109 protein-coding genes, 1 pseudogene and 1 riboswitch are annotated in these 112814 nt (G+C 45.0%); of the genes and pseudogenes, 76 read left to right on the forward strand and 34 right to left on the reverse strand.

Going from position 1 to position 112814, the window contains the following annotated elements:
- Positions 1-447: 447 nt before the first annotated feature.
- From H532_RS0102485 to H532_RS0102505, 5 genes are all read left to right on the forward strand, one after another.
- Positions 448-852: a thioesterase family protein gene (locus tag H532_RS0102485; protein WP_027724161.1), complete on the forward strand. Its 405-nt coding sequence runs from the start codon at positions 448-450 to the stop codon at positions 850-852.
- A gap of 96 nt (positions 853-948) precedes the next feature.
- Positions 949-2022: a Glu/Leu/Phe/Val family dehydrogenase gene (locus tag H532_RS0102490; protein ID WP_051263096.1), complete on the forward strand. Its 1074-nt coding sequence runs from the start codon at positions 949-951 to the stop codon at positions 2020-2022.
- Positions 2023-2048: 26 nt separating this feature from the next.
- On the forward strand, positions 2049-3095 hold the full coding sequence (gene pdhA / locus H532_RS0102495) for a pyruvate dehydrogenase (acetyl-transferring) E1 component subunit alpha (protein WP_038111378.1): 1047 nt from the start codon (positions 2049-2051) through the stop codon (positions 3093-3095).
- Positions 3095-4096, forward strand: a complete 1002-nt coding sequence (locus H532_RS0102500; protein ID WP_027724164.1) for an alpha-ketoacid dehydrogenase subunit beta — start codon at positions 3095-3097, stop codon at positions 4094-4096. The genes pdhA and H532_RS0102500 overlap by 1 nt, the downstream gene beginning before the upstream one ends.
- 13 nt (positions 4097-4109) lie before the next feature.
- Positions 4110-5342, forward strand: a complete 1233-nt coding sequence (locus H532_RS0102505) for a dihydrolipoamide acetyltransferase family protein (RefSeq protein ID WP_027724165.1) — start codon at positions 4110-4112, stop codon at positions 5340-5342.
- A gap of 152 nt (positions 5343-5494) precedes the next feature.
- Here H532_RS0102505 and H532_RS0102510 read toward each other — a convergent pair whose 3' ends face one another.
- A complete protein-coding gene (locus H532_RS0102510; protein ID WP_027724166.1) occupies positions 5495-5764 on the reverse strand; it encodes a zinc ribbon domain-containing protein in 270 nt (89 codons plus the stop codon).
- 128 nt (positions 5765-5892) lie between these two features.
- On the opposite strand from H532_RS0102510, the gene H532_RS17625 reads away from it, so the two are divergent.
- Both H532_RS17625 and H532_RS19390 read left to right on the forward strand, forming a co-directional pair.
- On the forward strand, positions 5893-6138 hold the full coding sequence (locus tag H532_RS17625; protein WP_051263082.1) for a hypothetical protein: 246 nt from the start codon (positions 5893-5895) through the stop codon (positions 6136-6138).
- 10 nt (positions 6139-6148) lie between these two features.
- A complete protein-coding gene (locus tag H532_RS19390) occupies positions 6149-6646 on the forward strand; it encodes a hypothetical protein (RefSeq protein ID WP_051263083.1) in 498 nt (165 codons plus the stop codon).
- Here H532_RS19390 and H532_RS0102525 read toward each other — a convergent pair.
- Positions 6621-7187: a helix-turn-helix domain-containing protein gene (locus tag H532_RS0102525; protein ID WP_027724167.1), complete on the reverse strand. Its 567-nt coding sequence runs from the start codon at positions 7185-7187 to the stop codon at positions 6621-6623. The two genes, H532_RS19390 and H532_RS0102525, sit on opposite strands and share 26 nt — an antisense overlap.
- Before the next feature lie 228 nt (positions 7188-7415).
- Between H532_RS0102525 and H532_RS0102530 the strand changes: the two genes are divergently transcribed.
- From H532_RS0102530 to rpiA, 7 genes are all read left to right on the forward strand, one after another.
- Positions 7416-8144 (forward strand): AzlC family ABC transporter permease, encoded by a 729-nt coding sequence (locus H532_RS0102530; RefSeq protein ID WP_051263084.1) that lies wholly within the window; start codon positions 7416-7418, stop codon positions 8142-8144.
- Positions 8137-8469, forward strand: a complete 333-nt coding sequence (locus tag H532_RS0102535; protein WP_027724169.1) for an AzlD domain-containing protein — start codon at positions 8137-8139, stop codon at positions 8467-8469. Before H532_RS0102530 ends, H532_RS0102535 begins: the two co-directional genes overlap by 8 nt.
- A 431-nt stretch (positions 8470-8900) precedes the next feature.
- The gene (locus H532_RS0102545) at positions 8901-10157 is read left to right on the forward strand and encodes a M48 family metallopeptidase (protein WP_027724171.1); all 1257 of its coding nucleotides are present in this window, start codon (positions 8901-8903) and stop codon (positions 10155-10157) included.
- Positions 10158-10750: 593 nt separating this feature from the next.
- Positions 10751-11671, forward strand: coding sequence for an ABC transporter ATP-binding protein (locus H532_RS0102550; RefSeq protein ID WP_027724172.1), 921 nt, complete (start codon positions 10751-10753; stop codon positions 11669-11671).
- A complete protein-coding gene (locus H532_RS0102555; protein ID WP_027724173.1) occupies positions 11668-12426 on the forward strand; it encodes an ABC transporter permease in 759 nt (252 codons plus the stop codon). Before H532_RS0102550 ends, H532_RS0102555 begins: the two co-directional genes overlap by 4 nt.
- Positions 12427-12576: 150 nt before the next feature.
- On the forward strand, positions 12577-13074 hold the full coding sequence (locus tag H532_RS0102565) for a DinB family protein (protein WP_027724174.1): 498 nt from the start codon (positions 12577-12579) through the stop codon (positions 13072-13074).
- 284 nt (positions 13075-13358) lie between these two features.
- Positions 13359-14045 (forward strand): ribose-5-phosphate isomerase RpiA, encoded by a 687-nt coding sequence (gene rpiA / locus H532_RS0102570; RefSeq protein WP_027724175.1) that lies wholly within the window; start codon positions 13359-13361, stop codon positions 14043-14045.
- 1006 nt (positions 14046-15051) lie between these two features.
- Here the strand turns inward: rpiA and H532_RS0102575 are convergent.
- Complete coding sequence (locus H532_RS0102575) at positions 15052-15255, reverse strand: DUF1657 domain-containing protein (protein ID WP_027724176.1); 204 nt, start codon at positions 15253-15255, stop codon at positions 15052-15054.
- Between the two features lie 149 nt (positions 15256-15404).
- Here H532_RS0102575 and H532_RS19395 point away from each other — a divergent pair, with 149 nt between their 5' ends.
- Entirely contained in the window at positions 15405-15566 is a 162-nt protein-coding gene (locus tag H532_RS19395; protein ID WP_155994950.1) for a hypothetical protein, read from the forward strand.
- A gap of 454 nt (positions 15567-16020) precedes the next feature.
- Here H532_RS19395 and H532_RS0102585 read toward each other — a convergent pair whose 3' ends face one another.
- Positions 16021-17451, reverse strand: coding sequence for an aldehyde dehydrogenase family protein (locus H532_RS0102585; protein ID WP_027724178.1), 1431 nt, complete (start codon positions 17449-17451; stop codon positions 16021-16023).
- A gap of 366 nt (positions 17452-17817) precedes the next feature.
- Here H532_RS0102585 and H532_RS0102590 point away from each other — a divergent pair, with 366 nt between their 5' ends.
- The 3 genes from H532_RS0102590 (at position 17818) to H532_RS19780 (ending at position 20467) form a co-directional block, all read left to right on the forward strand.
- A complete protein-coding gene (locus tag H532_RS0102590) occupies positions 17818-18333 on the forward strand; it encodes an acyl-CoA thioesterase (protein WP_027724179.1) in 516 nt (171 codons plus the stop codon).
- Between the two features lie 231 nt (positions 18334-18564).
- On the forward strand, positions 18565-20235 hold the full coding sequence (locus H532_RS0102595; protein ID WP_027724180.1) for a CocE/NonD family hydrolase: 1671 nt from the start codon (positions 18565-18567) through the stop codon (positions 20233-20235).
- Between the two features lie 130 nt (positions 20236-20365).
- A complete protein-coding gene (locus H532_RS19780; RefSeq protein WP_081412276.1) occupies positions 20366-20467 on the forward strand; it encodes a YjcZ family sporulation protein in 102 nt (33 codons plus the stop codon).
- A gap of 162 nt (positions 20468-20629) precedes the next feature.
- Here the strand turns inward: H532_RS19780 and H532_RS0102605 are convergent, their stop codons facing one another.
- A complete protein-coding gene (locus H532_RS0102605) occupies positions 20630-21229 on the reverse strand; it encodes an ECF transporter S component (protein WP_027724181.1) in 600 nt (199 codons plus the stop codon).
- A 136-nt stretch (positions 21230-21365) separates the two neighbouring features.
- Positions 21366-21499, reverse strand: a riboswitch (FMN riboswitch).
- Between the two features lie 403 nt (positions 21500-21902).
- Here H532_RS0102605 and H532_RS0102620 point away from each other — a divergent pair.
- Positions 21903-23201, forward strand: coding sequence for an Nramp family divalent metal transporter (locus H532_RS0102620; protein ID WP_051263085.1), 1299 nt, complete (start codon positions 21903-21905; stop codon positions 23199-23201).
- Positions 23202-23476: 275 nt separating this feature from the next.
- On the opposite strand, the gene H532_RS0102625 is transcribed toward H532_RS0102620, so the two are convergent.
- On the reverse strand, positions 23477-24421 hold the full coding sequence (locus H532_RS0102625) for a 1,4-dihydroxy-2-naphthoate polyprenyltransferase (protein WP_245566396.1): 945 nt from the start codon (positions 24419-24421) through the stop codon (positions 23477-23479).
- Positions 24422-24728: 307 nt separating this feature from the next.
- On the opposite strand from H532_RS0102625, the gene H532_RS0102630 reads away from it, so the two are divergent.
- The 5 genes from H532_RS0102630 to H532_RS0102650 all read left to right on the forward strand — a co-directional run bounded on the left by H532_RS0102630 (position 24729) and on the right by H532_RS0102650 (position 31092).
- Positions 24729-26117 (forward strand): isochorismate synthase, encoded by a 1389-nt coding sequence (locus tag H532_RS0102630; RefSeq protein WP_038111385.1) that lies wholly within the window; start codon positions 24729-24731, stop codon positions 26115-26117.
- Positions 26110-27870, forward strand: coding sequence for a 2-succinyl-5-enolpyruvyl-6-hydroxy-3-cyclohexene-1-carboxylic-acid synthase (gene menD / locus H532_RS0102635; protein ID WP_027724186.1), 1761 nt, complete (start codon positions 26110-26112; stop codon positions 27868-27870). Before H532_RS0102630 ends, menD begins: the two co-directional genes overlap by 8 nt.
- Positions 27867-28682 carry a 2-succinyl-6-hydroxy-2,4-cyclohexadiene-1-carboxylate synthase gene (menH, locus tag H532_RS0102640; RefSeq protein WP_027724187.1) on the forward strand — a complete coding sequence of 272 codons (816 nt, stop codon included), beginning with the start codon at positions 27867-27869 and terminating at the stop codon, positions 28680-28682. Before menD ends, menH begins: the two co-directional genes overlap by 4 nt.
- Before the next feature lie 13 nt (positions 28683-28695).
- Positions 28696-29514: a 1,4-dihydroxy-2-naphthoyl-CoA synthase gene (menB, locus tag H532_RS0102645; protein WP_027724188.1), complete on the forward strand. Its 819-nt coding sequence runs from the start codon at positions 28696-28698 to the stop codon at positions 29512-29514.
- Between the two features lie 87 nt (positions 29515-29601).
- Positions 29602-31092: an o-succinylbenzoate--CoA ligase gene (locus H532_RS0102650; protein ID WP_038111365.1), complete on the forward strand. Its 1491-nt coding sequence runs from the start codon at positions 29602-29604 to the stop codon at positions 31090-31092.
- On the opposite strand, the gene H532_RS0102655 is transcribed toward H532_RS0102650, so the two are convergent.
- Positions 31072-31329 carry a YdbC family protein gene (locus H532_RS0102655; protein ID WP_027724190.1) on the reverse strand — a complete coding sequence of 86 codons (258 nt, stop codon included), beginning with the start codon at positions 31327-31329 and terminating at the stop codon, positions 31072-31074. The two genes, H532_RS0102650 and H532_RS0102655, sit on opposite strands and share 21 nt — an antisense overlap.
- A gap of 170 nt (positions 31330-31499) precedes the next feature.
- Here H532_RS0102655 and H532_RS0102660 point away from each other — a divergent pair, with 170 nt between their 5' ends.
- Positions 31500-32690 (forward strand): MFS transporter, encoded by a 1191-nt coding sequence (locus H532_RS0102660; protein ID WP_027724191.1) that lies wholly within the window; start codon positions 31500-31502, stop codon positions 32688-32690.
- A gap of 1053 nt (positions 32691-33743) precedes the next feature.
- Here the strand turns inward: H532_RS0102660 and H532_RS0102670 are convergent.
- Entirely contained in the window at positions 33744-35954 is a 2211-nt protein-coding gene (locus H532_RS0102670) for an MMPL family transporter (protein WP_051263098.1), read from the reverse strand.
- 200 nt (positions 35955-36154) lie between these two features.
- Between H532_RS0102670 and H532_RS0102675 the strand changes: the two genes are divergently transcribed.
- On the forward strand, positions 36155-36775 hold the full coding sequence (locus H532_RS0102675; RefSeq protein ID WP_027724194.1) for a TetR/AcrR family transcriptional regulator: 621 nt from the start codon (positions 36155-36157) through the stop codon (positions 36773-36775).
- A gap of 11 nt (positions 36776-36786) precedes the next feature.
- Here H532_RS0102675 and H532_RS0102680 read toward each other — a convergent pair whose 3' ends face one another.
- Positions 36787-37692: a DMT family transporter gene (locus H532_RS0102680; protein WP_051263086.1), complete on the reverse strand. Its 906-nt coding sequence runs from the start codon at positions 37690-37692 to the stop codon at positions 36787-36789.
- A 139-nt stretch (positions 37693-37831) separates the two neighbouring features.
- Here H532_RS0102680 and rpoN point away from each other — a divergent pair, with 139 nt between their 5' ends.
- Together rpoN and H532_RS0102690 are read left to right on the forward strand one after the other, a co-directional pair.
- Positions 37832-39142: an RNA polymerase factor sigma-54 gene (gene rpoN / locus H532_RS0102685; RefSeq protein WP_027724196.1), complete on the forward strand. Its 1311-nt coding sequence runs from the start codon at positions 37832-37834 to the stop codon at positions 39140-39142.
- Between the two features lie 102 nt (positions 39143-39244).
- Positions 39245-39451, forward strand: coding sequence for a CDGSH iron-sulfur domain-containing protein (locus H532_RS0102690; RefSeq protein WP_027724197.1), 207 nt, complete (start codon positions 39245-39247; stop codon positions 39449-39451).
- A gap of 357 nt (positions 39452-39808) precedes the next feature.
- Here H532_RS0102690 and H532_RS0102695 read toward each other — a convergent pair whose 3' ends face one another.
- From H532_RS0102695 to H532_RS0102705, 3 genes are read right to left on the reverse strand one after another with little or no spacing between them, the layout of a single operon-like run.
- The gene (locus H532_RS0102695) at positions 39809-40852 is read right to left on the reverse strand and encodes an ABC transporter permease (protein ID WP_081412278.1); all 1044 of its coding nucleotides are present in this window, start codon (positions 40850-40852) and stop codon (positions 39809-39811) included.
- Positions 40824-41795, reverse strand: coding sequence for an ABC transporter ATP-binding protein (locus tag H532_RS0102700; RefSeq protein ID WP_027724199.1), 972 nt, complete (start codon positions 41793-41795; stop codon positions 40824-40826). The genes H532_RS0102695 and H532_RS0102700 overlap by 29 nt, the downstream gene beginning before the upstream one ends.
- Before the next feature lie 2 nt (positions 41796-41797).
- On the reverse strand, positions 41798-42949 hold the full coding sequence (locus H532_RS0102705; protein WP_081412279.1) for a COG1470 family protein: 1152 nt from the start codon (positions 42947-42949) through the stop codon (positions 41798-41800).
- A 245-nt stretch (positions 42950-43194) separates the two neighbouring features.
- Between H532_RS0102705 and H532_RS0102710 the strand changes: the two genes are divergently transcribed.
- The 5 genes from H532_RS0102710 (at position 43195) to H532_RS0102730 (ending at position 46136) form a co-directional block, all read left to right on the forward strand.
- Positions 43195-43908: an RNA polymerase sigma factor gene (locus H532_RS0102710; RefSeq protein WP_051263087.1), complete on the forward strand. Its 714-nt coding sequence runs from the start codon at positions 43195-43197 to the stop codon at positions 43906-43908.
- Complete coding sequence (locus H532_RS0102715) at positions 43892-44596, forward strand: anti-sigma factor (protein WP_027724202.1); 705 nt, start codon at positions 43892-43894, stop codon at positions 44594-44596. The genes H532_RS0102710 and H532_RS0102715 overlap by 17 nt, the downstream gene beginning before the upstream one ends.
- A 169-nt stretch (positions 44597-44765) precedes the next feature.
- Positions 44766-45323 (forward strand): superoxide dismutase family protein, encoded by a 558-nt coding sequence (locus H532_RS0102720; RefSeq protein WP_027724203.1) that lies wholly within the window; start codon positions 44766-44768, stop codon positions 45321-45323.
- A 205-nt stretch (positions 45324-45528) separates the two neighbouring features.
- Positions 45529-45780 carry a hypothetical protein gene (locus H532_RS0102725; RefSeq protein ID WP_027724204.1) on the forward strand — a complete coding sequence of 84 codons (252 nt, stop codon included), beginning with the start codon at positions 45529-45531 and terminating at the stop codon, positions 45778-45780.
- Positions 45781-45821: 41 nt separating this feature from the next.
- Positions 45822-46136 (forward strand): 4a-hydroxytetrahydrobiopterin dehydratase, encoded by a 315-nt coding sequence (locus H532_RS0102730; protein ID WP_027724205.1) that lies wholly within the window; start codon positions 45822-45824, stop codon positions 46134-46136.
- 97 nt (positions 46137-46233) lie between these two features.
- On the opposite strand, the gene fabL is transcribed toward H532_RS0102730, so the two are convergent.
- The 3 genes from fabL to H532_RS0102745 are packed head-to-tail and all read right to left on the reverse strand — an operon-like array spanning position 46234 to position 48681.
- Positions 46234-46992, reverse strand: coding sequence for an enoyl-[acyl-carrier-protein] reductase FabL (gene fabL / locus H532_RS0102735; RefSeq protein ID WP_027724206.1), 759 nt, complete (start codon positions 46990-46992; stop codon positions 46234-46236).
- A gap of 48 nt (positions 46993-47040) precedes the next feature.
- Positions 47041-48171: a copper resistance D family protein gene (locus H532_RS0102740; RefSeq protein WP_027724207.1), complete on the reverse strand. Its 1131-nt coding sequence runs from the start codon at positions 48169-48171 to the stop codon at positions 47041-47043.
- Between the two features lie 15 nt (positions 48172-48186).
- Entirely contained in the window at positions 48187-48681 is a 495-nt protein-coding gene (locus H532_RS0102745; RefSeq protein WP_027724208.1) for a copper resistance CopC family protein, read from the reverse strand.
- 148 nt (positions 48682-48829) lie between these two features.
- Between H532_RS0102745 and H532_RS0102750 the strand changes: the two genes are divergently transcribed.
- The 3 genes from H532_RS0102750 (at position 48830) to H532_RS0102765 (ending at position 51401) form a co-directional block, all read left to right on the forward strand.
- The gene (locus H532_RS0102750) at positions 48830-49126 is read left to right on the forward strand and encodes a YjcZ family sporulation protein (RefSeq protein ID WP_027724209.1); all 297 of its coding nucleotides are present in this window, start codon (positions 48830-48832) and stop codon (positions 49124-49126) included.
- Positions 49127-49716: 590 nt separating this feature from the next.
- Positions 49717-51003: a purine/pyrimidine permease gene (locus H532_RS0102760; protein WP_038111368.1), complete on the forward strand. Its 1287-nt coding sequence runs from the start codon at positions 49717-49719 to the stop codon at positions 51001-51003.
- Positions 51004-51059: 56 nt separating this feature from the next.
- Entirely contained in the window at positions 51060-51401 is a 342-nt protein-coding gene (locus H532_RS0102765) for a hypothetical protein (protein WP_155994951.1), read from the forward strand.
- Between the two features lie 29 nt (positions 51402-51430).
- On the opposite strand, the gene H532_RS0102770 is transcribed toward H532_RS0102765, so the two are convergent.
- On the reverse strand, positions 51431-51892 hold the full coding sequence (locus H532_RS0102770; protein ID WP_051263088.1) for an OsmC family protein: 462 nt from the start codon (positions 51890-51892) through the stop codon (positions 51431-51433).
- 190 nt (positions 51893-52082) lie between these two features.
- On the opposite strand from H532_RS0102770, the gene H532_RS0102775 reads away from it, so the two are divergent.
- Positions 52083-52727 carry a TVP38/TMEM64 family protein gene (locus H532_RS0102775; protein WP_081412281.1) on the forward strand — a complete coding sequence of 215 codons (645 nt, stop codon included), beginning with the start codon at positions 52083-52085 and terminating at the stop codon, positions 52725-52727.
- On the opposite strand, the gene H532_RS0102780 is transcribed toward H532_RS0102775, so the two are convergent.
- Positions 52713-54044 carry a TrkH family potassium uptake protein gene (locus H532_RS0102780; protein ID WP_027724215.1) on the reverse strand — a complete coding sequence of 444 codons (1332 nt, stop codon included), beginning with the start codon at positions 54042-54044 and terminating at the stop codon, positions 52713-52715. The two genes, H532_RS0102775 and H532_RS0102780, sit on opposite strands and share 15 nt — an antisense overlap.
- A 59-nt stretch (positions 54045-54103) precedes the next feature.
- Between H532_RS0102780 and H532_RS0102785 the strand changes: the two genes are divergently transcribed.
- The 10 genes from H532_RS0102785 (at position 54104) to H532_RS0102830 (ending at position 71316) form a co-directional block, all read left to right on the forward strand.
- Positions 54104-55546, forward strand: a complete 1443-nt coding sequence (locus H532_RS0102785) for a Na+/H+ antiporter NhaC family protein (protein WP_051263089.1) — start codon at positions 54104-54106, stop codon at positions 55544-55546.
- A 136-nt stretch (positions 55547-55682) separates the two neighbouring features.
- Positions 55683-56132: a Dps family protein gene (locus tag H532_RS0102790; RefSeq protein ID WP_027724217.1), complete on the forward strand. Its 450-nt coding sequence runs from the start codon at positions 55683-55685 to the stop codon at positions 56130-56132.
- A gap of 118 nt (positions 56133-56250) precedes the next feature.
- Positions 56251-56691: a peptidylprolyl isomerase gene (locus H532_RS0102795; RefSeq protein ID WP_027724218.1), complete on the forward strand. Its 441-nt coding sequence runs from the start codon at positions 56251-56253 to the stop codon at positions 56689-56691.
- 237 nt (positions 56692-56928) lie between these two features.
- The gene (locus tag H532_RS0102800; protein ID WP_027724219.1) at positions 56929-57723 is read left to right on the forward strand and encodes a GNAT family N-acetyltransferase; all 795 of its coding nucleotides are present in this window, start codon (positions 56929-56931) and stop codon (positions 57721-57723) included.
- Positions 57724-57744: 21 nt separating this feature from the next.
- Positions 57745-58245, forward strand: a complete 501-nt coding sequence (locus tag H532_RS0102805) for a DNA-3-methyladenine glycosylase I (protein ID WP_027724220.1) — start codon at positions 57745-57747, stop codon at positions 58243-58245.
- 92 nt (positions 58246-58337) lie between these two features.
- Positions 58338-59168 carry a sulfurtransferase gene (locus H532_RS0102810; RefSeq protein ID WP_027724221.1) on the forward strand — a complete coding sequence of 277 codons (831 nt, stop codon included), beginning with the start codon at positions 58338-58340 and terminating at the stop codon, positions 59166-59168.
- A gap of 312 nt (positions 59169-59480) precedes the next feature.
- Positions 59481-63020 (forward strand): helicase-exonuclease AddAB subunit AddB, encoded by a 3540-nt coding sequence (gene addB, locus H532_RS0102815; RefSeq protein WP_027724222.1) that lies wholly within the window; start codon positions 59481-59483, stop codon positions 63018-63020.
- Entirely contained in the window at positions 63001-66717 is a 3717-nt protein-coding gene (gene addA, locus H532_RS0102820; protein WP_027724223.1) for a helicase-exonuclease AddAB subunit AddA, read from the forward strand. The genes addB and addA overlap by 20 nt, the downstream gene beginning before the upstream one ends.
- 11 nt (positions 66718-66728) lie before the next feature.
- Complete coding sequence (locus tag H532_RS0102825) at positions 66729-67916, forward strand: exonuclease SbcCD subunit D (protein ID WP_027724224.1); 1188 nt, start codon at positions 66729-66731, stop codon at positions 67914-67916.
- The gene (locus tag H532_RS0102830; protein ID WP_027724225.1) at positions 67903-71316 is read left to right on the forward strand and encodes an AAA family ATPase; all 3414 of its coding nucleotides are present in this window, start codon (positions 67903-67905) and stop codon (positions 71314-71316) included. Before H532_RS0102825 ends, H532_RS0102830 begins: the two co-directional genes overlap by 14 nt.
- A 302-nt stretch (positions 71317-71618) precedes the next feature.
- Here H532_RS0102830 and H532_RS0102835 read toward each other — a convergent pair whose 3' ends face one another.
- Complete coding sequence (locus H532_RS0102835; RefSeq protein ID WP_027724226.1) at positions 71619-71813, reverse strand: hypothetical protein; 195 nt, start codon at positions 71811-71813, stop codon at positions 71619-71621.
- A 139-nt stretch (positions 71814-71952) separates the two neighbouring features.
- Here H532_RS0102835 and H532_RS0102840 point away from each other — a divergent pair.
- The 4 genes and pseudogenes from H532_RS0102840 to H532_RS20175 form a co-directional block, all read left to right on the forward strand.
- Positions 71953-72234, forward strand: a pseudogene (locus tag H532_RS0102840) (transposase); the annotation flags it as partial.
- A gap of 328 nt (positions 72235-72562) precedes the next feature.
- Positions 72563-73183: a DUF4879 domain-containing protein gene (locus tag H532_RS0102845; protein ID WP_245566394.1), complete on the forward strand. Its 621-nt coding sequence runs from the start codon at positions 72563-72565 to the stop codon at positions 73181-73183.
- A gap of 24 nt (positions 73184-73207) precedes the next feature.
- Complete coding sequence (locus tag H532_RS17640) at positions 73208-73714, forward strand: hypothetical protein (RefSeq protein ID WP_051263090.1); 507 nt, start codon at positions 73208-73210, stop codon at positions 73712-73714.
- 156 nt (positions 73715-73870) lie between these two features.
- Positions 73871-74029: a hypothetical protein gene (locus H532_RS20175; RefSeq protein ID WP_155994953.1), complete on the forward strand. Its 159-nt coding sequence runs from the start codon at positions 73871-73873 to the stop codon at positions 74027-74029.
- 76 nt (positions 74030-74105) lie between these two features.
- Here the strand turns inward: H532_RS20175 and nagE are convergent, their stop codons facing one another.
- From nagE to H532_RS0102870, 3 genes are all read right to left on the reverse strand, one after another.
- Positions 74106-75551, reverse strand: coding sequence for an N-acetylglucosamine-specific PTS transporter subunit IIBC (gene nagE / locus H532_RS0102860; RefSeq protein WP_027724229.1), 1446 nt, complete (start codon positions 75549-75551; stop codon positions 74106-74108).
- Between the two features lie 200 nt (positions 75552-75751).
- Positions 75752-76567: a PRD domain-containing protein gene (locus H532_RS0102865; protein WP_027724230.1), complete on the reverse strand. Its 816-nt coding sequence runs from the start codon at positions 76565-76567 to the stop codon at positions 75752-75754.
- Positions 76568-76588: 21 nt separating this feature from the next.
- On the reverse strand, positions 76589-77077 hold the full coding sequence (locus H532_RS0102870; RefSeq protein WP_027724231.1) for a PTS sugar transporter subunit IIA: 489 nt from the start codon (positions 77075-77077) through the stop codon (positions 76589-76591).
- A gap of 493 nt (positions 77078-77570) precedes the next feature.
- On the opposite strand from H532_RS0102870, the gene H532_RS0102875 reads away from it, so the two are divergent.
- The gene (locus H532_RS0102875; protein WP_027724232.1) at positions 77571-79010 is read left to right on the forward strand and encodes an NAD-dependent succinate-semialdehyde dehydrogenase; all 1440 of its coding nucleotides are present in this window, start codon (positions 77571-77573) and stop codon (positions 79008-79010) included.
- Positions 79011-79109: 99 nt separating this feature from the next.
- Here the strand turns inward: H532_RS0102875 and H532_RS0102880 are convergent, their stop codons facing one another.
- The gene (locus H532_RS0102880) at positions 79110-79982 is read right to left on the reverse strand and encodes a TetR/AcrR family transcriptional regulator (protein ID WP_027724233.1); all 873 of its coding nucleotides are present in this window, start codon (positions 79980-79982) and stop codon (positions 79110-79112) included.
- 245 nt (positions 79983-80227) lie between these two features.
- Between H532_RS0102880 and H532_RS0102885 the strand changes: the two genes are divergently transcribed.
- On the forward strand, positions 80228-81853 hold the full coding sequence (locus H532_RS0102885) for an MDR family MFS transporter (RefSeq protein ID WP_027724234.1): 1626 nt from the start codon (positions 80228-80230) through the stop codon (positions 81851-81853).
- A gap of 150 nt (positions 81854-82003) precedes the next feature.
- On the opposite strand, the gene H532_RS0102890 is transcribed toward H532_RS0102885, so the two are convergent.
- Positions 82004-82498 (reverse strand): GNAT family N-acetyltransferase, encoded by a 495-nt coding sequence (locus H532_RS0102890; protein ID WP_027724235.1) that lies wholly within the window; start codon positions 82496-82498, stop codon positions 82004-82006.
- Positions 82499-82543: 45 nt separating this feature from the next.
- Positions 82544-83749 carry an ornithine--oxo-acid transaminase gene (locus H532_RS0102895; RefSeq protein WP_027724236.1) on the reverse strand — a complete coding sequence of 402 codons (1206 nt, stop codon included), beginning with the start codon at positions 83747-83749 and terminating at the stop codon, positions 82544-82546.
- A gap of 146 nt (positions 83750-83895) precedes the next feature.
- Here H532_RS0102895 and H532_RS0102900 point away from each other — a divergent pair, with 146 nt between their 5' ends.
- Positions 83896-84246 carry a DUF1516 family protein gene (locus H532_RS0102900; RefSeq protein ID WP_027724237.1) on the forward strand — a complete coding sequence of 117 codons (351 nt, stop codon included), beginning with the start codon at positions 83896-83898 and terminating at the stop codon, positions 84244-84246.
- A 161-nt stretch (positions 84247-84407) separates the two neighbouring features.
- Positions 84408-86366 (forward strand): sensor domain-containing protein, encoded by a 1959-nt coding sequence (locus H532_RS17645; RefSeq protein WP_051263091.1) that lies wholly within the window; start codon positions 84408-84410, stop codon positions 86364-86366.
- Positions 86367-86485: 119 nt separating this feature from the next.
- On the opposite strand, the gene H532_RS0102910 is transcribed toward H532_RS17645, so the two are convergent.
- Both H532_RS0102910 and ligD read right to left on the reverse strand, forming a co-directional pair.
- Complete coding sequence (locus tag H532_RS0102910) at positions 86486-86851, reverse strand: DUF2512 family protein (RefSeq protein WP_027724238.1); 366 nt, start codon at positions 86849-86851, stop codon at positions 86486-86488.
- On the reverse strand, positions 86848-87780 hold the full coding sequence (gene ligD, locus H532_RS17650; protein WP_051263092.1) for a non-homologous end-joining DNA ligase: 933 nt from the start codon (positions 87778-87780) through the stop codon (positions 86848-86850). The genes H532_RS0102910 and ligD overlap by 4 nt, the downstream gene beginning before the upstream one ends.
- A gap of 264 nt (positions 87781-88044) precedes the next feature.
- Here ligD and H532_RS0102920 point away from each other — a divergent pair, with 264 nt between their 5' ends.
- Positions 88045-88992: an ATP-dependent DNA ligase gene (locus H532_RS0102920; RefSeq protein WP_027724239.1), complete on the forward strand. Its 948-nt coding sequence runs from the start codon at positions 88045-88047 to the stop codon at positions 88990-88992.
- A gap of 204 nt (positions 88993-89196) precedes the next feature.
- Here the strand turns inward: H532_RS0102920 and efeB are convergent, their stop codons facing one another.
- The 4 genes from efeB to ku all read right to left on the reverse strand — a co-directional run bounded on the left by efeB (position 89197) and on the right by ku (position 94052).
- Positions 89197-90429, reverse strand: coding sequence for an iron uptake transporter deferrochelatase/peroxidase subunit (gene efeB, locus H532_RS0102925; RefSeq protein ID WP_027724240.1), 1233 nt, complete (start codon positions 90427-90429; stop codon positions 89197-89199).
- A gap of 15 nt (positions 90430-90444) precedes the next feature.
- A complete protein-coding gene (efeO, locus tag H532_RS0102930) occupies positions 90445-91608 on the reverse strand; it encodes an iron uptake system protein EfeO (RefSeq protein WP_027724241.1) in 1164 nt (387 codons plus the stop codon).
- Positions 91601-93037 carry an FTR1 family iron permease gene (locus H532_RS0102935; RefSeq protein WP_027724242.1) on the reverse strand — a complete coding sequence of 479 codons (1437 nt, stop codon included), beginning with the start codon at positions 93035-93037 and terminating at the stop codon, positions 91601-91603. Before H532_RS0102935 ends, efeO begins: the two co-directional genes overlap by 8 nt.
- Before the next feature lie 163 nt (positions 93038-93200).
- Positions 93201-94052, reverse strand: coding sequence for a non-homologous end joining protein Ku (gene ku, locus H532_RS0102940; protein WP_027724243.1), 852 nt, complete (start codon positions 94050-94052; stop codon positions 93201-93203).
- Positions 94053-94377: 325 nt separating this feature from the next.
- Between ku and H532_RS0102950 the strand changes: the two genes are divergently transcribed.
- Positions 94378-94869 (forward strand): sigma-70 family RNA polymerase sigma factor, encoded by a 492-nt coding sequence (locus H532_RS0102950; RefSeq protein ID WP_027724245.1) that lies wholly within the window; start codon positions 94378-94380, stop codon positions 94867-94869.
- A gap of 204 nt (positions 94870-95073) precedes the next feature.
- Complete coding sequence (locus H532_RS0102955) at positions 95074-95913, forward strand: YitT family protein (RefSeq protein ID WP_027724246.1); 840 nt, start codon at positions 95074-95076, stop codon at positions 95911-95913.
- Between the two features lie 144 nt (positions 95914-96057).
- Here H532_RS0102955 and H532_RS0102960 read toward each other — a convergent pair whose 3' ends face one another.
- Together H532_RS0102960 and H532_RS0102965 are read right to left on the reverse strand one after the other, a co-directional pair.
- On the reverse strand, positions 96058-96324 hold the full coding sequence (locus H532_RS0102960; protein WP_027724247.1) for a NifU N-terminal domain-containing protein: 267 nt from the start codon (positions 96322-96324) through the stop codon (positions 96058-96060).
- 74 nt (positions 96325-96398) lie between these two features.
- Positions 96399-97220, reverse strand: coding sequence for a Cof-type HAD-IIB family hydrolase (locus tag H532_RS0102965; protein WP_027724248.1), 822 nt, complete (start codon positions 97218-97220; stop codon positions 96399-96401).
- Positions 97221-97364: 144 nt separating this feature from the next.
- On the opposite strand from H532_RS0102965, the gene H532_RS0102970 reads away from it, so the two are divergent.
- The 12 genes from H532_RS0102970 (at position 97365) to H532_RS0103025 (ending at position 105807) form a co-directional block, all read left to right on the forward strand.
- Positions 97365-97583: a DUF1659 domain-containing protein gene (locus tag H532_RS0102970; protein ID WP_027724249.1), complete on the forward strand. Its 219-nt coding sequence runs from the start codon at positions 97365-97367 to the stop codon at positions 97581-97583.
- A gap of 34 nt (positions 97584-97617) precedes the next feature.
- Positions 97618-97836, forward strand: coding sequence for a DUF2922 domain-containing protein (locus H532_RS0102975; RefSeq protein WP_027724250.1), 219 nt, complete (start codon positions 97618-97620; stop codon positions 97834-97836).
- Positions 97837-97958: 122 nt separating this feature from the next.
- A complete protein-coding gene (locus H532_RS19785; RefSeq protein WP_081412284.1) occupies positions 97959-98135 on the forward strand; it encodes a YvrJ family protein in 177 nt (58 codons plus the stop codon).
- Between the two features lie 220 nt (positions 98136-98355).
- Positions 98356-98664: a metal-sulfur cluster assembly factor gene (locus tag H532_RS0102985; RefSeq protein ID WP_027724251.1), complete on the forward strand. Its 309-nt coding sequence runs from the start codon at positions 98356-98358 to the stop codon at positions 98662-98664.
- 105 nt (positions 98665-98769) lie between these two features.
- Complete coding sequence (locus tag H532_RS17655) at positions 98770-100050, forward strand: molybdopterin molybdotransferase MoeA (protein WP_038111375.1); 1281 nt, start codon at positions 98770-98772, stop codon at positions 100048-100050.
- Positions 100022-100525 carry a molybdopterin-guanine dinucleotide biosynthesis protein B gene (gene mobB, locus H532_RS17660; RefSeq protein WP_051263093.1) on the forward strand — a complete coding sequence of 168 codons (504 nt, stop codon included), beginning with the start codon at positions 100022-100024 and terminating at the stop codon, positions 100523-100525. Before H532_RS17655 ends, mobB begins: the two co-directional genes overlap by 29 nt.
- On the forward strand, positions 100522-100989 hold the full coding sequence (locus H532_RS0103000; RefSeq protein ID WP_027724252.1) for a molybdenum cofactor biosynthesis protein MoaE: 468 nt from the start codon (positions 100522-100524) through the stop codon (positions 100987-100989). The genes mobB and H532_RS0103000 overlap by 4 nt, the downstream gene beginning before the upstream one ends.
- The gene (gene moaD / locus H532_RS0103005) at positions 100989-101222 is read left to right on the forward strand and encodes a molybdopterin converting factor subunit 1 (RefSeq protein ID WP_027724253.1); all 234 of its coding nucleotides are present in this window, start codon (positions 100989-100991) and stop codon (positions 101220-101222) included. The genes H532_RS0103000 and moaD overlap by 1 nt, the downstream gene beginning before the upstream one ends.
- Before the next feature lie 225 nt (positions 101223-101447).
- Entirely contained in the window at positions 101448-102191 is a 744-nt protein-coding gene (locus tag H532_RS0103010) for an NAD-dependent epimerase/dehydratase family protein (RefSeq protein WP_027724254.1), read from the forward strand.
- A gap of 186 nt (positions 102192-102377) precedes the next feature.
- Positions 102378-102923, forward strand: coding sequence for an RNA polymerase sigma factor (locus tag H532_RS17665; RefSeq protein ID WP_051263094.1), 546 nt, complete (start codon positions 102378-102380; stop codon positions 102921-102923).
- A 3-nt stretch (positions 102924-102926) separates the two neighbouring features.
- The gene (locus tag H532_RS0103020; protein ID WP_027724255.1) at positions 102927-103619 is read left to right on the forward strand and encodes a response regulator transcription factor; all 693 of its coding nucleotides are present in this window, start codon (positions 102927-102929) and stop codon (positions 103617-103619) included.
- Positions 103597-105807 carry a sensor histidine kinase gene (locus H532_RS0103025; protein ID WP_027724256.1) on the forward strand — a complete coding sequence of 737 codons (2211 nt, stop codon included), beginning with the start codon at positions 103597-103599 and terminating at the stop codon, positions 105805-105807. The genes H532_RS0103020 and H532_RS0103025 overlap by 23 nt, the downstream gene beginning before the upstream one ends.
- 385 nt (positions 105808-106192) lie before the next feature.
- On the opposite strand, the gene H532_RS0103030 is transcribed toward H532_RS0103025, so the two are convergent.
- Positions 106193-106480, reverse strand: a complete 288-nt coding sequence (locus tag H532_RS0103030) for a YppG family protein (RefSeq protein ID WP_051263095.1) — start codon at positions 106478-106480, stop codon at positions 106193-106195.
- A 365-nt stretch (positions 106481-106845) separates the two neighbouring features.
- Between H532_RS0103030 and H532_RS0103035 the strand changes: the two genes are divergently transcribed.
- The 6 genes from H532_RS0103035 to H532_RS0103060 all read left to right on the forward strand — a co-directional run bounded on the left by H532_RS0103035 (position 106846) and on the right by H532_RS0103060 (position 112153).
- Positions 106846-107781, forward strand: a complete 936-nt coding sequence (locus H532_RS0103035; protein ID WP_027724258.1) for a beta-ketoacyl-ACP synthase III — start codon at positions 106846-106848, stop codon at positions 107779-107781.
- A 49-nt stretch (positions 107782-107830) separates the two neighbouring features.
- On the forward strand, positions 107831-109069 hold the full coding sequence (gene fabF / locus H532_RS0103040) for a beta-ketoacyl-ACP synthase II (RefSeq protein ID WP_027724259.1): 1239 nt from the start codon (positions 107831-107833) through the stop codon (positions 109067-109069).
- Positions 109070-109445: 376 nt separating this feature from the next.
- Positions 109446-110012 carry a nuclease-related domain-containing protein gene (locus H532_RS0103045; RefSeq protein ID WP_027724260.1) on the forward strand — a complete coding sequence of 189 codons (567 nt, stop codon included), beginning with the start codon at positions 109446-109448 and terminating at the stop codon, positions 110010-110012.
- Between the two features lie 182 nt (positions 110013-110194).
- Complete coding sequence (locus H532_RS20180) at positions 110195-110353, forward strand: hypothetical protein (protein ID WP_155994954.1); 159 nt, start codon at positions 110195-110197, stop codon at positions 110351-110353.
- Between the two features lie 729 nt (positions 110354-111082).
- Entirely contained in the window at positions 111083-111295 is a 213-nt protein-coding gene (locus tag H532_RS0103055; RefSeq protein ID WP_425426221.1) for a YuzI family membrane protein, read from the forward strand.
- Between the two features lie 99 nt (positions 111296-111394).
- Positions 111395-112153, forward strand: coding sequence for a DUF3603 family protein (locus tag H532_RS0103060; protein ID WP_027724262.1), 759 nt, complete (start codon positions 111395-111397; stop codon positions 112151-112153).
- Between the two features lie 301 nt (positions 112154-112454).
- Here H532_RS0103060 and H532_RS0103065 read toward each other — a convergent pair.
- On the reverse strand, positions 112455-112814 hold a 360-nt coding region (locus H532_RS0103065), incomplete at its 5' end, for an IS110 family transposase (RefSeq protein ID WP_027724263.1).

The raw sequence follows: 112814 nt of genomic DNA on the forward strand, positions 1-112814 counted from the left end.
AACATCAGAGGAGAAGCGCAAGGAAACACCGTGAAGTGAAGAGGGTCGTCAAAAAGGCTGAAATTCTCCATCAAAAGACGCGCCCTTCCATTGGTGTGAAGCATGGGCGTATCCCGTTGAACGGCCCAAGTTCATCCGCTTTGGGACAGCTTATCAAAGGGTTCAAGTATTAACCCAAAATATCAACCTGTGTGATTTTGATTCATTCTTTGAATGAACGAAATCACACAGGATACCAAGCGATAGCGCGGTAGGGTAGGCGTACAAAATTAGGGTGCCGGAGATATTGATCTATAAAGGTTGTCGAGAAAATCTTGACACATACGCGACAAAACGACGGATTGAAGCAATTGTATGAATTATGGTATCATTATAACGAAAAATCAACGGCGAACGAAATACTGTAATGCTTTTAAGCTTTTATTCGCTAAAGTGCGAGGTGATTCTATGAAACCAGGGATGGCAATTGGTCAAAAGGCGGAGATTTCACTGACCGTGACACCAGACATGTTTGCCCGCTTTGAGGGAAACACTGTTCATCCCGCCTACTCAACAGTATCCTTGGTCTACCATATGGAGTGGGCATCTCGGCAAATCATTTTGCCGTATCTTGAGCCGCATGAAGAAGGCATTGGCGGTGCAGTTTGTGTCAAGCATCTCGCACCGGCGGCTGAGGGAGAAAAGGTGACGGTTACGGCAACATTAACAGAGTTGAAGGGAAGAGCAGTCGTCACCGATGTAGAAGCTAAGACGCAACGTGCCGTCATCGGGCGCGGTCAAGTCACGCAATTTATCCTTGGCAAAGAAGAAATCCAACAGAAACTGAAACGCACCGAAACGGGAATGGCCTAATTTTTTTAATAAAATAATGTAAGCGCTTACCAATAAAAATGATAGAGGGGATTCGCAGTGTTAGAGTTTGAACGAATCAAAGACTATGAACAAGTGATGTTTTGCAATGACCCTGCAAGCGGCCTGAAAGCGATTATCGTCATTCATAATACGACACTTGGCCCCGCACTTGGAGGTTGCCGCATGCGTCCTTATGCCTCAACGGATGAAGCGCTGGAAGATGCGCTTCGCCTCGCCAAAGGCATGACTTATAAATGCGCGGCATGTGATGTGGATTTTGGCGGCGGTAAAGCGGTGATCATCGGCGATCCTTTGAAAGATAAAAGCCCAGAGATGTTTCGCGCCTTTGGACAGTTTGTCGATTCATTAAATGGACGGTTTTATACCGGTACTGATATGGGCACAACCCCTGAAGATTTTGTCCACAGTTTAAAAGAAACCCCGAACATTGTTGGGGTGCCGGAAACGTACGGTGGTCACGGCGATTCGTCTATTCCAACGGCCCAAGGTGTCATCTATGGCATTAAAGCGGTATTGCGCCGTTTATGGCAAGATGAAACGCTCGGCGATAAAACGTATGCCATCCAAGGGCTTGGCAAAGTAGGCTTCAAAGTAGCGAAAGCGCTGCTTGACGCGGGTGCGGAGTTGTATGTGACCGATATTAATGGGAGTGCCGTCAAGGATCTCCTCGCATATTCCGAACAAACAAGCGGGAAAGTACACGTCTTGGAGGGTGATGCGATTTATGACGCTCCGGCTGATATTTTTGTTCCTTGCGCGCTTGGTGCCGTGATTAATGATGAAACGGTTGAACGTCTGAAAGTGAAGGCTGTGGCTGGCTCTGCCAATAACCAATTGTTAGAGGACCGTCATGGCGACGCCCTGCGTGAAAGAGGGATTCTTTATGCCCCGGATTATATCGTCAATGCCGGCGGTTTAATCCAAGTGGCCGATGAATTAAGCCAACCGAATAAAGAACGCGTTTTACAAAAAACCAAAGCCATTTATGATACCTTAAACGAAATTTTTGACACAGCCGCCCGAGAAAATATTTCTACAACCCTCGCCGCCAATCGCTTCTGCGAGGAAAGAATCGCCAAACGAAAAGAACGTAACAGCTTCTTTACGGCGAAACAACCGCCCAAGTGGCAAATCCGCCAACATTTTTAGGAGGGATTCGCTTGACCGACTATCCGATGAGGCAAATCATAGACGGGGACGGGGCGCTGGTCGATGATCGTTATAAAGACCAATTGACTCCGGAACTGGTCGTTGAGATGTATAAAAAGATGGTGTTCGCCCGTTTGTTTGACCGTAAGTGTGTGAACTTGCAAAGACAGGGACGAATCGGCACCTATGTTCCTTTTGAAGGACAAGAAGCATCACAAGTTGGCAGTGCCCTTGCTATGAGGGAAGACGATTGGATGTTTCCCACTTACCGGGATCACGGGGCGACACTCACCTTTGGTCACTCGCTTAAAAATATTTTAATGTACTGGAATGGGCGTTATGAAGGGGCTGTTCCGCCGGAAGGAAAACGCATTTTCCCACCAGCCGTGCCGATTGCTTCCCAGCTCTTACATGCGACGGGAGCGGCATGGGCGGAAAAGAAAAAGGGCACTGACCGCATTGCCATCGTCTATTTTGGTGACGGGGCTACTTCGGAAGGTGATTTTCATGAAGGGCTTAATTTTGCAAGCGTTTTCCAGATACCAGTCATCTTTTTTAATCAAAACAACGGCTATGCCATCAGTGTTCCGACCACAAGACAAATGCACTCCAGAACCATTGCCCAAAAAGCCGTAGCGTATGATATGGAAGGGATTCGTGTGGACGGAAACGATGTGTGCGCAGTGTACTTTGCAGTGAAGGAAGCCGCGGAAAAAGCACGGCGAGGTGAGGGGCCCACGCTGATAGAGGCTGTCACGTGGCGTTACGGCGCCCATACCACTTCCGACGATCCATCAAAATATCGGGATCAGTCCGAAAATGAGTTGAGAAGAAAAACGGCGGATCCCGTCGGGCGGATGGAGAAATTTTTAAAACGGTACGGATATTGGGATGAGCACCTCAAAGCCTATGAAACCGAAGCGACAGCGGAAATTGAGACGGCGGTCAAAGCGATGGAAAGTGAGCCAGCCGCCGACATCAGCCATTTATTTGATTATGTATTTGCTGCGAGCCCTTGGCCAATCGAAGACCAAAAAGCGGATTATCATCGGCTTAAGGGAGGGGTGCGGTGATGAAGACCGCCGTGAAAACACGGGAAATAACCCTTATACAAGCGATAACGGAAGCCATGGACACGATGCTTGAACGGGACCCAAGTGTCCTCGTCTTAGGTGAAGATGTCGGCGTCAACGGTGGCGTTTTCCGCGCAACAGATGGGTTATATGAAAAATATGGCGAAGACCGCATTATCGATACACCGCTCGCCGAATCTGGCATTATCGGGACATCGATCGGTTTAGCGATGAACGGCTTTAAACCGATCGCGGAAATTCAGTTTTTCGGCTTTATTTATCCAGCTTTTAACCAAATTGTCACCCATGCGACACGCATTAGAGGACGTACCCTTGGTCGTTTTACGGTGCCAATGGTCATTCGCGCTCCCTACGGTGCAGGAGTGCGCGCACCGGAAATCCACTCTGACAGCATGGAAGCCCTTTTTACCCATATGCCAGGGATAAAAGTGGTCGTGCCGTCCAATCCGTATGATGCGAAAGGGTTGTTAATTGCGAGCATCGAAGATCCGGATCCTGTTTTATTTTTGGAACCGATGAAACTGTACCGAGCTGGGAGGAAAGAAGTACCTGAAGGTTATTACAAGGTGCCGATCGGAAAAGCCGCAATAGTGAAAGAGGGCACGGATATCACGATCCTTTCTTACGGGGCGATGATGCCCATTGTGCTTAAGGCGGCGGAGAAAGCGGAAAAAGACGGCATTCGTTCCGAAGTGATCGATTTGCGGACGCTGTTCCCGCTGGATCGCGAGCTGATCCAGTCTTCTGTGGAAAAAACAGGTAAGGTCATCATTGTCCATGAGGGGCATCGCACGAATGGTTTAGCAGCAGAAATTACGGCACTGATTAACGATACGGAAACCGCCTTTTTATCCTTGAAAGCCCCGATCCAACGCGTCACGGGCTTCGATGTACCGGTACCGATGTTTTCTCTGGAAGAGGCGTATTTGCCGAGTATAGAGGCGGTTTACGACAAAATTCGCTTTCTAGCTGAATATTGAGGGGAGGGGCACTATGGTTGAAGTCAAACTGCATGACATCGGAGAAGGTATGACGGAAGGGGAAATCGTTCGCCTTCTTGTCAAGGAAGGTGATCACGTTACGGTCGACCAGCCGCTTTTAGAAGTGCAGACAGATAAAATGACGGCCGAACTCCCGTCCCCTGCGCAAGGAAAAGTGCATAAAGTGCTCGTGGATGAAGGAGATGTCATCGAGGTCGGAACAACGCTGCTTTTAATTGCTGAACCCGGCCATAACGCTGTTGAAGCGGAGAAAGAGGCCGCACCAACTTTGGAAATGGAAACCGTCCAAACGTCGAGGCACGAGATAAAACCGCCTCAACCGAAAGGCCCGGCGCGGATTCTTGCCAGCCCACATACGCGGAAATTGGCGAGGGAATTGAATGTCAAACTTGAGATGATTAAAGGGTCAGGACGATTGGGCCGCATTACCGATGATGATGTTTACGCCCATGCCAGGGGGATGGTAGAAGATCCGGCACCTTCGCCCACGGTTGAAACTAGGGAGCAGGTAACGAATGGCGTGGAAATTCCGTTTAGTGGCCGCCGGAAAATCATTGCCGACCGCATGGTTCGTTCCTTATTTACAATTCCTCATGTTTCTCATTTTGACGAAATCGATGTGACGAATTTGCTTCGTTTAAAAGATGGGTTGAAAAAACAAGAGGCAAGTACGGGCCGAATGCTCGATGTATCCATGGCTGCTTTCTTTATAAAAGCGATCGCCCTCGCTCTAAAAGCGTTTCCGATTTTTAACGCGAAGTTGGATGAGGAAAAAGGCGTCATTCGACTGGAGAGTGCCGTGCATATTGGACTGGCGACGGATACCGAGGAAGGGTTGATTGTCCCGGTTATCAAAAATGTACAAGACAAATCCATCCGAATGATCCATCTTGAGATGAAGGAATTGATGCGGAAGGCCAAGGAAAACCGCCTGCGCCATCATGAATTAACGGGGTCTACGTTTACGATCAGCAATGTCGGACCACTTGGAAGCACTGGAGCGACGCCGATCATCAATTACCCTGAAGTGGCGCTCATGGCCTTTCACAAAACGAAAAAACGGCCTGTTGTCGATGATTCGGACAATATCGTGGTCCGCTCCATGATGAATATCTCATTATCGTTTGATCATCGCGTGGCCGATGGTGCCAAAGCGGTTGCTTTTACGAATAAAGTTGCCGAATACCTGGAAAATCCCGAAATCATGCTTTTGGAATTAAAATAAGCGGAAGGGGTCTGCAAGTATTTAAGGCAGACCCCTTTTTTATACGGGTAAGAAAGGTTTTATTTATCAGGCAGGCATAAGGGCAACGAAGGTGCAGCCATCGCCTAAAGGCTTGAGAGAGCCGAGTTACTTTAGCGAAGCCATTTTTTCCTTTAATTAATTTGAATCGGCCATGAGATGGGCGGGGCTGCTGCGGGATGCGGCACGACGATGCCTTCCCTGTTAAAAATGGTAGGAAACCCGCATTTCGCGCAAAAAGCGGCATCCGGCGGATTCACAAAGGAACAACCCTTGTGTATGCGCCCGGGTTCGTCGGCGCATTTATTTAACAGCGGCGCACCGCATTTTATGCAATAGACGTGACTTTTATCATTGACATACCCACACCGAGCACAGGGACGCGGGTCATCTTTATCGGCCATTTGAATCACCTCTATTAAATTTTATGTGGTGCGTTCTTCTTTTGTCATCGTCCGAAAGAAATTCTTCACCACTTATGGGGTCTTTTCCATATGATAAAAGAGAGGTAAAAAAGGCGGGAGGTTATTTCATGGCGATTGCCATTAACTTTGCTGCTATCAATATTAATGCCATGAACCGCGATGCCGCTGTTGCCATTGGAGAAAACAACCAGCCCGGTTGGACAGCGCATAATAAAGCTAATTTTGGTCTCGGCTTACAATTCGGAATAAGTTTTACGGCTAATCAATTCAATGTGATTGCTGATAATGATGTCATTGATGCCCCGATTAACGATCAAGACGGCATTCCCGGCAACCAAAATCAAACATTGTAGGGGGGATACGATGACCAGTGAGGATGCGATCGTACAATTCCAGAATATCAACGTCAACCGGCTTGATGAAGCGGCGGGGGTTTTTATCGGTAATAATCGCGCAAATTACTGGCGTTCAATGACAAAAAACAACACAGGTTTCGGCAACGTCAGCGGGTCGGTCATAACGAAAACCCTCTCTATCGTTGTCGATAATGATGCCGTCGATACGGTGATTTGCGATACCGGTCGGACTTCTGGGCAGAATGTCGATCACGAAGCCCCGTCCAACCAACTCATCAATTTTGAAGCCTTAAATATTAATGCATTAAATACGAATTCAGCCGTTGTGATGGGGAATAATCGCTTAAACGATTGGCGCGCGCATCACAAGGAGAATAAAGGATTCGGTAATGGAACGGGAGTGAGCATTATCACGGATACCGTCAATGCTATTGATGACCGTGATATCATTGATACACCGATTAGTGATGTGAAAGCTTTCAATATTGATCCGGATAATAAATGACCATTATGATTTCAGCTTGTTTCTTTCCTTCATTAACGTAACGATGCGGTTGATCTGCGGAAAACCGCAGGCCTTCATTTCTGAATAAGGCATATCGGCGCTGATTGACTTCGATTGTCACTGCGCCGTCCAACACCCAAATAAATTCTACCGCATGGTGCGGATGAGAATTGGCGAGGTAATCGCAGCCAGGGAGGAGACTGACGGTATAGATTTCAAACGGCCGACCGTTTGCTGCTGGAAAGACGGAATACACTTCATAAAGGTCATTCGCCTCTTTAAAAGGGGTGATGGCGTCTTTTCGGACAAGTTTCACGGATTCTTCTTTTTCCTCAATAAAAGCGGTAAAGGGCACGTTCAATCCTTCGGCAATTTTCCATAATGTGCTGACCGTCGGATTGGACAACGCCCGCTCAATCTGAGTAAGCATCGGTTTACTGACACCGGTTAATTCAGAAACCGCTTCCAAACTTAAGCCTTTTTTCAAGCGAATCCGCTTTAACCGCTCCCCGATCATCCGATTCAAATCGCGTTTATCCATCGCGTTTCCCCCTCGTATAATAGGTTCCAAATCCATGGTTGATGTCAATTTCCAGTTCTTTTTTGCAAATTGACTAGTGAATATAGGTTTTATATTCCGGGCGGGCTAGGAATACAAATTTCAGACTCAAAACATGTAAAAAAGAAATTGAAAAAAAGTTCAACATAACATACAATATTTATAATATATTATAAATGTTTCGACGACGTTGCGAAAGAGGTGGATCCTTTGTTATCGTATCAAACGCCCGTCAAAAAGTCTGCTCGAATTTTTACGGATGGGGTAAAAGCGGGAATCCCGATTGCGATCGGTTACATGCCGATTGCTTTGACTTTTGGTTTAATTGCCCGGACGACAGGTTTGACATTCATGGATGCCGTGGGCATGAGTGTGTTCGTCTATGCCGGAGCCTCTCAGTTTATGGCGCTTCAAATGCTTGCAGCTGAAACCGGCGCCATTGAAATCATTATTGCAACTTTCATCGTCAACATTCGGCATTTCTTAATGAGTGCCTCGATCAACGAACGGACCGTCGAGCGCTCCCGGTGGAAAAAGGCGGCGATGGCTTTTGGCATTACAGACGAGACGTTTTCTGTCGCGTCTTTAAACCGGGATAAAATTGAGGCGGCGTTTATGGGCGGGTTAATTTTGATGTCCTACGGCAGCTGGGTCGTTTTTTCGGGGCTTGGTTATGTCATCGGTGCTAGCCTTCCTGAAGTTTTACAAAAAAGCATGAGCATTGCGCTATATGCGATGTTTATCGGTTTGGTAGTGCCGTCTCTAAAGAAAGAGCGTAAGGCGCTGGCTTTGTTTATTTTATCTGCCATCCTCTGCTCGGTGTTCTCGCTTTTCATCCCCTTTGGCTGGGCGATTGTTGCGGCAACGCTCATTAGTTCTGTCACGATTGAATGGGCTTACGGGCTGTTGATGAAGAAGGAAGGTGAGGCACATGTTTAGCTCCGTCATATGGGTGATCCTAGGTATGGGCGTTGTGACGTACGTTCCGAGAATGTTGCCGCTAGTGGCCATCAAAGCAGAAGGCGTGCCGCCTTTTTTACAAGGTGTCTTGAAAAACGTGCCGTTTGCGGTTCTCGGCGCCCTCATCTTTCCGGCGATCTTCACCATCCAATCGGGAAGCTTATTACACATAACTTGGGATGATTTTTTCTTTGGTCTGATTGGCGGTGCGATGGCTTTTATTGCCAGTTACTTGGAATGGAACATCATTTTTGTGGTCTTATCCGCCATCTTCGTTTTAACCGTTTATTCCCTCATTCTCTAGGCGGCTTGCCCCTTTTCCTGCTTCGCGCGACATGATTGTGATGGCGGTGAATATAATTGAAATTAACGAATCGGAAAAGGGGTGGCGTGATGTGTGGCTTCGCTGGCTGACATTGGCCGGATCCGTCTTTTTATTAATCACCGCGAGCCTGCTCATAACTTTTCAGGGGATTGAATTCTGGAAAGCTTTCATTCAGCTCTTAAATGATTATTTTAATCATAAAACCTAGTTTGCGGGGCTCCATCTCGGAGCTCTTTTCATTTGGCTGAAAACGGTCGATTTCGGATTATGTTAAAAAAATCAAAGCTTTTCTAAACTACGTCAACTCGTCCGGTCTTTGTCGGACGGCAAAGGTTCTAATTTTTTGGACAAACGATTAAACTGTTAGTAAGGCAAGGTGTCTTGAGAAATATACAAAAATGGGGGATTCGATGAAAAAACTGGCATGGTGGTTTTTGGCTTTTTACACCGTTTACATCATCCTCATGGCATGTTATTTGTTTCTTTGGTCCGGCTGGAACGTACCGCCTTCATATAAGGGAACGGCGGCGGATCCCGAATTATTCATGACGCAAAAACAATTAACCATGAGCACGCATTACTCTCAAATTGAGTACTGGTTATCGTTCATCAGTATACCGCTCGATTGGGGCATTTATCTGTTTGTGTTGGCCTTTGGCTTTTCGAAGTGGCTTGAAAAAAGGTCACGGGAAATCACGCGCTTTTCGATCGTTCATACGGCCATTTACTTTTTGGCGTTATCCGTTTTAACATGGCTCATCGCCTTTCCCATCGATTATGCCGCCCATCTTGTTTCCCTTCATTATGGGGTGTCGGTGCAGCCTTTTCATGATTGGCTCAGAGATCATATCATTTCGTTTTGGGTTAATTGGCTGATTACCTTTTTAATTGTCCTTGTCATTTATTTTTTTATTCGGAAATACCGGCGGTGGTGGCTGCCCGTTTGGCTCCTATCCATTCCGTTTACCGTATTTCTGATGTATATCCAACCTGTTGTGATCGACCCGTTATACAACCATTTTAAACCGCTTCAAGACAACGAACTTAAACAAGAAATATTAGATTTGGCCGCCAAAGCCAACATACCGGCTGACGATGTTTATGAGGTCGACATGTCGAAAAAAACGAATGCGATGAATGCCTATGTAAACGGGATCGGGTCTAACTTGCGCATCGTTTTGTGGGATACCACTTTACATAAATTAAAAGATGATGAGGTATTGTTTATCATGGCTCACGAGATGGGGCACTATGTCAAACATCATCTATTTTGGAGTCTAATCGGTGCGATTTTCGCGACTTTAGTGGGGCTCCTCATCACTCGCCATTTGTATCATGGGGCAGTTCGTAAATGGGGCGGGCAGATCGGCGTTACTTCTCCATGTGACTTAGCGTGCGTGCCGATTCTCCTGTTAATTATCTCTGTGTTATCATTTGCGGCCTCACCTATAGAAAATGCCGTTTCCCGCTACGCGGAACATTCGGCCGATGTTTACGCGATTCAATTAACGCATGATAAAGAAGCTGGCATCGATTCTTTTCAAAAACTGACAACTTCCGGACTCGGGGAAGTCAATCCGCCAGCCCTTGTGAAGTTCTTTATGTATGATCACCCGACGATGATGGAGCGCATTCATTTTCTTGAAACCTATCCGATAAAAAAATAGCTAGCTTTTGAGTTCGTGCCGTATGAGTCAATGATTTCTTAAGGGAAAATAGAGAAGGCGCTCTTTATCAATGTATGAGATCAAGAAAATACATTGGGTAAGAGGCCTTCTCAACCAGGTGATGAGTCAGTCTTATCGTAATTATTGTGTCGGCAATAGACACGCAAAGCGATCATTATCATAATTCGGAAATGAATGGAATGAACATTCAAGAACGCATTGATAATGTTGTAAACTTATACCATGCCGAAGTAAGGTCCGAGAGAGCACTGTGGAACTTTTTATATTGAGAAAGTACTTTTGACGAATTTAAAATGGTAAATTAGTCCTGCAAAAATAAAAATTAGGCCTTTTTACCCATCTCAAATAATACATAATTTTGGTACATTTTAGGTGTAATTCCTGTAGACCTTTAAACAAGATGAATATATCCATATTTGCAATTGCGTGATCATCTCTAAGGACTAACATGCCTCTTGGAATAATTATTATATTAAACCTTCTCCACCTGAAAACTAACACGTTATTTAGACCCTTCGTAAAAATCATTCATTATTTTGTTTTAAAAGAGTTCAGAACAGGAGATATGAAGGATGAAGCCGTTTATAGAGCTTAAGAATGTAGAAAAATCCTATGATAAAAAGAAGGTATTAAACAACATCAGTTTCAAAGTCAACAAACCTGGCGTTTATCTTATCGCCGGGCCTAACGGGTGCGGCAAAACGACACTGCTGGAGTCAATGGTCGGACTGAGACAAATTGATAATGGAGAAATTTTCGTTAGTGGAGCAAACAACCATAAAGACCTTCATCACCATGTCGGTTTTTTACTTCAAGGAACGGGTTTAAGAAAAAATTTGACCGTTAAAGAAGAAATGCAGTTAATCAAAGATTTATTTCAATTAGAAATAGATGATCTAAGTTATTTAAAATCTTTCAACCTAGACCAATATTACTTAACTAAAACACAAAAGCTTTCCGGTGGGACAAAAAGAAGAATCATGCTGGTGCTGCTTTTTATGCCTGACTACCAAGTCTTAATATTAGATGAACCGGCATCAGGACTTGACACGCAAAGTCGCTCCATAATATGGAATACTATCAAAAAGTTTTCTAAGCAAAAAATCATTTTTGTTTCAGATCATTACTTAAATCAGGCGGCTCAATTCTGCGATTATGTTTTTTTGATGAATAAGGGGGAAATCGTTAGCAGTGGTTCAAAGGAAGAGGTTTTGAATCAATTGGATAAAACACACGTCCTAAACATACAAGCCAATGAATTCCGTCATCTTTCGAAAAGCTTGTCCATGATCGATGAACATTTTGTAACCCTTCATTTCGATGGAGTCACTTATGTTTTTATAAAACTTCCTAAGGAAAAAAACATTCAACATGTGTGGGAAACCATAAGCAATCCTCATGCAGTTCTTGATTTTCATGCCATTGATTTTGAAGATATTTACTTTTATCTGACAGGAAATTTTACGATTTATGATGAGGAAGAATGCGTATGATTGCTGTAAAAGCTTTCTTTAAAGTAGAATTAAAAGCTTTATTTCGGGAACCTGTGACCATATTCTTTATGATCATTCTGCCAATTATTTTAACAATTGTTTTCGGAAGCACTTTTGGAGATTCACCGATTAAGGAAGGGTCAAAAGTTTTAGGGATTGACTTGGTTGTTCCTAATAATATTGTTTTTTTGCTAGCAAATGCTGGTTTAATGGGGATACCGATTACCATCAGCGAAGTGAGAAGCCAAATGGCTTTGAAAAGATATTTTACCTTACCTGTCACATATCTTGGTTATTTTTTCTCGCTCGGTTTGACATTTGCTTTTGTCAGTTTTGCATCCGTTCTCCTATTCGGAGCGATTAGCTTTATTTTCTATGATGCCTCTTTCTGGATGAATGGGGCGAACACTGTCATTTTTCTCATCACATGTTTACTAATACTCTACGATTTCTTTATCGCCGGATATTTCATTGCCATAAATATCAAAAATCCCCGGACAACCAATATTGTTTCAACAATCAGCTTTTTGGCTATGGTATTTACATCCGGCGTAGCCATACCGCTGGATTCAATGCCGAAGTACCTTCAGCATGCCGTTGATATACTGCCTATGTCTCATTCTATAAAAATATTACAAGACTTATGGATAAACCAAATCCACTATCACGACCGTTTCGGGGACTATTTATATTTGGTGCTGATGGCCCTTTTGTTTACATTCCTCGTTAAATGGAGGCGGTTAAGATGGGATTAACGGATAAACGGCGCCTGACCGTGAAAAATGTATTTGACGATAGTCAAGTTAATTCCGTACGTGGTATTATAATTTTTAAAAAGTATGATAATTACTAGAAATCATAGAATGAAAAATCGAGTTGGGAAAGGATGGGCCGTTGTGAACGTGATGGAGGAAAACGCTAAAATCCGGGCTGAGGTTTTACAAAGCTTGGAAGGGTTAAGCGATGATGAACTCAATAAAAAAATCACTGATGAAAATTGGACCATCGGCCAAGTGCTAGAACATTTATATTTATTAGAGGAAGCCGTCGTCAAGTCGGTAAGCCATGCCCTGAAAAATGGGAGTGATGGGCCAGTCGAAACAAAGCCTGTCTATTTGGCTGCGGACCGAAGCCAAAAGCGCAAGGCACCGGCGTATCTTGTGCCGGACAACGAATTTAAAACCTTAAAAGAAATGAAAGAAAAGCTCAGCCGTTCCCGCGAAAAACTTTTATCTGTTATAGCGGAAGCGGGGGAAGAGGCATTGGAAAAGAAGTCGCTTCCACATCCCGTTTTTGGACCGCTGAATTTAAAGCAATGGGTGGAATTTGTCGGACAACACGAAAAAAGACATCTTGCCCAAATCGAGGAAATCAAAGAGCAGTTGCGCTCAAGTAAAAATTAAAAAGACGGCACTCACAAAGAACTTGTTCACTTAATTTCGGCAATGTGTCATTGCCGTTTTTTTGTTTTGGTAAGAAACGGTCCTATTTCGGGTTGATATAAGGGCAACTAGGTTCAAAGGCTAGGCGGAGCTAAGTTTTCTTTATGGGTCATGTAGACACCTCCACTAATATTTTGCGCGCTGTCATGTATAGAGTGTAGACAGAGCTCTTTTTTTAAAAGACAAAAATCGATAAAATATTTTTGGTAATAGATTATTATTTAACAGACAAAAGGAGAAGAACGATGGATCAAACTGCTGAAAAAAAGCTAGTCGGTGAAGCTGCGGCGGCTTATGTAGAGGATGGAATGATAGTCGGTCTCGGGACAGGCTCAACGGTCTACTTTACAATACTCAAATTAGCTGAGCGGGTTCAAAAAGAAAAATTAACGATACAAGCGGTGTCAACGTCGAAAAGAACGACAGAACTCGCTGAAGCAAACGGCATCAAAATTTATGATTTGAATGACGTGCCAAAGGTGGATTTAACGATTGACGGTTGCGATGAATTCGACCCCCAGCTTTCGGGGATTAAAGGCGGCGGCGGCGCGCTTTTATTTGAAAAAATTGTCGCAACCGCATCTGATAAAAATATATGGGTGGCAGACAGCTCCAAAGCTGTCGAGCAGCTTGGGCGCTTTCCGCTTCCAGTGGAGGTTTTACCGTTTGGTGCCCAACATCTTTTCCGTCTTTTTGAGAAAGAAGGCCTCAAACCGGTTTTCCGTACGAATCCTGACGGCTCACCGTATATGACGGACAGCGGAAATTGGATCATTGACCTTCATCTCGGGCGTATTGATGATCCTGAGACGCTTTCGTCATGGTTGAACGGACAACCTGGTGTCATCGAAAATGGTTTGTTTTTAAATATTGCCGATTGCGTGATTCTCGCAAACGGCGAGAATGTCAAGACGTTAAAGCGGGATGTTTAACTTTTCCTTAAAAAAATCGTTTACCGCGGCATTAAGTGGTATACCTATTTTTCAAACTTTTCCACGTTTGTCTTTTACGAAGAAACACCAAGTGAATATTCTATAGTGGACATGATTAAAACCGCCGTCAAATCATGTCTGACCCATACCTCCTCGCTGTTTATGGACATTGTTATACCATGTCATGCCTCCTGAAAAAGGACAGTCCGAACGTGGGCTGTCCTCTTTTTTATCCTCGTAAGGAAGTAAAAATGGCCTAAGAAATTTTTGGCTTGGGTTGCTATATTAAGTTTTATCAGCCATTATGAACTGTAAATTTAGTTGAAATGGCATTTAGTTTGAAATTATTGGTAAAACGAGGCTGATTTGAGGAGTGTTTTGCCAATATCTGTATTCAAAAAGCCGTTTTGGAATAGAAAGCGAACCAAAATGGCCTTTAGCGTGGCTCTATCTGCCATTTTGGACTGAGAATTTTTTTGAAATGGCATTTAGCTTGAAGTTAATGGAAAAATGAGCCCAATTCGAGGAAGGTTTTACCAATATCTGTATTCAAAAAGCCATTTTGGAATAGAAAGCAAACCAAAATGGTATTTAGCGCAGCTCTATCTACCATTTTGAGCTTAAAAATTTTTTGAAATGACCTTTAGCTTGAATTTACTGGAAAAATAAGCGTGATTTGAGGATGGTTTTACCAATATCTGTATTCAAAAAGCCGTTTTGGAATAGAAAGCAAACCAAAATGGTATTTAGCGTGGCTCTATCAGCCATTTTGAGCTTGAAAATTTTTTGAAATGACCTTTAGCTTGAATTTATTGTAAAAATAGAGCTAAATTAGAGCCGTTTTCCAATATCTGTATCAAAAAGGCCGTTTTGGAGTGATGATGACGCCATTATGGTCTTATGAATTGGCCCAACAAGCACTAATCCGGAAGACCGGGCGGGTGCCCGGTTTCGTATAAAGCTAAAATCAGCTGGCATTGAGCACCAGCGAAATATCTTGCAATGGTTATTGATTGTATTGTGGTTCTTCGCTTTGGATATATTGCAGCCGTTGGTTCAGCTGTTCCAGTATCGTCCTTTGTTGTTGGGCCAAATTTTTAAACATGGCTTTGGCTGCTTGGTCTTGCGTTTCCAAGGCAAAGCTGTCTAAGTTTGCCAAGGTCGCCTCACAGCTTGCAATCGTTTGTTGCATCTTGGTCCCGATCGTCATTAGCACTCACCTCCACATCCTTAATATGGGCGAACGCAAGCGGCCTATGCCCGACGATATTTGGAAAATATAGAGGGGACTTTTTCCTGCATGAAATGCTTCCGGCCGCAAAAACTAATCGTGAAATCATTGAGAAGGTGGTGGGATACATGCGTATGCGAATGCGAAAGGGAACGATGATGTCAATGCTTGCTGGGGCCGGCATCGGGGCAGCAGCCGTCGGTTTGATGCGCTTCAATCGCGGTGAAAAAGCTCAACTCAAGAAAATGGCCAATGAATATTTGGATCAAGCAACGGATCAACAGAGATAAGCCATTGGCTTGTCTCTTTTTGCACGGGTATGAAAGGATTTATTTTTTTGATCAGCGTAAGAAAACGAAGGTTCTGACCGCACTCAAAACGGCTTAGCTGAGCCAAGTTTTTATTAGCGGAGCCAAGTGCGGCTTGTCTTCGGAGATATAAAAACCTTTTTGTGGTTTTTTACAATTGAAAATGGGACTTCATTTCCGGTGATTGAAATCAAGCTCATAAAGAGAGAAATTTTACAAATCATGTATAGCGGGGCACAGAAACCAACAAATACGTGTTTACCATCGACTTGTAGCCCTAAATCGATGGGGCGAAACAAGTCATGCCATACAATGAAAAAGCTAGCGAAAGGTTTAGCAGTAAATAAAAATGGCGCAAGATTTCTGACGGGGTCCTACAAAATCTTGCGCAAAAAAGCTCAACGATCATCGATGTCTGTGTATGTGTGGTTTTTGGTTAATATTTTATTGCACATGTTTTCACGATGGAATAAAAGTCTAATGCTGCCTGTCCTTGTTCACGCGTATGGGAGCTGGATTGTTTCATTCCACCAAACGGGGCTTGATATTCCACGCCGGCGGTTTCCAGATTGACCCGAACCATACCAATGTCTGCCTCATCAAGAAAACGCAAGGCATGGCTGATATTGTTTGTAAAAACAGAACCGCTTAAACCGTATGGTGTTTGGTTTAAAAGGTGGATGGCTTCATCAAAGTTTTTCACCTTCATCACTGTGACGACCGGGCCGAAAATCTCCTCTTGAAAAAGACGATGGTCGCTTGAAACCCCGGTGATAATCAATGGATGGATATAGTAGCCGTCGTAGCCGATCGCTTCTTGGTTTTCATAAATCACGTCGGCTTCAGACTTGGCAAGCTGTACATAATGTTGGACTTTTTCAAATTGTTCCTTTGAAGCGACTGGCCCGAGATAAGTTCCGTGTTCTAGGGCATGACCTAATTTAACCGCTTTCATGTTTTCGATGAATGATTCAATAAATGGTTCGAAAATCTCTTCCTCAACGATCACCCGGCTTGTGGCCGTGCATTTTTGTCCGGCGGAACGGAAAGCGCCGCTTATGATCGCGGGTAGAGTTGTTTCAAGGTCGGCATCATTTAAAACGATGGCAGCATTTTTACCGCCCATTTCCGTTTGATATTTGACATTTCGCCTTGCACACCCGGCAGCGACGGACAAGCCAGTGCCGGTGGACCCAGTAAAGGATAAGACATCAATGGGGGCTTCTTCAGATAAGTAAGCGCCGACATCCTGGCCCCGGCCGATGACAAGGTTGACAACGCCTTCCGGAAGACCCGCTTCCATGAAAACTTCCATAAGTTTATAAGCGGATAATGAGGCGTTTTCCGCTGGCTTCCAAACGACTGTGTTCCCACAGATTAAAGCGGGAGCGAGTTTCCATATAGGGATAGCAACCGGAAAATTCCACGGCGTGATGAGAGCGGCAACCCCAAGCGGCACGCGTTTTGTATACTGTAAAACATTTTGGGCACTTGACGGAATGACATGCCCAACCGCGCGTACACCTTCTGCGGCATAGTATTTTAAAAGATTCACACCGCGGATCACTTCGCCCTTCATCTCTGCCAAAGGTTTCCCCATCTCTTGGCTTGCTAATGTCGCTACCTCATCTAAATGCCTTTCTAGGGCTTCTCCCATGGCATAAAGATAACGGCCTCTTTCATCACCGGTCAGACGCCGCCATTTTGGAAAAGCAACACGGGCCGCTTGTACGGCTTCTTGTGCGGTTTCTGGCGTTGAGAAAGTGACTTCCCCGACAATTTCCGAAAGGTCGGAAGGATTTTTTACAGTGATGGAATCGCCAGCTCCTCCGAGAGATTTCCCATTCACGATGCTTACGGTATGCAACATGACACCATCGCCTCCTTCATTTATCCTTAAAGATGGAAAAAACAGGTTTAAAACGCTTTTTTCATTAATAATTCTTTTGTCATAAAACATATTCCTTCTTACCTAGCCCCATTAACGTTTTTTTCGTGTACATTATCGCGCTATCTTGAACAGTCCATGGAAAGTTGGCAGTTGCCAATTCGCCAATGAATGATCAAAAAAACGATGCGACTAAATAGTGTGATCGTATTGACAAAGCCCTTAAGCGAGTGGGAGGTGAACCACCGCTTTATGCAGGCGAAAAGTTCAATGGGATCATAGCTTATATCTGTTTGATTTTACGGTGGATTGTCTATATACTTGGTACGGAAGGAAGTGTGATGTATGCTTGAACCAAAGTATGTCAACGAATCCCGCGCCGTCAAATCGGCCCATGTCTTGCCGCAGGATACGAACCAATACAACACGATGTTCGGCGGGAAATTGATGTCTTATATAGATGATATTGCGGCCATTTCTGCTGTTCGGCATGCCCGGAAACCGGTCGTGACCGCCTCGACTGATTCGGTGGACTTTTTACATCCCATTAAAGCAGGGACATCGGTCTGCTTGGAATCTTTTGTGACATGGACGCATAAAACATCGATGGAAATCTTCGTCAAAGTCATCAGTGAAGATCTCCTGACGGGGAAAAGAGTATTGGCTGCCACTTCATTTCTCACCTTCGTTGCATTGGGAGAGGATGGTCGACCGACGGAAGTGCCGCCGGTCATTCCCGAAACCGATGAAGAGATTATGCTTCACGAAAGCGCACCGGCCCGCCATGAAATACGGAAGCTGCGGAAAGAAGACAGCCGCCGATTTGCACAGATTTTTACGACGAAAAAACCGTGGGAATAAATCAGAACCTTTTCAAACACCTGGATCGTGCAGGTGTTTTTTTTTACATGTAAGAAATAACGGAGGCCTTCTAGTTTCCAAACATGTCACTTAATGAGGCGCCTGGTGCGGACGCGGGCTGAGCGACCTTTCTTTTCCATACAAAAACCGGGCGTTCGCCTGGTTTTTCTTTTAATAAAGAGGAAAAGAGGTGCATATGGCGAAATAAACAAATAAAAAGGAGGCTGTAACATGACGGAAACAATGGACATCGCGATTTCCCGTAACGTGCGCATCCCGCTTAGGGATGGCATCACCCTCAGTGCCGATCTTTATCGGCCGAAAAAAGAGGGAAGGTATCCGGCTATCGTCGTCCGCACGCCCTATTTAAAAAATACGACGGCACACCACGAGACGAGCTGTTATTTCGCCGAACACGGCTATGCTGTACTTGTCATCGACGTCCGCGGGAGAGGGGATTCCGAAGGGGAGTTCATTCCGTATCGCCAAGAAGCAGAAGACGGTTATGACTGCATTGAATGGGCAGCCGTTCAGCCGTGGTGTGATGGGCATGTCGGCACGATGGGAGGGTCTTATCTTGCCCGCATCCAGTGGTTAACGGCTTTGACGAAGCCGCCGCATTTAAAAACGATGATTGCTTCGGTTTCGCCATCGGATCCCTTTGTGGAATGGCCGACGGGAACGCCGACGCCGATGCACGTCTGTTGGCTTTATATGACAAGCGGTCGCGTCATGCAAAATACCGACGTCGTTCCATGGGAGGACGTGTACAAACACCTTCCGCTCATGACGATGGACGAGAAAACCGGTAAAGTTTTACCCATGTGGCGCGAGGAGTTGGAACATCCAAGACTCGACGACTGGTGGAAGAAAATTTGTTATCAACAACATTTCGACCAAATCGATCTCCCGGTCATGCACATCTCGGGTTGGTATGACGACGAACAAGTTGGCACACCGTTAAATTTTATCGGAATGACGAAACATGCACCATCGGAGAAGGCACGCCGCAATCAAAAACTTATCATGGGACCATGGATTCACCAGATTAATACGTCAACGCGCATTGGTGATGTGGAATTCGGCCCGGATGCCATCATCGACTTGAAAGGTATTCAACTGAAATGGTTTGACCGCTGGCTGAAAAACATCCCGAACGGCATCGATGAAGAAAAGCCGGTAAAAATCTTTATCATGGGCCGAAACGAGTGGGTCGAAGAAGACGCTTGGCCACTGCCGAATACGAGGTATACCCGCTTTTTTATTCATAGCGGTCCCCTTGGAGCGAACAGCCGTTTCGGAGATGGGATGCTGAGCGTAAATCCGCCGCTTGAGTCGGAAAGGGCTTTCGATGAGTATGATTATGACCCGAAAAACCCCGTCCCTTTTATCACCGATATGACGTCAAGCCAGATCGGCGGTGCAGATGATTACGCGGCCATCGAACGCCGTGATGATGTTTTAGTCTATACCACTGAAAAATTGGAGAAAGATACAGAGGTCACCGGTCCGATAAAAATGGAACTCTATGCCGCATCGAACGTCGTCGATACGGATTTTATGGTGAAATTGTTGGACGTTCATCCCAACGGATTTGTCCAACGATTAACCGATGGCATGGTACGCGCCCGCTTCCGCAATGGGATGGAAAATCCTGAGCTGATCGAGCCTGGTAAAATCTATAAATACGAGATTGACTGTTGGAACACATCCCATGTTTTTAAGAAAGGGCATTGCATCCGGATTGAGGTATCATCCAGCGCCTTTCCGAAATATGACGTCAATTTAAATACCGGCGCGCCGCTTGGCAAAACGACAGAGACGAAGTGCGCCCATCAAGTCATTTACCATGATCCGGAACACCCTTCTTGCATGATTCTTCCTATTATACCAGAAAGATGATGAGCGAAGCCGGTTGAAAAAGAGTTGTTGCGGAAATCCGCGTCCGTCCACACCATATCATCCATCCAGCATAAGTTGTTATTGTGAGGTAAATGGCCTCAAAAACGTTGTTAAAGGAGCGATTGACGATATGGGTTATTTTGCTGGTGGGTACGGCTATGGCGCCGGCTTTGCGTTGATCGTTGTATTGTTTATTCTTTTGATCATTGTAGGTACGGCATACGTTTGGTAAGCCCCCAAGAGGCCGCTTCAAAAGTCCTGAAAAAGGACTTACGGGCGGCTTTTCTTTTTATACTGGAAAGAGTATAAAAAGAAAGCGGAGGATGTTCTCGGCATGAGAGTTGAGAACATCCTCCAAAAGGGGGAAAAGGTGGTTTAGTAATTATTTTCGTTATTATATGTTAAGGTTCATCCGAGGACGCACGCGGGCATAGATCGGAATGGCGATAATGGAAATAATGATGCACTTAATAATGTTAAAGGGCAAAACCCCTAGGACGACTAAACTAAACAAGTCGTTAATGGAATGATTTGCAGCTTGTGCCATTTTTACCGCGGCGTCAATCGGGAAACCAAGGAAATACGCATAGCTTGGAAAAATGACAAAATAATTGGCAATGCTCATGACTATGGCTGTCACGATCGTCCCGGCGACCATCCCGCTGATGAGCGATGAGAAGGTTTTCCGTTTCCGGAACAGCCAAGTGCTAACTAAAATGTAAACCGTTCCGGTTAAAAAGTTCGCGAATTCGCCGATCGGAACCCCTGTCACTGAACCGCTTGTCAGCCAATGGAGCAGGTTCTTGATCGCTTCGATAATAATGCCTGCCGCCGGTCCATAGACAATCGCCCCTATGATCGCTGGTACATCGCTCAGATCAATCGTTAAGAATGTGGGGAATAATGGCAACGGAAACTGCAAAAACATGATGATAAAGGCGATGGCAGCAAGTAATGCGACCATAATGTTTTTTCTTAAAGACGTTGATTTCATCAGATCACCTCATTTGTTATTTTCTGCGGGGTCAGTCTGATGATGATCAAATCCATAAAAAAGCCCAAGGGACATTCCCTTGGGCTTTATGGTTATACGCAAGTTGGCGCAATAATTGTGCCAAATCATTGCAATCATCATCCTTCTCCCATCCAGACTGTACTGTCGGTTCCGGATTCGCACCGGATCCTGCCGTATAAACGGCTCGCGGACTTAAAGAAAAATCTTATCACCGCCGGTCGGGAATTTCACCCTGCCCTGAAGGAACGTCTTTAATTCGAGATATATTATAGCTCATTCGGCGTATTGCGGCAATCATTTTGTATAAAGGGATTGGCTGAAAAAGTGCCATTTAGAAAAGGCAGGTGAAAGACCGTGGAAGCTAAGGTTCGTACCATTAACGAAAAGATAGGGGAAGCGGCTGCTCAGGTTAACCGTCTTTTTTTCATTCATCATAAAGTGATGTCTTTACCTCAAAGCCATGGCGGTGCCAGGTTTCTTTTTATTAAATGTGTATAATTATTGACATTTTTCAAATGAAGGCATATATTGATGCTAAAGAAGATTTTCCTTAAGGAAACATTTTTTTATATGTAAAATAATATGGCATCAGGCAATAAATCGTTCAATAGGGAATATACTAAGCACGGACCGTCTGATTGGAGAGAGAACGATGAATGAAAAAACGGTGTCAAATCCTTTAGTGAATAAAAAAAATAAAGTGGAGGCAGAGGCGGCTTATGCTGCTCTCCGCGGTGAGACAAAGGGGTTAAAACGGATTTTACCATTTTTGGGTCCCGCCTTTATTGCCGCTGTGGCCTACATTGACCCAGGGAACTTTGCAACGAACATCGCGGCAGGATCTAAATACGGCTACCTTTTATTGTGGGTCATCGCCCTTTCAAATATCATGGCGATTCTCATTCAAACTTTATCGGCTAAGTTAGGGATCGCCACTGGACAAAACCTGCCGGAAGTAGCTGGCAATCATTACTCCAAGCCGGTAAACATCATCTTATGGTTACAAAGCGAACTGGTCGTAATGGCAACAGATCTAGCCGAATTTACCGGGGCGGCGCTCGGGTTTTACTTAATCTTTCACGTTCCCATGCTTGTTTCAGCTGTCATCGTCGCCATCCTCTCGTTTTTGATTCTGATGTTGCAGGCGCGCGGTGTTCGCAAACTCGAGGCCGGTATTACTGCTATGGTCATTGTCGTCGTCTTGGCTTTTGCCTTTCAGATTTTTTGGGCGGAACCGAACGGATACGACTTGGTAAAGGGACTGTTGATCCCCCAGTTTCAAGGGGTTGACAGCATTATGCTTGCTGCGGGGATACTTGGAGCAACCGTCATGCCCCACGCCATTTATTTACATTCATCCCTGACGCAAAACCGAGTCGTTGGCATCAATGATTTAGAAAAGGAAAAGATTTTCCGTTTTGAATTCATCGACATCCTGATCGCAATGGTTGTCGCCGGACTCATCAACGGCAGCATGCTTGTAATGGCCAGTGCCCTGTTCCATCAAAACGGGCTCGCTATTGAAGATCTCGATGTGGCTTTTAAGGAACTGGGGTCGTTAGTTGGGCCGGCCTCTGCCATCTTATTCGGCGTTGGACTACTTTCGGCGGGATTATCGAGTTCATCGGTCGGTACGATGTCGGGGGACATCATGATGCGGGGATTTATTAAAAAGCACATCAACCTCTATGTTCGCCGCGTCATCACGATGTTGCCACCGCTTGCCGTCATTTTATCCGGCGTCAACCCGACTTGGGCGCTTGTCATGAGCCAAGTCATTTTATCATTCGGCATCGCTTTCGCTTTAATTCCATTGATCGTCTTTACAAGTGATAGGAAATTGATGGGTGCTTTGGTAAATAAAAAGGTGACAACGATTGTGGCTTGGTGTGTCGCGGTGCTGATCATCGGATTGAATCTTTTCTTGTTGTATCAATTGATTTTTCATTAGAGATCTGAAGAAGGAGTCATTTGAAAACTTTCCACCTCGATCATGTTTAGGGGGGAGAATTTGGGGACGCCCACCCGCAAAGCGGTAGGTTATTGAAAGTTCTCATAATCGGTATAGAGGGTTTATACGGTTCGATGGAATAAAAAAGGTTGACCGATGCATTCCGGTAAGCTTTGTCCTGTGGCGGTTAGAGCGCACGCCTAATGGGCAAAAAATGCTGGGAAGCAAGGGTCAACCTTTTCTCTATTGTAATACTGTCTAAGGGAGTTGTGCCTTTAAACAAAGAGATAATCTAATAAGAGTCCTAGGGATAGTAAGAATCCGAACAACGTATTTAATTGAGCCGTCGCTTTCATGGCAGGCATGAGATGTAAGGATGATGTCCGGCCGCGAAATAGGCTGGCGGCTTGGATCGCTTTCGGTAAGCTAATAAAGACGAGTAACAGCCATAATGAGGCGACATGAAAGATCATCAACCCGATAATCCATAAATAGCTAACGGCAAACATTCCAGATAAGAATAAAATGGCTTTCTTTCGGCCGAGAAGGATCGCTAACGTCCGGCGTCCTTTTTCTTTATCAGTGTCAAGGTCGCGGATGTTATTGGCCATCATGATGCCGCCGACTAATACGGCAATAGGGATTGAAAGGAGCACACTTGTTTCGGTGATCGTCCCCGTTTCAACAAAGAAAGAAATTAAAACAAGAATAAGTCCCATAAAAAGTCCGGATACCAGTTCACCGAAAGGGGTATAAGCAATCGGATAAGGGCCGCCCGTATAAAAATATCCAGCCATCATACAAATCGTGCCGATCAAAGCGAGCCACCAACTGCTCATGGCACAGATATAGACACCGATTAAAGTAGCGATGCCGCAAAAAGCATAGGCTAAATAAAGGACGGTTTCCGGCCGAACGCCGTCGCGGACAATCGTGCCGCCAATGCCTACGGACTCGGCGGTATCCAAGCCTCTTTTATAATCAAAATATTCATTGAACATGTTGGTTGCCGCTTGAATTAAAAGGGATGCGACTAACATGGCAATAAATATCGAAACTTTAATTTCAGATACGGAAAGGGCCATAGCTGTACCTAAAATAACCGGAACAAAAGAGGCTGTTAGGGTATGTGGTCTAAGCAATTTCCACCAGATGCGCCAACCCGTATTTTTTTCCAAACGCTTCTGTTCAGTCATCATTGCCATTCGCCTTTCTTTCATCATCGTTCAGGTTATTCTATATAAGTTTAAGAGAATCCTGAATAAGTGTCAACAAAGGTCGATCCAGCGAAACGAGACTTGATAAAGAGGAAGTCCACCAACGACGGAAAACGAAGGCTGCGAAGTTTAACCCCTTAGCAAGAGCTGTAAGCGATGATGAAAAACCCTGATGAAATGCCATGTCAAACGGGCGCTTAAAATTGACATCGAAAAATCCGTAGGTGTATGCTTACATTGGTTTTCAGTGCGTTTGTTTTATTTAGATAAGTGGTTTCCTCCGGTCATGAGGAGGTTATAGGTGGTCACAATGGAAGAACAATACTTAACACTAGAATTAGAAAAAGCGGTCGAATGGATGGCTGGCTTTGCCGGAAGAGGCCTGGTCAGCTATATTATACCGATTCCGCCCGCTGATCTACTGAACGTCTTTGCAAACGGTTCGAAACTATCCGTTCACCGGCGCGCTTTTTGGTCGGAAGATCGCGGGGTCACGTTCGTTGGTATTGGCGCCGCTTTGGAATATAACGCCCAAGGTGACAGGCGTTTTCAGGAAACTGAAGAATGGTACCAGCAAGTCATCCATCATGCGGTGAAAAATAGAATAATTTATGGGACAGGCCCCTTAATGATCGGCGGGTTTTCGTTTTCCGACAAGGTTCAGTCCGTAGGGGAATGGCAGCATTTCCCCAGCGCTGGTTTCTTTATCCCGCGTTATCTTTTTACTGAAAAAGATGACCAAGCGTGGTTGACCATTAATATGCATCTTCGCTCTGGATTTTCTAAAGATGAAATGCTCAACCGCTTGAAAAATGATTTGCAAATCTTACTTTTTTCGCAGGAAAAACAGGACACGCCTGACTTGAAAATCTTGCAAAAGGTTTCAGATCATAGGGGGGATTGGCTCCAGGCGGCGCGCGAAATCATTGATCGCATTCGCGCGGGACACGTGGATAAGGTTGTTTTATCTCGGACATTAAATATAATATTGAACAAAATCTTGGAGCCCGCCATCCTTCTGGAAAAACTCTACGCCAATCGGACATATGGTTTCGTGTTTGCCATTGAACGCGAAGGTGATTGTTTCTTAGGGGCAACACCCGAGCGGCTGGTTAAGCGGGATGGGGAACATCTTTACGTCGATTGTTTGGCGGGAACTGACCGACGCGGAGAAACGGCTGCTGAAGATGAAGCGATCGGTCAAAGCTTGCTTCAAGACTCAAAAAACCTTGCGGAACACCGATTTGTCGTTGAAAGCATCATAGAGACGATGCAGGCGTTTTGTGAAACGATTTCTGCCCCTGGGTACCCGAGGCTGGTAAAAACAGAGAGCGTCCAGCATTTGTATACACCTGTTAGAGGGCAGATGAAAAAAACGGCATCACTTTTTAAAGTCATTGGCTCCCTCCACCCAACTCCGGCTATGGGTGGGAGCCCTCGTGAGCGTGCCCTTGCCATGATCGGCGAATTAGAACCGCATGAGCGCGGTTGGTATGCTGCTCCTGTGGGGTGGACGGATGGTTTTCAATACGGAGATTTTGCCGTCGGGATACGCTCGGTGCTTCTCAGTGGCCAAAAACTCCGCCTTTTTGCCGGTTGCGGTATTGTCAAAGACTCCAAACCCGATCAAGAATATGAGGAAACGGAAATGAAATTTCGTCCCATACTCCGAGCGTTAGAAGGTGTCTTACATGTTTAATCAAACGGATCTAGGCGGCTATACCGCTTCTTTTGTTGACGGATTGTATCAAGCGGGTGTTCATAAGGTCGTTATTAGTCCGGGTTCGCGGTCAACCCCGTTGGCCATCACCTTTCATGCTCACCCGCAAATAGAAACATGGATCAATGTGGATGAGCGTTCCGCTGCATTTTTTGCGTTAGGGATGGCTAAAGCCTTACATGAGCCGGTCGTGCTTTTATGTTCTTCGGGAACGGCTGCGGCGAACTATTTTCCAGCGATCATTGAAGCGCGTTACAGCCGGGTCCCGCTCATCGTTTTAACAGCTGACCGCCCACATGAATTGCGGGAAGTTGGTGCACCGCAAACGATTGATCAAATCAAATTATATGGCAACCACGTTAAACATTATCAGGATATGCCGATACCGGACGGAAGCCCGGGTTTAAACCACTTTGTCAAAGCGAGTGCGATCCGCGCGTGCGGGGCGGCGATCGACGCGCCAAGCGGCCCAGTCCATTTAAACTTTCCGTTTCGCGAACCGCTCGTCCCGGAAATGAAACCAGAGTTGTTTCATACGGAATCACCTGCTTTCACTCAGTCCCTTACCCTAGGGTCACCGGCGGTCGATGAGGTGGTTTATACAGAATGGGCTCTTCTTTGGAAAAATGTTGAAAGACCGCTGATTTGTGTGGGACCGCAAACAAATTCGAACTTGAGACCATACATTTTGGAGCTTGCGAACCTTTTAAATGCTCCGGTTATTGCCGATCCGCTCTCAGGGCTCCGCATAGGCGGTGATGAGGCATCACCGATCATCAGCGGGTATGATGCGTTTCTAAGGTCTGATCGTTTTACCACATCTGTTCAACCGGATGCTGTCATCCGCTTCGGGGCCATGCCCGTGTCAAAACCTTTTCTGAAATATTTAGAGAAATGTGCCCCGAAACATTACTGGGTGATTGATGAGGCGGCTGTCTTTCGGGAACCGACCCATTTAGCGACACGATTCGTTAAAAGCAATGCGTCTTTGTTCTGTAAAAGTTTGGCGAAGGCGCTTGAAAAGGTGGGATACCGACCGACTCCCGATTGGCTTGGCCTATGGCAACGCATCGACAAGGTGACGGCATCCGAGATTCATCATTTCGTTGAAGATAGTCCTTGGTTTGAAGGCCAAGTGGTTGCCCATCTCTTGAAGCAGTTAGATGATCACGCAGTGCTTTTCGTCGGTAATAGCATGCCAATTCGAGATGTGGACACTTTTCTTCTTAAACGCAAGACACCGCTTGCCCTTTATGCCAATCGCGGGGCCAATGGCATCGACGGCGTTGTCTCTACAGCATTAGGGGTCAGCACGGTTCGAAAGCCAGTGACGCTTTTAATCGGTGATTTGTCCTTTTTCCATGATATGAACGGCTTAATGGTTGCTAAACGCTACGCGTTAGATATCACTATTGTCGTCATTAATAATAACGGTGGAGGTATCTTTTCCTTTCTTTCCCAAGCGGAAGAAAAGAAAGAGACGTTCGAAACGCTATTTGGCACTCCGTTAGACATCGATATCGAAGCCGTCGCACGGCTATATGGGGCCAACTATAGTAAGGCCGTTGATTTGCCATCGTTTACCAAGGCTTTGGACGAAGGAAAAACGGTTAAAGGCTTGAAAATCATTGAGGCTGTAACGGTGCGTAAAGAAAATGCCGCGCTTCACCGTGACTTATGGAGCCGTGTGGTTCGGGCGGTGGATCATGCCATGGAGCGGAATCTCATATGAAAACGATATTAAATGGTGTCCATTATGCCTTTGAAGTTGCCGGAAGCGGACCCTCGCTTCTTTTGCTTCACGGCTTTACGGGTTCGAAAGCGACTTGGAAACCGTTTATACCTTTATGGTCACAAAGATACCAAACCATTGCTGTGGATATCATCGGGCATGGGGAAAGCGATTCCCCTGAACAGATTTCGCTATATTCTATGGAAGCTTTTTCAGACGCCTTAGAACTTTTGCTCCGGGACTTGGGCATCCAAAAGACCAACGTTTTAGGGTATTCCATGGGCGGCCGCATCGCCTTGTATCTGACCGTGAAAAAGCCCGAGCTCATCCGCGCCGTACTTTTAGAAAGCGCCTCTCCCGGACTCGAGACGAAAGCGGAAAGGCTGGATAGAATCCGGCAGGATGAAGCGCTTGCCGACTTCATTAAAGAAAATGGCCTTATCGCTTTTGTGAACAGATGGGAATCGCTGCCTTTATTTGCGAGCCAAAAGACGCTTCCGGAACATGTGAAGCATGCCATTCGGAAAGAACGGCTCTCCCAAAATCCTATCGGTCTAGCCGCCAGTTTAAGAGGCATGGGGACGGGCCGACAACCTTCACTGTGGGAGGCACTTCCATATATCAAACAACACGTCATGCTTGTAACAGGACGCAAGGATGTGAAATTCGTCAAGATCGCTGAACGCATGAAAAAAAGTCTTCCAAATAGTGTACATGTGATCGTGGAAGGTTCTGGTCATGCCGTTCACGTGGAATCTCCCCAAACATTTGGTAAAATAGTATTTGATCGATTCTATCAATTCATGAACTGAAAGGATGGCAGAAATGACGGTTGAATGGAAAACGGCTCATACATATGATGAGATTCTTTATGAGACAACAGACGGAATTGCGAAAATCACGATTAACCGCCCGCATGTGCATAATGCTTTTACCCCTAAAACCGTAATGGAAATGTATGATGCTTTCTCCCGCGCCAGGGATGATGCCAGTATCGGTGTCATTATTTTAACGGGTGCAGGCACCAAGGCGTTTTGCTCAGGTGGAGACCAAAAAGTGCGCGGCCATGGTGGCTATGTTGGTGAGGACAATATCCCACGGTTAAATGTTTTGGATTTACAGCGTTTAATCCGGATGATTCCGAAACCAGTCATTGCGATGGTAGCGGGTTATGCGATTGGCGGGGGGCATGTCCTCCACATTCTATGTGATTTAACGATTGCGGCTGACAATGCGATCTTTGGACAAACCGGACCAAAAGTCGGCAGCTTCGATGCAGGTTACGGTGCGGGTTACCTTGCCCGAATTGTCGGTCATAAAAAGGCGCGTGAGATCTGGTATCTCTGCCGTCAATACAATGCACAGGAAGCCTTGGAGATGGGGCTTGTCAATACCGTTGTGCCGCTTGAACAATTGGAAGAAGAAACGATCAAATGGTGCCGCGAAATTCTTGAAAAAAGCCCGACAGCCATTCGCTTCCTAAAAGCCTCCTTTAACGCTGATACGGATGGACTGGCTGGCCTGCAACAACTCGGCGGCGATGCCACACTCCTTTACTATACAACGGATGAAGCTAAAGAAGGACGGGATGCCTTTAAGGAGAAACGCAAGCCCGACTTCGGCAAGTTTCCAAGATTCCCGTGATAGAATGTTTATAAGAGGTTGACTCGTGGAGGACTCCGCATGAGTTGACCTCTTTTTCCAATTTAGTCGGAAGGAGTTTATACAACGATGACTGTAACAACGATGCCGAATTGGTTAAAGCAGAGGGCGGCGCTGTCACCACAGCGGATCGCCGTAGAAACAGCGGATGCCGCATGGACGTTTGCCGAACTTGACCAAATGGCGAGGTCACTGGCCGCTAAATTCTTTAGGTTAGGGATCAAGGAAGGAAAACGAGTAGCCATTTTGCAAACCAATTCCGTTACAATGATTGGCACCTATCACGCCTTATCTTATTTAGGTGCAACCGCCGTACCGTTAAATATCCGACTCAGTGTTCCGGAATTACTGTGGCAAATTCGTGATTGTGAGGCGTTATGCCTTCTCTATGATGAAGGATGTCGGACTCAGGCGGAAGCGCTTGAAAAGGAAGGCATTAAGGCGTATCATATCCAGTCTCTGGATGAATCAGATCTCGCTGAAAGCATCAACTTTAAAGATGAGTTGGCTTTAGACGAACCCCATACAATCATTTATACATCTGGAACAACCGGCCGACCAAAGGGGGTTATTTTGACATATGGAAACCATTGGTGGAGTGCGGTCGGCTCAGCCTTAAATCTCGGCCTTAACATGAATGATAAATGGCTGCTTTGTTTACCGATGTTCCATGTGAGCGGGCTATCCATCTTGATGAAAAACGTTATTTATGGTATGCCCATATACCTTCAGTCCAAATTTAATGCCTCAGAAGTCAATCAGGTGATCCGCGAGCGCGGGGTAACGATGATGTCAGCCGTCAGTGCGATGGTCACAAAACTTTTGGATGATTTAAAGGAAAAGGCATATCCTGAACATTTTCGCTGTCTACTTCTTGGTGGCGGTCCTGCCCCATTACCGATGTTAGAAGAATGCCGAGATAAAGGGATCCCAGTCTTTCAAACCTATGGGCTTAGTGAAACGGCATCACAAATCGTGACGCTTTCACCAGAATATATGTTTGAAAAATTAGGGTCAGCAGGAAAACCGTTATTTCCGGCACAAATTCGAATCATTGACGAAGAAGGTTCGGAGCTTAACGCGATGGAAGAAGGAGAAATTATCGTTAAAGGACCGAATGTCACGCCGGGTTATTGGCATCGACCAAGCGAAACCAATTCAGTGTTGGCGAACGGATGGTTAAAAACCGGCGATATCGGTTACCTTGATCATGATGGCTTCCTTTATGTGCTTGACCGGCGTAAAGATATGTTCATATCCGGCGGAGAAAACGTTTATCCTGCCGAAGTGGAAGCAGCGCTTCTCGCCCATCCCGACATTGCTGAGGCCGGTGTGATTGGTGTTCATGACGATGAGTGGGGAAAGGTGCCAGCAGCTTTTATTCGGGTACGACCTTCTTCAGATATCACCGAATCCGATGTGCAGATGTTTTTACGCGATCATTTGGCTGGCTATAAAATTCCTAAATATGTGTTCTTTGTTGATGAATTGCCGAGAAATGCATCGGGCAAATTATTGCGGCGTTTACTTATTGAGCGCTTACCTGGGAATTTGAGATAACTGGGATGGATCCTGGTTTGCGAAGATGTGATCGAGGATGTTTTTCAAGGAGAGCAGTTCTTCTTTCGTCAGGGTAATGCCGCGGCCCATCCGTTCTTTTTGCGGTGACCAATTGCGGATGTCATATTTTGGCTCCCGGTCGTTCCAACTGACAATCGTCAGTTCCTTTTGCCAACCGCTTTCAGATTTGGAGAGAGCTCCGTAAGATTTTAGGATTTCAAATTTAAAATCTGGCATTGAGATCACTCCTTTTTCAATAGGTTTTTTAAAATTATAGAACATCCGTTCGCATTTTTATTATATACAATCGCCAGTACGATGACAAGCCATTTAAGCAAATTTCTCAAAAAAATTTTTTCTGCATGTTAGAATAAAACCCAATGACAACATGACAGAAGGCGACGGGAATGAATTGGAAGCGAAGTGCGAGGATTTTATGGGTTTGTAACTTCATGATTTCCGCTGGAATGACAATGGTCATACCGTTTTTGGCGCTTTTTTTGTTGCAAATGGGCATTAAAGAACACCATGCGTTGAGCATGTGGACCGGGGCCATTTTTTCTGCGACCTTCCTTTCGGCGGCCGTGATGGCACCGATTTGGGGGGTTTTTGCCGATAAATACGGCCAGCGGGCTAACCTTATCCGCGCGGGGATTGGCATGGGGCTCATAACATTTTCCATGGCCTTTGCCCATACGCCGTTCATGCTCTTAATTCTGAGATTTGTCGTCGGCTTTTTTTCCGGGTTTATCACGGTCTCATTTTCATATTTATCGCGGATCACACCTAAACAAAACATTGGGGAGGCCCTCGGGACACTGCAAACCGGAAACATCGCCGGCGGTATTATCGGCCCTTTAATTGGCGGATTTTTATCCGACCTATTCGGTTTTCGCATGGTGTTTTCCATAACGGGGATTTGTATCTTATTGACTCTCATTCCGGTCATATTTCTCTTAGAGAAGGATCCCGTCGTCAAACAAACGAAAGAAAATCATGGATCATATAAACAAGTCTTGACGAACCCCGTTCTGATCTCATTATTTGCGGCAACATTTCTCGTCCAGGTCTCGATTCAAGGGACGAATTCCATGATGACGATTTTTGTAAAAACCCTGGTGGGCAATGTGGGCAATTTAGCCTTCCTATCTGGCCTTGCCTCATCCTTAACGGGGATTGCAACCATCATTGGTGCGCCTTATATCGGGAAGTTGGGAGATAAACTTGGGCAAGCAAAAATATTACCAGTTGTGATGTTATTGAGCGGATTGTTGGCCTTACCGCAAATATGGACGAAGAACATTTATGAGCTGTATTTGTGGCGGTTCTTGCAAGGGTTGTTTATCGGCGGTATGTGGCCGGCCATCCAGTCGTTGATTCATAAACGAAGCCCGAAAATGGTTCAGGGACGAGCCTTCGGTGTGACCGCTAGCAGCCGTTTTCTTGGAAATTTATCGGGACCGATAGTCGGGGGATATATTTCGGGAGCTTTGGCTACGAATTATGTTTTTCTTTTTTCAGGAGTGGTATTGATTATAGGAAGTTTCTTTGTCCGGTGGCGAGTGAAGCCTGAAGAGCGATCCACCTCAACAACTTAGAAACAACGGTTTTCGGACTTGAGACCTATGGCCATTCCGACTTTTAATCTAGTAAAAAACCATCCCAGCGCCGCTGTCTGTTTCTTAGCCGATCGTTTATGATTGTGCATGTAAGAGGATGCTTGAGAGAAGTCTGGACTACTTCATTAAGGCTTTCGCCGTCACATTATTTGGAGCGCTTCATTATCATAAAGTAAAGGAAGTCGTCAAAGACTACCTGACCTCCCTAAATATTGCATGGCCCGGTGACGAGCACCGGGCTTTTTTGTCGTTTAGGATGGCAATTAGTGCGGTTCCAAAAGTTATTTTAGGCTTAGAATTTTTTTGAAATGGCTTTTAGCTTGAATTTATTGGAAAAATGATCCTGATCTGATGGATGCTTTGCCAATATCTGTATTCAAAAAGCCATTTGGGAGCAGGAAGCCAACCAAAATGGTCTATAGCGCGGCTCTAAAAGCCGTTTTGGGCTGAGAAATTTTTTGAAATGGTCTTTAGCTTGAATTTACTGGAAAAACGAGCCTGATTTGAGGTCTGTTTTGCCAATATCTGTATTCAAAAAGCCATTTGGGAGCAGGAAGCCAACCAAAATGGTCTATAGCGCGGCTCTAAAAGCCGTTTTGGGCTGAGAAATTTTTTGAAATGGTCTTTAGCTTGAATTTACTGTAAAAACGAGCCTGATTTGAGAACTGTTTTGCCAATATCTGTATCCAAAAAACCATTTTGGAGTAGGATGCGAACCAAAATGGCATATAGCATGGCTCTAAAAGCCGTTTTGGGCTGAAAAATTTTTTAGAATGGCATTTAGCTTGAATTTACTGGAAAAACGATACCGAATTGAAGACTGTTTTTCCAATATTTGTATCCAAAAAGCCATTTTGGAGTAGGAAGCGAACCAAAATAGCCTTTAGCCCGGTTCCAAAAGCCCTTTTGGATTAGGAAACGATCCAAAATGGCCTTTCAATTAGCACGCTCAACAGTATATCACTAAAAAAAAGACCGGGCATATGCCCGGCATTTCTTATATCAAAAGGAATTAACCCCGCTTTTGACGTGTCATTGGTCCGTTTCGAAACTGCCCTTGGACTCGGCAATCGTCGCGTCCGTTTTCCACCATTTCCCCGGCCAAAACGCCCACCGGCCGAGAATGGCCGTAATGGAAGGAACGAGAAGCGGGCGAACGATGAACGTATCCAGTAAAACGCCGATGGCTGTCACGATGCCGAATTGAAGCAAGACCTCCATAGGCATGGTAGCTAAAACCGCAAAAGTCGCGGCAAGAATTAATCCGCATGACGTTATCACGCTACTCGTTTCCGTGACCCCTTTACGAATAGACTCCTTAATCGAGTGGGTTTTTCTATGTTTCCAAATGCTCGACATCATAAAAATGTTGTAATCTTCTCCGAGTGCAACAAGGAACACGAAAGCATATAGCGGAATGAGCCCTTGAAGTGCATTGGCCCCCATTAGATGATGGAGAATGACCCAGCCCAAGCCGAGAGCGGCAAAGTATGATAAAAGAACGCTCAGAATCAAGTAAACCATCGCGATAATCGATCGCAGATAAAGCAATAAAAGCAAGGCGATGATGGCGATGACTGTAGGCATGATAACGGTTTGATCCCGTTGGGTAATTTGCTCTGTGTCATATAATTCGGATGTTTCACCGCCAATCCAATAATGATCTTTTGTTGTGATGCCGGCATCTTTCAACGCCAAGCGCACTTGATCTTTGATTTCCGGAATGGCGTTGACCATTTCTGTACTATATGGGTTTTGGTTTAAGACAACATCATAACGCACGAGGTTTTTATGATGCGTCCCGGATTGAGCCTCTGAAACACTTTCGATAAAAGGCAAATCTTTTAAGCGCTCGCTCACAGATAGCGTTTTTCCTTCCGTATCCACAATGACTTGCACGGGTGCCAAATCACCAGATGCAAAGTGTTTTTCAATCATGCTATAACCGACGCGCGAAGGCATATCTTTCGGAAATGAATCCAATAATCCGTAAGTATATTTAATGTTTGGGGTCATCAATGCGAGGATGCCGAGAATGACCACCGATCCCACTAAAATCTGCCAGGGTCGGTTTGTGACCCATTCGCCGAGGTGCTGGCTGAAGGCACCATGAGCTTTTCGTTGTTTAATGGGCCGCTTTTTGGCTTCCGATAGCTTTTGCGTCATTTCCTTCGTCCTTGGTATAAAAGGCCAAAAGGCGCTACGCCCAAGTAAGGATAACACAGCCGGTAAAAAGGTTAACGCTGTCAGCCCCATAATCAAAACGGCCAAGCTGAACGGCACGGCAAAATGGATATAGGATCCATAGCGGGCTAAAAGTAAAGTCAAAAGACCGAGGACGACGGTTAAAGCGCTCATGGCCACGGCACCGCCGGAATGCTTCAGCGCCTTTTGCAACGCCGTTATTTTATTTTCTTCATAAAGCAAATTCTCGCGGTATTTGGATACCAAAAATAAACAATAATCCGTCCCCGCCCCAAAAAGGAGCACGGTCATGATGGAAACCGCTTGGGCGTCCACCGTAATCCAACCGTTTTTAGCCATGGCTCCGAGAATTGGGCCTGCCAATCCATAGGCAAAAACCACGGCAATGAGCGGGACAATCGCTAGAATAGGGGAACGGTAAAGCACAATCAGTAAGATTAATACGAGAAGAACGGTCGAGAACAATAATGTCAGGTCGGCTTTGCTAAAAAGGGAAACCGCATCGACTGAAATGCCCACGGGTCCGGTTAATCGGACATGAAGGCCTGGGGTGGATACATCTCCTTCCACCGTTTCCTTGTTGGTGAGTTGCTTAATTTTATCTTTGACCGCTTGGACATCTGCTTTAAGAACGTCTTGGTCTGCCCCGTTATGGATAAAAATCGGCGTGATGATCGCTTCCCCGTCTTTAGATGTACCTTTGGCCAAAGCTTGAATAGGGAGCTTCGAAAATGGCGGAAGATCTCCCATTTCCTTAAGGGGGTGTTTTGTTAATTCTACATAGAGCTGTTTAATCGTGTTATAATCATCCTTTTCCAAACCCCCAGAACGCTCCCAAACAATTAATAAAGGCATGCCATTTTCGTTAGGAAATTCTTCTTTGATGATTTTTTGGGCCTTGACGCTCATGACTTGATCATCTAACAGCTGGGAAGAATTATCCTCAACAGAATTAACGTTAGGTAGCGTCATGGATAAAACCGCGGTGAGGACGACCCAGATGATGAGCGTTACCCATCGGCCGCGAATACTCGTCATTTGATCTATCAAACGGTTCAATGTTTCCACCTCCTGAATGTCATAATAATTATATATACTGGTTAGTATATTATTCAAGAAAAAATGTTTTTCGTTCTCTTAACTTGCCACGCCTTAGCTGGTAAGGAGCCGGAAGGTATTACAAAACTTAAAACACAAGTTATAATACAAAAAGAAGATTGTTTAAGGGGCTTTGAAAGATGAAAAAAACTGCCAAACGTCCGCCGGGACGCCCGCCATTGTCAGAAACGGATACACCGAAAGATCAAATGATACTAGACACCGCGACACGCTTGTTTATTGATCTTGGTTACAAAAACGTGTCCGTGGATGAGATCGCCGAAGCCTGCGGGGTGACAAAGGCGACGGTTTATTATTATTTTGAATCGAAGTCGAATTTGTTTACTGAAGCCATGGTTCGAATGATGAAGCATATTCTAGAAAAAATGATTGCCATTTTGGCGCAAAAAAAACCGCTAAAAGAGCGGCTCTATGAAGTCATCTTGGCCCATTTAAAGGCGACCCAAACCATTGATATAGAAAGTTTTTTACGTGAGAGCGAAACAGCCTTGACGCCGGAAGAAAGGCAAAGAATGAAGAGGGCTGAGGACGAGCTTTATGAGGTCATTGGGAAAACGATTGCAGAGGAAATGCCCAGTCGGTTGACCGCCGGCATTCACCCGATGTTTGCTTCCCAAGCGTTGGTTTCGCTCCTTAAAGTGGGACATTATACTCGTCAAGACGGCAAGCGCCTTTTCCAATCACCGGAAGAGGCGGCACAGACCATTGTCGATTTTTATTGGAACGGCATGTGCCGTTGACAAATTAACGATCAAGCCGCCCCCCTGATCTTGCCGGATCGATTTTTCTTTTCTGAAAACAGATAAATAGTGATACCAATAAAGATCGTCAAGCTCCCGATGACTTGCAGGAAATGGAGTTTTTCACCAAATATAAAATATGCAAGAATTGAAGAGCCAATCGGTTCGCCAAGAATGGTCATGGATAAGGTGTTGACGCCCACCCATTTGACCGACCAATTGTAGATGGAATGCCCTAATAGATTCGGAAAAATCGCTAAGAGAACGAACATGAGCCAGTCATTTGCCTCATAAGTAAAAAAAGACTGCCCGTTCAGTAAAACATAAAGAAACAAGGTTAGCGTTGAGATCCCGTAGACCACAAAGGTATAAGCAAAAACGGGGACATCTTTTCGCACAACTTGACCAGCCATGAGATACACCGTGATCAAAAAGCAGGCAAGAAGCGCAAGCAGATCCCCAAACAACGCTTTTGTGCTAATGCCTAGGTCTCCCCAGCCAATCAGAACGCTCCCGCCAATCGCACATAAGGCACCGATGAACGCCCCGACATGTGGCCGTATTTTAAAGAGCAGCATCGACCCGATAAAGGCAAATAGTGGTTGCAACGTCACTAGAACGACGGAGCTGGCTACCGACGTATAGTCAAGAGAGCGAAACCAGAGGATAAAGTGAAACGCTAAAAAGATGCCGGCAACTAAACAGCTCCAGACGTGCTTCTTTTTAATCATTTTAAATTCATGCTGATGTTTATAGATTAAAGGGCACATCAGGACGACCGAAAAAAAGAGCCGATAAAAGGCCGTCACACCGGCAGGAGCATCGGAAAGCCTTACCCAAATGGCCGATGTTGAAATAGAGAATGTAGCAAAAAGAACAGCAATGTAAGGGTTGATGAACGCATTTGATTTCTGCAATGGACTTCCCCTATTCCGATAAAAACTTTCTATCTATTATACTTCAAAAATTTTATATTGTGGTAATGGTACCAAATCATTTTATTGTTTACGGCCGTTAACTGGTTTTATAATGGAGGTAAGTAAGGGGGTGGAGGCTATGGAGCTCCGTCAAGTCCAACAGCAATCTTTGAAACTCAAAATGACAGCGGAATTAAAACAGGCGATTTCCATGCTCAGGTTTTCCACTCAAGAACTGAGGGATTTTCTTTATGAACAAGTCGCTGAAAATCCTCTTATCGATATTAAAGAATCGGTCGATGATGTCGGCCACTTCCACATAAGACCGCACGGGCATGGCGAAAGAAAAACGGATGTCTTGAACCTGATTCCTACTGATGCCCCCGACTTTCGCGAAGATCTCATGCAACAAGCGCGGCTTACGATCACCGATCCCAGCTTACTCAAGATCGTGTCCTATTTCATTTCACTGTTGGATGATGATGGCTATTTCCGCGAAGACATCATCGATGTTTCTGACCAACTCGACGTCCCTTTTTCTGTCGCGATGAAAGCGCTTGAATGCTTACAGGCATTGGACCCACCTGGAATCGGCGCGAGGAGTGTAAAAGAATGCCTGTTGCTTCAAATCGATCGGATGAAGCCCCATCGATCATTAGCTAAAGAAATCATTGAAAACCATTTGGAAGAGCTCGCATCCGGCGACTTGATGGCGTTATCCGAACGCCTCGGCACCTCCTTGGAAGCCGTTCAAGAGGCGGTTTCTGACATTCGAGCTTTAAACCCGAAACCCGTGCGTTTTGAACCTTCGAAGCGGACGCCATATATTCGGCCGGATTTGATCGTTGAAAAAAGAGACGGCCAATACGACATTGCGCTCGTCGAACCATTGCCGAAAATCTATTTTAACCATCATTATGATGAATGGCTAAAACGTCCGGCACGCAGTGAGGCGGAAATGTTTATTCATCAAAAATACCGGCACTACACGTGGTTGGTGAAAAGCATCGAACAGCGGAGAAAAACCGTCCTGAACGTCACTCGGGCGATTATGGAGCGGCAAGGCCGTTTCTTGGAATGGGGGCCGAAAGCCTTGGCACCTCTTACCCTGAAGGATATTGCCCATGACTTGAATATTCATGAATCAACGGTTAGCCGGGCGGCCCGTGAAAAATATGTGCAAACACCACATGGCATCTTTGAACTTCGCCGCTTTTTCTCTTCCGAAGTTAAAACACATGGCTCAAGGGGGATTTCCGCTACAAGTGTCAAAATCCTCATTCGGGAACTCGTCGAGACCGAAGACCGGAGGCAGCCGTTATCGGATCAAGCGATTGCCAACGCATTAAAATGGAATCAAGGGATTGTCATTTCTCGGCGGGCCGTCGCCAAGTATCGCAGCGAATTAAACATTCCATCCTCATCTAGGAGAAAACAGGTATCAATGTAGTCGCTACCAAACTTGTGGCGTCAACATCAATGCGGTCGTTTCTTGACACAACAATGAGGAAAAGAATAGAATTTTTATACAAAAAGAATTGGAGGGACGTATATGTCAGACATGCCAACGATTAAAGTGCGTGATAATGGCCCATATGTGGTTTCCGGCCCGGTAAAGTTAATTGATGCGGAAGGAAATGAATTTGAAACAAAGGCAACGTTTTCGCTTTGCCGCTGTGGCCAATCTTCTAATAAACCTTTTTGTGACGGCACGCATAAAACCTTCTTCGAATCGGTCGTCCGCGCGAATCAAAAATAATAAAGCCACGGTGGCGGTTCTCGCCCGTACTGTATTTAGAGAAGGATACTGAAAACCATCTATTCATCCCTATTGAATAAAAAATGGGGATGAATAGATTATAGTTAGAGCGCCGAACCCCCATGATTTTTGCAAGTTCTTTATACCTCTTTTCCAAATCCCCTTGGATTTCATGGGCATTTCCTTGATCTTCTCCGCATATTCCTTTTTTCTCATTCGGACTCAGTTTAATATTAAGGCAAAAACGAAACGGCCTTAGCCCAATGGAATATGGAACTAAGGCACCTAATCTCTTGGATGACTTCCACTATCTATTTAAATGGGAACCGTTCAAATCCCTTAGAGTTATTTTAGAATTTAAGAACGGGAACGGATTTCCTGGCGCAAGAATAAAAGATACGATAAGCCGAAACAAACGATGGTGGCGGCGATCAGACCGGTCAGTTGGGGCCAGACGAGCAAGACGCTTTGCCCGAGGGAAAGCGGGTTGGGCACGGCTCCGTAGACTTGGCTCATCGTCAATGGCCCAAGCGTGCGAATGGATGGTGTCAAAAGGGTCGATGTCGCTTCACTAAATAATTCATTCGGTGAAAAATTCGACAACCCGTGCATGAATTTAGAATAACTGAGCAAATCCTCGACCGGTGCCGTTTGACTCGGGGCAAGCGCAGAACCAATCAAACTGATGAGCATGCCGAAAAACACGCTGAAGAAAATCCAAATGGCGATGCAGGATAAGGCTGAAGTGGCCGCCTGTTTAAAGCGCACGGAAAAGAGTATGGCCAGATTCAACCAAAAGGCGACATAAACAATGCTGATCATAATGAAAAAGATGATGCGCCAAAACTCTTCCGCAGTTGGTGGAATACCAATGACGAGTAACCCTATACCCATGACCAAGAAGCCGAGAGCGAAGAATAAAAAACTGATGACGGAAAGTGCACCGACAAATTTTGCATTAATAATATAGTCACGGGGAATCGGTTGACTCATCAGCCGGCTAAGCGTCCCTTTATTCCGCTCCGAATTGATGGCATCAAACCCTAATGAAATGCCAAGGAGCGGCCCCAGAAAACCGATAAACGTGATATACGGCGGGATCGGATCTTTATACATCGTAAAAAGCATAAGGAATAGATTGTCACGGCTTAAATCACTTGGGTCTTTGTCTTTTATTCCCGAAACTGCAGTATAAAGCGAAGCAAGGCACGTTAAAACAATAATTGCAAAAAGAATGATCGATCGTAAGCTGCGAATATGATCACTGATTTCCTTTTGCACGAGCACCCAGAACGGCCCGGATTGAACGGTTCTTTTTTTCTTAAGTGGCGTTAGGAAGGGGATTTTTAATGTGCCTAATTCGATAGAGCTTTCATTTAACTTTTGAAAGGGGCTTCTCATGCCTGTCACCTCCCTCAAAGTAGCGGTGGTATATTTCATCCAACCCGTAATGCTTTTTTGTTAACTCTTGTAAATCGTACCCTTCGCGAACGATTTTCCGAGCGATTTCCGATGTGATGTCTCGAGTGCAGTGCAATTCAAAGCGCGATTCGTCGAGTTTTTTTATTTTATGGACATCTTCCATATTCTCGAGCACATGCTGAAGGCGGTCGTCAGCCGAGCGTAACTGGATGCGAATAATAATTGGATCCTTTTCAAATAATGCCTTCGCGAGTTCATCGATGTTTCCCGTTGCAAGTAGCCGTCCACTTACAAACAAACCGACGCGGTCGCAGATTTGTTGGACTTGATGCAAATGGTGTGAGGAAAGGAGAACCGTCAGCCCTTCGTCACGGCTAAGAGTGCGGATTAACCTAAGAAATTCCCGAACACCCTCTGGGTCAATGCCGAGCGTCGGTTCGTCAAGAATGATGATATCGGGGTTTTTGATCAAAACATCTGCCAGCCCAAGCCGCTGGCGCATGCCGCGGGAGTAAGTGCCCACTTTCTTGTCGCCGGCTTGTTCGAGGCCGACTCTTTTTAAAAGCGTTTGTGCGCGATCAAGCGCCTCATCTTGTGCAACCCCGTTTAATTGTGCCGTTAAAACAAGGTTTTCAACTCCCGTGCGATCTTCGTAAAAGCCGACGTCATCCGGCAAATAACCAACTATTTGTTTGACCCGAATCGGGTAACGGGTGGCATCCACGCCGTTCACATGGACCGACCCGCTCGTTGGCTCCGTTAGCCCAAGCAACATTAATATGGTTGTGGACTTACCGGCGCCGTTTGGTCCGAGCAAGCCAAAAATTTCCCCGCGTAGGATATCCAGTGTCAAATTGTCAACAGCCGTGATGTCTTCATATTTTTTTGTCAGTCCGCGGAGTTGAATCATCACCTCCGTCACGACTATCTCCTCCCGTACTTTTTAATCAGATAGTAGATACCAGCTGCGACGGCGATGATGATAATGACACCGATCCATCCCCAAAGCCAGGACGTTTTGACCGTCACGCGCAAATCGGCTTCGGCTGATGTGTCGTCGGATTGTGCACTGATATTGACCATATAGTCGCCGGCAATCGCTTTATCAGAAGCATGGATGGTCGCCTTGACTTTAGATGTTTTCCCCGGTGCAATCGTTTTTAAGCTTTCGGGGTCGAAGTCTACTTTCCAGTCATCGGGCGTTGTCGCACTTAATTGGACATTCCGGAGCGTGCCGGACCCGGTATTTTTGACGAGAATCGTAATGGTTTTCGCGTGTCCAGCCGTGACATCGGTATTTAAATTTTGATCGGATGTCGTGACTTCCATCTGATACGTACCGGTAATGACGACATCAAGCGTCGCCTTGGCTTCGGTTGACCCAGACGTTGCTTTAATGGGAATCTCGTATGTGCCAGCTTTGACGTTTTTCGGCGGCTCGACATGAACGGTAATGTCTTTGGTCGTGTTGGGGTCAAGTTCTACCGAGGTGACGCCTTTTCCATCGACTTGGAATTGGACATCCCAACCGGACTCAGCGCTCGATGTGAGCGCATAACGCTGTGCTCTTGCCGTATGGTTTTGCAAAGTGGCGGTGAAATCGAAGGTGGAACTGTCGGTGCCTTCCATGTTGGATTGGTCGACTTTAAAATCCGATTCATAAGTCCCGCTTTGACTAGCCGTAATGCTCAGCGGCAGCGTGGCACTAGTTCCTTCGCCATCGGCAACAATGCTGAAGTGATACGTTCCCTTTTCAATTTTCAAAGGAACGTTCACTTCGACTGACATTTGTTCTGATTTTCCAGGTTGAACCGACAGTTGATGGACTTCCCAACTTCCGGCTGTCAGTTTGGCTGTAAAGCCTTTCGGTAAACCTTTAACCGAAAATTTTACATTTTGAATGCTTCCCGTATGGTTAATGACATCGACATCATAAGTGACACTGTCTCCTGGCGTCACGGAAATGCCGGTATAAGGCGTGTAGAGTTCAATGCCGCCTGCCGCATGTGTGATGTGGGTGCTACTAGTAAAAAGCAGCAATATAAGCGTTAAGATGGCGCTAAGTTTTTTCAACATCGACATTTCCCCCTTAAATAAATAGATTCATACGGTATACGCACGATCGGGAAAAATCGATTTATCAAAATAAGAATTTATTAAAAACCGATGTTAATCCGTCCTTGGGTGATGAGTAAGCTCGGCATGTCTATTCGGTAAAAAGTGGATTGAAGGCAATTTGTAAACGCAGTCTTATGATGCGGTCGGGGGCGAAAGGTATTGGAAGAGGCACAATGCGTAAGCCGACCTATTGAAAGTGAGTCATGAGAAATTATTTAAAAAACAAATTTTCCGCAACCGACTGCCAAATGCCTTTTACGGCTAACCGGGTTGCGATTTCTTATGACCTTCCCGATAATAAAAAAAAAGTGAAAAGAAAAGGGGTGGGTAAAGTGGCGTATACCGATGACCGACCGGAACGGCTTTTAGCCGAAATGCGGTCAGGGTCTATGGAAGCTTTCGACCTTTTCTATGAAACACATGTCGGATTTGTCTATCAGATTGCTCTTAAAATGACGAATAACCGCTCTGAGGCGGAAGATTTGTGCCATGATGTGTTCGTCGAAGTGTTCAGGCATCCTGAACAATTTGATTCTACCCGAGGTAGTGTCAAAGCTTGGCTGGCCGTCAAAACCAAAAGCCGCTATCTTGATCGGCTGCGAAAGAAAAAGCGGATCATCGTCGGCATTCGCCAGAGCAAGGAACAAGCCCCCGCTGCAGAAGAAGTGGTCGCAAACAAATTGGAACGGGAACGGCTGCTTTCTGCACTTGAACTTTTACCAGCATCGCAGAAGGAAGCCGTTTTTCAAAAATACTTCGGTTACCAGACGCAAGAGGAAATTGCTGCCATGATGAAAAAACCGATTGGCACGGTGAAATCATTGATTCGGTACGGCTTGAAAAACCTACGCAAGCAATTTGCTGAAAATGAAAGCCGGGCATACGGAGGTGACAATCGCCATGAGCATAAAATGTGAGTGGACCGAACAAGACATCATTGATGATCTGTTAGGTCATATCAAGGATGAAAACACCAAACGACAACTACATAACCATTTAACCTATTGCGCGCATTGCCAAAAACTTCATGAAGAGTGGTCAAAGATACTCCCAAGCGTTGCCTCACTTCCACCAAAACCCGGCGAATATGTGAAGAAGAGAATCTATCATACCATCGGCAAAAAAGAGAGAAGCTTTCGCTTGAATAAAAGATTGCTCACTGCGTGCTGCATGGCATTTTTGTTATTAGGTGTCGGTTTTGTGGCAGGGCGTTGGTCCATGCAGCCAGACGGTCATCAACTAGGGCACAGTATTTCTAACGTAAAAACGGGCGTCATCCCACACCAAACCCATGCCTATCGGGTTGTGCCGGTCCATGCCCGAAATATGGACGGCTATGTTTGGGTCAATGCGAGTACGAATGATATCATGTTGTTTTTAGATGGCCTGAAACCGATTCAAGGTCGGGATTATCAAGCGTGGCTTATTTCAAATAATAATAAAGAAAATGCCGGCATCTTGCAGATCGACCAAAATTTTGCTCATGTCATTGTGCACCACCCCGATATTCCAAAGGTTGAACGGATCGTCATCAGCATCGAGCCACAAGGGGGAAGTGCCGTCCAAACCGGGCCCAATGCTATAGATCTCGATTTGCGGGAGTAAACGGAACCAATAAAAAAATTCAATTGCATCAACAACCGATAGGTACGAAAACTTTCCTCCAAGACTCAAAATCGGTGGCTTTTCCATAAAAAACATTCCGCTTCTTTGGCAGTTATAGGATGTTTTAATATGGACCAAGATAAGAATGTAAACCTTTAGGTATGGAGGAATGCTTTTGAAAACTTTAGTCATCTCTGTCACTAGCTTTATTATGGCATTAGCTCCTCTCGCGATGACTGGGTCTTATGCATCAGCCAAAGAAAAAGTGGAGAAGACACCGGCTTCTTATGCTGTTGTGTTAAAAAACACCAAGGGTGACGTCGTTGGGCAAGCTTTGCTCAGCCAATCGGAAGGCGGGGTCGTTGTCCAGCTGACGGTGCAAGGGCTCAAGCCGGGATTACACGGCATCCATTTTCATGAAAAAGGGGTATGCCAACCGGCTGATTTTGTAAGCGCCGGAGATCATTTTAATCCATACGGCAAAAAGCATGGTTTGCAAAACCCCAAAGGTCCGCATGCTGGTGATTTAGAAAATCTTTTTGCCGACCAAAATGGCCATGCCCAAACATCGTTTATCACATCACGCGTGACTTTAGAAAAAGGAAAGAAAAATTCGCTCAGGGACGAGGATGGCTCAGCCCTCATCATTCACGCGGATGAAGATGACCAAATGACGGACCCATCTGGTAACTCTGGAGCGCGGATTGTTTGCGGAGAGATTAAATAGCCACAAAAACTTTCATAAATGGATGTAAAGGTGAAATGGCCGGCAACTTATCATTGATGGAAAACCTAGGTCCATCATCGATATCTGTCCGGCCGTTTTTGCTTGTGGTTAACCCATTTTAAAAATCTTGAGCGCCTGACTGAAACTCTCCCTCGTCATATGGTATTCTAAAAAAGGAATGATCATATGAATAAGGGGTAGTATGGTGAGCGATTTAGAAAGATTACAAGTCCTCACAGAGATTGTGAGTGAATTTCGTTTTGCGATATTAAATGATAATGAGCCTGAAAAAATGGGGCAGCTTGTCTTGGAAGTCGTGCAAGAAACAGGTGATGGCAAGCTGCAGGACATGGTCCTAAATGCTTATTTAAAATTGACGGATCGTGAAACCGCCATCCGCTATCTCAATGAGGCGCGGGACTATTTATATGAAAAAATCGATGTCTTGCTCAATTAAAGCGCTGAGGGACGAGTCAATTTTAGAAAGGGGAGGGCAAAGTGCGACGGGTCAGTGATGAGGAAGTGGCCAACGTCTTAAACGAATTGGACGGCTGGACGGTCGAAGAGGAAAAATGGCTGCGCAAACGGTATCGCTTTCCGGAATTTTTGAAAGGCATTGCTTTTGTCAATGACATTGCGAAACTTTCAGAGGAAGTCAAGCATCATCCGTTTATTTCCATTGATTATAAGGTTGTCACGTTAAAATTAACTTCGTGGCGGATGAAAGGCATCACAGACTTGGATTTGGAACTTATACAAAAATATGATGATTTGTATCGAAAACAGCTAGGCTCTGATGCCAAAGAAGGTTGACCGCATTGCACTTTGCTAGGTAGAGCGAGAAAATATTTGCCGCCTTTCCATAAGCCAATTGACTAAAAAAAGGATGACGCATAGTGCGCCATCCTTTTTATTCGCTTACCAAAAGACTTAATCCACCATCGACGATGATGGTTTGGCCGCGGATCATGGAAGCAGCTGGGGTGCAAAGGAAGTACACGGCTTCGGCGATGTCTTCCGGTTCGACGATGCGGCCGGATGGATTCTTTTTCCGCGCTGTTTCCAGCAACTCTTCCCGATTCGGAAAATGCTTTAAGGCATCGGTATCGACCGCGCCACCGGAAACCGTATTGACGACGATGTTTTTCGGTGCCAGTTCAACGGCTAAATATCGGGTGAGGGCTTCCACCGCAGCTTTGGAAACGCCGACGACGACGTAATTTGGCAAAGCGCGAATCGAGCCAAGGCTTGAAATGGAAACGATAGCGCCACCGCCGTTTTTCTCCATTAACTTCGCCGCTTCCTGGGAGGCAAACAGGTAAGCTTTTGCGTTGATATCCTGTGTCCAATCCCAATGATGTTCTTCGATTTCCATCAACGGCCGTTGCACACCCGATGCGGCGTTATTGATGAATACATCTAGCCGTCCAAAAACTTCCTCGGTTTCGGCAAACAATGCGCGAATTTGGTCGAGTTCACCGACATTCGCTTTAACGGTATGTACTTTCACGCCGTATTTTTCTTCTAATTCAGCTTTTGTTTCTTCGGCTTTGGATTTTTTTCTCATATAATTGATGACGAGATCATATTGTTCACGGGCAAACCTTTCGGCAATCGCTTTGCCGATGCCGCGGGAGCCGCCCGTAATTAGCGCCACTTTGTTTCCCATCTCAGGTAACCTCCTTAAAAATCGTCACAGTAGATAATTATATCATATTTAATGTAACCCTGACATCACTCCCAAATAACTGCTGATGAGGTAGCCGACCGAGCAGACGACCGCGATGAATGCTGATCTTTTTTTCATAATGACGATGGCGGTCATCACTAGGAAAAGGACGGCGATGAGAAAAAAGATCGCGGTCATATATGTCATCGAAAAATGAAGGACGGTGTCGCTTTTAACGGTTCCGCTGTAAAGCGCGGCAAAGAGGGGGCTCGTCTCACCCGATAAAATGGATTGCGCGACATCATGCGGCGGCTTCTGTTGCCCCATAAAGGCCGTGGCCGCAAAGATAAAGAATAGGATGATGCTTTCCACCCGCGCCCATTTGATAAAGGCATACGGCGAGCGCTTGGCAAAACGCAGGCGATGTTTCGCATAAAAGCCGTTAAACGCCGCACACAAAATCAGCGGAATGAGTAAAAGATGCTTGATGATAAGTGCTTCGCCGTAGTTCATGATTAAGCCTTGCTTGTATTGATAGGCTGTTGCGGAAAGCGAATGGTCAAGAGGCTTAGCAATATCGATCATCATCGTTCCGAAACCCGATGCCAATGCGGCGAGAATACAAACGATTGAAAAAGGCGTAAACCACCGCAGGAAGTTTGGCCAACGTTCGGTGCTTTGGCTAAACCAGGCGGCTGTTATTAAACCTCCCGTCCATAAAGAAACCGCTAATAAATGAAAAAAATGCGCGGTAAATCCCCATGTCGGTGAGAGGCTTGCGGCATGCCCGGCTTTCGCATACGTCACGAGTATTCCGATAAAAAGGATCAGCCCGAGCTTTGAAAGAATGTGATCTCTTTCCAAATCATTAAAATAGATAAGCCCTGCAAGCAAAATCACCAAAACAAGCGTTACCATCCACGCTTTTCCGATCTGGAAAGTAAACAGGACGCCGGTTAAGGCTTGCCAATACCCCGTATCTTGACCAAGCAGGATGATCGTATAAAGAATGGGGGCAAAGGAAAGCACCCCTGCGGCTAAAGTAGCATATAGCAACCACTGTTTTTTCATGCGGACATCCGGCCGCTTTTCTTCATCTAGACTATAAAAAGTGAGGGTTCCGCCGAGGAGCGCAAAACAAAAATAAAGCAGAACTTCCGTTACCGTTACATAAATCACACGGCTTCCCCCTTATTAGTCTTTCTTTTTAAGGAGCGCCAAAAATGCGACGATTATGATGATCCCAAGTAGAATGGCTGCACCGGTGTATAACGTTGTATGATCTGTTTTTTCTATCGGCTTTTCGATAGGCGTCTTTTTTGGAGATGGTGTTTGTTGTTTTTCCTCGCCGACGGTAAAGGTTAACTGCCCTTTGCTTTGGTGGCCGTCTGCGGCGACAATTTCCCATTTTGCTATGTAATTTCCGTCGGCAAGCGGTTTTTGGAGGTTAACCGTCACCTTTTTTCCCGAAACAGACGGTGTTACGGCCGGAACAGCTTTGCCATTTTCATCCGTTAAAGAAAAGTTTTTAAAGGCTTTGACTTCTTCACTAAAGTCCAATGTCAGCGCATCCACGGCTTGTTTGACGGTTTCGCCTTGTTTCGGTTGGCTGTCAACCAATTCGGCGTGCGCGGAGGCCATATTCGGGATGAGTAGAAAAAGACAGAGGATCGCGACAAACTTTTTCATTAGAGTAACACCCTTTCCATTCTATTAACCTTTTACTAGCTTACCAAATCATCATTATTTTTAAAATATCATCACGCGAGTAGGCGGCCCTGTCACCTTTCGAACTTTATACATAGAATAAAAGGAGCCCGTCGAAGGGGGTAGATGTGTGGATATAGAAACACGACAAGCTAGACAAAGAGAATTTACCATCATTTTGGTTTTGTTTATTTTACTAGTGATTGTCGGTGCGGTCGGCTATCAGTTACCGCAGAACGTTTATTATTATGGCGGTTTGTCCCCAGGGCCTTATGGTTTCGGCGGTTGGGGCGGGTATTATGGCCCTCTTCCGCCACCTTATTGGGCAACACCTACCCCAACGAGCATGGCACCATTACCCTATGGTCCATATGGTGCACCAATCCCGCCGGCTTACGGTCCGCCTCAATTGCCCGCATGGTGGTAAGCGGTAACAGCTTCTCATTCGGTCAATCCGTGAGAAGCTGTTTTTTTGAAGGGGATTCAAAGGGCTATTTGCACGGTTCAAAAGAATAGATTGGGCTGAAAAACTTTTTGAAGTGGTATCTAGCTTGAATTTATTGGTAAAATATTGCGGACTCGCAATGTTTTACCAATATCTGTATCCCAAAAACCACTTTGAAGCAGGAAGCTGTCCAAAATGGCCTTTAGCGAGGCTCTATCTGCCATTTTGGGCTGAGAAATTTTTTGAAATGGCATTTAGCTTGAACTTATTGGAAAAAAAAGCCTGGCCCAAAGGTTGATTTCCCAACATCTGTATCCTCTAAACCATTTTGAGATAGAATTAGGATCAAAATGGCTTTTAGTATTATTCCATCGACCATCTCGAAAAGGAAGGCGAGCCAGATAGGCCTATAAATTAGAACGGCCCGCAATAGGTCTCTAATCATAAAAAAACCGGACTTATGCTTTGGTAATCTTAAATGCACCAAGTGCTTTAAGCAAAGTTTCCGCATGAATGCATCACATTTGGTAAACTAAGGGCTGGATGATCGATATTAAGGAGTATTGCGACTTATGGGAAAAACAACATTAGCTTCTTTTCAATGGATGGTTTTTATTCTAGCGGGAACGATCGTGGCCCCGGTTTCTGTCGCTTTCGCGTTTGGCTTCACGCATGCAGAGACCGCCGACTTACTACAACGGACGTTTTTTGTCGTAGGCATCACCACTTTATTGCAAGGGCTATTCGGCCATAAACTGCCGCTCACCGAAGGGCCGGCAGGACTCTGGTGGGGCGTTTTTCTAGCATATGCCGCTCTCGCCGCACAATCCGGCTCTCCTGAGAAGGTGTTAAGCGGTTTGGAAATGGGGTTGGTTGCTTCGGGCGTGCTTTTTATATTGCTTTCGGCTTTCAATATGATCCGTTTTGTGCAAAAGTTGTTTACACCCGCTGTTATCGGCACTTATCTGATTTTGTTAATCATACAGCTCAGCGGTCCGTTCATCTCTGGGATATTAGGAGCAGATGTAGGGCGCGTCGACGGAAAGACGGCTTTAGCTTCGCTCATCACGCTCGCTTTATCCATCTTCTTATCACAATCGCGCATGGTTTTTCTAAAAAATTATTCTGTACTAATCAGCTTAATTTTCGGATGGGTATTGTTCAGCATCTTAGGATTAACGGCTTCACAGTCTTCTGCCCAGCTGGATATCGTGACGGTGCCGAAATGGTTTGTCTGGGGAGTGCCAACTTTTGATGCCGGGATCTTCATCACATCGCTTTTAACCGGTCTTCTGCTTTTGACCAATATGATTGCGAGCATTGAAGCGGTAAGACAAGTCGTCCAGCCAGAAAAACCGGAAAGTATGCGGAAAACGAGTTTTGTCATGGGGATCAACCAAATGCTAGCCGGCATGTTTCCAACTGTCGGAGGTGTGCCCATCTCGGGTTCAGCGGGGTTTATCTTAACAACCCGCATTAAGGAAAGGCTACCTTTTCTCATAGGTGCCGCAATGATTCTCATCATGAGTTTTTTTCCAATGATCACGACCTTTTTTGCCGCACTACCGGCTCCTGTCGGTTATGCCACTTTATTTGTCTCCATGGCGGGAATTTTAGGTCTCGGCATGAACACGGTAAAACAGGATCTGCAAAACGTGCAAAAGGTACAGGTGATTTCGCTTTCCATCATGATTGGCGCAGGTGTCTTGTTCATTCCGGAGACTGTCCTTTCCTCATTGCCGAACGTCTTGCGTTCATTATTACATAACGGCTTGGTCATCGGGGTATTGGCAGCCATTCTATTAGATCAAATGATGGCCCGAAAAACTTACCGAGCGCTTTCAGATGAATGTTCATAAGTTTTTGATGGACGAGTAGAAAAGGGGCACAATAGAAAAGAAAGGAGGCAAAAATGGTGATTATTGTCTGGTTAAGCCTTGCGCTTATGGGTATTGCTTTCATTTGGCTGATCGTTCATGCGGTTAAGGAAAGTCGCAACGTTAAAGATCAAGTGATTCGCTTAGGAAAATCGATAGAAATATTGAGGAAAAGAAGCGAGGCGATCGTTAAGCAAAAGGATAGGTTGTTGAAAACAGCGGACCAAATTGCCGGGAATTTCGAACAAAAAAAGAAAGAGGTCATGTTCCTTAAAGCGGAAAGTCTCGCCTTAGTGGATACATTAAGGGACTCCAAGGAGCAATTTGTAAAAGCGTATGAGCGGTTAATGAGGATGTCGGGGTCAGACATTCGACGCTAAAAATGCGTCGTCTCCGGCCCCAAAAAATTTTACAGTGTCCCAACTGGGGCGTCACCCCGGATGACTGTCGGTTGAACGCTGATTTTCACACGCCCCTTTACGGCATTACCAATCATGCATTTTTCCTCGGCCTTAAAGGCCGCTTTTTTTACGGCTTCTGCGATCTCATCGGAGGCTTCTTTCGTCAAATAAATAGAAGGATAATGCGTAATGGCTTCAAAATGCAAGCCACCTTCTTCACTGACGATGCCTTCCGAGCGAACTTTCATGGATGTATAAGGTAAACCTTTTTTCGTTAAAATGTTCGCGAGAGTTATCATGTAGCACGATTGTGTCGCTGCGATCAACAATTCATCGGGATTCGTACCGATGCCTGGGCCGTTCATGGACGTATCAACAGAAATTTTTGTTTCGAAGCCTTTCGAGCCGATGCTGCCGACAGCGTCCCTTGCGCCTTGCCACTCACCGTTTACAGTAAATGTATAGTTCAAAGTCATCTTCCTCCTTTCGTTATACTTTTATTTTAACATAGGAGGCTTAGATCGGCGCATTTTGCGTCTTTGCCGGGTAGCGAAACTTTAATTGTTTTGGTTTCGTATTTATAAAGGCAACCAAGGGGGATTATGCTATAATGTCAGCAGATGTCTTGATTTGTGTCAAATAAAGGAGTCGTTCTCGGGGATGGGGCTATTACAAGATATAGAACAATTTTTTCATACATATGTCACCTTCGCTTCAATCGAGAAGCTGTTGGAAGGCTATCGCGGGTTTGGGCCATTTCTTGGCATTTTGCTACCGGGTCTTGAAGCGTTTCTCCCGTTTTTGCCTTTAATCGTCTTTGTCCTCGCCAACGCTGCTGCCTATGGTTTTGCGCTTGGTTTTTTGCTCTCATGGGTCGGGACTTGTCTTGGTTCCTTTATAGTCTTTATCGTCGTTCGGCGCATTGCTACCAAGCGGTTGAAACAGTCTTTGCAGCGCAGTCAAAAAATCCAATCCATGCTTCAATGGATTGAGCGTCACGGCTTTGGCCTCGTGTTTTTCGTGCTTTCGATTCCGTTTACGCCGTCTTCGCTCATCAATGTCGTTGCGGGGCTATCAAACCTTAGCCTTCGCTCTTTTGCCTTGGCCGTGATGTTAGGAAAGATGGTGATGATTGGCATCATCACGTTTATCGGTACCGACTGGAAGAATATCGTGTCAGATCCGTCGCGCATCATCCCAGTCATCGTCGGCATCGTGGTTTTTTGGGGCGTCGGGAAATGGATCGAAAAGACATTAAATAAAAAAGCTGGCGAAAAAGAAAAACATCGGTCAGCCGATAAATAATTTTCCGTGCGGATAACGAATGGCATCATTTTCGCGCTGAGCGACAGAAAATAAAAAGGTCAACGGGCCGAGTTTGCCAAAAATCATCATGAGTGAAAGAACGACTTGTCCCATTGGGCTAAGATGTGAGACAACACCGGCGGAAAGCCCCGTTGTCCCAAACGCCGAGACCGTTTCAAAAGCTATTTTTAAAAAGGACATGCCCGGCTGTTCGAAGAGTAATAACAGAAATAGGGCGGAAAAAATAACGCCAATAGAAAGCAACGTCACGGTTAAAGCCTTATAAATATCATATCGATGTATCGTTCGCCCCAGGATCACCGGAGCTTTTTTTCTTTTAATAAAGGCCGAAACCATCGCCATCAAACATAAAAAGGTCGTCAACTTGATGCCGCCGCCCGTCGATACGGACCCGGAACCGATAAACATGTACATGATCATAAAAAAGAGTGATGCCGGTTCAAGACTGCTAATGTCAACAGTGTTAAATCCTGCTGACCGCGTCATCGCTTCCTGAAAGAAAGCCGCAAGCATTGCTTCTCCCATAGGAAGATTCCCGAGGGTTTTCGCATTGTCCCTTTCAATCAAGAAAATGACGACGGTTCCAATGACATTCAAAATAACTGTGCCGATGATCATAAGTTTGGTATGCAAACTGAATGCCCGCCATCTTTTTTTATCCCATATATCGTTCATGACAGTAAAACCGATGCCGCCGAGGATTACCAAAGCGCTGATAAGAATGTTTATTGTCACATCCCCAACATAATGGGACAGGCTGTCTGGCCAAAACGTAATGCCCGCATTATTAAATGCGGAAACCGAGAGAAAGCCGGCATAAGATAGCCCTCGCCCCCATCCCCACTCAGGAATCAATCGAATGGCAAGAAGTATGGCAAAAAAGCCTTCAAAAAAAGCCGAAAAAACAAAAAGGCGGCGAACGAGGCGCATAATGCCCGAAATGGAATGTTGATTTAAAGCTTCTTGAATCATGAGCTTTTGGTGAATAGAAATGGGGATATTCAATGCCGAAAAAACAATGACGGCGATTGTCATAATGCCTAGCCCGCCGAGTTGGATGAGCAGTAGGATCACGATATGACCGGCTGGAGAAAACACATCGCCGTTAAAAACGGTCAGAAGCCCGGTGACGGTGGTCGCCGAAGTGGCCGTAAAAAAAGCGGTGAGCCAAGAGATCGGTTCTTTCAATGTGAAAGGGCATTTGAGCAAAATCGTCCCAATGAAAATCAAAAAAAGATAGGATAAGACCAAGATTCGGGCAGGATTGTGCCACCCTTTATTATGAATCACTGCCATTAGCCACCCCCCTTTAAGCATATTTTCCCCTGAATTTCGCAAGCTATGAGAAAGAGAGGATGAAAAAGGGGAGAATCACTGTGACTGTTGACCATTGGTGGTCCATTATTCCGTTTCTTGTCGTCATTCCCGTGGCCATGTTGACACATAAAGTGCTGCCTGCACTCATCATTGGTTTAATCGTCGGATCGTATATTTATAACCCGCATCCCATCGGGGGGATTCAGTCAGCGGTTCAGTTTGTTGTTAAGGCTTTGACCGATAAAAGCAATATCGAAATCATCTTATTCCTTTATATTTTTACCGGTTTGGTCGGCATGATGAAACATTCCGGAGGCATTAAAGGCTTCGTGAAATGGTCGGCGGAGCATGTCCAAACAAAACGGCAAGCTTTGCTCCTAATTTGGGCCTCCACGATCGGCACATTCAGTTCACCAACATTCCGCATTGTCACCGTCGGCCCGATCATGCGCGCCTTGCTTGAAAAAATGAAGATGCGGGGAGAAGAATTGGGATACGTCATCGAGACGACGGGGACGGCTTTAATTGCTTTAATTCCTGTGGCCACTGCCTTCGTTGGCTACATGACGTCGGTGATTGATGTGTCCTTGCAAAATGAACATCTTCAAGCCGACCCGTATGAACTATTTATACAAAGCATCCCGTTTAATTTTTTCTCGTTTGCGATTATACTTTTAGGCATTTACTTGAGTTTTTTCCATCGCGATAAAAATAAAGCCGTCAAGAAAACCGAACAGCCGGAAAACCGGAAACAGGCAGAAGCCAAGGGGTGGGAAGATTGTCATCCGGTCGTGGCGCGAAATTTACCGGCAAAACCGATCAACTTAATCGTTCCTCTCTTTTTGGATATCGTTTTAACCCTTGTCCTCACATATCTGAGCGGGGTACATAATGGTTATCACGGGCTCCGCGCCTTTACAAAAGCCGACGTCTTGAGCGCCATGTTGGTCGCTTTGATCATCGCCATGTTAGTGACATTTATTTTTTATTTGTTCCAGAAGTTTACATTGGATGATCTTCTGCGGGAATTTATCAGCGGTGGCAATCAGTTGATGAATGTCGTCATTTTATTAAGCGTCGTTTGGGGTTTAACACTCGTCACGGATAAGCTTGGCTTTGCCGGGTTTGTCACCGACCACATGGGCTGGATTCCGACGTCGATCATTCCCCCCGTTCTTTTTTTGGTTGGCTGCGTTATTTCTTATTTTATTGGTTCGTCATGGGGGACATGGGGAATACTCATGCCTTTAGGTATCGCCCTCGCGCATTCTTCCGGGGCTGATTTAGCCGTTGTCGTCGGTGCGGTCTTTGCCAGCGGGGCCTTTGGGACGTTTTCCTCACCGCTCAGTGATGATACGAACACCATGGCCGGCGTCTTGGATCTTGAGGCGGTATCCTATGCGCGTTTTAAATTAAAAACCGCTTTGATTGCCGCAGCAGTTGCCACTGTTGGTTACATGATCACATCGTTTTTTATTTAGAGGCAAAGGAAAGGGCGGAATGGGGCTTGCCAAACGAGCACAACCGCTTGGAGGTGAAGGGTGCTGGGTGGTTCTGCAAGGTATAGAATGCCGCCCTTTTTCCCAAATTACATAAATGAGAAAGGTGGATAAAAACATGGCGGATAAAAAACTGATTAATTTTCTCAATCAAGAACTAGCCAATTTTAACGTGATGTATGTCAAACTTCACCGTTATCACTGGTTTATTCAAGGACGACATTTTTATACGTTGCATAAGCTTTTTGAGGAGCTTTACAACGAGATGGCCGAGGATTTGGATGAACTTGCTGAGCGGATTTTGGCAATTGGAGGAAAACCGCTGGCCACAATGAGCAAGTATTTAGATGAGACGACGCTGAAGGAAGCGTCGGCTGATGATAAGGAAAACGAAGTCATGCGCCAATTGAACGAAGATTATAGGCAGATGATTAAAGAAATGAAGGAGACCGGTCTAACACTCGCTCAAGAAGCAAACGATGACGGTACAGAAGATATGTTGATCGGTTTCATTAAAAAATTTGAGAAACATTGCTGGATGTTTCGAGCGTTTTTGGCATATGAATAGAATGAACAAAGGAATTGAAGCCTGGGCGTTGCCTGGGCTTTTTGTTTGTTCATTGCCGGTAAAAAGGTGCACGCGGTTAGCCTAATAGGCTAGAATGAAAAAGAAAGGAGCGAACACCATGAAAAAAGGTCTTATCAAAATGGAAAACGGCGAAGAAATACTCATTGAATTCTTCCCAAATGAAGCCCCGAATACGGTAGCAAATTTTGAAAAACTGGCGAATTCCGGTTTCTACAACGGCGTTACCTTTCATCGCGTGATCCCCGGATTTGTCAGCCAAGGCGGGGACCCCACGGGTACCGGCATGGGCGGTCCGGGTTATACGATAAAATGCGAAACAGAAGGCAACCCTCACAAACACGTGCAAGGGGCGGTGTCAATGGCTCATGCCGGAAAAGATACCGGTGGCAGTCAATTCTTTATTGTTCACCAACCCCAACCGCACTTGGATGGCGTCCATACCGTTTTCGGACAAGTGATAAGCGGCATGGAAACCGTCCTGAATATGAAAAACGGCGATGTGATGCAAGAAGTTAAAGTGTGGGACGAGGAAGAATAAACAAGACAGGCAAAAAGCTGACTCCGAATGAAACGGGGTCAGTTTTTTCGTCTTTTATCCAGGCGTTTTTCATTTTTAGTCCCGAAGCACATGCAACGACTGAGGTTGAGCGCTCATAGACAACGGCTGAGGGCCCTTGGCAGCTGCAATCACAGATTTATGATTTATTTAAAAACTCATTGCCACACTTAATATTCTTTGATAAAGTTTAAAATTAAATAAAAGGGGGGAGAGAGAATGATTCGAAAGCTGACAGAAAATGACCGGGACGCCTGTTTTCAATTAGTCAAAAAGAAACCCGCGGAAAATTTATTTATTATCGGTGACCTTGAAGCGTTTGGTTTTGAGCAGGACTTTCAGGAAATATGGGGTGATTTTACAGAAGACGGGGGCCTTCGCGCGGTCTTATTGCGGTATAACATCAATTTTATCCCTTATGCCGAAGGCCCATTTGATGCCCAAGGATTCGCTGAAATCATCAACCATCATCCTGAGGTGAAGCAACTTTCAGGTTTGGAAGAAATCACCGAGTCCATCGTGCCATATCTTTCTAAGCCCGTGAAACAAAACCGATTGTGTTATTACGCAAAATGCGAAAACGGCGCGAAACTTCCAACCGATCTGGATTTGACACCCGTTCGCAAAGCGACGATCGGTGATATTGATCGTTTGATTGCTTTGCAATCACAAATACCGGAATTTGCGACATTCCCTCGCAATCCGGGAAGCATGAAACGATGCATGGAAAAGGGCATCGCCCGTTCATTTTTTATAGAAGAGGATGGACAAATCGTGTCAAGCGCGTCAACGACGGCGGAAAATTCTTATGCCGCAATGGTTGTTGCTGTTTGCACGCTTCAAGAGTATAAGAGAAAGGGTTATGCGACGCGGTGTTTGACCCGTTTGGCGCAGGAAGTGTTACAAGAAGGAAAGGTCTTATGTTTATTTTACGATAACCCTGAAGCGGGCAAGATTTATAAGAGACTTGGTTATGTTGACATAGGAAAATGGGCGGTCAGAGCATTACAATAGTTTTAGAAGTAGGTGTTTTTAATGGTTGAAAGATGCAAGTGGTGTCAAGATGATCCGCTTCTCATTGCGTACCATGATCACGAATGGGGCAGAGAAACGCATGATGACCAACTTTTATTTGAATATTTGACGCTTGAACTTTTCCAATCCGGTTTAAGCTGGAGGACAGTTTTACATAAAAGAGAAGCCATGCGGGAAGCTTTTGCTGGCTTTGATTTTAATAAAGTAAAAGCTTTCGATCAGAAAAAGGTGGAAGCTCTGATGCAGCATCCCGGGATCATTAAAAATCGCCGTAAAATTGAAGCGACGATTAAGAACGCCGGGGTTGTCGCTGAACTCGTCAAAAAGCACGGCTCGTTTGACCGATTTCTAGAAACACTGCCCGCTGACGTTGAAGAAAAGAAAAAAGCCCTCAGTAAGGTTTTTTACCATGTCGGCCCGACGGTCGCGGAAAGCTTCTTTCAAGCGGCAGGCATCATTCCGGTCATTCATGATGAAACATGCTTTCTTTTAAAAAAATAATTGACGTGAATTCTTACGGAAAAAAATCATGACAAGGAAGCGTCCTTCAAGTTATACTTACCGTAAAAGGGTATGACGGGAGTGAGGCGCAAGTGGATCAAATTGTGGAACTGGATTGGTTAGCGAATCGATTGGATGACCCTCTGCTCGTGATTGTCGACTGCCGCTTTAATCTGGCAGACCCAGCGGAAGGAAAGAAAAAATACTTTGAGTCGCATATACCAGGGGCGGTCTATTTTGATCTTGAAAAAGATTTATCTGGCCCCGTCGGGCGTCACGGCGGCCGTCACCCGCTTCCGGACCCGAAACGGTTTGCGGAACTGCTCGGAAATGCGGGCATTAACCAAACGAAAACCGTCGTCGCTTATGATGACGAAAAAGGATCGAATGCGGCGCGGTTCTGGTGGCTGCTCCGCTATCACGGCCATCAAAACGTGGCTGTGCTAAACGAAGGGTTTTCCGCTTGGGTCAAACGGGGGTATCCGATCACGGCTGAAGTGGCAAAGCCAAAAACGGTGACCTTTATTCCTAATTTGCATCACGAGTGGGTCGTGCCGATGGCGGGTGTCAAATTCCGTCCGGATGGCGAACCGCTCATTGATTCACGCGCACCGGAGCGATACAGAGGCGAAGTCGAGCCGATTGATGCCAAAGCCGGTCATATACCAGGTGCGGAAAATTGGTTTTGGGAAGATAATTTAAGAGATGGCAAATGGCTGCCTACGGAAGAATTAAAAGAGCGTTTCCAACCATTGAAGAAAAAAGCGCAAGTTACCGTGTATTGTGGTTCAGGTGTCACGGCTTGTGCCAACATTTTGGCGATGACCCAAGCCGGGCTCAAAAATGTCCGCCTTTACCCTGGCAGTTGGAGCGATTGGATCAGTTATCCTAATAATCCGATCGAAACAGGTGATACGCATTAAAGTGCCCTTTTTAAAGGGCACTTTTTTTAATAGTTTAGTAAGGGCATTGGTAAGGCTTTTCTAACGGCAATTTTTTTCGTTTCCAGAAATGGTATCGCCATTTCCTATGTATCCGTCACTTTCCCCCTAACAGCAAAGTAAAAAGACGCAATCCTTTGACTGAAGCTTTCCCTTTTTTAGGTATGGTCATAGGGTAAGCTATAAGTAAAAAATCTGGCGTGAATCTATTGTCTCTGCTGAGATCCGTTCATCTTCTCATGAGTCAAAATCCATGAGATAATAGGATCACAGAATAGGATCGGAGTGAAACACATGGCTTTAAGGTTGGTCATCGGCCGTTCGGGAACCGGGAAGACGCATCTTTGTTTTAAAGAAGTAGAGGAAAAATTGATCAACGAACCGGATGGTGCGCCTTTAATCTATATCGTTCCGGATCAAATGACCTTTCATACAGAGTATGCGTTTGCCACATTGCCGAATCTTTCGGGCATGACGCGGCTTAATGTCTACAGTTTTTCACGGTTTTCGCTTCGCGTTTTGGAGCGCATGGGCGGCGTGACGAGAACGCATTTAACGACAGCCGGTTTAGCGATGATGTTGAGGAAAATTATCGAAAACCGTAAGTCCGAATTGAAAGTGTTTAAGAAAGCCGCCGACCAACGCGGTTTTTATACCCTTTTGCAACAAACCATTAGTGAATTTAAACGCTATTGCCTCACACCGGATGATATCGCCCGCCGCCAAAAACAATTGGCTGAAGACGGTCGGGAGGACGAAGCGATTTTAATTGACAAACTGCATGATTTGTATCTCATTTACAATGATTTTGAAAAAGCGCTACTCGGTAAATATGTTGACAGTGATGATTATCTTAACCTAGCTGCCTCAAAAATTCCGATGTGGGATGAATTAAAAAACGCCGAAGTGTACATTGACGGCTTTGACAGTTTTACACCTCAGGAATTCACCGTCATTGCCGCCCTGTTGCAGACCGTAAAGCGCGTGACAGTCACCTTGACATTGGACCGCATTTATGAAGGACGGACACCGAACGATTTAACCCTCTTTCGCACAACAGCAAAAGCGTGTGTAAAATTACTCAATCTGGTCGAAGAAGAAGGCATTCTTTGCGAAGAGCCCGTCATATGTGAAGGCAACCGGAAGCTTAAGTTTGAAGGGCTGCGCGCGCTTGAAAAAAATTTTGAGAAGCGTCCGTATGTCATAGGCCCGGTGGACGGCTCAGTGAAGATCGTTGAAGCCGTCAATCGCCGGGAAGAAATTGAGGCATGCGCCCGGGAGATCCTACAACTTGTCCGCGATGAAGGGTATCGGTATCGCGATCTAGCCGTTTTAACCCGTGATTTATCTGGTTATCGGGAACTGGTTGAAACCATTTTCGTCGATTACGGCATCCCCCTTTTTATTGACCAAAAACGGGTCATGCACCACCATCCGCTCATTGAATTAATCCGCTCATCGTTGGATGCAATTGTGCAAAACTGGCGCTATGAAGCGGTTTTTCGGGCGTTTAAAACCGATTTGTTTTATCCGCTTGGCGATGATATCCAAAAATGGCGCGAAGATGTCGATTTGCTTGAGAACTACGTGCTCGCCTTCGGTATTCACGGTCAGCATTGGCGGACAAAAGAAGCCTGGATTTACCGGGAGTACCGCGGGCTCGATGAACGCGATGTGCCGCAGAGTAAACAGGAGAAGGCAAAGCAAAAAGAACTGAACCGCATCCGTATGAGTCTTTCCGACCCGCTTCTCCAATTGGAACAAAAAATCAAACGGGCGCGAACCGTCAGGGATCAGGCCTTTGAACTGTATCGCTTTCTTGAGGGATTGAACATTCCCGAGAAAATGGAACGTTTAAGAGACCAGGCAGAAAAGGAAGGGCGTTTGGATGAAGCGCGCGAACATGACCAAGTTTGGAAGGCGGTCATCGATTTGCTCGATCAATTAGTCGAAGCGGCGGGGCGTGAAAGGATGTCTTTGGAACAGTTTACGCGCATCTTAGACACTGGCTTGGAAGAATTGCGTTTTGCACTCGTCCCGCCGGCTCTGGATCAAGTTTTAGTCGGGCAGATTGACCGCACCCGGACATCGGGTATCCGCGTGGCATTTATTCTTGGAGTGAATGAAGGCATTCTTCCGCAAAAACCGCACGAAGACGGTCTCTTATCCGATAATGACCGTGAACAGCTATCAGAACGACAAGTGGAATTGGCGCCGAATGCTCGCGAACAGCTGCTGCATGAAGAATATTTCATCTATAGAGCCTTTTCGACGCCGAGTGACTGCTTATATCTTTCTTACCCGCTTGCTTCCGAAGCCGGTGACAGCCTGATGCCTTCGCCGATCATTCATCGTTTGGAAAAGATGTTCCCTGGACTTATTCCGGTTTTTGTGTCGGGAGAGCCTTACGAGGTGCCAGAAGAAGAACAATGGCCGTTTGTCGTGCCATCAATGCGGACGATCAACCATACCGCAAGCCTTTTGCGCCGTTATCAAAAGGGCTACCCGCTTTCAGAACTTTGGTGGGGTGTCTATAATTGGTTCATTCAAACGCCGGAATGGCGAAAGCGGACGATGAAGGTGTTAAGCAGCCGCTTTTACGAAAATAAAGAAGAAAAACTTTCGCGCGAGCTCGCCGAGGCGCTTTACGGGCGGGAAATTCAAGCAAGCGTATCGAGGATGGAATTGTTTAACGGCTGTCCGTTTGCCCAATTTTCATCTTACGGTTTGCGCCTTAAAGAACGTGAAGTGTTTCGCCTGGAAGCTCCCGACATCGGTCAGCTTTTCCACGCGGCGTTAAGAAAGATGACGGAAATCCTGACGAGCCAAAACCGATTGTGGGCCGATTTAACGAAAGCGGAATGCGAATCGCTGGCCTATGAAGTGATCGAACAATTGGCTCCGCGCTTGCAAAGAGAAATTTTACTGAGTTCTGCGCGCTTCCACTATTTAAAACGCAAACTGCGCAACACCGTGTCGCGTTCAGCCTGGGCGTTGACCCGGCAGGCGAAAGCGAGTGGCTTTTCCCCTGTAGCCCTAGAGGTGCCGTTTGGACCAGGCAAGGATTTGCCGCCGCTACAGTTTACATTACCTAATGGCGTAAAAATGGAAGTCGTCGGGCGGATTGACCGTGTGGATAAAGGGAAAACAAGCCAAGGCACTTTGCTTCGCATTATTGATTACAAATCAAGTGAAAAAGACATTAAGCTTTCTGATGTTTACTACGGTCTTGCCTTGCAAATGCTTGCCTATTTGGATGTCGTGTTAACGCATTCGAAAACATGGCTTGGTGTAGACAGCGAACCGGCGGGTGTCCTCTATTTCCATGTTCATAATCCGATGTTATCGGTTTCCGAAGCGTTAACGGATGAGGACATTGAAAAGGAGCTTTTCAAAAAGTTTAAAATGAAAGGCTTGATCTTAAAAGACGAGGATGTCGTCCAGCTTATGGATCAAACCCTTGATAAGGGTGTTTCCTCAATGGTGATCCCCGCCGCTATTAAAAAGGATGGCACGTTCAAGGCTAACTCCAAATTGGCGAGCCGGGAAGACTTTCAAATGCTTCGTCGCCATGTCCGGGATGTGATGACCCGGGCCGGCTCAGAGATTACCGATGGCGTCGTCGATATTGCGCCGTACAAGATGGGGGAAGCTACCCCTTGTCGGTTTTGTGCGTTTAAACCGGTTTGCCAATTCGATCAATCCCTGGTAGAAAATCAATTCAGGGTGCTGAAAAAAGAGAATGACGAGGCGATTTATGAAAAAATGAGACAAAAACTGAGTGAAAAAATCGAGAAGAAAGGGGGCGAGGACGGTGACCGGAACGACCGCTAAACCAGCAGGGAGCCAATGGACGGATGATCAATGGCAGGCGATTGTCGAAAAGGGTGACAACATTCTCGTAGCCGCTGCTGCCGGTTCCGGGAAAACCGCGGTGCTTGTCGAAAGGATTATCAAACGCATCACCGACCCAAAGGATCCCGTTGATATTGATCGCTTGTTGGTCGTAACGTTTACAAACGCGGCAGCCGCAGAAATGCGCGTGCGCATCGGCCAAGCATTGGAGCGGGAACTCAATAAAGATCCTGGGAACTTAAGGCTGCGCGACCAATTAACGCTGCTCAATAAAGCCAACATTACAACATTCCACGCTTTTTGCATGGCTGTTGTCCGCCGCTACTATTATCAACTTGATATTGACCCTGCCTTTCGCGTCATCGATGATGCGGAAAGCTTGCTTCTTAGAGAAGAAGTGCTGGAAGGATTATTGGAAGATCACTACCAGGCTGATGACAAAGAAAGCTTTTACAACCTCGTCGACCGGTATTCCAATGACCGAAGCGATACTCAACTCATGGCTTTAGTGCAAAAAATTTATGATTTCTCACGCAGCCATCCATGGCCGGATCATTGGTTGGATCAAGTGAAGGCTTTCTACCAGACGGAAGGGATCACGTCCGTCGATGAATTGCCATGGACGGCTGATGTGAAAAAGAGCGTTCGGGAAGAATGCCGGGGACTTTTGTCCATGGTTGATAACGGTGAGCAAATCGCCAATGAACCCGGTGGCCCTTACCCTTATATCGACAACTTTGCCCAAGACCGAGAACTCATATTGCAAATCATCGACGCTTCCATGGGGCCTTGGGAAGAGTTATATCATGTTTTTTCGGCGTTGTCTTTTTCAAAACTGAAACCATGTAAGGGTGACGACTTTGATGAGGAACTGAAACAACGCGCCAGTGACATTCGAAAAAAGGTCAAAGATCGGTTGAATAAGCTGAAAGAAGAATTGTTCTCTCAAACACCAGAACGCATTTTAGCCGATTTAGAAGACATGGCGCCTTATGTTGAAAGCCTCATTCAACTCGTCAAAGAATTTGGTGACAGATTTAGCGCTGTGAAAAAAGAAAAGGGGCTCGCTGACTTCTCCGATCTTGAACATGGCGCCTTGGCAATTTTACGGGCGCAAGGCTCCACACCGGAAAAGGAAGTGCCTTCGGCTGTGGCTCTTCAATACCGCGCCCAATTCGAGGAAATTCTCGTTGATGAATACCAAGATACTAATCTCGTGCAAGAGACGATTCTGAATCATGTGGCACGCGGCCAAAACGTCTTCATGGTCGGCGATGTCAAGCAAAGCATTTATCGTTTCCGCCTTGCCGAACCGGGTCTTTTTCAAGCAAAATATAAAACTTACGGAAAAAAAGACGGGTCGGTTCATTCTGGCATCCGCATCGATTTATCACAGAATTTCAGAAGTCGGAAAGAAATTTTGGACGGCACGAACTTTATTTTTCAACAAGTCATGGATGAGGAAGTAGGGGAAATCGATTATGATGAGGACGCAAAACTGAAATTTGGGGCGTCATATTACCCCGAAGGTGAATATCCGGCGGAGCTCCATGTCCTAGTTAAAGAGGATCAGGATGATGAACGAGACCCGGCCATCGATGTGGACGAATATCAAACGGCTGAACTGGAAGGGCATTTTATCGCTAACCAGATTAAAAATCTGATTCAAAAGCCATACCAAGTTTGGGATAAGTCGAGCGGACGAATGCGGCCGATTCAATATCGCGACATCGTGATTTTACTGCGTTCCGCTTCCTCATGGGCACCGGCCATCATGGATGTTTTAAAACAACACGGCATCCCCAGTTATGCGGAGTCGACATCCGGCTATTTTCATGCCGTTGAAGTTTCGGTGATGCTTTCACTGCTCTCAACGATTGATAACCCTTACCAAGATATCCCCCTCGCAGCGGTTTTAAGATCGCCGCTCGTGGGACTGAGTGCCAGTGAACTCGCAAGAATTCGCGTTGCCAAGAAATCAGGGCCTTACTACGAGGCGATGCGCTATTATTGCGAAACTTACCGTGACGATCTATCAGAAAAGTTGAGCGTATTTACCGATCAACTGGAAGCTTGGCGGGATCGCGCTCGCCGCGGGGCACTCAGTGATTTGATTTGGCAAATCTACAGGGAGACGGGTTATTACGATTACGTCGCCGGTCTTACAGGCGGTGAACAACGAAAAGCTAATCTAAGAGCTTTGTATGACCGCGCCCGTCAATACGAGCAAACATCCTTTAGAGGACTTTTTCGCTTTCTTCGCTTCATCGACCGTCTTCGTGAGAATCAAAAAGATCTCGGGGAAGCGCGGGCGTTGAGCGAACAAGAAGATGTTGTGCGCGTGATGACAATCCACAAAAGTAAGGGTTTGGAATTTCCGGTTGTTTTTGTTCCAGCACTTAATAAAGCCTTCAACAGGGAAGATGTGAAAGCGAAAGCTCTTCTTCACAAGACGCTCGGTTTTGCAACGAAAAACATTGACCCGATCAAACGGCTCGAGACGCCAACGTTACCGCATGCTGCCGTAAAAAGAAAGCTCATTAAAGAAAGCACGGCTGAAGAGATGCGCATCCTTTATGTCGCTTTGACGCGGGCGCGCGAGAAATTGATTCTTGTCGGAACGATTAAAGAGAAAGAAAAAACGCTAGAAAAATGGGCTTCTGCTGAAGACGGCCGCTGGCTTTTACCTGCCTATCTTCGAGAAAACGCGCAATCCTATTTGGATTGGGTCGGACCTAGTCTTCTTCGACATCGTTCAGCCGATGAATTTCATCAGATCGCAGAACCGAACACGCGCTTTAGGCCGGTTTGGGAACATCCATCCAATTGGCGGATTGCCCTTCATCCGGCAAATCGCTTTGTAACGGTGCCAACGGTGAATGCGGTGAATCGGGAAAGAGAAGAAAATGTGAGACGCTCGCTTCCAGTTGAAGTGGATGAGAAAATCGAAATAGAAGTCGCCAAACAGCTTTCATGGACATATCCGCACCAAGAAGCGACACAGAGAATGGTTAAGCAAACCGTAACAGAAATTAAGCGGCAACAAGAGCGGTTTAGTGAAGGGTTCGATGACCGCTTGATAAAAACATTCCGCCGGCCGATTGGGGACCGCCCGAAATTTCTCAGTGAACGCGAACTGACGGCGGCGGAAAAAGGGACCGCGATGCACCGGATGATGCAGCTGCTTGATTTCCGGCAACCGATGACCATTGATGATTTGCATAAGGAATGCGAGCGGCTCGTGGAAGCGGAGCTGATGACCTATGAAGAAGCAGAAAGCCTCGACTTACAAGCGATACTGACCTTTTTTGAATCAGAAATCGGGAAGCGATTGCTTCAAGCCAAGCGCATTGTAAGAGAGTTGCCCTTTTCTCTAGCCTTAAGCACCTCAGATATTTACGGACATAAAGTGGGTGGAGACGAAAAGGTATTGGTTCAAGGGGTCATCGACTGCCTCTATGAAAGCGAGGATGGACTGAGACTTTTGGATTATAAAACCGATGCTATCCAAGGGCGCTTTTCTTCGGTTGCTGAAGCAAAAAAAGCGGTGATCCAAAGATACAGAAAACAATTGGAGATGTACCGGTTAGCCATTGAAAAAATTTGGCATCGGGAGATTAAAGAAATGGGGCTTTATCTCTTTGACGGCGGCTATTATTTTCCACTGGAAGATTAGGAGGAATTTAAGTGCGAATCATGCATACTGCGGATTGGCATCTCGGCCGGACGCTTGAAGGTCGCTCGCGGCAAGCCGAACAAGAAAAAGTATTGGCGGAAATGTGCCAAATCGTTGAAGAAGAAAAAGTGGATGCTGTGATCATGGCTGGCGATGTCTTTGATTCCGTCAATCCTCCGGCCCATTCCGAAACGCTTTTTTATGAAACGATTAAAATCATGTCGCGGGATGGCTTGCGTCCGGTGATCGTCATTTCCGGAAATCATGATAGTCCCGAGCGGGTAGAGGCGGCTTCTCCGCTTGCCCGCACCCACCATATTACTTTAGTGGGGCGCCCGGTCCGGGAAACGCTGAAAGTCGCTGTGCCAATGGCCGGGGAAATCTTACGGATTGCGGCATTACCATATCCTTCGGAATCCCGGCTGAATGAATGCTTAAGTGAAGTTCATGATGAGGGGCTCCTACAAAAAGCCTATGATGAGCGCATCGCTTTTTTAATGAAGGAATTAGCGCGGGGTTTTCAGAAGGACGATGTGAATATCGTGATGAGTCACTTATTCATCGCTGGAGGGCATGAATCGGATTCGGAACGGCCCATTCAAGTCGGCGGTGCTTACACGGTGACACCACCGTCGCTTTCTGTCGGCTCACAATATATCGCATTAGGCCACTTGCACCGCCCGCAAACGTTAAAAGGGTTTGATGCGCCGGCGCGTTATAGTGGCTCGCCCCTTGCTTATAGCTTTTCGGAAGCGAATCAGGCGAAATCGGTAACGATCATCGATGTCGAACCCGGAAAGCCTGCTTTCGTCAAAGAAATTATTTTGAATAGCGGCAAACCTTTGGTCGAGTGGCGAGCTAATGGTTTAGAGGAAGTGTATCAATGGCTGGATGAAGGTCGCGATGCGAACGCTTGGATCGATCTGCAGATTACTTTGGAAGATACTTTAAGCATCCGCCAGATCCAGGAGCTGCGCCGCCTTCACAATGGCATCATCCATATCCGTCCGATATTTTTATCGGAAGGGGTTTTTGAAGAAAAAGAGAGGTTGGCGAACCTTCCTTTGGAAACCGTCTTTCGTCGCTTTTATAGCCGTAAAAATGGCGGAGCTACCCCTGAACCCCAACTGGTCGAGCTGTTTTTGGAGCTTGTCAAAGAAGTGGAGGAAGAAGGAGTGGGGCAAGATGCGGCCGATTGAATTGACGCTTAAAGGGTTACATAGCTTCAGGGAAAAGCAAACAGTGGACTTTAGCCGCTTATGTGACGGCGGTGTTTTCGGTATTTTTGGTCCCACAGGTAGCGGCAAATCGACACTCCTCGACGCGATGACCCTTGCTCTGTATGGGAAGGTGGAACGGGCTCCCGGTGGTACCCAAGGCATTTTAAACCATGCTGAGGATGAGCTCTCTGTTAGCTACACTTTTGAACTTGGCATGGATCAGCCTAAGCGCTATCGAGTGGAAAGGATATACAAGCGGACGAAAACGGACGGCCTTAATAATGCTGGCTCCCGCTTATTGCACTTCGAAGGAGATGCTCCCAAAGTTCTGGCGGATAAAGACCGAGACGTTACCCGTAAAATTCAGGCGCTTTTAGGTTTGACCCACGAAGATTTCACGCGCGCCGTCGTTCTTCCTCAAGGAAAGTTTGCAGAATTCCTGTCATTGAAGGGCAGTGAGCGTCGCCACATGCTTGAGCGGTTATTTAATTTGGAAAAGTATGGCGATCGGCTCAATGATGTCATTCGCCGCCGGACGGGTGAAGTGCGCACCCAACTCGAAGCGATCCGGTCCGCACAATTGGAATTGGGTGACGCTTCCGCCGAAGCTCTTGAAGCGGCAAAGCAAGCTTATTTAGAAAAAGATGCGCTTGTTCAACAATTGACCGAACGATACCAAGTGATGAAAGATCGCTGTGAGAGGGCAGAGCGCTTGCGCGGTTGGCAAGCCGATCTTGAAAAGGCTCTTGAACGACAGCAGGCATTAAGTGAAAAAACCGGAAGAATCGATGCGCTTCGTAAGCAAATCGAAAAAGCCCGCGTGGCTGTATCTTTACTCCCTTATGTGACGGAATATGAAGCCATCTCGGAAAAACTCGCATCCTGCCGGACCGAAAAAGAGATCGCCGAAAGCCATTATAAGGCTTCCGTTCTTGCCGAAGAGGAGTCTAGCCGTCAATACAAAGAGATAGAACAGCGCCTTACGGAAAATCGCCCGAACTTTGAAGAACGTCGCCATCGTCTGCAGGAAGCAATAAAAATTCATGAAGATTTTGTGCAAAAGGTGGAAACTTACGAAAGTCTTAAAAAGGAATGGCAAAACCTTCAATCCGTCATCCAAGAGCATTCCAAACAAAATGAAGTTTTGGCTAGTGAATATGAAACCCTAAGCGGTAAACGCAGCGAGCTGCGCGAAGCCTTAAAGGCTGTAACGGTGACGGTTGGTGAGCGCGATAAAGTGGAGTGCGCGCTCAAGGATAAGCAAACCATCAATAATCATGTCAAAGCATTAGCGGATTTAGAAAAAGAGATCCAACAGCTGGAAAATGAACGCAAGGAACAAACTGAAAAAGCAGAAAAAGATCAAAAAACATTAGGACAATCGGTTGACCGCCTCAAGCGGCTTTTTACCCGTTACGAAAGCTGTTACACCCATGTTTCGGCACTGAAAAAAGGGCTGGACATGGTCTTGGACTGGCTCGATCAGAAAGAGGCAGTTTGCGACAAACGGATTCAAGACTTGACGATCCAACATCTCGCTTCTGAACTGGCAAAGGGCCTTATCGAAGGCAACCCTTGCCCGGTCTGCGGGGCGATTCATCATCCACACCCGGCAACGGCCGAGGAGGAGGGGGCTCTTCAGACGGTGAAGTCTGAACTCCAATTCTATAAATCATGCAGCCAATGGGTATCGAAAGCATTGTCTTCATGTACGTCTTATCAAGCACATCTCGAACAGCGCGTGCAAGCCATCCAACAGCTGGACGGCCGCTTAGTTCCTGCACCTTCGGGACGGAAAGAACATGCATTGCCGGATTTATCTACCTGGGCTGAGGCTGATTTAAAAGCTTGGATGACTGAAACGAAAGCCGACCTCCAAGGGATCAAACAAGATGTGTTAGCACTGGATGAAGAGCTCAAACTAGAGATGGATCGATTCAAACAGTTATCGGATCAATGCTTGGTTTTACAAACGAAAAAAGAAGCCCTTGAGAAACAGCTGGCCCTTCTCCTGCAAAGAAGGCAGGAAACTGAAGCCGAAATTGATCACAGCCGGAAAAAATGGGCGGTGGCCCATGCGCCTTTGGACTTCAATACGATTGAAGACGAATCTGTCCGCATTCGGGTGAAAGACCGCAAAGCCCATGAACTGTCTCAAGAAATCGAAAGCTTAACCCAGCGCATCGAAGACATGGAACAAGCGATGAGAAAGCGCTCGGAACAACTGAGCACGTGGCAACAAGACAATGTGCGGCTAGAAGTAAATCTCAAAGAAGTCGGCCAGCAAATGACCCTTTTAAAAACGAGCTATGAAAACATCATGAACGGCGATGATCGAGAAGCCGGGGATGTTTTACGTGAATGGGAAGAAGAGTGGGAGATCTTACAAAGGGAAGAAGCTGAGAAGCGTAAAGGCTGGGAACAAGCGAAATCCGAGCGCTTTGAAGCTGAAAAACGGCTTTCGCAACTTGAAGGTTTGCTGAAGTCATTGAACGAACAAGCCGAAGAGAAGGGAAAAGCCCTCCTTGCGGCATTAAAGCAAAAAGCCTTTCCTTCACCCCAAGCCGTTAAGGAAGCCTGCCTTTCGGAAACCGTCCTTTTGGAAAAAGAACAAGTCGTGCAAAACTTTCAACAAGAATGGCATCAAGTTCATCATGAAATAAAAGACTTGAAAGCCAAAATTGGTGACAGCGCCATCAGCGAAAGAGAATTTAAAGATTTGGTGCAAGCTTTTGAACAACTTGCTGATGAGCGTGACCAAGCATTGGAGGCAAGGGCAACCTGCCTGAATCAATGGAAAGGGCTTGAGGAACGGCATGAGCGTTACGTAATGCTTGAAAAAGAGCGGGCGGATTTGTCTCAGACCGAAGCGGACTTGCAAAAGCTGGCCCATGTCTTTCGCGGCAATGCCTTTGTTGAATTCATGGCTGAAGAACAGATGGAGCAAATCAGCCGTGATGCTTCGGAGCGATTGCGAAAACTAACCAGAGGGCGCTATGCCATCGAAGTCGACTCCGGCGGCGGGTTTCTCATCAGGGATGATGCAAATGGCGGGCTCAGACGCCCTGTGTCTTCCTTATCCGGTGGTGAAACCTTTCTGACGTCTTTGGCCTTGGCCTTGTCATTATCCGCGCAGATTCAATTGCGCGGCGAGGTCCCGCTTCAGTTTTTCTTCCTAGACGAAGGCTTTGGCACGCTCGACCCAGAGCTTCTCGATACCGTGATTACAGCATTGGAAAAACTGCATTCCGAACGTCTGTCGATCGGTGTCATCAGCCACGTGCCAGAACTCCAGGAAAGACTAGCGCGCAAGCTGTTTGTCTTACCTGCAGAGCCGTCCGGCAGAGGCAGCCGCATCCAACTGGCACTCAATGGCTAAAAAGGTCATTCCCGGGTAGCTGGGTAGGCTCAGGAATACAATGATAAGACGCTTTTTATACTGATAAACCATTAGGGAAAGCATTAGGGTAACTAAGGCTCTGTCAACATGGTGAATGTTTGGCGGAGCCTAGTTATTTTCATCATACAATTCTATTAAAAAATTGTGATGATACGTCACGCTTAAATGATTGGTACTTAAAGGGATAAAAAAGGAGGGGTAATCAATGAGGGTTTTTCAACAATGATAACAAGAAGACCTATATGATAATTATAGGCCAAACATTCAAATTCAGTTTTACCTTATCCTAAGAATCTTTGGTATTTCGCCGATCTTTTGAGTTGCTCTATTTCTTCATCGGAAAGGTTTTCTTTATTTGTAAGATGATCAATTAATTCCTTATCGGAAAAAATTTTCGTGCTTTCAACTTTTTCAGGTGACAAATCCGAATCTAAAATCGATGTACTTGTAAGGGTTTTAAAAATTTTTTCAGCCATTCCTTCCTGCTTAACATCATTATTCACCTCCATATATTCGCTATATTCATTATATTCATGATATAATTAAATGCTGATTTGGTAAATAGCCATTCCGCTCAAATAATTCCAGTAATATCTTTGTTGTGTGAATCAATTTCGGATTGTTGAACGGACTCCAACAGTAAAACATTTAATCAAACGCGTAGATGACGATTTCATTTTCAAAAGATATAGTGGCTTTCTTGTGTCAGATAAGACATCTTCAGAAGCGGCTTACTCTAGACTTGTCGATAAGTTGGAAGAGTCAAATAGATTTGAAGAAGCCAAGGAAATCCTCAAAAGTCAAACTATTTCCGAAGGTTTCAACACGGATGATGCGGTCGCTATTGATGCCACCCATTTTGAAGCTCACGACCAAGCTCCCTTCAAAGAAGAAAAAGCCAGAAACCGACTAAAATGTGTGTACGAAAGTCAAAGGCTGTTTTCGCTGGGGGATAAAGGCCTTTTCCGCCTATCTTTACTACAGCTAAGAAGGTAGACGTTTAATGATTGTTTATTCAGTCATATAGAATCGAACGATAGGTTTTTATCAATAAGCCACAATCATATTTTAGTTATAATTTGATTACCAGTTTGATAGTGTAAGTTAACAAAAATAGTACTTTTTCCCTATTTATTACTGCAATAAACTTAACGATATAAAATATAGGTTACTTGGTTTCTTTTGTCTTTAAAGATCAATTCAAACTTTTAGGAGACTCAATATTATGAAGAAACTTATTGTGATGATTACAGTGATCGTATTGTCCGTACCTATTGTTTTTGGTAATGGCGAAGCGTCAGCAGCAGAAAAGTTCTCATCCAAAGCACCTGAAAGTTTAATGAAAAGTTTGCAAATCGACTCTTTTAAATTACACGTATTAAATAGTCTTAAAGATGAATATCCCAAAGCACATTTTGTAGATATAACACCTGTTGAATATCTTCGGTTAAAGGGACAGAAATCATCTGTCAACCCCTCTGTTGTGCCATATTCTTCTGCCCCACCATTGACTTATTTGCAAGTTTACGCGGCAATTTCAACTAACTACCCACAATATGAATATTTCAATGAAAATCAATTATCTTCCGTTCAAGACCATGGTGGAGCTGAAATGTATATTGTTACGGTAGAACTTGGTTATGGCAATCGTCCGGTAGCAAAGTTTAATGGTGGTCAATTAACAGAAACTCAAAACCAATATATTGACTTAGATGGTGACTCCATCATTGATGGTTGGTTTAGATGGTGGGATGCTAGCGGAAGCGAAAGTGGAACATTTACTTACCAAAATACTTCAACAAATTACCCTTGGAATACAATGTATGATAGTATAAACATTAAATAAAGTTAGTACGGAAGGCGGTAAACTATGAATGTCACATCTATCTGTCCGCAACAAAAATATTGGATTTCGAATGCTGCTTATAAGAAAACGGCATTGATTGAGAAGCCATCCTCTGCAAATGTTGAATCCGTTGCTAATGCAAAAGATCAAAAAGTCTCTGAAAGTAATTCTTCAACGATCTGGGAAGAACTTTCAAAAAAATATAATGTTCGGAAAGCCACTTTTGATGATATAAAGGCTATATCACGGGCATTATATGATGCAGGGGAAATTTCTTTAAGGGATCTTTCTACTTTGACTTTTGATTTTGCAAGAGCGACAAATGATTTAAAACTTCATGCGCCGGTACCAATCCCTGATCGTTTTGATATGTATGAAACAAAAGCAAACAGCAGGGAAGAAAGAGATTGGATTTTAGAGTTCGAAGCAAGAGCACAAAAAGATTTAAAGTATGGGATCATGAAAAGTTATCACAGTAAAATGAAGTGTATTGAAATTTTGCAACGCCTCGATAATATAAAAAATATTTAATCATGGCTGTTAGAGAAAAGGCCCATACCGAATAGCTATTTAGTGATTTGTCCTTCTGCGAGTGACGTGGAAGGATTTTATTTTTGCTTTTAGCAAGGGAATAAAAAAGAATAAAAGGATGATTACTGATAAAAAATTGACAAGGAATGGATGGAAATGGAGCAAATCAGCCGTGACGATTCGGAGCGATTACGTAAACTAACCAGAGGGCGTAATGCTATTGAAATCGATTTTGGTGGCGGTTTTATTATTGGGGATGATGCGAATGGAAGGGAAATTGTAATGATGTATCAAACATCAGCGATCCATTCATGATGGAATAAAAAGGGGAAATGGCGAATGGCTGCCATTTCCCAAGTTCTTTTTTAGGGAGAAGATTTGTTAATGCGAATTATTTTTTCCGCAACTTGGCGATTTCATCGGCAACAAATTGGACGTTTGTGCCGACGATGACTTGAATGCTTGTGGGTCCTACTTCTTTAATTCCGGGAACGCCGGTCGCTTTAATCTTTTGTTGATCGACAGCTTTCATATCCTTCACTTCAACACGCAAACGGGTGATGCAGTTATCGACGGACACGACGTTTTCATCGCCACCAAGCCCTTCGTAAATTTGCGCAGCCATGTCGGCAAATTTCTCTTTGCCTGGGGCGGTGACGATATCCTCAGCTTCATCGTCGTCTTCCCGTCCAGGTGTTTTCAAGTTGAATTTGACAATGAGGTAACGGAACAGGAAGTAATAGATGACGGCAAAGACGAGTCCTTGAACGAGTAACATATATGGCTTATTAGCGAGTGGCAAGCGGGAACTTAAGACAAAGTCGATGAGCCCAGCGCTAAAGCCAAAGCCTGCCGTCCAGTGGAAGGCGGCAGCGATAAACAAGGAAACACCGGTTAAAAGCGCATGCACGACATAAAGAGCAGGTGCAAGGAACATGAAGGCAAATTCGATCGGTTCGGTCACACCGGTGAAAAATGATGCGAAGGCGGCCGCAAATAATAAAGCGGCGGCGACTTTCTTTTTATTCGATTTGGCTGTATGATACATAGCCAAAGCGGCGGCAGGGAGACCGAACATCATGATCGGGAAGAACCCGGCTTGATACATGCCGGTGACACCTTTTACGCCTTTACCAGACCAGAAATTACCGATATCGTTAATTCCCGCGACATCAAACCAGAATACCGAGTTTAAGGCGTGGTGCAATCCGGTTGGGATTAACAGTCTGTTAAAGAACCCGTAAATACCTGCGCCAAGGGCACCGAGTTTAGCAATACCTTCACCGAAGGAGACAAGGGCTCCGTAAACCGGCGGCCAAATGAAGAAAAATACGACGGAAACAACGATCATTGTAGCAGCCGTCATAATCGGCACGAGTCGTTTTCCACTAAAGAAAGCTAAGGCGTCGGGCAGTTTGACTTGATGGAATCGGTTGTAGTTAATGGATGCGATAATACCGGATATGATACCGACGAAAGCGTTGCCAATTTTTCCAAAGGCCGGGTCGACATCTTTCGCATCAACACCTTGCAATAAGGCTACGGTTCCTGTGGATAATAGAGTCGTGATCACAAGGTAGGCGACCAAACCGCTTAAGGCCGCAGAACCATCCCGTTCTTTCGCCAGTCCAAGGGCGACACCGACGGCAAACAAAATCGGTATGTTGTCAATAATCGATCCCCCAGCTTTAATGAAAAAGGCAGCAACGGCACTGCCTTGACCCCAACCTGACGGGTCAATCCAGTAACCGATCCCCATCAAAATGGCTGCAGCCGGTAATACTGCTACCGGCAACATTAACGACCGGCCAAGTTTTTGCACATACTTACTGACCATTAATTTTTTACCCCCATTCGTTTTTTGACCCTTTTTTAACAATACCGAGACAAATAATAAGTATAATGGCAACATCGACAGAAACTTTTGGCTATGACCGAATTTGCCTCCATTACCCCCTTTTAATCATCACCCCCTTTAAGCTTGGTGTTCATGATACGCTACCGGTTTTAAAGGTAGACCAGTTTCCCAACTTCATTTTATTTTTTTCGCAAGCGCTCAATATGCAGCGTGATGTAGGCCAATTCTTGTTCTGAAAGACGAATCTCGTATTCCTTTGCCGCTTTTTTGGCTACTTCTTTGGCGCATTGATAGGAAAAGGGTAACTTTTTTTGAATCATGTGGATCATCTCGTTATCAAGCGTTCGAATGTCTTCATCGGCTCTTATTAAGGCATAGCGGAGATGGGTAATCAACCGATGATAGGCCAAATCCTCTTCCTTCACTTCAATGGGAATGAGGCTTTTGATCGTTTCCACCATATCTTTAATGATGGTCGTAAGCCTAATCGTCTCTTGCAAATCATTGCTTTTCGGCTTTGTCGTATGGAGATGAAGGGCGATGAAGGCCGCTTCATCCTCTGCCATTTCGACGTTCAGCTTTTGTTTGATAAACTCAACAGCCCAAAGACCGATGTCAAATTCTTCCTTATATAAAATTTTAATCTCATTTAACAATTTGTTTCGTAAATGGATGCCATCCTTTACCCTTTCGATGGCAAAGGATATATGGTCGGTGAGAATGATGTGTATATGTTCATTTAATTTCGTGCCCATCTGTTTTTCCGCATAGGAAATGATTTGTTCCGATATGAGGAAATGCTCATCAGGTATACGGGTGAGTAATTGTTGTAGCTTTTCGTTTTCTTCCATGACGAATAGTTTTTCAATTTTTTGTGGGTTGACAATGTCGTTTTTCCGCTTGTTAAAAGCGATGCCAGCCCCGATGGCGACTTTTTCCTCCTCGCCATCTCTCACAATAACAGCGTTATTGTTTAAGATTTTCACGATTTTCATTGATACTCACCCTTTAAAAATTTAAGACGACACCGTAAAAATGACCGTTTCTTTCGCCACGGCAATTTTGTGATCAGTAAATGTATATTCTCTGTTTCCTTCAGCATCATTCGTGATGATAATGGGCGTAATGGCAGATTTTGCATGGGTGCGAATATGGTCCAATTGGAATTCAACCAGTTTTTGCCCCGCAGATACTTTATCTCCCACCTTAACCATCGGCTTAAACCCTTCTCCATTTAATGAGACTGTGTCCAATCCGATATGGATGAGAATTTCTGTATTATCTTTTGCTCGTAGTCCGATGGCGTGTTTCGTCTGGGGAATTAAAATAACCTCCCCGTCGACCGGGGAATAGATATTTCCATCCGTTGGGTCGATGGCGACGCCATTCCCCAATAATTTATCGCTGAATACCGGATCCGGGATCGCTTCGATGGGTAAAAGATCACCGTTCACCGGTGCAATGATTGATAGATTACGTTGTTTTTTAAAAAGATTTTTTAACATATCCTGTTGCTTCCTTTCTTTTTGTACTAGTAGGTCAGTATACCATATATTTGGCTCGTTTTAGGGAAACAAAGGCTCAGAAGGAAAAAGTTTACCAAAGCCAAATTTTCATAAACCTTGTAATAGTAAAATGGATGGACATCTAATAAAAAAGGCATGGTGGTCTAAAGGGAAAATACTCCCTATGATTTACCACCATGCCTGATCGAATCAGTCACATGTTATGCGATATACAATCTTTGGAGTTATCATAACATGATTTTGTGAGTTGTGCAACAAGAAAGTGAAAGCGTTTACAGAAAAATTGCGGGTCTTTTTTACTGATAAGAAATTCTTACAAATGCAGCCAGGACAAGCGCAGAATGGGTTTGGGCGATTAGGAAAGCCGTGATTTGCCAAGCGACGGGAGCGGTCATGCTAAAAAAGTTTTAAGTTACTAAGTGTTGAAAAAAAGGAATATAATAATAAGTAGTAGAAAAAGGAGGGGCAGTAGATGAGTCGTTTTGATATGCTCAATTATATTGACGGTCAATGGGTGGGCCATGACCTCGAAAAAATTAAGGTGACGAATCCGGCAACGGGAGAGCTAATCGGTACGGTGCCGAATGGTGGAGAAGCGGAAACACAACTTGCGATCGATGCCGCCCACCGCGCTCTAGGAGATTGGTCCAAAAGAACGGCCTCGGACCGCGCGGATTTGCTCCGCACCTTTTTCAACTTGATCATGGAACATAAGCAGGAACTCGCAGAACTGATGACGCTTGAGAATGGAAAGCCGCTGAAAGAATCCCTAGGTGAAGTGGACTATGCTGCCAGCTTCATCGAATGGTTTGCCGAGGAAGGAAAACGAGTGTATGGACGCACCATCCCGGGGAAACGGGAAAACCATCGCATTAAGGTCATCAAGCAACCGGTAGGCGTGGTTGCTGCCATCACGCCTTGGAACTTCCCAGCGGCGATGATTACCCGTAAATTGGCACCGGCTTTGGCGGCAGGCTGTACGTTCATCGTCAAACCGCCCGAACAAACACCGCTGACCGCTTTAAAACTGGCCGAATTGGCAGAACAGGCGGGTATCCCAAAAGGGGTTTTCAATGTGGTATGTGCGGACCCTGAGTCATTCTCCAATAAAATTTTCTCGGATATGCGCGTGCGGAAAATTACGTTCACCGGTTCAACGGAAGTCGGTCGTCTTCTCATGAAGAAGGCTTCAGAAAACATTATGAGATTATCGCTTGAGCTCGGTGGACATGCCCCCGTCATTGTGTGTGATGATGCCGACCTTGACCAAGCCGTCGAAATGATTATGGCAAGCAAATTCCGCAACAGCGGTCAAACGTGTATTTGCGCAAACCGCGTCTATGTTCAGTCGGGCGTTTACGATGCTTTTATCGAAAAGCTATCGGGTGAAGTGAAGAAGCTAAAATGGGGCAACGGGATGGAAGAAGGCGTTGATATCGGTCCGCTGATTGATAAAGATGGCTATCAAAAAGTGGAAAGCCAAGTGAAAGATGCCTTGGAAAAAGGCGCAAAGTGCTTAGTCGGCGGAAGCGGTCGGGCAGATCTGGAAAAGGATACGTACTTTTTCGAACCGACATTACTTGTGGATATGAATGAATCGATGGACATGATGCATATTGAAACTTTCGGGCCGGTCTTACCGATTCAAAAATTTGAAAGCGATGAGGAAGCGATTCGCTTGGCAAACGACACGCCTTTTGGTTTAGCGGCATACTTCTTTACGCAAAACGTCTCCCGCGGCATCAAAATTTCCGAGGCGCTTGAATACGGTATAATCGGATGGAATGATGGCGTGCCGTCTTGCGCTCAAGCTCCGTTCGGTGGGATGAAACAAAGCGGTCTTGGCCGTGAAGGCGGGACGGAAGGCATCGAAGAATACTTAGAAACCAAATATATTTCGCTCAGCATCTAAAAGTCAAAAAACCACCACAGCATTTAACGCAGAAGAAACAACGTTTAATAGTTAAAGGGTATACGCGATTCATAAAAAAAGCGGCCACATTGGCCGCTTTTATATTTTTAGCAACTGCCTCAGCTTTTCGCTAAGTTCTGCCAAGGGACTAATCCTATCGAAATTATTGAGCACGCCCTTTATAAGGAAATTTTGCCGTTCTTCCTTCATCGCCTCGTTGCGAATAAATTCGATGGAATCCTGAAGTTCGCGTTTTGTCTCATCGGGTAAATCAAGCTCTGCAATGCGTTCACGCATTTTTGCCAGTATAGTCTGAAAATCAGAGCCGTAAGTTGCTGGGTTCACATATTTCGCATGAGCCCTATCAAATGCATCAGCTGGTATAAGGGGTTCGGCATTGTGCTGCATCATATCTTTAAGGATGAGGTCGACACGATGAACGATGGTTTGCGCCAATCGGTCAACATTGATGAGCGATTCATCTAACATGAGAATCTTTAAATAGCCGCTGATTAAGGCTTCCAACATGAACACACCATCCGGAAGATATTGTTTCACTTTATCTCCATAAATTTCGAGTAAAATGGTGCGCAACCATTGAAACATGTCGAATTGAATGTTGACAATCAATTGATGCAAATCTTTTCTCACCGTCAACAATTGTTCGCGGTGAATCATTTTAAAAAAGCCCTTATAATTTTTTCGTTCTTGGATAAACATATCGATTTGTTTAATAAACTTTTCTTTGGGCGGTAAATCAATGGGAGGAAGGATCATGAGTGACTTCATTCGTTCGTGAAAATATTTAAAGATGGAAAACAAAAGGTCGTCTTTAGATGAAAAATAAGTATAAATCGTTCCTTTAGAGACATTGCTTTCATCAGCAATTTCCTGCATGGAAGTGGCATGAACACCTTTTTCGGAAAATAAATGCATGGCTACATGGATGATGGTTGTTCGTTTATCGCTCATCTTTATCACCTTTATTCCTTGACTGACTGACCGGTTAGCATCCCATCGATAATCATCAGGACATCAGATTTAATAATTTTATATTGCAATGCGTATGGAATTCGTTTATATTATAGTTTGTTATGACCGGTCAGTCAATTGTGACCATCACATGAAGGACATCCTAGACTGATGCGGTTGGTGGACATATTTACGCACTCTTATTGAAAATACTGCTTGATGAAGCTTTAAAGGAGAGATTTTATATGGATGAAGGTAAGGGGAGAGCGCTACAAACGACAAACCAGATAACTGGTAAAAAGAAATGGTGGGCTTTGGCAACGGTCATGGTGACGATGTTTTTCTCATCCATGAACCAAACGTCCGTATCAACAGCGATTCCAACCATTATGAGCGATTTGCATGGATTTAGTTTATATGCTTGGATCTTTAGCGCTTATATGATGACGTCCGCCATTACGATTCCCATTTACGGAAAACTTTCGGACGTGTATGGGCGGCGCCCATTTTATTTATTTGGACTCATTATGTTTTCGCTCGGTGCCATTATCTCAGGGTTAGCCAATAGCATGATGATGTTGATTATTGCTCGGGCCGTTCAAGGCGTTGGGGCCGGAGCCATGATGAGCATGCCGCGGGCGACGATTGGTGATATTTTTACACCAAAAGAGCGCGGCCGCTGGATGGGTGTCATTGGCGCGGTCTTTGGGCTCTCGAGTATTTTAGGCCCAGCCATCGGTGGGTGGATTACCGATTCCTCGCTTGGCTGGCGCTGGGTGTTCTTCGTGAACTTGCCATTTGCGGTGCTCGCGATCATCGGTGTGTACCTGTTCTTGCCGAAAGTTCGCACAAATCACGAAGCGAAACTGGACTTGGTCGGTTCCATTCTGCTTGTCATCGGGTTAATTCCGATTTTGCTTGGGTTTACTTGGGCAGGCGACAAATACGATTGGTCAAGTGTTCAGGAGTTATCATTGTTTGGTTTCGGGATCCTTTTTCTCATCTTCTTTTTCTTTTACGAGAAAAGAGCGAAATCGCCGATTATCGAACCGTCACTCTTTAAAAACCGTATTTTTACGACTTCGCTGATTTTAGGCACATTCGTCAGCATGGCGATGTTTGGTGCCATTATGTTTTTACCGTTGTTTATCCAAGGGGTTGTCGGCCTTAATGCGGCAAGCAGCGGCATGGTCATGTCACCGATGATGATCAGCTTTATTGTCGGTTCGATCATCGTTGGACAAATCATGACGAAGACGGGGAAATATAAAAGATTATCGCATATCTCGGCGATTTTCATGATGGTCGGTCTGTATCTATTTATGCAAATGGATGTCCATACGAAGTACCCAACGGTCATTTTAAACATGGTGATTCTAGGTTTGGGAATCGGCTCCCTCATGCCATTACTCAATGTCGCCGTGCAAAATGCTTTCCCATATAAAATTATGGGAACGGTCAATGCGACCCAACAATTTGTCGGCTCCCTTGGCGGCGTTATCGCCTCGCCGATCTTTGGCTCGATGCTCAATCACGGATTCCAAGAAAAAATTCAGGAGTCTCTGCCGGCTGAGCTCAAGCAAATGATGGGGTCAAAATTAAAAGACGTCAATCCGCAAGCGTTCTTAACTAAGGAAGCACAAAATGCGTTGGCGGCTGGATTTAAGAAATTCGGTGAAGCGGGAATGCAGCTTTATCACGAATTTTTGCATGCCATTAAGGTATCTTTAACCTCTGGCATTCATCAATTATTTGTTCTCGGCTTCGTTTTTGCCATTCTAACTTTTATCGGCACTTTCTTCCTGCCGGAATCGAAGCTCAAAGGTGAAGATTACTTTAAAGAAGCTTTAGAAGAATCCGAACAGAAATAAAGGACCGGTTATACAGATCGATCTTCTGACGGATGGATGTAAAAACGAGACATCACAATAAAAAGGTAAGAGATTTCCTTCGGAGAATGAACCGATGGAAATCTCTTTTTTATACTGGCAAGAACTTATATTTTTTGCGAAATTTCTTTTTCAATGATTCGATGACAACCATTTATACATGAGAATGTCGTCGATTTCATGACCTTCGATGATGAATTCTTTCACAAGCCGGCCTTGTTCGACAAAGCCGAGGGATCGATAAAATTTGATGGCTGACGTATTTGTGGCCATCACCCTTAAAGCTAATTTTTTGCCGCCAAGTGCAAGCACTTCCCGGCTTGCCGCTTCGATCAGCCGACGGCCGACGCCGTGTCCTTGTGCGTCAGGGTGGACGCCGATGTTAAATTCAAAAACATGGCGGTTAGCCTTTAATGGTGTGGGCCGATAAAACTCGATGTAACCGACGATTTTTCCGTCCATGACAGCCACCAATTGATTCCGGCCTTTCCGATGTTCCACGTATTCCTCAACGGAATCCCAATGGATCGGATCCGGCGCATTTGTCTCATTCCATATTAAATTATCCAGTTCTACAAGATCTCTAGCATCTTCTTTTTGCATCCAACGAATGGTTACTGTAGACATTTTTCTCTCCCATTCATTAAGATGGGCCGTTCGCCGTTTTTCTTGTTATTTAGCCACAGGGGCGCTAAGGACGTCTTGGATTTGCGCGATGGCCCAATCCAAATCTTCTTTTTTAATAATCAGCGGCGGAGCGAAGCGGATGACGTTTTCATGCGTTTCTTTACATAATAAGCCTTTTTCCTTGAGCGCTTCGCAGTATGGACGTGCTGGTTCATGCAATTCAACGCCGATGAAAAGTCCTTTTCCGCGGATTTCTTTAATGGCTGGATTTTTGATTTCTCTTAGTTTTTCAAGGAAATATTGACCGAGTTCTAATGAGCGATCCGCTAATTTTTCTTCCTCGATGACCTCAAGCGCAGCGATGGACACAGCGCAAGCGAGGGGGTTCCCGCCAAAGGTAGAGCCGTGGGATCCGGGTTCAAAAACGCCAAGAATGTCTTTGTTGGCCGCTACGCAGGAAATCGGCATCACGCCGCCGCCAAGCGCTTTCCCTAAAATATAGACATCCGGGGTCACATCTTCCCAGTCACAAGCAAAAAGTTTTCCCGTACGTCCGAGGCCGGTTTGAATTTCATCGGCCATAAAGAGCACGTTTTCTTTTTGGCAAAGCTCATACGCTTCACGCAGGTAACCTTCTCTTGGAATAATAATGCCGCCTTCGCCTTGGATTGGCTCGACGAGAAAAGCCGCTGTGTTGGGGGTAATGGCTGCCTTCAAAGCATCGATGTCGCCGTATGGAACGAGCTTAATGCCTGGGAGCATCGGTCCAAACCCGCGTTTATATTCGGGATCCGATGAAAGGGTAACCGCTGTCATTGTTCGACCATGAAAATTACCGACACAGGCAATGATTTCGGCTTGGTCGTTCGGAATGCCTTTGACATCATAACCCCAGCGCCGTGCGGCTTTAATCGCGGTTTCCACGGCTTCAGCACCGGTATTCATCGGTAAAACGAGATCTTTTTTCGTTAAATGAGCCACTTTTTCATACCAAGGGCCAAGTTGATCATTATGAAACGCCCGCGATGTCAGCGTGACTCGGTCGGCTTGTTTTTTCAAGGCTTCGATAATCTTCGGATGGCGATGGCCTTGGTTGACGGCCGAATACGCCGAAAGCATATCCATATAACGGTTTCCTTCAGGATCTTCCACCCAAACGCCTTCCGCATAGGATACGACAACGGGAAGCGGGTGATAGTTTCTGGCACCGTATTTTTCCGTTTGCTGAATAATCTTTTCCGACTGATTCATTTGAACACCCCTTTGCAAAATGCCTTCTATTTTATAATATATCAAATTCTTAAAAAGTACTATGGTTCCGCTTTCATGCTTTACACGTGGTGTTTCTTTTCCTATGATACAATAGAAGACATTTTGTCGATAAGGGAGGAAAGTGTATGTGGTTGCACGCACACGTTGGCTTTTGGACCTTAGCGTTCATCCTTTTTATTGCTAGCTATTTTTTTCAAAGAGCGGGTCAGTCGACGGTTCAAAAAGTATTGCACATGATTTTAAGGCTTGATTTTATTTTGGTGATCATCACGGGGATTCGCTTAGTGTCGTTTTATTACATAGGTCATCAATATGTTTGGGCGACCGTTAAAGGGTTATTCGGCTTGTTGTTAATTGTGATGATGGAGTTGATTTTAACAAGAGGCAACAAGAATAAAGGAACAGGAGTCCTTTGGACCATCCTTTTGATCGCGATTGTCATCGTCTTTTACATAGGGTATTTTGTACTCGGATGATCACGGGTTAAATGAGACTGCCATCGGGCGGTCTTTTCCTTTGCAAAAAATTTTACTACAGCTGTCAACTTTTTGGGATAAATGTCGATATATACTATAGAAATATGTAAAAAAAGCTTTTTTAACGGCCATCATCACCTAGAGCTTTGGAGGATAAATCGATGCCAATATTCCAGCATCATTATATAGATGATCTCACCTTCAAACGATTTTTACAAACCCATCAATTGGAGGGGACCGAGCTCCTAATTGTACAACTCATTGCTGGAGAAAAAGCAAAAGCAAACCTGACAGATTTAAAAAAGTTGATAAAAACGACATTGCCGGGAGCACTGCTTTCGGAAGTCATCGTCGATCAAGGGTTCCTTGGCCAAAAATGGAATCCGAAAGACCTTTGGATTGTGATTTCCCAATATGAGAATGAAAAGGAACGCATTGCGCCATTTAAATATGTCAATGCCTCCTACCAGGCCTTATTTCGTGAAAGCCCAAACCTCATCTACATTATGGATAAAGGCGGCCGGATTAGCACGTGCAATCCCGCTGTTTCTTCCCAGCTCGGCTATTCTGAAAGCGATGTGATCGGTAAACCCGGTATACATTTCGTGAAAAATACTGACCGGATGAGTGCCAGACGCCATTTTCTCTGGGCATTAAATGGGGAAACGCGGACATTTTTAATCGAGATCCGTGACCGTAACGGCCGTTACATCCCCTATCAGATCACGAATATTCCGATCGTTGTGGACGGTGAGGTCATTGGCATACAAAGCATCGGCGTCAATCAAGCTGCCCAGAAAGAAGCAAAGACAACGATCGAACGGCTCGCCTATTATGATCCCTTAACCGGGCTCGGTAATCGGCATCTGTTTGAAAAATCGTTAAAAAATTTAACAGAACATGCTCAAAAGCATGGGGAACGATTGGCCGTTATTTTTTTAGATATCGATCGATTTAAAAATATTAATGATACGGAAGGGCATTACGTTGGCGATCACATCTTAAAACGCGTCGTCCAGCGCATTCAAGGTCAATTATATGGAAAACAAATGCTGTATCGCTTTGAAGGCGATAAATTTTCTATTCTTATACCGCAGATCAAATCAAAACGCACCATCAATGCACTGATTGACCGGATTCGAGAAGCGTTCCGTGAACCGATCATTTATAAAGAAAAAGAATATTTTCTTTCTGTTAGTATGGGGGTCAGTCTTTTTCCGAACAACGGAACGAATGACGAAACACTCATGAAAAACGCCGACATCGCGCTATATGTAGCAAAACTAGGCGGGGATAATTCCGTTGTATATTATCAACAAGAAATGAACGCATCATTTTATAACCGCATCGAATTTGAAGCATACTTACGCAAGGCATTAGGTAAGAACGAATTTGAACTGTATTACCAACCGCAGATTTGTTTAAAGACGGAGTCCATCATCGGTTGTGAAGCTCTCATTCGTTGGAACCATCCAAAAATGGGGATCATCTCACCCGCTCAATTTATACCGCTTGCCGAAGAAATCGGACTCATTGAAGACATCGGCTTTTGGGTATTGCGCAAGGCGTGCCAACAAATTAAAGCATGGCAGCGGAAAGGTTTTTCGCCTTTTCCGGTCTCCGTCAATGTTTCCGTGAGGCAATTTTTAAAGAAAAATTTTGTTAATCAAGTTAAAAAGATTATTGACAGCGAAGGCATTGACCCGAAGTACATCCATTTGGAAATTACCGAAAGCACGACCCTTAGGGATATACAATACAGTATTGAGCTCGTTCATGAATTAAAACAAATCGGTGTTTGTGTCTCCCTTGACGATTTTGGTACCGGCTATTCGGCTTTAAATTATTTAAAGGATTTTTCCATCGATATATTAAAAATCGACCGTTCGTTTATTAACAATTTAAGTCCCGATAGTCAGGACGGTGCCATTGTCAAAGCGATTATCATGATGAGTCAAGGCTTGTCGCTCAGAACCGTGGCTGAAGGCGTGGAGACGAAACAACAACTGAATTTGTTGAAGGAGTACGGCTGCCACGCTGTGCAAGGTTATTACTATAGCAAGCCGCTTCCGAGTCGAGAGTTTGAAAACTACATTAAAAAAATGGCAAACCCAGCATAGGGTTTGCTTTTTTATTCTGGTAAGAACGTCAAACATCTACCATGAAGGTCTAGGTCAACTAATGCTCTATTTTTACCCAAATGAAACCTCCAACTTTTGTTTTGATAAAGCATCCACCTTTACTTTGCCGCAAGTTTTGTCTGCCAACGATGGCGCAGGAGCCAATGATGAAGAAGGTATTCCATGATGGTGATAACTCCTGTGATGAGGAGGGCTCCGACCGTCGTCATGTAAGCATCGACATAGAGCTTCGAACCGAAAAAGACAACACACATCGTCAGAATAAAATCCATAATCGTCGTTACCCATAAGGTTCCACTGGTTAGCATCAGCCATTCCACCGCGAAGTTGACGATTCCGACAAACAGCCCGATGATCAAGGCTTGAGAAACGGTGCCGTAATTGATCAAGTTCGGCGTAAACAAATCACATAAAACAATAATGATGGGGGAAAGCACCAATTTTAAAATCAAATTAATGATCATACCATCACGCCTTTCGAAAGATTTGCTTTAAAGGCATCTAAAACCTTTTGGAAAGGTTGCTTCTTTTTAGCTTCGAAAAATGATTGGAATGGACAACCTTTGGTCTCTAAGCGCTGTTTTATGGATGGAAGCGGGAATTGTTCGGGTCGCAATGCTGGGGTCACTTCCTCCCAATAAAGGGGACAGGCGACGAGCGCATCATCATTACCTCGGACAGAGTAGGGGGCGATGATTGTTTTTCCTTCCCCAAATTGCACGGCATCAACATAAAGCCGACCTTGACGATGTTTCTTCAATCGCTCCGTTGTGAATAACCTAGGGTTCGTTTCCGTGAGATAATCCGCAATGAACTGGGTAAACCGCCGGGTATCTTCAAAGGTAAAGGTCTGGTCAGGAAGCGGGATATAGATTTGCAACCCTTTATTTCCAGACGTTTTCACAAAGGAGATTAATTGCAAACGATCCAAAACGTTTTTTATGATCAGCGCCGCTTCAATAGCCAGCTCAAAGGCATCACGTGAAGGCGGGTCTAGATCCAAAACAATTTCTGAGGGAAAGTCACTATCAACCGTTTGAAACGGCGTATGAATTTCAAACGCCAATTGATTAGCCAGCCACATTAACGTCGCGAGCCCGTCGCCGACAATGTAGCGGATGTCACCGATGATTGCGGTTTTAATAAAGGCTGGTGCGTAATCAGGACAATTTTTTTGAAAAAATTTTTCTTTTCCTGCCCCATGCGGATAACGGAGCAGGGTGAGGGCGCGGCGACGCAAAAAGGGCAATTGTACGTCACTGATCGTGGCAACGTATTGGAGATAATCCGCTTTTGTAATATGGTGTTTGGGCCATAAAGGTTTGGACAAACTAGTTAAATGGATGGTTTCGCCTTCAATTTTTATTGTTTCTTCATCCCGTCCGGTTGGCATCCGCTTCCCTCCCGTCGAACTTGTTTATAATGTGGCACGGAACAGAGGCGTTTATGCGCTGAAGAAGGTTCAGGTTTTCTTGAGATGATAAGGATTTTAATATAAGGGTAACGAAGTACCTTCGCCCCCAAGAGGCTTGCGCTGGCTTTTTATTTATCAGGCTAAAGGGTAAATAAAGCTCTGACTTCGCACAAGATTCTTTAGCAATGCCAAGTTATCTTTAGTCGAGGTGCGTTTTCTTTAAAATAGGAATTAGGTGATATCATGATCTTTCAACCCATCACGCCTTTTGAACCGATTTTAACGGAAGATATCCCTAAAGGTGAAAACTGGATTGGCCAAATTAAATGGGATGGCGTCAGGATTTTAACATATTTTGACGGTCAAGAAGTCAAATTATATAACCGTAAAAAAAACGAACGGACGCTCCACTATCCGGAGCTTCAGGATCTTTGCGCCTATTGCCGGGCTGATTCGGTGATTTTAGATGGGGAAATGATTGCATTGGGGAATGACGGTAAACCGTCGTTCCATGAAATCATGCGCCGAGACGGTCTCAGGCGGCTCGACCGGCTCAACCAGGTCAGAAACAATGTGAACGTCACGTATATGGTTTTTGATTGTCTTTTTTATAACAACGAGTGGAAGCATAAATGGGCTTTAAAAGATCGGCTAGAGTTATTGCAACACATTATCCTTCCCAATGAATCCGTGCAATTGGTCACGTCTGTTCCGAGTCAGAACATCCATCATTTATACGAAGTCATAAGACAAGAAAATATGGAAGGCATTGTTATAAAAGACCTTAACAGCACATATGCCATCGGTGAGAAAAGCGATCGCTGGCAAAAGAAAAAGAATTATAAAGATCTCATTGCCGTTGTCGGTGGTGTCACGTATCGCGGCGATGTCGTAAATGCGCTTTTACTGGGGTTGTATGATAAGTTAGGCCAATTGTGGTACATTGGCCATGCGGGAACGGGTAAGTTGAAAGCTTCCGATTGGCGGCTATTGACCGAAGCCATCAAGCCGCTCATCACCGAAAAGCGCCCTTTTATCAATCAACCGGAACGCTTGAAAACGGCGGTTTGGTTAACCCCCAAATTAACGGTGAAAATCCAGTACATCGAGTGGACGAAGGGGCATTCCCTTAGACAACCCGTCATCCAGGCGTTTGTCAACGTTCCGCCGGAAGAATGCGTTTTCGATTAAACTTTAATGCGCAGGCGTCGGCGCTTTCTTTTTTGTATGGGGGGCGTTCAGCATAAGGGTAACAATGGCCCTGCCTTTGCCCATAAGGCCTGACAGAGCCATGTTTCTTCAACCATGAGTTATGGTGGATCCTTTGTGGGGGTTACAAGTTGAGATCACTGCTAAGGGTTGGCCTTCGTCAAGAAAATTCAGCGGCCCTGCCGTTTAGCTGAACAGCGCTTGGCCAATATATTCGCCTTTTTTTATGCCGCGTGGGATGGCATAGAGGCCAGAGCCGATATGTTTTGTATATTCATTAAGCGCGTCATTTTTACTTAATAATGCGAGCATGGGCACGAAGGAGGCTTGCGGGTTTTTCTGAAAGCTTATAAATTGCAAGCCAGCCTTGATATTGCCGGTTTTCGGATCAATGCCATCCGAATAATTATAGCCCCGACGGAAAATTTCCTGCCCCGTGCTTTTGGCTAAGGCGACATGACTATCTTTTGGAAGCTTGGTTACGTCAACAGGGTCATGTTCATGCCCTTTTCCATATGGAGCGCCGGATAGTTTACGACGGCCAAAGGTATCTTCCTGCTCTTTGAGGGAAGATAAATCCCAGATTTCCAGAAACATGCGGATGTTCCGATAAGCGAGATATGTTCCGCCTTTCATCCAGTCGGGTTCACCTTGCCCACACCAAATGACTTGGTTTTGTTTTTTTACATCGTTGATGGAGAGGTTAGCCGTTCCATCTTTAAAACCGAATAGATTCCGAGGAGTTTCGCCTCTTTTCCCATTTAAAAAACCGGCATTGAGCCATTTGATGGTAGCTGTTCCGACAGCTGCCTTTATCAAATTGCGAACCGCATGAAAGGCTACCAGTTGATCGTCGGCACAAACTTGGACGATGATGTCACCATCAGAAAGAGATGGATCGATGGCATCCCGCGGCATGGTCGGGATCGGTTTTAAATGCAGCGGTTTTCTGTGGGACAACCCAAAACGGTCCTTGCCATCTTTATTAAACAGCGATGAACCAAATCCGAAAGTAATGGTAAGGCGGGAGGCCCCAAGGCCTAGGGCCTCACCGGTATCCTTTGGTGGCAGCCAATCGTTTTGGGTGGCGTCTAAGTTGCGGCCTTGGGTAAATCTTTCGCTGAGTTTTGTCCAAGTTTTTAAAAGATGGATGAGTTCCCTTCGATCATTTGTCGTGATATCAAAACTTGCAAGATATAAATATGTTTGTTGTGGTGTGACAATACCAGCCTGGTGTTTGCCGTAAAATGGAATGACGGTTTTTTCTTGCTTATTAGATGAGGTGGGTTTCGCCGAAAATGTATCAACAATCATCCCAACGGTACCAAGACCGCTTGCGCCAACAGCCACCCCTAAACCGGCAGCGGCGGATAGTTTTAATATTTCCCTACGCGTGTACCCCGGTTGTTTGTTCTCCATCCTTAATCACATTCCTTAAAAAATTTCCGCCGTTTGGCTCATGAGTTTAGATAATGTAGCCAATTGGTTGCTTAATTCGCGAATTTCGTCTTTATTTAAAGTCGTATAGTTGACGTATTGGTCATTTTTCTTATATTTTTGCAGTGTTTGCTTCATAAGAAGAAATTGCTCATCAAGTTTTTGGGCGAGTGATTTATTCTTGTCTTCCAGTGCAGGAATAATGGCATGATAAACCGCCTCGGACCCTTCAACATTGGCGGCAAGATCGACTAAATCGATGTGGGAGTAGTGTTCTTCTTCACCCGTAATTTTGGAAATCGCCGCTTCATTTAACAATTCCATCGAGCCAGCCACGATTTGTTGCGGTTTCAACTCAAGGTTTGCGATTTTTTCATTTAAGGCTTTAACATCTTCAAACAATTGGTCAGCCACTGGATTCATCCCTTTAAGGGAGTGATCGACCCAAAGCGCTTTTTCTAAACGGTGAAAACCGCTCCATTGTGATGGATCATCGACATCATTGATGCGGGCATCAATTTTTGGATCCAAGTCACCGAAGCTTTCAGCTATCGGTTCAATGCGTTCGTAATAAACGCGAGCGTCCACATACTTTTGCTTTGCCAAGTCAATATTTCCGGCTTTAACCGCATCCGTAAACGCCGTAGTTGCTTCAATTAATTTATCAGCTTGGGTTTTCACATAATCCTTATAATCTTTGACAGCTTGGTCGAGTAGTTTTGTCGTATTTTGTTTTGTGAGTTTAGCAGATTTTAATTCGTTTAGTGCGTCCGTTAGACCAGCAATTTGCGTTTTTACAACTGAAAGATCTGGAGCATCAACGGACGCTTGGGCAAAAATGGGTTGTTCGTATTTTTCGACTTTTGTATATAAAAGAGGGAAAGCGTCCCGAACATCGTTTTCAAAGGCGAGCCACTGATCATTCAATGTTTTCCCAAGCTGTTTGACTTGGTCAACATTTTGATCGCCGACGGCTGCTTTTAGTTCCTTAACCGTCGACAGCATTTGTTCCGTGTTGCTTTTTATCTCCGAGATTTGGTCAGTGTGTTTTGTTGTTTTCGATTCAGCATGATCATTAACATCGTTTTTTCCGTTACAGCCTGTTACGATCAATAAAGCCATTATTGCCAATAAACAACATAGCTTTTTTAAGTTAAGCATGGTGTTCTTCCTTTCGAACTTTGATTTTCAACCATCTGGACATCACGACGACAATCGCTAGCAAGATGAAGACTAATTGGGGTAAAAAACTCATCCATGAGGGGTAGATGCTGATCCAAGAGATCGACGGTAAATAATCCTGAGTGGTCGATCGGATGACGCCGGCCATTTGTAAACTATGAACCCCTGAGCCCATAAACTTAAGGCATAAATAAAAGACAATGAGACTTGAAGCCAAAAAGAATGGTTTTAGCGGCAACTTTACCCCGATTTTTAACATTGCAAAGCCGACTACAAGCAGAAAGCCAAAGCCGATGACGATGCCTAGTAGCAAATCTGCTAAGCTCATGCGTCCGGCCATGCCGATGAGGAAAATGACGGTTTCCAAGCCTTCACGGAGGATGGCTAAAAAGGCGATTGCGGAAAGCGAAAGCATTTTGCCATTTGATAAAGCCGCTTCACTTCTCGTGCGGATGAGTTGATTCCAGCGCTTAATGTCAGCATGGCGATGGAGCCAATAGCTCACATATAAAAGCATGAGGCTGGCGAAAATGCCGGAAAAGCCGTTAATCAGCAAGTTCTCTCGGCCAAATGACACATTGGAAAGGATGACGGACACAAGTATTCCGATAAGGAGGCATGTGAACATGCCTAGCGTAGCCCCACCCCACACCCAATGACGGGCGCGGTCTGCCTTTGCTTTTTTGGCAAAGCCGAGTAAAGCTCCGATAACGAGCAACGCCTCTAGTCCTTCGCGAATGGGGATGAACGCCGCGTCCCAAATGCCATAACCTGTTGTAACGAGTGGGGTAAGGTCATTGATCAGTTTATCAATGGTCGGTTGAAGCCGATCATGATCGGTCGGTGAATTGACGTAGGCTCCGAGTAAAACCAAGTTTTTTTCTGATTCGGTATACACTTTCTGCGATTGGCTGACGACGGAGCCCTCGACCGCGAGCCATTCACTCTGTAAAGCCGCGATTTTATCAGCGGCTTTTTCCCATTGATGGCGAGCAGCTAGTGTTTTAACCTGTTTTAATTGATCGATAAAACTGGAAAGCGTCGGTTCGTCTGGCTTTGACTTGGCGGTTTCGGCATCTCTAATAAGTGCTATAAGGTCGGTGAGCTCTGTTTTGGCATCGGCCATGTTTTCGTTGACCAAATCTATAGAAACCATCGCTAGTGCCTGTTCCATCTCAAGGTATTGGTCAGGGTAACGTTTCTTGATGTTTGTTTTATTTTTTTCCCACCATGTCTTATAAGAGGAAAACGTTGCCTTAGCCTCTTCAGTTTGATGTTGCTCAAGTTGCTCGATAGTTTCGGAAAGCAAATGTTCGCCTTCGGATAACAAGGCTGATTTGGCATATGTATTTAAAGGGAACAAGCACATGATCAACGCTAAAAGGCTTATGCCAATGATTTTTTTCAAAGGCCAACACCCTTTCAACATAAATAATAATGAGAATCATTATCAATATAACTGATAACAATTCTCAGTATAGAAGGGAAAAATTCAATTGTCAATGGGAAAATAGCGCTTACATGAATAATCTTATAGAAAGGTGACCATTCGCATGGATGTTCTTTCCCTTTTAAGCCTTTTTCTTTTTATTCAAAGTTAGGGGGGCTTTCTTTTTGGTGTGCGCCGCTTTGCTTGCAGAAGGACGTTCATTTCGGCCGGCTCCAGCGATGCTTGCTTCCAGTGCGCTTAACAAGTCAACAACATTGCGCTTTTGTACGGCCTGTTTCGGCTTTTTCACTTCTTGGCCAGCGATTTTTGCTTGTAAGAAGTCCTCCAAAGCAGACCGGTAGTCATCCGTATATTTTTTCGGATCGAAAGCGGTGGCGAGCTGTTCGATTAATTGTTTGGCTGTGTCCAGTTCGCGCTCATTCACGGGCAAATCGCTGTCTATACCGGGAACTTGGTCGACCGAACGGATTTCGTCCGGATAAAATAATGTCTCAAGCAGTAACCCTTTCTCATATACCCGAACCGCGGCAAGGTGGGTTTTGGAATGAAGCGTCAGACGGGCAAGACCAATTTTATGGGTTTCTTCCATCGCTTTTCGCAACAGTGTATAGGCTTTTTCGCCGTTTTCTGCTGGACCGACAAAATAAGATTTATTGAAATATATGGGGTCAATCTCGCTAAGATCAATAAAATCAAGAATTTCCACGGTTTTCGCCGCATCGCCTTTCAGTTCGTTGAGATCCTCATCGGTGACCGTGACAAATTCACCTGGGGCAAATTCATACGCTTTGACGAGTTCATCACTCTCCAAAGCTTTATCACAAACCGGGCAGTATTTTTGGTAGCGTATGGGGGTATGACATGCTTCGTGTAATGTCCTGAAACGAATGTCTTTCGATTCCGTAGCCGCATAAAGTTTTATGGGGATATGAACTAATCCGAAGCCTATAGAGCCTTTCCACATCGTATGCATGATTAGACCTCCTTTTTCCTTCATTCTAACCAAAGGGACTTAGAAACTTTTTTAGACTAAGCCTCCGTCTTCTCATACGCCATGTTTTCCTTATTTTGACCACCACTGAAAAAACTTACCCTCAAAAATTTTGCATATTTTAACAAATAATGGACGTGCCATCGGTAAAAAAATGCTTTTGTTTTTTTTAAAAATCGACTTTTTCCCCTGTGTAATGGCATCAAAAAAGCCAATTTAGCGGAAGGAACAGCCAACTAGCGTTCATTAGAATAAAATTACCCGGGAAATTGATAGAAAGCGCGCTTTCTGACAAGGAAGGAAAGCGTTGAGTACCCTCAATGATTTTGAAAAATTGCTCTCAAATTATGAACCGCTGATTAAGAAATGGATCACCAAGTACAGGCTTTTTTATGACTTTGATGAGTATTTTCAAATTGCTCGCATTGCCCTCTGGGAAGCGTCCATGCGTTTCAATCCTGACAAAGGGCCTTTTCCTGCCTATGCTGCTTGCGTTATCCGCGGACGGTTATTAACGGAGATGAGACAAAGGAAAAAATATAAGGAACGTTTTACACTAACGGAGTCGGTGCCGGAGTCAAAAGGGGCGGAGGATGATCTGCACTTTGAAGGGTTGGATCAATGGCGCTTTCTTTCGCCGAGGGAAAAACAGTGGGTGCAAGCAGCGATTCTTGAAGATAAACCTTCTGTTGACATCGCCAAACGCTATGGCGTGACACAAGATACCGTTCGGTCATGGAAGAAAAGTGCCGTCAAAAAATTGCGCCGCTATTACAATGAGTTGAGGGAAGAAGGATAATAAAGAAAACTTGGCTCTGCAAAACCTATTAGGTGAAGACAGCCCCTTAGTTGCCCCTATGATTGTGAGAAAAAATTTTTATACGTTTTTAACGGTATTAAAAAGGAAGTATTCCGTCGTAGCCATAATTCGGCACGTCAATAGAATTCAAAACACACTCTCCGGTAACACTTTTTTTAGAAAGGGAAATAAGGAGAGTCCAGCATGTGGAATGAGATGAAGGTGTTCGTCGTTGTCGTCGTGGGTGGCATATTAAATGCCGCCGCGCTCAATTTCTTTTTAATTCCGGCTAAAGTGTTATCAAGCGGATTTACTGGTGTGGCCCAGCTGATTTCCCTCCTCGTTCAGCAATATACGGGATTTCCGCTTGGTACAGGGATCGTTTTGTTCTTACTCAATGTCCCGGTCACATATCTTGCTTGGATGCGGCTTGGCCGGCGTTTTACGTTATACAGCTCACTAAGCATCCTTGTCATGACCTTGGTGCTAATGGTTTTACCGGTTTATAAATTGACCGATAATCTGTTGCTGAATGCCGTATTCGGCGGGGTCATTAGTGCCATCGGCGTCGGCATTACATTGAAATACGGTGCATCGACCGGTGGCATGGACATTATTGCAATGGTTTTGTCGCGCATGAAAGACCGCCCGATCGGCTTGTACTACTTCGGGTTGAATGGGTTAATCGTCTTATCGGCTGGATTTTTCTTCGGTTGGGAGAAGGCGTTGTACACTTTGGTGACGCTTTACGTCTCATCGCGGGTGATCGATGCCATCCATACGCGGTATATGAAGTTAACAGCGATGATCGTCACCGATAAGGGAAAAGAAGTGTCACAAGCCATTCACGAACGGCTTGTTCGCGGCATAACCCGTTTGCCTGCAAAAGGGGCGTTTACGGATAAAGAAAAAGAAATACTGTTGATTGTTTTAACAAGATATGAATTATACGCCCTTAAAAACATCATTCAGGAGGTCGATCCTAAGGCGTTTACGAATATCGTTGAAACAACAGCCGTCATTGGCGCTTTTCGAAAGGAATAGGAATGCGTTAAAGCATGATAAGAACTTGTCTTTTCCAAGCGTTTGGGCGGATGGCTTGCCTTCTTTGCTTTTTATGCTAGGAAGAGCGTCTTATCAGTACAAAAAAAGACCCGCGATCCATGAGTTCGGCGGGCCAACACAACATTATGGCAGGCTAATTTCCTTAAATACGGCTTCAATTTGCGGTAATAATTCGTTCCAATCGGCATCAAACGTTTTATTGACAGTGACAAAGTCCTCATAACCAAAGATATTATCGACGCCATCCAGTTTTAATAATGCCTGTGCCAGTGGGGACTCGACAACATCCCCCTTTTTGGCAATCAGACGGCCGTTAAAAAGCTGTTTGGCAGCCGAAAACTTCATGGCGTTTGGGTTGGGCGTGCGTTCGGCTCGTACATCGATGGACATGGTTTCTCCTCCTCGGACAATAATCTACTAATTTCATTTTACATGAAGGGTATTTTTTCTGACAATGTTCTAAATCACATTTCACGCCTCGTTAAAAGATAACTTTCTAAAAATTGGGCGACACCTTCTTCATCGTTGGATGAGGTCACTTCATCACTCACTTCTTTGAGAGCGGGAATGGCATTGGCCATCGCAACCCCACAACCAGCATAGGCTAACATTTCGATATCATTTTCCTCATCGCCAAAAGCGATAATCCGCTCCCTTGGGATCCCGAGGCGCCGAGCCACTTCCTGAATGCCGATCGCTTTATTCACTCCTTTTTTGACCACTTCGATAATGTTTAAAGGTTCTCCCCAAGAGCGTTGTTCGATTGCATCAGCATGTGCTTTTTCCAAATCTTCCATGATGCTTTCGGTATGCTCTTCATCGGTTTGAATTAAAAGGGCTATGGGGTTGTCGTATAAAGCATGGTGTATCGCTCCATAAACGATTTTCGGTCTTCCATTAGGATATAACTTTTCAATGAGATCAGGGTCTTCGGTGCGGATATATGTTTTTTCTAATCCTTCGATCACGATGTTTCGGAAATATTCATCGGATGAGACCTCAAGAAGATGGCGAACGATACTTTTACCAATCGGTTGGTGGACCACGCCCCAACTCGGTTCCAGCGGATGGTGAACAAAAGCACCATTAAGGTTCACGATAGGGGTATTGAGACCCAACTCCGCATATAACGTTTGGCTTGAACAAAATGGACGTCCTGTGGCAAACATCACCAAATGCCCATTTTTCCTCACCTTTTCCAGCGTTTCTTTAGTGTAAGCGCCGACTGTTTTATCTGATCTTAATAAGGTCCCGTCTATGTCTAGGACAATTAAAAATGGTTCCATCACCGTTCTCCTCCCTTATCGTTGCCGTTTTACGATAGCGTAATATCCAAATTATACGTGTTTTTAAGAGGTGTGACAATGTATCGACACCGTTCACCGTTTTTATCAATAAATGGCTATTTATTAAGTGAAGGGGGTGAGAGGATGGCAACAGCTAACTTGGTCAATTCGGTCTTAGTCCTGTCCTTTGATGCCGGGATGGATGAAAGCGGAAAACCGATCGTCAAACGCAAAAGTTTTAACAACATCAAAACGCAAGCAACGGCCGATCAGCTTTATGCCATCAGTCAGGCGCTTATTCCGCTCCAACAATATCCCGTCATCACAATTGAGCGCCATGATGCAAGGGAACTGTATGCCTAAGGGCATGACATCGATGTAGAAGGAGGTGAAACGAATGGCTAAAACCATTGAGCTTTTGTTTGAAAACGTTGAAGGGAAAACCGTCCGCTTTACGTTGGATAACCCGGTCGACCCCATCGATCCTGCTGTGGTAAATAACGCCATGGATACCATTTTGGCACAAAATGCCATGACATCCTCAGGCGGGGATCTTGTGAAGAAGAAAGGTGCCAGGATTGTTGAACGAAACGTCACGGACATTCCATTAACATAAAAATCGATGGAAAGAGGTGACGGAAGCCAACCTCACATTTAAAGGGTTGTCTTCCAATCAAGGGATCAGCGGCCGTTTTGGCCCAGCCTGATCCCTTATATTGTCATGAAAGGAGGGGCCATATGGGAGAGTGGCTTGGTATGGTAAAGGATGTCGGTTTTCCCATTGTCGTCACGCTGTTTTTACTCTATCGGATTGAAAATAAGCTTGACGAATTGAATCGGTCGATCCGAGAGTTACCAGGACGCCTCTATGATCCTCAACGAATAATGGATGCCTCTCTTAGCCGAAAGTCGTAAAATTTTTCTGTGTCCCACGTCATAGTCGGGGCACTTTTTTTATACTGTTATGACTGTCGATCAGTTTTCGAAACAGCATAATGACGACGAGGAGTGATCTTCGTCCAGAGGTTTGACGGAGCCAAGTTTTCATAACGTTTATTTGAATTCATTGTGAATCGGTTTATTCCACCGTTCGAACAGGTTATAATGAAGAAAAAAGCAGAAAGGGGTGCTTTGTATGGCTGAACTCAATGAAGACATTATCATGGAAGCTCTTGAAGATGTGATAGATCCGGAATTGGGTATTGATATCGTTAACCTTGGACTGGTTTACGGTGTGGATATCGGCGATAAAGGCGATGTGATCATTACGATGACGTTAACCGCGATGGGGTGTCCTTTGGCTGCCAGCATTGAATATGAAGTCAAACGGGTGCTTATGCCGATTGAAGGTGTCAATAGCGTCGATGTGAACATCGTTTGGAACCCGCCGTGGTCAAAAGATAAAATGTCGCGCTATGCCAAAATCGCCCTCGGTATCTCTTAATGAACACTCTTTAATAAATTGAAAGGAAAAGGAGGCTGACCAGTTCACGAAGTGGATGCACCATGGAGGGGGCTTGGTTCAGCCTCTGTTTTTAGGGGGATTTATATGTTGGAAAAAAGGCAACCGATAGCTGTCGAAACCGCTGTTGAACGTGTCGCCGCATGCATCAAAACACTGCCGATTATTGAAAAACCACTGGAAGAGGCTGATGGTGATATTTTGGCTGAATCCGTCATCGCTGACCACGATGTTCCCCCCTTTGACCGCTCTCCATATGATGGGTATGCGATCCGAGCCGAAGACACGGCACAAGCGAGCCGCACCGAACCCGTCCGTTTAAAAGTGGTTGATAAAATTGGGGCAGGTGATGTCGCTAAAAAAGCGATCGAACCGGGCACGGCCATTCGCATAATGACAGGCGCTGCCTTGCCTAAGGGAGCTGATGCCATCGTCAAACTCGAGTTAACACGTGAAGAAGGGGATGCGGTTTGGATTAATCGGCGTTTTCATTCAGGGGACAATCTCTCTCTGCAAGGCGAAGACGCCAAGAAAGGCACCCCCATTCTTGATGCCGGGCGGCCGATTACCCCGGGGGTGAAAGCCGTTTTGGCCACTTTCGGTTATGCGCGCGTAAAAGTATACAAAAAACCGACCGTCGGTGTCATCGCGACAGGGTCGGAATTACTTGACATCGATGAACCACTTGTGCCGGGGAAAATTCGAAATAGCAATGCGTACATGATCTTATCACAAATCAAGAAGGCGGGCGGCATCCCGCTTGACCTTGGCCGCATGGCTGATGATTTCGAGCAAAGTTACAGAGCGGTCAAAAGTGGTCTAGATGTGGCTGACGTGCTGATTACAACCGGCGGTGTCTCGGTTGGCGATTTTGATTATCTTCCAGCGATTTATAAAAAATTGGGGGCGGAAGTGCTTTTTAACAAAGTAGCCATGCGACCGGGTAGTGTCACCACTGTTGCCCGGCTCGGTGATCAACTCCTTTTTGGGCTTTCCGGCAACCCATCAGCCTGTTTTGTCGGTTTTGAACTGTTTGCTGCCCCGTACATTAAAGGTTTACAAGGAAACCGCCTGCCTTATTTAACGAAAATGAAGGCGGTTCTCGGGCATGATTTTCCAAAAGCGAATCCTTTTACGCGGTTTGTTCGGGCAAAGGTGACGTGGGAAGAAGGCGACCGAGCGATCGTTCGCCCTGTAGGTTTAGATAAATCGAATGCGGTCGTTTCTTTGGCTGAAACGAATGCTTTGATGGTTTTACCCGGCGGAACCAAAGGCTATGAAAAGGGCGCTCTTGTCGATATTCTCCTATTATTTGGCGAAGGCCGTGGTGAGTTTAGCATTGAAAATCTTTCAGGTCACAGGGTTTAAAAATAGCGGTAAGACGACGCTCATGTGCCGCCTGCTTTTTGAGTTAAAGAAGCGCAGTTATAAAGTGGCGGCGTTAAAACACCACGGGCATGGCGGTCGCTTGCGCACGGATATGGATGATACCGATTCTGCCAAGCATTTTCGAAGTGGCGCCAGCTTGGTAGCAGTAAGCGGTTCTATGCAAACGATTTTCGATTACCAAAACGAGCCGCCGCTTGAGGCTTTTATTGCTTTTTATCAAACGCTCCAATTGGACTTTTTGTTAATTGAAGGCTATAAACAAGCGCCGTATCCAAAAGCGGTTTTATTGCGCTCGAATGAGGATTGGGAGACCTTGCAAGCGTTAAAAAATATTCGAGTGATTGTGGCCTCTGAAGGTATGGCGGTCCCTAATCCTACTGCCCCTGTATTTGCTAACGATAACGTCGAAGGTTTGACAACTTTCATTCTCAATGGCTTGGAGGAAGTCTGGTGAACAAAGAACGGTTTGAAATCGTTGAGGACCCGATTCCGGTCGATGAAGTGATCCAAAAGGTCGTGCATCCGAATGCTGGAGCCGTTAATGTCTTTATCGGAACGGTTCGGGAAATGACAAACGGGAAACGAACGATTTATTTAAAATACGAAGCTTATATTCCGATGGCCATTAAACAGTTTCGCGTCATCGAAGCAGAGATTCTGAAGCGGTGGCCAGAAGTGCGCCTTGCGATCACGCATCGGATTGGGGAATTACACATCACTGACACGGCCGTTGTCATCGCTTGTTCATCTCCCCACCGAGCGGCGAGTTTCGAGGCGTGTCGTTACGCCATTGAAAGAATTAAAGAGATTGTCCCGATTTGGAAAAAGGAACATTGGGATAACGGTGAATGTTGGGTGGGGGATCAAAAAGAACAACATGCCTACCCAAACGGTGAACCGGAAAAGGAGGGGCTTTGATGATTAAGATTTTGTTGTTTGCTGGATTAAAGGACCGCGTCGGAAAGTCCTTCATCACTTTAGAAAATGGCCCTATGACGGTTTCCGAGTTAAAAAAAGAGTTGGAAAAAGTGTCAGGTCTTGAAAATTTAACAAATGTTATGGTTGCGGTCAATGAAACATATGCCGACGGCGATGTGGTCGTCCGCGCTGGCGATACCGTGGCGCTTATTCCACCGGTTAGCGGTGGTTGAGGGCTGGCTTTAGTTTTAAGGCATGTAGCCCCTTCCTTTACATCATTGATCGTTACGTTATGAAGGTGATCCTGATGACGTTTCACAGGGTTTCCTTCTTTTTTTATACGCTTTGAATAAAATTTTAACAAGCCGTTTCGGCAAGTCACCGATGTGACATACATCATTACGGTCAGAAGAGGTTTTATGTTGAATATAAAAATAAAATCGATGGAGGGGAGCCGTGTGGGACATTGTTTAATATTTGGCGGATTAACAGCATTAGGTATGCCGCTTTTGGAACGGTTGTTGAATGAAGGTATGTATGTCATGGCCGTTCGAGCTCCGCTTTCAAGTGACAACCGTCCTTTGGAAGAGGATGTTGAAATGCACTTTGGCCGTCATGCTCTTTTTCGCGCTGTTGACGAGTGGCGGGAAGAACTAACGAAAGCGGAGAACATTCTTTTTCTGGATACCGTTCCGCTTTTTGGGGATAACGAGGGCGTTCAGGCCGATGTATTGGCACACCGCTTAGTGCAATGTATTGAAAACAGCCCGAATTTACAAAGGGTGATCGTGGCCTCCCATATTGCGATTTATGGGCACCCGAAAGGAACCGTACGGGAGACATGTGTCGTAAAACCGGTCGGTGCGATCGGTGAACACGCCGACCGAATCGAGCGCACAGTCATCGAAAAGCTTTTACATGATAAGGACAGAGCGCGAGCATTGAGCGTGACGATCTGCCGTCTACCCAACCTCTATCTGGAAAAGAGACCAACCGATTGGGAAGCGCTGCATGTGGAAGATGCAGCCCTCGGCTTGTGCGCCATATTGCAACGCGTGGAAAAATCGGGCATCGAAGTCATTCAACTGACGAGCGGCAGGACGTTCCGGGGTCCATTTGGTCATTATACCTATTCTTATGAAAAAGCCAAACAGTTCATTGGATTTAATCCAGTGAAAACGATGGAAAACGATGAAGCATAAGGTATTTCATATAGAAAAACCCCCTTAGAAACCACTCGTTGACTCGGGTGGTTTTACTCTTTTTATGCCAAAAATATTAAGAAAATCTTAAGATTTTTGCTCACTAAATGTTAAGATCTCTCTTTTACAATAGCACTAAATCAAAGAAAACGAATTTGTTATACTGTGAAAGGGAGATTATGGAACGTGTTAAAAAATGAAGTGTTAAGCTCACCATTTCAGGATGAGGACAAGCATGGTTTTGAATGCATTATCCGGCGTTATTATCCGACCGTATATCACCACCTCCAATATAGACTTAAGGATCGCAATAAAGCGGAGGATTTCACTCAGGAAACCTTTTTGAAACTGTACCGTCAGATGAAGGAGCGGCAAATGCCGGGGAATTTACGTGGATGGCTTTTTATTGTTGCCAATAATTTATGCCGGGATTATTGGCGAAGCTCAGGATATCGTAAGGAAACCCACGGATTTGACCAAATCCCCGAGCTAAAGGATAGAAAAGGACAAGTTGTTGAGACCCTTGTGCGAAAAGAAACCTGCAAGGAAGTCGTTTCCTTATTGTCCGAACTCCCTGAAAATCAGCGGAAAATCATTACGTTGCGTTTTTATAATAATTTAAAGTTGAAAGAAATTGCCGAGGAACTCGCTTGTCCGGTCGGCACGGTGAAATCCCGTTTATTTCATGCTTTGCGCTTTTTAAAAAATAGAATTGAGGAAAAGGGAATGTGAACGATGGCGGATTATAATATTTTGGTTGTCGATGATGAGAAGGAAATACGAGAGGCGATCGCCATCTATTTAAAAAATGAAGGGTTGAATGTCATTACGGCAGAAGATGGCGTTGAAGCGATTGAGAAGCTCAATGAAAACACGATTCATCTCATTATTTTGGATGTGATGATGCCACGCCAAGATGGCATACAAACGACCCTAAAAATTAGGGAAAAGAAAAACATACCAATCATTATCCTAAGCGCCAAAAGTGAAGATATGGATAAAATCCACGGTCTGCAAGTCGGCGCTGATGATTATGTGACGAAACCGTTTAACCCTTTAGAACTCATTGCCCGAGTCAAATCACAGCTCAGAAGATATCTCACGCTCGGCATGTATGAAGGATGTGAAAAGGTTATTAACTTAAACGGCCTCACGCTGGATCCTTCGGCAAAAGAAGTGACAGTCAATGGCGATCCGGTGAAATTGACACCGATTGAATATAAAATCGTGGAGTTATTGATGACGAATGCGGGCAGAGTGTTTTCCATCAATGAAATCTATGAACGGGTTTGGAATGAGCCGGGATATAATGCGGAAAATACGGTGGCCGTCCATATTCGCAAAATCCGGGAAAAGATCGAGATCGATCCGAAAAACCCGAGATATCTAAAGGTGGTGTGGGGGATTGGATACAAAATCGAAAAATAGAGTTTTTTTAATAATTTGGCTTTTATTAGTAACTTTCGGGTTAAACAGTCTCGGCCTCCTTCTTGTTCATGGGGAAGAATATCTCGGCAAGGATTATTTTGACACATATAACTTTCAAGAGAACTTGGATGAATTTAAGCAAGTTTTATCCATTGTTGAACTGAATGATGTGAAAAAAAGCGATGTGATGGCGAAATTAACCGTCTCAGATTCGGAAATTAAAGCTTATCGAAACAACACGACTTATTTAAATAATGAAAAGATGCAAATTGAAAATGCGTATGCGAAAACAATTGATAAAGCAAAGGCAAGCGGTGATCAAAAACAAGTTAAAAGTTTAAAAGCGGAAAGAGACAAAAAAATCGCCGAAGCGGAAGACCGTTTTCATAAGGATGATAATTATATTAAGGGAAAGATTCTTAAAAATAAAGAACGGTCTGTTGATAAATTTTTCAACCGTAAAAAAGAATTGCGTCCCGAGTGGATGGCGGAGCAGGAACTGTTTTTATATTACTTTAAAAACTCGAAAACAGGGCAAGTTTTTACGAATTTACCCGATGGGCAATCGTTTGAAGATATACCCAAAAACAAACTGCTTTTTGTCAAAAACAACATAACCATCGCAAATATCGACTTCGACTACTTAAATACTATTTTTAGTGATATTCCACAAGGATATGATCAAGAAACAAAAGATATTTTAAAAAGTTTTGCCACCCCTTTTCGCGGAACGATTGGCGTTCAATCACCTCTTCCGGAAGAAAGTGCATTCACGGTGCAATACAAACAATTTAACCATGAAAAGACGGTCTTTTATTTCATGATATTCATGGGAATCATCGCGTTCATTGTCAGCCTTATCTTATGGAAAAGACATCGGGTGAGTGAGCATTTTGTAAACGAAAAATGGCAGTCCCTTTACAATCGCATCCCGATTGACATTTGCATTGCCGCTCTATTCCTATCGTTATATATGACGCTGTTATTCCTCATGGACTATAGCGACGTCGTATTATACGCTACATTATTTGGCAAGATCAAAGCAATGATATGGCGGGTGATCGTGGTAACGGTCACGCTTCTTCAGTGGCTGTTTCTCGTCACCAGGTTCAGAAAAACAGATGATGGATTTCAAATATGGAAAACAAGTATCATCTATAAAATGTTTGAGAGCTTCATGGATATTGCGGTTGATATCGGCACAGGTGTGAAGACCTTCGTCCTTTTATTCATTGTTTTTTGCACGGGGATCGGTATACCGATTGTAATCAATATACCGCAGCTATTTCCCATTTACGTCGTCCTTTTTATGGTTATTACGCTTCCCGCACTGCTTATCGTGATGAAACGGATTGGACATTTCAATCGCGTTGTTCAAAATACAGAGGATCTTGTTAATGGTAAAGCAGTTCCGGATTTAGCTTTCAAAGGGCGTTCCGGGATCGCAAGGCTCGCGAAGAACATCAACGTATTAAAACATGGTGTTAAGGTTTCCCAAGAAAAGCAGGCAAAGAGTGAGAGGTTGAAGACGGAGCTGATCACAAATGTCAGCCATGACTTACGCACCCCGCTCACTTCCATTATCACCTATGCCGAACTTCTGAAATCACCGGATATCACCGAGGATGAGCGAAAGACTTATATCGAAGTCATTGATCGTAAATCAAAAAGATTAAAGGTATTAATTGATGATTTGTTTGAAGCATCGAAAATGGCAAGCGGAGCCGTGGAACTCATCAAAGAAAAAGTCGACTTGGTTCAACTCTTGCAACAGACGCTCGCAGAAAATGATGAACGCATCACTGAATCCAAACTGACTTTTCGCGTGTACACCCTTGAACAACCGATTTATGCCATTGTTGATGGGCAAAAACTGTGGCGGGTATTTGATAATCTTATCGGCAATATTCTTAAATACTCACTTGAAAATACGAGAGTTTATATTGCCATCATGAAAGAAAATGGAAAAGCCGTTATCACTTTTAAAAATATCACGAAGTATGAACTGAGCGGAAATATCGATGAATTATTTGAACGTTTTAAACGCGGCGATACTTCCCGTCACACAGAAGGGTCGGGGCTTGGTCTAGCGATCGCTAAATCCATCGTTGATCTTCACGGCGGCAGCATGGACATCGATGTTGACGGCGACTTGTTTAAGGTCACTGTTAGGTTAGCGACCGTTTAGAAAGCCAGGCGTTGAAAGACAAGTTTTAGAGGAAGTTCCCATTTGGTAAAAAGGCATCGAGTACGATGAGCGGAAATCAGCGATTAAAACAAGTGAAATCATTACGGGTCAACTCTCCAGAGATTACCAAACTTTACGAGTCACCCTTACGAATACCTAAACACGCTAGTTGCATAATTTTCCCGCCAACATGGCGCTTTCGGCGGTTCTATTTGCTAGCATTTTACTATGGTAAAATATTAGTAGAATTTGAAAACGTGACGCAATGAAAAAGGCGTCACGTTTTTTATTCATGGCTGACCAACCGATCGTGCCGCACGATCGATCATCGGATGGACATATTTTTTTATGATATTTTTGATAAATGTAAAGCGGCGTTTAAGGATTATGAGGGTTTAAACATGTTAAATAAAGACCCGAGTTGTTTAATCACCGGTTGGGTTTGATTGATAATTTTCATCATTTTATCGGCGCTTTCAATAAATTTATTAATATCAAATGCGCCTTGTTGATTCATGAAATTCGGCGCGGTTGGGTTTATTCCTTGCCCTTGATTTTGTTGAACAGGTGGCATGGCATAATATGGAGGCACACCCGGTGGAGGACCCCACATCAGATAGGAAAAGGGATCGACGGGAGGCATGTTCGGCTGCTGATTGTTTTGGTTTGCCATCCTTATCCTCCTTCACCAATTTCACTATTTTACTATATGTCCTTTGGAAAGGGATGGTGTAGCTGGTGCCTCGAAAATAAAAAAAACGCCCAATGGTTAGATGCCGAACGGATGTGTAAAAGCTTTCCCGGAGCAAAGTGATGGAAAAATAGAGGAGGTGCTCTAACAATGGATGCGAATAAGCAAATCCATTTGAAGAGAGGCTTTCTCATGGAAACCATTACACTAAAATATTCCAATAGCTAATGGGACTCGTGATTTTATTTTGTATAAGGAAGCGGAAAGTAGACAAAAACGCTTTTGTGGTCTAAAATTAATACCACGTCATAATAATAACTAATAAAAAACGAAATGAGGGAATCAAAATGGCGACGGGAATCCTTGGTATTGGGCGATATGTTCCTGATAAGGTGTTAACCAATTTGGATTTAGAGAAAATGGTTGACACTTCCGATGAATGGATTCGTACACGAACCGGCATTCAAGAGCGCAGAATTGCCGATGAAAAGACGAATACCTCGGATATGGCTTATTATGCATCTAAAGAAGCTCTTGAAAACGCAGGGGTTCGACCGGAAGACATCGATTTGATTCTGGTTGCAACGGTCACACCAGACATGCCATTTCCATCGGTGGCCTGCTTGATTCAAGACCGTTTAGGCGCCAAAAATGCGGCCGCTATGGATCTCGGGGCAGCTTGTGCCGGTTTTATGTATGGCATGATTTGTGCAAAGCAATTTATTGACAATAATGCCTATAAAAATATACTTGTAGTAGGAGTCGAAAAACTTTCGAAAATAACGAATTGGCAGGACCGAAATACCGCTGTCTTATTCGGTGACGGTGCCGGTGCGGTTGTGATGGGACAAGTTTCGGACGGTAAAGGCATACTGTCTTTTGAACTTGGCGCAAACGGCGCCGGAGCTAAAGATCTTTATCAAGATGGCCGATACATTTTCATGAACGGCCGGGAAGTATTTAAATTCGCCGTTCGGCAAATGGGCGAATCGGCTGTGAACGTAGTCGAAAAAGCCGGACTAAAAAAAGAGGACATTGATGCGCTGATTCCTCATCAAGCGAACATCCGAATCATGGAAGCCTCCCGCGAACGGCTTGGCCTTCCCGAGGAAAAACTGATTAAAACCGTGCATAAATACGGAAATACATCGTCATCGTCCATTCCTTTGGCCTTATACGATGCAGTTGCCGAAGGAAAAGTTAAGGACGGAGACATTGTTGTCCTCGTCGGCTTTGGCGGCGGACTGACTTGGGGCGCTGTGGCGCTTCGTTGGGGAAAATAGCGAAAAACCATCCAGCACGCCTTTTCATAATTAGAAGGGAGTTTTCACTATGAAGCGACGTGTGGTCGTGACGGGATTGGGTGCCGTAACCCCTTTAGGCAATGATGTGGAAACCACATGGAAAAACCTCATTGCTGGTAAAAACGGTGTCGGCCCCCTTACGAGAATTGATGCGGAAGAATTCCCCGCTAAAGTAGCAGGTGAAGTCAAAGATTTTGACCCGACGCTCTATATTGATAAAAAAGATGCAAAACGAATGGACCGTTTTGCCCAATATGCCGTAGCCGCGGCGAAAATGGCTGTCCAAGATGCGGGCCTTTCGATCACAGAAGACATTGCCCCGCGCGTGGGCGTCTGGATTGGCTCAGGCATCGGCGGCATGGAGACGTATGAAGAACAATATCGCATTGCGATGGAAAAAGGATATCGGCGCGTTAGCCCGTTTTTCGTACCAATGATGATTCCGGATATGGCTTCGGGCCAAGTCTCCATTCAACTTGGCGCGAAAGGCATTAACTCTTGTACGGTTACGGCTTGCGCCACCGGCACCAACTCGATCGGTGATGCTTTTAAAGCGATTCAACGCGGCGATAACGACATCATCATCACCGGCGGAACGGAAGCACCGCTCGTCCGCATGGCCTTTGCTGGTTTTAGTTCCGCAAAAGCCCTTTCCTTTAATCCGGACCCCGAAACGGCTTCCCGCCCATTCGATAAAAATCGAGATGGTTTTGTCATGGGTGAAGGTTCCGGCGTAATGGTGCTTGAAAGCTTGGAGTCTGCGCAAAAACGCGGCGCAAGAATTTATGCGGAAATCATCGGTTACGGTTCAACTGGTGATGCTTACCATATTACGGCGATCGCTCCTGGCGGTGAAGGTGCAGTGCGTTCGATGACGATGGCGATGAATGATGCCGGAATCAAACCGGAGGATATTGATTACATCAATGCCCACGGCACAAGTACGGACTTGAACGACCCGACCGAAACCGAAGCCGTCAAAAAAGCATTCGGTGAGGCCGCTTATAAGTTGGCGATGAGCTCCACAAAATCGGCAACCGGCCACTTGCTCGGTGCCTCTGGCGGTGTCGAAGCGATTTTTACGGTATTATCCATCGTGAATAATATCGCACCGCCGACCATCCATCTCCAAGAACCGGATGAGGCTTGTGACTTGGACTATGTGCCGAATGAAGCGCGCCCGATGACAATAAATTATGCAATGAGCAATTCTTTTGGCTTCGGCGGCCACAACGCCACTTTGATTTTCAAAAAATTTGAAGGTTAATTTATAAAAGAGGTTGACGGATAAGTGCTCAGGACTTTCCAGCCTATTTCGCTGGGATCACGAGCGTGTTATCTGTCGACCTCTTTTATACTCTCGGGTACTGCGGGCAAAACTAAGGCAGGAGGTTCCCGCTCTCTATAGCTAAATTTTGACAAAAATAATTGAAAAAACATATGAAACTTTGAGCTAATGACTATTCCCGATTTTCCATTGAACAAGTATGTGGACAGCACCTCAAAGGCTTGTCTACAAGAATAAGATCGAAGATGAACATATGCCGTTTTGTAGCTCATCATCAAGTCTGGCATAACAAAAGCAGCTTAAAAATGATATATTTTTTGTGAATACATCGAATTTTTGTATAGGGAGGGGAAATATGGAAGTTAAACGAAGGACATTGCCGTACCATCTGAAAGTCCGTCGCATGCTTAGACAGCGCATGAAATTAGCTGATGAAGATTTAAGGCAACTGCAGTCGGACGAAAAGGGATTTGAAGGCGAATGCTATTTTGATCAACTTATTAACCGTTCACCTGCATCAACCTATCTTCAATTGCAAGATGTCTTACTTAAATGGCATCAAAGCACCTTCCAAATTGATAGCGTCTTACTAGGCCCTCACGTCATTTACCTTTTCGATGTAAAAACTTTTGAAGGGGAGTTTTATATCAAAGGCAATCGCTGGTTTTCCATTACCGGAAAGGAAATTAATAATCCAATTCATCAACTCCGAAGTAGCGAAGCTCTTTTTTGCTCACTGATTGAAAGCATAGGTATCCATCTCCCCGTAGAATCAAAAATTGTTTTTGTACACCCCGAATTTACCCTTTATCAGGCAAACAGAAACCTTTCCATCATTCTCCCGACAATATTAAATGCCTATCTAAAAAGCATTGAACCGGTGACCGTGGATCGCTCTCTAATTGAAAAAGCTCAAAATTAGCTTCACTCCACATCGAACATTCACCTTTTGAACAGCTGAAAATCCCGAGCTATACTTACGAATCCCTAAAAAAGGGAACGACATGCGGCATGTGCGATGAAAGATCAGTGCTGGTACAGGGGAAAAATTTCATTTGTACTTGGTGCGAACATCAAGAAAACTTAGAAAGGGGCATTATCCGGATGGTAGAAGAATATAAACTTCTGTTCCCGAACCGACTCATCACCGTTTCATCGGTCAGTGATTGGTGTGGCTTAAACATCAACCGCAGTAAGCTATATCGTATTTTAAGAAAACATTTTGAAATGGTTGGCTCTGGGAAAAATGCCTTTTATCGATAAAGGTGCACGGAATTAGCCGCTAAAACGGGTAAAAAACTTTTACTCAAGAACTGAAGCTAAAAAAGATATTAGGACAAAAGCTCAATAGTTTGAGCGAACACCTAAAATAACTCCGGACACTCTAAAAGTGGTACGGGGTTATTGGTTTTTAATCTATATAAGTTGGGACTAATTTTTGGGCCTTCCCCCTTAAAACAACAAAGATTTGTAAAAAACTGGAGCATATGCGCAATTTCAGGACGAACGGGCATCGAAAATGAGCAAAAACCCGATTTATGCGCAATTTTGAGGCTCTAGCAGGCGGAAAATGAGCAGACGCTCCAGTAATTGGAAAAGGGAGGGTGAAAACTGTAAATAACTGGAGCATATGCGCAATTTCAAGACGAACGGGCACCAAAAATGAGCAAAAACCCGATTTATGCGCAATTTTAAGGCTCTAGCAGGCGAAAAATGAGCAGACGCTCCATAATATGGGAATACCAGATTGGAAACCGAAATTACCTAGGCGATTCTGCCGCAAAAAAGGTGTAAAAACAAATTTTTTACCTGATTCTTAGACAGAAACGCCCAAAACCAGCAGAAATGAAAAAACGAACCAATGAATAAGAGTGGGAGAACAGTTTTAATCATTGAGGCTACGGATCTCTATCCCCAATCATAGTTTGTCCGCGCTAGGCATAAGATGATAGTGGACAGGCCACCTTCGAAATTCTAGGGGAAGGGAATGAGGTGACCGTGATTTTGCGCGTTTTTTTCTTGTTTGTCGGTTTTGGTTTTGCTGTTGCCGGCGGCGTGAGCATCATCGCTTATTTAAATTTACTGACGATGGGACAAGCTTTTCACGACTATATGGAATTTATCATTCACAGGGTGGAAACCTATTTATTTATCGGCGGTATACTGCTAATGTGGACGAGCATCTATTTTCCACGTTTTAAATAAAAATGCCGGGCGACCCAATAACTGAGAAAATGAGAGAATAAATCCAAACCGACATGACCATACTGATTTCCAAACACCAACTAAAGTGAGGGACTCTGAATGGAACTCATTGGAGATGTTTGGGTGAATTGGTTTGAAGGGGAAGAAAACGGCTATAATGTCTGCGATTTTCATGAATGGCGCAAACACGATTTTATTGAGTTGCTAGATCAAGTGCCGCTGATTAAAATCGACACCGACTTATTTTTGTACATTGAAAATAATCTCAGCGATTTGCCGCCAAAGCTATTAGAAGATGTCCGGAACAAAAGTTACATAAGAAAGAACAATCAAAGAGAAGTCATAGAATACTGTTTTATCGCAACGGACGGAATACGGCATATCGTCGTGGATACACTTGGCTATACGGTGCCGATTCGCAAGAGCCGCCTCATTCCCCGGCAAGAAAAAGTCGTTTTAGAAAAAGCACAGGAAATGGAAACCACCAAATACGAATGGCATCCTCCTGTGGAACAAAAAGAGTATCATATTTTATCACCGGACCCCAAATGGATGCTCGGCTTGACGCGCAAAGAAAGGCAACTCAAACAAATCTTGTTAATGGCACTTGATCAATTAAGAACATCCGGGAAGCTGGAAGAAGTGCGCTATTGGTATACGGAATGGTTTCCAAAACAATACCATGAAAGCCGCACGCTATCTTTTAACGAAGCGTGGGAGAAACTTTTTAACAGCGTCAAAATCGGCTGGACGGAAAAACACTATGATTTTTGCGAGCGTATGATAAAAGGCCAACCGTATTTTGAAAAAATATGGGAGTTAGAAACGGCTGCAAACATGGAATCGAACAAAAAGTGAAGATTTATATTAAACGCTTATTGTAATATCGACAGCGGTATTACAATAAGCTTTTAATTTTAATGGCTGAAGAAGTCGGAAATTTTATAATAAGGATAATTTTAATAGTAAGTGGTATAATAGCCTAATGGAGATAAATCAGGTGATAATAAGTCCTACGGTGTGATGTCAAGTGTTAAAAACAAGTGAATTGGAAATTCTTTTGGCCATATGTCATAAAAAAGGGTGCACTAAACCAAGCCTCCAGTATAATGTAAATAACTGGAAGCCCACATGACCAAGGTTATCGATGAAGGTTACTTCATCGCGTCACCTTCTTTTTCGGCGCATAAATTTGATCGTTGCGGAGCAGCGCATCAATCAGGCGCACCAATTTTCTTGCCGTTAAGACGAGGGCGCGTTTGTGTGAGTGCTTCGGCACTTCACGATACTTCTTTTGGTAAAAGGCGCGGTATTCAGGTTCGTGTCGCCGGACCAGATTGGCAGCCTCAACCAGGTAATACCGGAGATAACGATTGCCTGTACGCGCAAGCATTTTGTCATCCGCCTCATAGTCACCCGATTGGTGACGGGGCCAAAACAATCCAGCAAATTTGGCGATTGCGGCTTGGTTCTCAAAGCGTTCAATGTCGCCAATTTCGGCGAGAATACCGGCGCAACT

It is taken from the genome of Tuberibacillus calidus DSM 17572, assembly GCF_000430685.1.
Lineage (GTDB): Bacteria > Bacillota > Bacilli > Bacillales > Sporolactobacillaceae > Tuberibacillus > Tuberibacillus calidus.

Coding starts and splice junctions, on each gene's coding strand:
- H532_RS0102485 (WP_027724161.1), top strand. CDS start 448: ATGAAACCAGGGATGGCAATTGGTCAAAAGGCGGAGATTTCACTGACC.
- H532_RS0102490 (WP_051263096.1), top strand. CDS start 949: ATGTTTTGCAATGACCCTGCAAGCGGCCTGAAAGCGATTATCGTCATT.
- pdhA (WP_038111378.1), top strand. CDS start 2,049: ATGAGGCAAATCATAGACGGGGACGGGGCGCTGGTCGATGATCGTTAT.
- H532_RS0102500 (WP_027724164.1), top strand. CDS start 3,095: ATGAAGACCGCCGTGAAAACACGGGAAATAACCCTTATACAAGCGATA.
- H532_RS0102505 (WP_027724165.1), top strand. CDS start 4,110: ATGGTTGAAGTCAAACTGCATGACATCGGAGAAGGTATGACGGAAGGG.
- H532_RS0102510 (WP_027724166.1), bottom strand. CDS start 5,764: ATGGCCGATAAAGATGACCCGCGTCCCTGTGCTCGGTGTGGGTATGTC.
- H532_RS17625 (WP_051263082.1), top strand. CDS start 5,893: ATGGCGATTGCCATTAACTTTGCTGCTATCAATATTAATGCCATGAAC.
- H532_RS19390 (WP_051263083.1), top strand. CDS start 6,149: ATGACCAGTGAGGATGCGATCGTACAATTCCAGAATATCAACGTCAAC.
- H532_RS0102525 (WP_027724167.1), bottom strand. CDS start 7,187: ATGGATAAACGCGATTTGAATCGGATGATCGGGGAGCGGTTAAAGCGG.
- H532_RS0102535 (WP_027724169.1), top strand. CDS start 8,137: ATGTTTAGCTCCGTCATATGGGTGATCCTAGGTATGGGCGTTGTGACG.
- H532_RS0102545 (WP_027724171.1), top strand. CDS start 8,901: ATGAAAAAACTGGCATGGTGGTTTTTGGCTTTTTACACCGTTTACATC.
- H532_RS0102550 (WP_027724172.1), top strand. CDS start 10,751: ATGAAGCCGTTTATAGAGCTTAAGAATGTAGAAAAATCCTATGATAAA.
- H532_RS0102555 (WP_027724173.1), top strand. CDS start 11,668: ATGATTGCTGTAAAAGCTTTCTTTAAAGTAGAATTAAAAGCTTTATTT.
- H532_RS0102565 (WP_027724174.1), top strand. CDS start 12,577: ATGGAGGAAAACGCTAAAATCCGGGCTGAGGTTTTACAAAGCTTGGAA.
- rpiA (WP_027724175.1), top strand. CDS start 13,359: ATGGATCAAACTGCTGAAAAAAAGCTAGTCGGTGAAGCTGCGGCGGCT.
- H532_RS0102575 (WP_027724176.1), bottom strand. CDS start 15,255: ATGACGATCGGGACCAAGATGCAACAAACGATTGCAAGCTGTGAGGCG.
- H532_RS19395 (WP_155994950.1), top strand. CDS start 15,405: ATGCGTATGCGAATGCGAAAGGGAACGATGATGTCAATGCTTGCTGGG.
- H532_RS0102590 (WP_027724179.1), top strand. CDS start 17,818: ATGCTTGAACCAAAGTATGTCAACGAATCCCGCGCCGTCAAATCGGCC.
- H532_RS0102595 (WP_027724180.1), top strand. CDS start 18,565: ATGACGGAAACAATGGACATCGCGATTTCCCGTAACGTGCGCATCCCG.
- H532_RS19780 (WP_081412276.1), top strand. CDS start 20,366: ATGGGTTATTTTGCTGGTGGGTACGGCTATGGCGCCGGCTTTGCGTTG.
- H532_RS0102605 (WP_027724181.1), bottom strand. CDS start 21,229: ATGAAATCAACGTCTTTAAGAAAAAACATTATGGTCGCATTACTTGCT.
- H532_RS0102620 (WP_051263085.1), top strand. CDS start 21,903: ATGAATGAAAAAACGGTGTCAAATCCTTTAGTGAATAAAAAAAATAAA.
- H532_RS0102625 (WP_245566396.1), bottom strand. CDS start 24,421: ATGAAAGAAAGGCGAATGGCAATGATGACTGAACAGAAGCGTTTGGAA.
- H532_RS0102630 (WP_038111385.1), top strand. CDS start 24,729: ATGGAAGAACAATACTTAACACTAGAATTAGAAAAAGCGGTCGAATGG.
- menD (WP_027724186.1), top strand. CDS start 26,110: ATGTTTAATCAAACGGATCTAGGCGGCTATACCGCTTCTTTTGTTGAC.
- menH (WP_027724187.1), top strand. CDS start 27,867: ATGAAAACGATATTAAATGGTGTCCATTATGCCTTTGAAGTTGCCGGA.
- menB (WP_027724188.1), top strand. CDS start 28,696: ATGACGGTTGAATGGAAAACGGCTCATACATATGATGAGATTCTTTAT.
- H532_RS0102650 (WP_038111365.1), top strand. CDS start 29,602: ATGACTGTAACAACGATGCCGAATTGGTTAAAGCAGAGGGCGGCGCTG.
- H532_RS0102655 (WP_027724190.1), bottom strand. CDS start 31,329: ATGCCAGATTTTAAATTTGAAATCCTAAAATCTTACGGAGCTCTCTCC.
- H532_RS0102660 (WP_027724191.1), top strand. CDS start 31,500: ATGAATTGGAAGCGAAGTGCGAGGATTTTATGGGTTTGTAACTTCATG.
- H532_RS0102670 (WP_051263098.1), bottom strand. CDS start 35,954: ATGACGAGTATTCGCGGCCGATGGGTAACGCTCATCATCTGGGTCGTC.
- H532_RS0102675 (WP_027724194.1), top strand. CDS start 36,155: ATGAAAAAAACTGCCAAACGTCCGCCGGGACGCCCGCCATTGTCAGAA.
- rpoN (WP_027724196.1), top strand. CDS start 37,832: ATGGAGCTCCGTCAAGTCCAACAGCAATCTTTGAAACTCAAAATGACA.
- H532_RS0102690 (WP_027724197.1), top strand. CDS start 39,245: ATGTCAGACATGCCAACGATTAAAGTGCGTGATAATGGCCCATATGTG.
- H532_RS0102695 (WP_081412278.1), bottom strand. CDS start 40,852: ATGAGAAGCCCCTTTCAAAAGTTAAATGAAAGCTCTATCGAATTAGGC.
- H532_RS0102705 (WP_081412279.1), bottom strand. CDS start 42,949: ATGTTGAAAAAACTTAGCGCCATCTTAACGCTTATATTGCTGCTTTTT.
- H532_RS0102710 (WP_051263087.1), top strand. CDS start 43,195: ATGAGAAATTATTTAAAAAACAAATTTTCCGCAACCGACTGCCAAATG.
- H532_RS0102715 (WP_027724202.1), top strand. CDS start 43,892: ATGAGCATAAAATGTGAGTGGACCGAACAAGACATCATTGATGATCTG.
- H532_RS0102720 (WP_027724203.1), top strand. CDS start 44,766: ATGCTTTTGAAAACTTTAGTCATCTCTGTCACTAGCTTTATTATGGCA.
- fabL (WP_027724206.1), bottom strand. CDS start 46,992: ATGGGAAACAAAGTGGCGCTAATTACGGGCGGCTCCCGCGGCATCGGC.
- H532_RS0102745 (WP_027724208.1), bottom strand. CDS start 48,681: ATGAAAAAGTTTGTCGCGATCCTCTGTCTTTTTCTACTCATCCCGAAT.
- H532_RS0102760 (WP_038111368.1), top strand. CDS start 49,717: ATGGGAAAAACAACATTAGCTTCTTTTCAATGGATGGTTTTTATTCTA.
- H532_RS0102775 (WP_081412281.1), top strand. CDS start 52,083: ATGGGGCTATTACAAGATATAGAACAATTTTTTCATACATATGTCACC.
- H532_RS0102780 (WP_027724215.1), bottom strand. CDS start 54,044: ATGGCAGTGATTCATAATAAAGGGTGGCACAATCCTGCCCGAATCTTG.
- H532_RS0102785 (WP_051263089.1), top strand. CDS start 54,104: ATGAAAAAGGGGAGAATCACTGTGACTGTTGACCATTGGTGGTCCATT.
- H532_RS0102790 (WP_027724217.1), top strand. CDS start 55,683: ATGGCGGATAAAAAACTGATTAATTTTCTCAATCAAGAACTAGCCAAT.
- H532_RS0102795 (WP_027724218.1), top strand. CDS start 56,251: ATGAAAAAAGGTCTTATCAAAATGGAAAACGGCGAAGAAATACTCATT.
- H532_RS0102800 (WP_027724219.1), top strand. CDS start 56,929: ATGATTCGAAAGCTGACAGAAAATGACCGGGACGCCTGTTTTCAATTA.
- H532_RS0102805 (WP_027724220.1), top strand. CDS start 57,745: ATGGTTGAAAGATGCAAGTGGTGTCAAGATGATCCGCTTCTCATTGCG.
- addB (WP_027724222.1), top strand. CDS start 59,481: ATGGCTTTAAGGTTGGTCATCGGCCGTTCGGGAACCGGGAAGACGCAT.
- H532_RS0102830 (WP_027724225.1), top strand. CDS start 67,903: ATGCGGCCGATTGAATTGACGCTTAAAGGGTTACATAGCTTCAGGGAA.
- H532_RS0102835 (WP_027724226.1), bottom strand. CDS start 71,813: ATGGCTGAAAAAATTTTTAAAACCCTTACAAGTACATCGATTTTAGAT.
- H532_RS0102845 (WP_245566394.1), top strand. CDS start 72,563: ATGAAGAAACTTATTGTGATGATTACAGTGATCGTATTGTCCGTACCT.
- H532_RS17640 (WP_051263090.1), top strand. CDS start 73,208: ATGAATGTCACATCTATCTGTCCGCAACAAAAATATTGGATTTCGAAT.
- H532_RS20175 (WP_155994953.1), top strand. CDS start 73,871: ATGGAGCAAATCAGCCGTGACGATTCGGAGCGATTACGTAAACTAACC.
- nagE (WP_027724229.1), bottom strand. CDS start 75,551: ATGGTCAGTAAGTATGTGCAAAAACTTGGCCGGTCGTTAATGTTGCCG.
- H532_RS0102865 (WP_027724230.1), bottom strand. CDS start 76,567: ATGAAAATCGTGAAAATCTTAAACAATAACGCTGTTATTGTGAGAGAT.
- H532_RS0102870 (WP_027724231.1), bottom strand. CDS start 77,077: ATGTTAAAAAATCTTTTTAAAAAACAACGTAATCTATCAATCATTGCA.
- H532_RS0102875 (WP_027724232.1), top strand. CDS start 77,571: ATGAGTCGTTTTGATATGCTCAATTATATTGACGGTCAATGGGTGGGC.
- H532_RS0102880 (WP_027724233.1), bottom strand. CDS start 79,982: ATGAGCGATAAACGAACAACCATCATCCATGTAGCCATGCATTTATTT.
- H532_RS0102885 (WP_027724234.1), top strand. CDS start 80,228: ATGGATGAAGGTAAGGGGAGAGCGCTACAAACGACAAACCAGATAACT.
- H532_RS0102890 (WP_027724235.1), bottom strand. CDS start 82,498: ATGTCTACAGTAACCATTCGTTGGATGCAAAAAGAAGATGCTAGAGAT.
- H532_RS0102895 (WP_027724236.1), bottom strand. CDS start 83,749: ATGAATCAGTCGGAAAAGATTATTCAGCAAACGGAAAAATACGGTGCC.
- H532_RS0102900 (WP_027724237.1), top strand. CDS start 83,896: ATGTGGTTGCACGCACACGTTGGCTTTTGGACCTTAGCGTTCATCCTT.
- H532_RS17645 (WP_051263091.1), top strand. CDS start 84,408: ATGCCAATATTCCAGCATCATTATATAGATGATCTCACCTTCAAACGA.
- H532_RS0102910 (WP_027724238.1), bottom strand. CDS start 86,851: ATGATCATTAATTTGATTTTAAAATTGGTGCTTTCCCCCATCATTATT.
- ligD (WP_051263092.1), bottom strand. CDS start 87,780: ATGCCAACCGGACGGGATGAAGAAACAATAAAAATTGAAGGCGAAACC.
- H532_RS0102920 (WP_027724239.1), top strand. CDS start 88,045: ATGATCTTTCAACCCATCACGCCTTTTGAACCGATTTTAACGGAAGAT.
- efeB (WP_027724240.1), bottom strand. CDS start 90,429: ATGGAGAACAAACAACCGGGGTACACGCGTAGGGAAATATTAAAACTA.
- efeO (WP_027724241.1), bottom strand. CDS start 91,608: ATGCTTAACTTAAAAAAGCTATGTTGTTTATTGGCAATAATGGCTTTA.
- ku (WP_027724243.1), bottom strand. CDS start 94,052: ATGCATACGATGTGGAAAGGCTCTATAGGCTTCGGATTAGTTCATATC.
- H532_RS0102955 (WP_027724246.1), top strand. CDS start 95,074: ATGTGGAATGAGATGAAGGTGTTCGTCGTTGTCGTCGTGGGTGGCATA.
- H532_RS0102960 (WP_027724247.1), bottom strand. CDS start 96,324: ATGTCCATCGATGTACGAGCCGAACGCACGCCCAACCCAAACGCCATG.
- H532_RS0102965 (WP_027724248.1), bottom strand. CDS start 97,220: ATGGAACCATTTTTAATTGTCCTAGACATAGACGGGACCTTATTAAGA.
- H532_RS0102970 (WP_027724249.1), top strand. CDS start 97,365: ATGGCAACAGCTAACTTGGTCAATTCGGTCTTAGTCCTGTCCTTTGAT.
- H532_RS0102975 (WP_027724250.1), top strand. CDS start 97,618: ATGGCTAAAACCATTGAGCTTTTGTTTGAAAACGTTGAAGGGAAAACC.
- H532_RS19785 (WP_081412284.1), top strand. CDS start 97,959: ATGGGAGAGTGGCTTGGTATGGTAAAGGATGTCGGTTTTCCCATTGTC.
- H532_RS0102985 (WP_027724251.1), top strand. CDS start 98,356: ATGGCTGAACTCAATGAAGACATTATCATGGAAGCTCTTGAAGATGTG.
- H532_RS17655 (WP_038111375.1), top strand. CDS start 98,770: ATGTTGGAAAAAAGGCAACCGATAGCTGTCGAAACCGCTGTTGAACGT.
- moaD (WP_027724253.1), top strand. CDS start 100,989: ATGATTAAGATTTTGTTGTTTGCTGGATTAAAGGACCGCGTCGGAAAG.
- H532_RS0103020 (WP_027724255.1), top strand. CDS start 102,927: ATGGCGGATTATAATATTTTGGTTGTCGATGATGAGAAGGAAATACGA.
- H532_RS0103030 (WP_051263095.1), bottom strand. CDS start 106,480: ATGGCAAACCAAAACAATCAGCAGCCGAACATGCCTCCCGTCGATCCC.
- H532_RS0103035 (WP_027724258.1), top strand. CDS start 106,846: ATGGCGACGGGAATCCTTGGTATTGGGCGATATGTTCCTGATAAGGTG.
- fabF (WP_027724259.1), top strand. CDS start 107,831: ATGAAGCGACGTGTGGTCGTGACGGGATTGGGTGCCGTAACCCCTTTA.
- H532_RS0103045 (WP_027724260.1), top strand. CDS start 109,446: ATGGAAGTTAAACGAAGGACATTGCCGTACCATCTGAAAGTCCGTCGC.
- H532_RS20180 (WP_155994954.1), top strand. CDS start 110,195: ATGGTAGAAGAATATAAACTTCTGTTCCCGAACCGACTCATCACCGTT.
- H532_RS0103060 (WP_027724262.1), top strand. CDS start 111,395: ATGGAACTCATTGGAGATGTTTGGGTGAATTGGTTTGAAGGGGAAGAA.